Here is a 114845-nt window from a genome sequence, read left to right on the forward strand (position 1 = left end):
GCGCAGGGGGTATTTCCCTGTTTTGACATTCCGGCCAGAGGGAATGGAGCGTTTTTTGCTACACTGCGCCATCACATTCGGAGAAACACATGAGCATCACTGCAGACGACGTCAAGGCCGCATTGGCAAAGGTCATCGATCCTAATACTGGCAAGGACTTCGTATCCTCCAGATCGGTCAAGAACGTCCAGGTCGACGGCGCGGACGTCGCGCTCGACCTCGAACTCGGTTATCCCGCGAAAAGCCAGATCGCACTCCTGCGCGCCGCGGTCGTGAACGGGGTCAGGACCATTCCCGGCGTGGGCAACGTCAGCGTCAGCGTGCAGGTAAAAATCCTGTCGCACGCGGTGCAGCGTGGCCTGAAGGTCATGCCGAACGTGAAGAACATCATCGCGGTCGCGTCGGGCAAGGGCGGCGTCGGCAAGTCGACCACGGCGGTGAACCTGGCACTGGCCCTGGCCGCCGAGGGCGCGAGCGTCGGTATCCTGGACGCCGACATCTACGGCCCGTCGCAGCCGATGATGCTGGGTATTAATGCGCGTCCGGAGAGCGCCGACGGCAAGACCATGGAACCACTCGAAAACCACGGCGTGCAAGTCTCCTCGATCGGCTTCATGATCGATCCGGACGAGCCGATGGTCTGGCGCGGCCCGATGGTCACCCAGGCGCTCCAGCAACTGCTCGAGCAGACCAACTGGCGCGACCTGGATTACCTGATCGTCGACATGCCGCCAGGCACCGGCGACATCCAGCTGACCCTGTCGCAAAAAGTGCCGGTCACGGGCGCCGTGATCGTCACCACGCCGCAGGACATCGCCTTGTTAGATGCACGCAAGGGCCTGAAAATGTTCGAAAAGGTCGGCATTCCGATCATCGGCATCGTGGAAAACATGAGCACCCATATCTGCTCGAATTGCGGCCATCTTGAACCGATCTTCGGCCAGGGCGGCGGCGAAAAGATGTGCAAGGACTTCGGTGTCGACTTCCTCGGGGCGCTGCCGCTGACCATGTCGATCCGCGAGCAGACCGATTCCGGCCGCCCGACCGTGGTGGCCGATCCGGACGGCGCGGTGGCCTCTGTCTATAAAGAGATCGCGCGCAAGGTCGCTGTCAAGGTGGCCGAGCGGGCGAAAGACATGACCAGCAAGTTCCCGAGCATCGTCGTCAAGAACGATTAAGCCCCGCTGGCAATGCGCATCGAGGCAATCCGGGAGTGTCTGGCAAGTCTTGGTGCGCTGCCGGAACACCAGGCGCGCGTCCTGCGCGACTGGGTGCAGGACGCGCCGCACGAACGCGGGCGGCGCCGTCCCGCCGACTATTTACCGAAAGCCGTGCGCGCAGCGCTGCCCGGGCTCGACGCCGAGCTTGCGGGACTCGCACGCGTCATCAGCGAGCATCCGGCCGAAGATGGTTCAGCGCGGCTGCTGGTCGGCTTGAACGACGGGCAAGCGGTGGAAACCGTCCTGCTGCCGCGCGATGGCGTCTGCGTGTCGAGCCAGGTCGGCTGCGCCGTCGGTTGCCAATTCTGCATGACCGGACGTGACGGCTTGCTGCGCCAGGTGACGAGCGGCGAGATCGTCGCGCAAGTCGTGCTGGCCAGAACCCGCCGTCCGGTCAAAAAGGTCGTGTTCATGGGCATGGGCGAACCGGCCCATAACCTCGACAACGTGCTCGAAGCCATCGACCTGCTTGGGGTCGAGGCGAACATCCCCCATAAAAACCTGGTGTTTTCCACCGTCGGCGATCTGCGCGCCTTCGAGCGGCTGCCGCTGGGGAGAGTCAAACCGGCACTGGCGCTGTCGCTGCACACGACCAAGCCGGCGCTGCGCACCGAACTGCTGCCGCGCGCGCCGCGCCTGGCTCCCCTTGAACTGGTCGAATTCGGCGAACGCTATGCGCGCCTCACCGGCTATCCCGTCCAGTACCAGTGGACGCTGATCGAGGGCGTCAATGACGGTGAGGACGAGCTCGACGGTATCGTCGAACTGCTCCGCGGCAAGTACGCCATCCTCAACATGATCCCCTACAACATGATTCCCGGTCTCGCATTCCGGCGCCCCAGCTGGGAGCGGGCGCGCGTAATTGCTGCAGTGCTGCATGCGCGCGGCGTGCTGACCAAACTGCGCGACTCGGCCGGGCAGGATGTCGAGGGCGGCTGCGGGCAATTGCGGGCGCGGGCAGGCCGGACGATCCGGTTAAACCAGGCCTGAGACGCGGCGCGCCAAAAACGTCATTTTTTCTTGTCAAGCGTTGCGCGCATGTTTTTCAGCGTTGTTTCTGTTTAAGAATAAAGTCTGTAGGAAATTTCCTTCCTACACTGGCGTTTAGACTGACTCGCCAAGCGGCCTCGCTGCCGGACCGACACCACATGAACAGCACCTGCGCGCGATGGAGCGACCGTTACTTGGGCGCGAACCACTGGTTCATTCCTGCCGACCTGCTGGAGCAGGCCGCGAGCGAGCGCACGCGTGCCGAGAACGTCGTCAACGCCGCGTTGCTGGCCGCGACCGCCGGACCCTTCTATGCACTGGCCTACCACCTGCTGGGATTTTCCACCGCCGCCGTCGAGATCCTGCTGTGCTGCGCCTGCATGCTGGCGTCGCCCCTGCTGCTGCGCGCCAGCGGCAGCATCTGGGCCGCGCGCGAGCTGTTCCTGTGCGCGCTGTTTTTCAACTTCACCTGGCTCAGCTATAACCTGGGCGGGATCGGCGCGCCGACGGCTAGCTGGCTGATCACCGCGCCCCTGGTGGCGATGTTCCTCGGCGGCGTGGCCAGCGCGCTGTTCTGGCTGGCGCTCAGCTGCACGGCGGCGATCGCGATCTATGCGCTGCCCGGCGCTGGTTATACGCTCCCGAGCCACCCGGTGTCGGACATGGCGCTGCTGTATCTTGTCTGCCACCTGGGCCTGTTCGTGGTGGTGCTGGTCTTCGCCCTGCTGTTCGAACTCACCAAGACCCAGGGTTTTGTCAAGCTCGAGCAGGCGCTGGGCACCATCAACGAGCTGGCGATCCGCGACGAGCTGACGGGCGTGCACAATCGGCGCTACCTGATGCGCCTGATCGAAAAGGAAAAAGAGCGCAGCGACCGCAACGGCCGCGCTTTTTGCCTGTGCCTGCTCGATATCGATTTTTTCAAGCGCATCAACGATACCTGGGGCCACAGCGCGGGCGACACCGTGCTGCGCGCCTTTGCCGGGACGGTGCAGGACCTGGTGCGCAGCAGCGACAGTTTCGGGCGCTACGGCGGCGAGGAGTTCCTGCTGATGCTGCCCGAAACCACGGCCGCCGACGCGATGGTGCTGGCCGGGCGCGTGCGCGCCGCGATCGAGAAGATGCGCTGCCACGAAGGCGGCAGCGAGATTGCGCTGACGGTGTCGATCGGGGTGGCCGAGTACCGCATGGGCGAGGCGGTCGGCCTGGTCGTGGAACGCGCCGACGAGGCGCTGTACCTGGCCAAGTCGAGTGGACGCAACCAGGTGATCTGCCATGGCCAGGGCAAAGAGCCGCTGGCACTGGCACTGCGCGCCAATGCGCCGGCGGCGGTGGAACTGAAAGACCTGGGCGTGAGCGTCGGGCAAATGCAGGGCGGCGTGCACTGCGACCAGCTCACCGGTTTGCTTAACCGGCGCCCGTTGCGCGACCGCCTGCGCCACGCCATGGACCGGGCCGACCGCAACCGCCGCCTGGTCGCGCTGCTGCTCCTGAATATCAACAAGTTCAAGGAAGTCAACGATGCCCTCGGCTACGAAGCCGGGGACGCGCTGCTGGTGCAGGCCGGCGCGATCATCCGCGATTGCCTGCGCGACTGCGATACCGTGGCGCGCTGGAGCGGCGACGAATTCGTCGCGCTGCTGGAAGACCAGGTCGACGAGGGCGACGCGCGCCAGGTGGCCGAGAAGATCCTCGACCGCTTCGGGCTGCCCCTGAACACGGGCGGGCGCGAATGCTTCGTCACGCTGTCGGTCGGCATCGCCCTGTATCCGGCCGAGGACTGCGACCTCGATGCGCTGCTCAAGCGCGCCGACATTGCGATGCGCAGCGCGCGTACCTGGGGCGAAAACAGCGTGCAGTTGTATTCGAGCACGGCCTGCGAGCCGCAAAGCGAGCGTCTGGCGCTGAAGAACGGCCTGCGCGACGCCCTCACGCGCGGCCAGCTGTTCCTCGAGTACCAGCCGCAAGTCGACCTGGCCACGCGCCGCATCGTCGGCGTCGAGGCGCTGGTGCGCTGGCAGCATCCGGTTTACGGCCGCATCGCGCCTAGCCGCTTCATACCCCTGGCCGAGGAGACCGGCATGATCGTGCCGATCGGCGAATGGGTGCTGCGCACCGCCTGCGCCCAGAACCGCGCCTGGCGCGATGCCGGCCTGCCGGATGTGAAGACGGCCGTGAACCTGTCGGCGCGCCAGTTGCGCCACCCCGGCATCGCTGCGCGCGTGCTGGAAATCGTCCAGACCACCGGACTGCCCAGCGGCTGCCTCGACCTGGAAATCACCGAGGGCGTGCTGATCGACGACCTGGACGCGAACCGGCAGGTGATGGGGGCGCTGCGCGCCGCCGGCGTGCTGGTCTCGATCGACGACTTCGGCACCGGCTACTCGAGCCTGAACTACTTGTCCGAGCTGCCGGTCGACATCCTCAAGATGGACGGCCTGTTCGTGCGCCGCCTTGGCGGGAACGCGCGCGCCCGGCCGTATGCGATCGCCGAGGCCATCGTGGCGATGGCGCACCGGCTCGAGCTGAAGGTGATCGCCGAATGCGTCGAAACGGCCGAGCAGCTGGGCGACCTGGACGCCATGCGCTGCGACGAAGCCCAGGGTTACCTGTTCCACCATCCGCTGCCGGCCGAGCAGGTCGGCGCGCTGCTGGCGCGCCAGGCCGAGCAGCAGGCGGCGATGGTTCCAGCCTGATTTTTCTTCCCCTTTTTTTCCTTACCCCTTAGCGAGGAGTACACCGTGCACGAGGAAACGATCGCCGTCGAGCGGGCCGCCGATATCGCCGAACTGGAATCTTGCGGCGCACTGCGCGGCAGCGTTGCCCAGTTCGCGCAGCCGCGCGGCGCCAACCTGATGCGGCGCACCGAGGCGCTCGACGCCTGGTGCCGCCTGCGCGCTGCGCACGGCGTCTGGCAGTACGCACGCGCGCTCGACGGCGCGCCGGGCCCGGAATCGCGTCTGCACGAAGAGGGCGCGGCGCTCAGCACGGCGACCCGCGGCATCAATTTCGCGTCCCAGGATTATTTGTCGCTTGCCTCGCACCCTACGGTGCGGGAGGCGGCCCAGGCGGCCTTGAACGAGGCTGGCCCGCACAGCGCCGGCTCGGCGGTCCTGCTCGGGAACAGCCGCCTGTCGCTGGCGCTGGAGGCGGCGCTCTCAAGGCTGCTCCAGGTCGAATACGTGACCCTGTTTCCGACCGGCTGGGGCGCCGCCTTCGGCGTTATCACGGCGCTGGTGAATGCGCGCGACTATGTGCTGGTCGATCAGCTCGCGCACGCCTCGCTGCGCCAGGGCGCGAATGCGGCCACGCGCAACGTGGCGCTGCACCGGCACCTCGACACCGGCCACGTGCGCGAGCTGCTGGCATCGATCCGCGCGCGCGACACCGAGAACGGCATCCTGGTCGTCACCGAAGGCCTGTTCAGCATGGATGCCGACGTGCCCGACCTGCCCCTGATGCAGCACCTGTGCCGCGAGTACAACGCCACCTTGCTGGTCGACGTGGCGCACGACCTGGGCGCGCTGGGTCCGGGCGGCAGCGGCAGCCTGGGCCAGCAGTCGATGCTCGGCAAGGTCGACCTCGTGATGGGCACGTTTTCCAAGACCTTCGCATCGAACGGCGGTTTCGTCGCCTGCGCTTCGCACGCGGTCAAGCGCCAGCTGCAGCTGTTTGCCGGGCCACACCTGTTCTCGAATGCGCTCTCGCCGGTGCAGGCGGCCTGCGTGCTCGAATCCTTGCGCATCGTCGCCGGCAGGGAAGGCGATGCGCTGCGCGAAGCGCTGCTGCGCAATGCCGTGGCGCTGCGCGCCAGCCTGGCCGAAACCGGCATGCGCTGCCTGGGCGTGCCCTCGGCGATCGTGCCGCTCTGGATCGGCAGCGAACAGGTAGCGCGCCTGGCCGGGCGCGCGCTGGCGCGCGAGCGCGTGTTCGTCAACGCCGTCGAGTATCCGGGCGTGCCGCTCGGGGCGGCGCGCCTGCGCCTGCAGGTGATGGCGGGGCACCGGCCGGCCCAGCTGCGCCAGGGCGCCCGCATGATCGGTAAGGCCGTGAGCGGCGCCGGCGCCGCGCTTGGCGTGGAACCGGCGCGCGAGCCCTGGCCGCGGGAGCGTGCCCGTGGCTGAAGCATCCGAACAGGCCAGCCTTCTTCTGTCGCAGCGCCTGCGCGAGCGGGCGCTGCGCACGCCGGGACGCATTGCCTACATCTTCCTGCGCGAAAACGGCAGCGAACACGCCATCTGCTATGCCGAGCTGGCGGCACGCGTCGATGCGCTGGCTGCGCACATGCTGGCGCAAGTCAATCCTGGCGCACGCGCCTTGCTGCTGTATCCGGCGGGGATCGACTTCATCGTGGCCTTTTTCGCCTGCCTGGCGGCCGGCGTGGTTGCAGTGCCCGCCGCGCCGGCGAACCGTGTGCGCGATGGCGCCCGCCTGGAGACGCTGCTCGGTGACGCCGCGCCGGCGTTGGTCCTGTGCGGGTCCGAGGCGCTGGCCGCCACCGAAGCGGCGCTGGCGCGTGTCGATTCCACGGTGCCGCTGCTGCGGGGCACTCCAGGCGCGCCCGCCGTGCCGGCGGCCGACCTGCCGGCGCAGGCAGGAGACAGCGTCGCTTTTCTTCAATATACGTCCGGCTCGACCGGCCAGCCAAAGGGCGTCGAGGTCACGCACGCGAATATCGGCGCCAACGTCGCTGCCATCGGCAGCGCCTTCGGCTTCAGTCCGGATACGGTGATGGTCAGCTGGCTGCCGCCGTTTCACGACATGGGCCTGATCGGCAGCATCGCCGCGCCGCTGGTGCTGGGATTTCGCTCGGTCCTGATGGCTCCCGGCGCCTTCCTGCGCCGGCCAAGCGCCTGGCTGGAGGCGGTCACGCGCTACCGCGCCACCTGCAGCGGCGGGCCGAACTTCGCCTGGGACCTTTGCCTGCGGCGCGTCGGCAGTGCGCAGAAGGCAGGACTCGACCTGTCCAGCCTGGAGGTGCTCTACAACGGGGCCGAACCGGTGCGTGCGGCGACCCTGGCGCGTTTCATCGACGCCTTCGGCCCCTGCGGCCTGCGCGCTGAAGCAGTGTTCCCGTGCTACGGGATGGCCGAGGCGACTTTGCTGGTGGCCGGCGGGCCGCATGGCCGCGTGCCGCGGATCTTCAAGGCGGATGCCGCCGCGCTCGAGCGTGGCGAAGTGTGCGAGGCACGCACGGAAGGGGCGGGCAGCCGCGCGCTGGTCAGCTGCGGACCGCAAGCGCCAGGCGTCGAGGTAGCCGTGATCGACCCGGCGCGTTGCGTGCCGGCTGGCGAGGGCGCGATCGGCGAACTCTGGATCGCCGGGCCGGGTGTCGCCCGCGGCTACCACGGCCGTGCGCAGGACAGCGCCCAGCTGTTCGGCCTGCGCGTCGCCGGCGCGCCGGCGTCAAAGGCCGGCGCGCGCTGGCTGCGCAGCGGCGACCTCGGGTTCGTGAAGGACGGCGAAGTCTATATCAGCGGTCGCCGCAAGGATGTCATCGTCATCAACGGACGCAAAATCCACGCGCGGGATGTGGAAGCGCTGGCCGAGGACGCCTGTCCCGAGCTGGCGCCAAACAGCTGCGCGGCCTTTGCGCTCGACGGGGAGGGCAGCGAGTGCCTGGCCCTGGTGGTCGAAGCGCCGCGCGCGCTGGCACGCGGTGGCGATGTCGATGCGGTGGCGCGCCGCATCCGTGCGGGCGTGGCGCTCGGGACCGGCGTGCCGCTGCATACGCTGGCATTTGTCGCACATGGCGTCTTTCCGCGCACAACCAGCGGCAAGGTCCAGCGCGCGCGCTGCAAGGCGTCCCTGCAAAACGGCAGCTTGCCGCTGCTCGCGGTGCGCTCACCGCGTGGGGAGGGCAGTGCCGCGCGCGCCGACGCCGTCATTGCCTGGCTGCGAGGCTATGCGGTACGCCGGCTCGATTCGCGCCTGGCGGACGAACGCCGTTCGCTGGCGCCCCATGTGCTGCTCGATTTCGGCGCACGCGGCCTGCTCGGACTGCAGGCGCCGCTGAGCAGCGGCGGCCTGGCCCTGGCAACGAGCGACCTGGTGCGCGTGATGGCGCAGCTGGCCGCGATCGACCTGACGCTGGCCACCATTGTGGGCGTGCACAATGGCTTGGGCTTGCGGCCCTTGCTGCGCTTCGCGCCTGAACTGCTGCGCGCGCAGTGGCTGCCCCAACTGGCCGCCGGCCGCCAGCTGGCCGCCTTTGCATTGAGCGAGCCGCAGGCCGGATCGAATCCGCGTGCGATCGGCACCCGCGCCGACCGCGTCGACGGCGGCTGGCGCCTGTGTGGCGAAAAATACCTGATCGGACTCGCGGCCTGGGCCGGCGTCATGACGGTATTTGCGCGCGCCTTCGATGGTGCGGGACGGGCACTTGGCACGCTGGCGCTGCTGGTCCCGGGCGACGCGCCGGGCCTGCACCTGGGACCGGAAGCGTTGACCATGGGCATGCGCGCCATGCCGCAAAGCGCCCTGGTGTTTGATGCCGTGTTCGTGCCCGACGCCCAGGTGCTGGGCGCGCCCGGCGCCGGCTTGGACGTGGCCCAGGACGCGATGGGCTTTGCGCGCCTGGGCGTCGGCGCACTGTGCGTGGGTGCGATGAAGCGCTGCGCCCAGCTGATGGCGCGCTATTGCGCGCGCCGCGACATCGCCAGCGGGCGCCTGGTCGATAATCCGCTCACCCTGCTGCGCCTGCACGAACTCGATTGCGCCATCGTCGCGGCCGAAGCCCTGGTCGACCGCCTGGCCGCCGGCATGGACGACAACACCCTCGGGGCGCTGGACGCCTGCAGCGCCTGCAAATGCGTGCTGTCGGAACTGTTGTGGGAGGCTGCCGACCGCCTGATGCAGATGCTGGGCGGACGCGGCTACCTGGAGACCAACCTCGCGCCGCAACTGCTGCGCGACGCACGCGTGCTGCGCATCCTCGAGGGGCCGAGCGAAGTCTTGTATGCCCACCTGGGCGCGCTGGTGCGCCAACCCGGCAACCCGATCGCGCAGGCGGTCGAGCGCTTTGGCGGACAACAATATCTGGCAGTGCTGGCAGACCTGCCGGCGCAGGGCCCTGGTGCCTGGCAGGATGGGCGCAACGGCGAATTTGCCGCCTGGACGCTGCTGGCGGCAGCCGCGCGCGGCGAATCGGCTGCCTGGGCCATGCGCAAGCTGGACGCGCTGCGCCGGGAAGTGGACGCCGAAAGCGCCGCCGCCGCCGCTTGCCCGCCCGCGGGCGCCTTGCTGGCCCGCGCGGCGCACCATGCACTGGCGATCGGCGACATCGAACAGAGCGCCGCCGGCGAGGCGAGCGGGCTTGATTCCCTGTTGCGCCAGGCAGCGCCGGCGCTGGCGCTCGTGCAATCGCCAGCGCCGCCAGCGCCGTCGAGCCTGGAGCTGGTGCAGGCCTGCCTCGAGCGCTGGCTGCGCGAAGGCGGGCCTGGTGACGCTGGGCCGCGGACGGCGGGCGGCAACGCCTGGAGCGTCGACACGCCGTTCAGCGACCTCGGCATCGATTCGCTGGCCTCGGTGCCGCTGGCGCTCGAGATCGAGCAGGCTAGTAGCGTGCCGGTCAGCGCCGAGCTGCTCTACGATTACCCGACAGTGCGCTTGCTGGCGGCCTATATCGATGAGCAGCGTGACGAGCAGCGCGCAGGAGTGGAAGAGGGCGCCGAGGCGACGGCGCTGCCGGCGGTGAGCGCATCGGGGTAGAATGGCCGCTTTCCCATTACGCTTTTCGCCATGACCGTCCGCACCCCCGTTCGTACCCGTTTCGCCCCCAGCCCGACCGGCTACCTCCACCTCGGCGGCGCGCGCACCGCGCTGTATTCCTGGGCCTATGCCCGCCATTTCGGCGGTACCTTCATCCTGCGCATCGAGGACACCGACCTCGAGCGTTCGACGCCGGAAGCGGTGCAGGCGATCCTGGACGGCATGCAGTGGCTCGGTCTTTCGCACGACGAAGGTCCGTTCTATCAGATGCAGCGCATGGACCGCTACCGTGAAGTCGTCAAGGGCATGCTCGAAGCCGGCACCGCTTACCTGTGCTATTGCTCGCCCGCCGAAGTCGAAGCGATGCGCGAACGCATGCGGGCCAGCGGCGAGAAGCCGCGCTACGACGGTACCTGGCGCCCGGAGCCGGGCAAGGCCCTTCCTGACGTGCCGGCAGGGGTAACCCCGGTGGTGCGCTTCAAGAATCCGCTGGACGGCGAAGTGACCTGGAACGACGTGGTCAAGGGCCCGATCACGATCGCCAACAAGGAGCTCGACGACCTGATCATCGCGCGTCCGGACGGCACCCCCACCTACAACTTCTGCGTCTCGGTCGACGACTGGGACATGCAAATCACCCATGTGCTGCGCGGCGACGACCACGTCAACAACACGCCACGCCAGATCAACATCCTGCGCGCGCTCGGCGCCGAGCTGCCGCAGTACGGCCACCTGCCGATGATCCTGGGCGCCGACGGGCAGAAACTGTCCAAGCGCCACGGCGCGGTCAGCGTCATGGAATACCCGGAGCAGGGCTATCTGCCCGAAGCGATGCTGAACTACCTGGCGCGCCTGGGCTGGAGCCATGGCGACGACGAGATCTTCTCGATGGAGCAGTTTACCGAGTGGTTCAACCTTGAGCACCTGACCGCCTCGGCGGCCCAGTTCAATCCGGAAAAGCTGGCGTGGCTGAACAACCATTACATCAAGGCAGCCGACAACGAGCGCCTCGCCGGGCTTGTTCGCCCGAAGATGGAAAGCAAGGGCGCGCAATTCGACGGCAGCCCCGCCTTGCCTGCCGTGCTCGCGCTGGTGAAGGACCGTGCCAACACGACGGGCGAGCTGGCTGACGCGGCGATGCTGTTTTTCCGCCAGCCGCAGCCGGATGCGGCCTTGCTGACCCAGCACCTGACCGACGCGGTGCGCCCGGCCTTGGCAAGCTTTGCCGAGCGCTGCCAGACGGTCGAGTGGAACAAGGCGGCGCTTGCCGCCATGCTCAAGGACGTGCTCGCAGCGCACAGCCTGAAGATGCCGCAGATCGCCATGCCGCTGCGTCTGCTGGTCACCGGCCAGTTGCAAACACCGGCGATCGACGCCGTGCTGGAACTGTTCGGACGTGAGACTGTTCTCACACGCGTCGCAAAAGGTTTGTGATCCGTCAAAACGGTATTTGCGTAATGCAAGAACCCCCGCTATAATGCTCGCACTTCAGCAGTACGGGGGTATAGCTCAGCTGGGAGAGCGCTTGCATGGCATGCAAGAGGTCAGCGGTTCGATCCCGCTTACCTCCACCATTGATTGAAGTGTAGTAACGGTAATTCCAGGGTCCCCATCGTCTAGAGGCCTAGGACATCACCCTTTCACGGTGAGTACCGGGGTTCGAATCCCCGTGGGGACGCCAAGGTTTTGGCAGAGGTTTGCCAAGGCGCTGCGCCAGCGGCAGCGGTAGTAGAAGCAAGAGCAGTATGGTATGATGTTGTTTCCCCGTGGGGGGTATAGCTCAGCTGGGAGAGCGCTTGCATGGCATGCAAGAGGTCAGCGGTTCGATCCCGCTTACCTCCACCACGAAGAACAAATACGCAGTCCAGTAGTAACGGTAGTTCCAGGGTCCCCATCGTCTAGAGGCCTAGGACATCACCCTTTCACGGTGAGTACCGGGGTTCGAATCCCCGTGGGGACGCCAAGAATTTGGCAGTAGCGGTAAAGTAGTGCAAACAGTTTTAGGTCCCCATCGTCTAGAGGCCTAGGACATCACCCTTTCACGGTGAGTACCGGGGTTCGAATCCCCGTGGGGACGCCAGTCAAGCAGTAAAAAGTAAGATCAAAAAGCCGCCTCGAAGCGGCTTTTTGTTTTTTCTCCCCGTTTTTCTTCCGTCGATGATCGCCATGGCTCCTCAATCACCTCCATCGCTGGCAATTTTCTGCAAGGTCGTCGACAACTACGGCGACATCGGCATCTGCTGGCGCCTCGCGCGTCAGTTGTACAGCGAGCACGGCGTGGTCGTCACCCTGTGGGTCGACGACCTGGCCAGCTTCCGCCGTATCTGTCCCGAAGTGGACGCGACCGCGGCGACGCAAACGGTGGCGGGCGTGACGGTACGCCATTGGCGTGGCCAGGACGACGACTATCTGCCTGCCGAGGTCGCCGACATCGTCATCGAATTTTTCGCCTGCGACATTCCGCCGCGCTATATAGAAGCGATGGCGACATGCACGCCGCGTCCGGTCTGGCTGAACCTGGAAGGCTTGACGGCCGAAGAATGGGTCGAGGGTTGCCACAAGCTGCCATCGATGCATCCGCGCCTGAAGTTGACCAAGCATTTCTTCTTCCCCGGTTTTACCAGCCGGACGGGCGGCTTGCTGCGCGAAGCCGGGCTCGAGCAGCAGCGGCTGGCCTTCCTCGCGCAGCCGCAACACGCGCGTACCTTCCTGCACAATCTCGGCCTGCCGGACGCCGAGATCGATGCCTGTAAAGTCTCGCTGTTCTGCTATCCGGAGGCCCCGGTCGCCGCGCTGTTCGCAGCCTGGCAGGGCGGCAACGAGAAGCTGACCTGTCTGGTGCCGGAAGGGGTTGCCACGGGCGCGGTCGACGCCTTCATCGGAACAACAGCCCATGCCGGCGCCGTCGCCACCCGGGGTGCTTTGACCGTGCGCGTGCTTCCCTTCGTGCCCCAGCCCGACTACGACCGCCTGCTGTGGGCCTGCGACCTGAACTTCGTGCGCGGCGAGGATTCCTGGGTACGCGCCCAGTGGGCAGGCAAGCCCTTCGTCTGGCATATCTATCCCCAAGACGAAAACCTGCACCACAAGAAATTGCGCGCTTTCCTGGCCCGGTATGCGCCGGACATCGGCAGCCTTCAGGCGCTCATGCTGCAGTGGAATGGCGCAACAAAGGGAGAGGCCGACTGGCCCGCACTGTGGTCGGCGCTGCAGTCGGAACAGGCCCGCATCGACGCCCGCTCGGACGCATGGCAGGCCGAGATGTCGGGCAACGGGGACCTGGCATCGAACCTGCTCGCCTTTGCCGCTTTACTCAAGTAGGCACGGCCTTCGTTACGTGATATCATGCCCGGTTACTGCAACCCCTTTTTTTGATTACTCAGACGCCTATGAAACCCGCAAAAGAGATCCGTGTCGGCAACATCATCATGGTTGATGAGAAGCCTTTTATCGTGCTGCGTTCCGACATCAACGGTTCGAGCCGCACGGGCTTCACCTACAAGTGGAAGATGAAAAATCTTCTGACCAATGCTCCACTGGAAAACGTGTTCCGTGGCGATGACAAGTTCGACGTCGTCGTGCTCGACAAGAAGCCAGTGACTTACTCGTACTTCGCCGATCCGCTGTACGTCTTCATGGACGCCGATTACGAACAGTTCGAAATCGAAGAAGAGAACCTGGGCGACGCGCTGCATTACCTGAAAGACGGTATGGAATGCGAAGCCGTGTTCTATGACGGCAAGGCCATCTCGGTCGAACTGCCGACCACGATCGCACGCCAGATCGTCTACTCGGAGCCTGCGGTCAAGGGCAACACTTCGGGCAACGTCCTGAAGGAAGCCAAGATCGAGAACGCCATCGAAGCCCATCAGCACATCGTCATGGTGCCGCTGTTCGTGAGCCAGGATGACACCATCGAGATCGACACCCGCACCAACGAATACAAGCGCGTCGTCCGTAACTGATCGACCAGCTCGTCAAAGAAAAACGCTGCCTTCATCGGCAGCGTTTTTTTTCGTCCCTGCGCTTCAGCTGCAAGTGGTGCTGCTATGCTATTGCTTTACTACAAATATATGTGGAGACAGCATGGATCGCAGGGATTTCGTACGAATCGGTGTGGCGGCCGGCGCCGCGGTGGGTGCAAGCAGCGCGAGCGCAGCGGCGACTGCCGCGCCAAAAGCGGCAGCCCTCGATAACTTGCTGGAGGCCGGCGTGCGCGAGCAGGACGCCGCCATGGCGGCCGGCAAGACGAGTTCGCACAAGCTGGTGACGCGCTACCTGGCGCGCATTGCAGCATTCGACAAGGCCGGACCGAAACTCAATTCGGTAATCGAACTCAATCCGGACGCCCTGGCGATCGCCCGCGAGCGCGACCGTGAGCGCAGCGCCGGCAAACTGCGCGGCCCGCTGCACGGGATCCCGGTCCTGCTGAAGGACAATATCGCTACCGGCGACAAGATGAGCACGAGCGCCGGCTCGCTGGCCCTCGATGGCGTGCGCGCCACGCGCGATGCCTTCATCGTGGAGCGCCTGCGCGAGGCCGGCGCCGTCATCATCGGCAAGACGAATTTGTCCGAATGGGCGAACATGCGCTCGACCCATTCGGTCAGTGGCTGGAGCGGGCGCGGCGGCCAGACCAGGAATCCGCATGCGCTCGACCGCAACACCAGCGGCTCAAGCTCCGGGTCCGGCGCGGCGATTGCCGCCAGCCTGGCCACTTTGGCGGTCGGCACCGAAACCGACGGCTCGATCGTTTCCCCAAGCTCGAGCTGCGGCATCGTCGGCCTGAAACCGACGTTGGGACTGGTCAGCCGCAGCGGCATCATCCCGATTGCCCACTCGCAGGACACGGCCGGCCCGATGACGCGCAGCGTGGCCGACGCCGCGCTGATGCTGGCCGCGATGACCGGCGTCGACAGCGACGATGCAGTGACGAAAGAGAGTCAGGGCAAGGTGGCGGATTACGCGGCGGCCCTGCGCCTTGACGGCTTGCGCGGCAAGCGCATCGGCGTGGCGCGCAATTTCTTCGGCGGCAGCACGGCGATCGACGCGATCGTCGAGCAGGAACTGGCTGTCCTGCGCGAGCAGGGCGCGATCCTGGTCGACGTCAAGGTGCCGAATACGGACAAGTACAACGAATCCGAAGTCGAAGTCCTGCTCCACGAATTCAAGCCCGACCTGGCTGCTTATCTGGCCGGTTACGCCCCGCATGCGCCGATCAAGAACATGGCCGACGTGATTGCATTCAACGAAAAGAATGCGGCCCGTGAAATGCCGTATTTCGGCCAGGAACACCTGATCGCCTCGGAAAAGAAGGAAGGACTCGAGGCGAAGGCGTACCGCGAAGCGCTGGCGAACAACCATCGTTATTCGCGCGAAGAGGGCATCGACAAGATCATGCGCGAAGAGAAACTCGACGCGCTGGTGGCGCCCACCGGTGGCCTGGCCTGGCTGACCGACTACATCAACGGCGACCACTACGGCATGAGCTTCTCGTCGCCGGCGGCGGTGGCCGGCTATCCGCACATCACGGTGCCGGCCGGCTTTGCACGCGGGCTGCCGGTAGGGATCTCCTTCGTGGGCGGCGCCTACGGCGAGGCGACCCTGATCGGCATGGCCTATGCTTACGAGCAGGCAAGCAAGCGGCGCCGGGCGCCGGCCTTCCCGGGTTCGGTCAACATCAAGGCTTAAACAATTGTTTGGCGGCACCAACATATGTTGGTGCCGCGTGCTTCCCCAGGGCGATCAGCCGCGCCTGGCGCGTTCGAAGGCCGGGCCCCACAGCGGATGTCCCTGCTCCCCCGACTCGAGCGTGAAGTCCGGATCGATCTTCAGGGCTTTCTCGAATGCCTGCTCGCACTGTTTCGGGCGCGAGGTCACGCAATAGCTGAAGGCCTGGTATTTCAGCGCCGACACCCGTATGCGTACCGGCGAATTGGCGCGGATATCGTTCGAACTCAGCCGTTTGATCGCCGCATTAAAATCCCCTTCGTTGTACAAGCGAATGCCTTCGCGCAGCGCGGCCTGCTCGCGTGCGGACTGTGACTCGCCCCGCGCGTCATTGCGCGCAGCCTGCCGGTCGTCGTCCTGGGCAGTAGAGCGCGGCAAGGTACGTACGTGGGTGCGTTCCGGCGTGCGCTCGAACAGCGGCGCCAGTTCGGCGCAACCGGCGAGCAGGCCGGCCGCCAGCAGGGAGGCGAGCAATCGCGGAGGAAAAATGTTGGTCATGGGGAGCCTCCTTATTGAGACTGGGCTTGAAAATCGTGTTCGATGATCGCCGTTTCCCTGACGCCGGCATCGACGATCATGGTGTGCTCGGCAAAATTCGGATTGACAATGACGATCGTGTGCCGGCCGGGACCGAGCGTGAGGCGCTTGACCGGCGGGCTGACGCCATGGTCGATGCCGTTCACGTACAGGGTGCCCCAGGGCTTGATCAGGAGTTTATAGGTGGTGCCGTTGACGACGGCCGCGTTCGTGCTGCCCGCCGGCTGCGTCGCCGCTTGCGGTGCGACGCCGGCGACGCCCGGCCCGGTCTCCGGCGCCGCGCCCGTGGTGGCGTCGAGCGGACTGTCCGCCGGCAGCGCACTTGTCGGCTGATCGGTGGCGATGGCGTCGGCCGGCGGGGCCACGACGGTTTCGCCCGTATCGAGGCCGCCCGCGCCGGGCTCGCCTGCGGGCTGGGTCAGCGGCACCAGGTTGCGCGCATCGTTTTGCTGCATGTAAGAAACAAGCGCGCTGCCGGCGGCCAGTACCACGATGGCAGCGCCCGCCATCATGCCCCAGCGCTGCACCCGGCTGTTGCGGCCCTTGGCTGCCGGTGGCTGTGGGGCCGCGCCGCGCGGCGCCCCTGGCGGTATGGTGGCGGAAGGTTTTCGTGGCGCAGCCTGGACGGGATCGGCGCTGTCGTGCACGGCCGAGGCGGTGGGCGCGATGCGTTCGCTGGCGCGCGGCGCACGCAGGGTGTCGGTGGCCGCACTGTCCGGACTGGCAGGTTTGCGCAGCATTCCCGATTCGGTGCGTTCGCGCAGGCTGGCTGGTTCAGGCGCAGCGACGACCGGATCGACAATATCAAGCTGCGTTACCGCCGCTTCCGGGACAGAAGGAGCGGGGGCCGCGGGGGCCAGCAGGGACGGCTCCGGGTTCTCGTCCGGCACCAGCACCGTGGCCGAGGCTTCGATCCCCAGCAGGGCGCGCATGCCGTCGACTGTCTGTGGGCGCAACCTGCGGTTCGGCCCCAGGCAGCTGTCCAGCCCCTTGGTCAATTGCTCGCTGTAATTTTCGTACAGGCGCGGACCGAGCGGCCCGTCCGGCTGTAGTTCAGCGGTGATCGCGTAATGCACGACCAGTGCCAGCGCATGCAGGTCGGCGGGGATGTCGGGCGCCGTGGCAGGCGTGTTCTCGGCCAAGGGCATCAACAAGGCTTCGCCGTTCGCCAGCATCACCAGGGTGTCGGGCGTGATGGAACGCTGCGGCGCTCCGGTCGCGTATTGCTGTTCCAGCGAGTCGAGGGTGTGGCGCAGCAGCGTGCGGCACCAGGTCTCGTTCACCAGCGCAGGGGTGTGCTCGACAATGTCGCGCACCGGGCGCCCGTCCGCGAACGGGGTATAGATCGTTGTATGTGGGCTGGTCATTTTGCTAAGCGTTTATTTTCAGCAAAACTATGCCAGATTTACAGCAAAGATGTCGTTGCTGAATCAACCGTGCGCAGCTAAAACCGGGTTAGACGTCGAGAAAGCGCATCTTGAAGCTGCGTCCCTTGAAGTTGCCGAAGTCCGGCCCGAGCTTGTTGCCTGCGTTCAGCTTTCGGTAAGCGGCATCGGCCACATCGCGCGCCAGGGCCACATAGGTCTGGAATTCGGTGACGTTGATCTTGCCGACCTGTTCCTTGACCAGGCCGGCATCGCCCGTCAGCGCGCCCAGCACGTCGCCCGGACGCAGCTTGTCCTTCTTGCCGCCGGCGACGATCAGGGTGACCATTGGCGCCGGCTCGGCCGGGAGCACCGAGTCGCCCAGGTCGTCGAGCTTGTACCAGGAGGCCTGCGTGTCCTGGTATTCTTCGATCGCCTTCACCCATTTCTTTTCGTTCGGCGCGCACAGCGACAGCGCCAGGCCCGTTTCATCGCCGCGGCCGGTACGGCCGATGCGGTGGACGTGGACTTCGGCATCCTTCGAGACGTCGACATTGATCACCGCTTCCAGGTTGGCGATGTCGAGGCCGCGAGCGGCGACGTCGGTGGCCACCAGGATCGAGCAGCTGCGGTTGGCGAACAGGATCAGGATCTCGTCGCGCTCGCGCTGCTCGAGTTCGCCATACAGGGCCAGCGCCGAAAAGCCCTGGTCGCGCAGCGAGTCGGCCAGTTCGCGGCAGTGGGCCTTGGTATTGCAGAAGGCCAGGGCCGAGACCGGCTTGTAGTGGCGCAGCAGGCGCGCCACGGCGTCGTCGCGGTTATCGAAACCGACTTCGTAGAAGCGCTGCTCGATCTTGGAATCGTCGTGCTGACTCTCGACCGCGATCTCGATCGGGTCATTCAGGAAGCCTGCGGTCGCGTGGCGGATATCGTCCGGATAGGTGGCCGAGAACAGCATGGTCTGGCGCCGCTGCGGGCAGGCACTGACAATGCCGGCGATCTCGTCATAAAAACCCATGTCGGTCATGCGGTCCGCTTCGTCGAGCACCAGGGTCTGCACTTTCGACAGGTCGATCGTCGCGCGGCCAAGGTGGTCGCGGATGCGGCCCGGGGTACCGACGACGATGTGGGCGCCGTGTTCGAGCGAGGCGATTTGCGGGCGCATGGCCACGCCGCCGGTCAGCGTCAGGATTTTGACGTTGCCCACGCCGCGCGCCAGGCGCCGCAATTCGCCGGCGACCTGGTCGGCCAGTTCGCGGGTCGGGCACATCACCAGGCCCTGGATCGCGAACCAGGCCGGATTGAGTTTGTGCAGCAGGCCGATTCCGAAGGCGGCGGTCTTGCCGCTGCCGGTTTTCGCTTGCGCGATCAGGTCGCGGCCCTCGAGGACGGACGGCAGGCTTGCGGCCTGGATCGGCGTCATCTCGTGGTAGCCGAGCGTGCCGAGGTTGTCGAGAAATTGCGGTGCCAGCGGCAGCGCGGAAAAAGGGGTAAGCATGTGGCCTCCAGCCGGAAAGGCCGGCTACTAGGAGGCCGGCGCCCAGACCGGCAAGCCGGTCAAATCAAGGTTGTCGTCGCGGCGCCAGACTGGCAGGCCGGAATTGTCGGTTTCTTCGAGCAGGGGAATCTGTTCCTGCTTCATGCCTGTGCGGCGGGGACGGGAAGTGCTGCGCCTGGACTCGGCAGCCGCGGTGTCGAGCGGTGCGGCGGGTTCGAAACCCGGCAGATCGATCGTGGCCTTGTCTTTCTTGTCTCTCATCCGGCGTCGCTGGGCCCAGAAAACGAAAGCCCGGCTGCAAGAGTCGGGCTCGTTTAAAACTAAGTGTTTGGTTGCGGGGACAGGATTTGAACCTGTGACCTTCGGGTTATGAGCCCGACGAGCTGCCAGACTGCTCCACCCCGCAGCGCTATTGTACTGCTTCACGCGGCAGGATGCAAATGCAGGCGCAAATAAGTTTTACGCGGCGCGCAAACGCCACAACGAGGTCACTTCCTGCGCACGCGCGGCGTGCAGCGGATCGTCGGCGTCGAGCGCTTTCGGATGGGTCGGACGCACGTCGTGGCGGCCGGCAACTGCAAGCCCCGCAGCCGCGATCCAGCCAAGCAGCTGCTCGCGCGTGCGCAGGCCCAGATGCTCGGCGAAGTCCGACAGGATCAGCCAGCCTTCGCCGCCCGGCGCCAGGTGGGCTTTCACGCCGCCCAGGAAACCGCGCAGCATGCGGCTGTCCGGATCGTAGATCGCGTGTTCGATCGCCGAACTCGGTTTGCCCGGCAGCCAGGGCGGATTGCAGACGACCAGGTCGGCCTGGCCGTCGGGGAACAGGTCGGCCTCGATGATCTCGACCTGGGACGACAGTCCGAGGCGCTCGATGTTCTCGCGCGCGCAGCCCAGCGCCCGCATATCCATGTCGGTCGCCAGCACATGGCGCAGGCCGCGCCGCGCCAGCACCGCCGACAGCACGCCGGTACCGGCGCCGATGTCGAAGGCGAGGCCCGTCTTCGCCGGCAGCGGCGCCTGCGCCACCAGCTCGATGTACTCGCCGCGCACCGGCGAAAACACGCCGTACCAGGGGTGGATGCGCGCGTCGAGCGTTGGAATCGGCACGCCCTTGCTGCGCCACTCGTGCGCACCGATCAGGCCCAGCAGCTCGCGCAGCGAGACCACGAACGGCTCGGTCGCGGCGCCATAGGCTTCATTGCAGGCTTGCCGCACGTCGGGCGCGCGGCGCAGTGGAATCGTATAGTCGGCGTCGAACGGGATCAGGAGCATCGCCAGCGTGCGGGCGCGCTGCAGCTGGGCCAGGCGATGGCGGTGAAAACGCTCGGTAATGGTTGCCGGGGTCTTGGTCGCTTTCGGGCGTTTCGCCCGCGCGCCTTTATGGTCGATGCGGCGCGCGAGTGCCTGCACCAGCTGGCGCGCGTTCTGGAAGTCGCCGCGCCAGAGCAGGGCGGTGCCGTCCAGGGCCAGCCGGTAGGCCGCATCGGCCGCCATCGTGTCGTCGGCGATCACGACCTTTTTCGGCGCCGGCCATCCGCTCTCCGAGCGCCACAGCGCCGAACGTGCCTCGCCGTTTTCCACCCAGTCGATGCGCGTCATATCAGTGATGGTGATGCCAGTTGCCGTCGCTTGACTCGACGAATGATTTCACCGCGTCCGGATTGCCGGTCGCATGGCGCTTGATCTCGCCGCAACCGCAGATGCCCTGGTAAGGTTGGATGTGCGAGCAGGCCGAGACTTTCTGCAGGTAGACCGTGACGGGTTTGGCGCACTTGGCGCATTTGAAGGTGAGGGTGCGGGCGGGTTTCATGTGGGATATGCGTGGATATACAAAGGGCATCATTGTACAACGGTGGGTGTGCGGATCGGCGTGTCCACCCACCAAAACCGAACCTGCCGCTTACGTTCCCACGCTCACCGCGCTGCTGCCCCCTCCCGCAGGGCGGACCTGAATTTTCGCCGCGATCCGCTCCGTCATCTCCTGCACGTGCGAGATCACGCCAACCTTGCGTCCCATCGATTGCAGCGCGTCGAGCGCATCCATCGCCACGCCCAGCGTCTCGCTGTCGAGCGAGCCGAAACCTTCGTCGATGAACAGCGACTCGACCCGCACCCGGTTCGACGAGAGCGAAGCCAGCCCCAGGGCCAGCGCCAGCGAGACCAGGAAGGATTCCCCGCCGGAGAGCGAGTTGACCGAGCGAATTTCGCCGCCCATGTCCTGGTCGCGCACCATCAGGGCGAGCGAGGGCGCGCCGGCGTTATCGACGCGCTCCAGGCGGTAGCGCCGCGCCAGCTGGTTCAGGTGGCTGTTGGCGTAGCCGAGCAGCACGTCGAGCGTGAACTGCTGGGCGTAGTTGCGGAATTTCTTGCCGTCGGCCGAACCGATCAGCTCCGACAAGCGTCCCCAGCGCGCCTCGATCGCCTGCTGCCTTTCGATCTCCGCGAGCATCGATTGCGCCTTGATGCGACGCTCGTCGTCTTGCGCCGCCTGCAGGCGCAGACTGGTGGCCCGCTCGTGCACGGCGCTGCGTTCTTCGAGCACCGCCTCCAGCGCATCGGCCACCGCCGCGCCGTCCTGCATCGCCCCGTCGGGCGGTGCGCTTTGTTCGTGCAGGTCGCGTTGGGTCTTGCGCTCGGCAAGTACCGTTGCTGCCCTGGACAGCGCAGCGTCGAGTTCTGCCAGCGCGGCGCGCTCCTGGGCCAGCCAGGACGCGCCGACGGCGAGCAAGCCTGCCAGATGCGCCTGATTCTCTACCGGCTCCAGGTCGCTGTGATGGGCGGCGTAGTCCTCGATCCAGTCGGCCAGGCGCGCCGCGGCGTCCCTGGCGTCGTCCTGCAGCGCGCCGATGCGTTCAGCCGACTGCGTCAGCGTGCTGCGTACCCGGATTTCGCGCTGCGCCGCTTCGCCAAAGGCCAGCTGGCGCGCAGCGAGCGTTTCGCGGGCGAGCGTCACGGCGCGGCGCAAGGCCTGCTCGATCTCGCCCACGGCGCGGCCTTCGAACAGGGCGGCGCGGGCAAGACGGCGTTCACGCAGCGCAGCTTCGCTTTGCGCAAACGCTTCCTGGGCCGCGCTAGCCGCAGCGTGCGCGTGCTCGGCGCGCACGGCTGTTTCGCGCTGCGTTGTTTCCAGCGTTGCCAACGCAGCGCGGTGCTCGGCCAGTTGGCTTGACTGCGCCGTCCACGCTTTCGCCTCGAGCGCGCGCGCGGCCTGCCATTGCGCCGGGTTGCGACGCCACGCGTCCTGCCACCCATCGCCGGCGAATCCGGCCAGCAGAGGATCGAGTTCGGCCAACAGTGCGCCGAGCGCCGCGCGGTCGCGCTCCAACTGGCCGGTGAATGTGGTGTGTTCGGTCTCCAGCGTGGCCAGCGAATTGCGCGCGTTCTGGGCCAGGTCGCGCACGCGCAGGTGTTCGGCAGTGCCGGCTTCGAAGGCCGTTTGCGCGGCGTCGCGCGCCTGTGCGGTGCGGCGCGCGGCTTGCTGGCGCGTGTCGTTCGACAGCAGGGCTTCACGGACGGCGCCTGTCTGCGCCTCGAACCATGGCTTGCGCTCGCCCTCTGGAGGCGCATCGGGTGCAACTGGATTCGCACGCCACGTGGAATCGAGTTCCTTGCCGTCTTCGAGCAGCGTCGCGCGTTCGTCCGTCAGCGCCGCCAGGCGTTCGCCGGCTGCCTCGGCCTGTGCGCGCCGTGTGGCCTGTTCCGACAGATTTTTCTGCACCTCGATGCGGCGTTCGGCGACCTGGCCGCGCAGCAGGTCGAAGACGGCATGCAGGCGCGCATCCTGGTGCGCGTAGGGGTGGGCTTGGCTGCCGCAGACGGGGCAGGGCTCGCCATCGACGAGCGTGCCGCGCAGGTCTTCGACATTCCCGGCGACGGCCCGTTCGGCGGCGGTGAGCGCGTGTTCGGCCCGGGCAGCGGCGCTGGCGAGCCCCGACGCAGCGGCAGCGGCGGCGGCCAGTTGCGCATCAAAGGCAAGACGTGCGGCGCGCGTGCGTTCGGTCTCGGCGTCGATGCGCGCCAGATGTTCCCGCGCGGCCTGCAAACCCTTGGCGACGCGCGCAGCGGCGGCCAGCGCTTCGCGCCTTGCCTCCAGTGCCTGGCGTTCCTCGTGCAAGGCATCGAGGTCGAACGCGGCCAGCACCGATGCGGCGGCCTGGCGCGCGGTGTCGAGTTCGGCGATCCGCGCAGCGGCGCGTTCGGCCGCCTCCAGCGCGGCTTCCAGGGTGGCCGCCGCATTGACCCGGGCACGTTCCACCTTTGCCAGCGCCGCCAGGTTGTCGCCTTCGGCGGCTGCGGCTTGCGCGGCCTGGATGAACAGCTTGTCCCAGCGCGGCCATTGCGCGGCCAGGGCCTCGTGCTGGCGATGCGCCGCCAGCCAGTCTGCGCTGAGCTTTTCCGCCTCACGTGTCTGCGCGAGGTGCACCCCTGCCTGCTCGAGCAGCGCGCGTGACCGCGTCGCTTCGAGCGCGGTTGCGTCGCGCCGGCTGGCGAGCTGCGCGTGCGCCCCGGCGAGCGTGCCGATCGTCGCATCCAGCGCTTTGGCCGCGTCGAGTTGCGCAGCCGCGTCCAGTTGCGCCGCTTCGGCCGTTTCCAGTGCAAGCGTCGCGACCTGCAGGTCCTGCAGCAGCACGCGCGCCGCCTCCTGGGCGCGTGCCAGTTCGCTTTGGCCGTTCGCCAGCGTCGCCTCCAGTTGCGCGCGTTCGGCATCCAGGCGCGCCAGTTCCGCCATCAGGGGCCGTGCGGCCTGCACTTCGTCGAGCGTGGCCAGGCGCAGGCGCCGCTCGCTTGCAGCTTCAAGGCCTGAGCGCGCGTCGGCCAGCAGGGTCTCCGCCTGCGCTTCGCCCACGCGCAGCCGTTCGCGCTCCTGGTGCCAGCGCAGCTGTGCCTCCAGCAGCGCGCGCCGCACGTCCACGGCCTGCAACGCGACGTCCGCGGCTGCCCGTTCGGTATCGAGTTCGGCGCGTGCCTCCTGCGCGAGCGGGGTCTGGTCGGCCAGGCGCAAGCTCAGGCGCCGCACCGCATCCTGCTCCTGCTTGTAGCGTTCATAGGCGCGCTTCGAGATCTCGCTATAGACGGCACTGCCGGTCAGGGTCTCGAGCAGCTCGCCGCGCTCGTTCTCGTCGGTTTTCAGGAAGGCCGAGAATTCGTTCTGGGCCAGCAGTACCGAGCGCGTGAACTGCTCGAACGATAAGCCGATCCGCGCCGCGATCTCGGCCTGCGCTTCGGTCTTGGTGCCGCCCAGCGGGGCCATCTCCGGCAGCCGGTGCAGCGTCATGTTCGAGGCCTGCAGCAGGCCGCTGACCTTGTTGCGCGAGCGCCGCACGCTCCAGCGCGCGCGGTAGTGCACGCCGTCGTTGCCGACGAAATCGACTTCGGCATGGCCTTCGGCCGACCCGCGCCGCAGCAGGTTACGCGCGTCAAGGGTCGACACCGATTCGCCGCCGGCGTCGGGCAGGGCGCCGCGGCTGCCGCGTCCCTGCAGGCGCGGGGTGTTGCCGTACAAGGCCAGGCAGAGGGCGTCGAGCAGGGTGCTCTTGCCGGCGCCGGTCGGTCCGCAGATCGCGAACAGGCCGCTCGAGGCCAGCGGCTCGCTCTCGAAATCGACGCAAAAATCCCCCGCCAGGGACGCCAGGTTGCGTCCCGCGATGCGCAAGATTTTCATGGGCGCTCCGCGTCGCCGGGCAGCATCAGTTCGGCAAAGGCCGACAATTGCTCGTTCGGCGCATCCTCGCCGAAGCGCTGCTGCCACAGGCGCCGGAAGATATCGTCCGGCTGCAGCTGGGCCAGCTGGTCGAGCGTGAGCGCGTCCCCGCCATCGGCGCGCGTGACGGTCTTGCGCGTCGGTTCGATCTTTGCCAGGCGCACGGGCTTGCCGGCGATGGCGCTTTCCACCTGGGCGCGCAGGCTCGGTTCCGGCCCGTCGAGCAGCACCCGCACTTCCAGGTAAGGCCGGCATTGCGGCGGCAGGTCGGGGTCGAGCGCGAGGCTTTCCAGGGCGGCCAGCACGTCGGCCAGCGGCGCCGGCTTCGGAGGCACGCGCAGCAGCTCGACCGCACGCGGGACAAACAGGGGCGTGACTTCCTTCGCCACCGGGCCGTCGAGGTCGATTCTCAAGATCTGGTGCTGGTAGCCGACTTCGGCGAACGACAGCGGCAGCGGGCTGCCGGAATAGCGCAGGTGATCCTTCTTGCCGACGCGCTGGGCCAGGTGCAGGTGGCCGAGCGCGGCATAAGCGATCTGCGGATCGAACATCGAGGCCGGCAAGGCCTCGGTGCCGCCGATCACGATGCGGCGCTCGGAGTCGATCGAGGACTGGCCGTCGACCATGTGGCAGTGGCCCATCGCCAGGATCGCCTGGTGATCTTCGCGGCGCGACTGCGCCAGTGCGAACGCCTGTTGGTAGAGTAGAAAAATGCCGTTCAAGTAGGCGTCGCCTTCCACCCCCGCCTTCGGCACGTCGCCCGGGCGCAGGAAGGGCACCCCGAGGCACCAGGCTTTGACTTCCCCCGTTTTGTCGTGCAGCGGCACGATCAGCCGTTCGAGGTCGATGGCGCCGTCGCGGTCCCGCACTACGTTCCCGATCACGACCGTGCCATGGGCTTCGAGCAGCGGACCCGGTGCTTCCAGCCGGCCAGGGGAATCGTGGTTGCCGGCGATCACGACGATCTGCAGCTGCGGCGCGCGCGACCTGGCCCGCTGCAGGAAACGGTACAGCTGGCGCTGGGCGGCGGACGAGGGATTCGCGTTGTCGAAAATGTCCCCCGCGATCAGGAGCGCGTCGGCCTCTTCACTGACGATCGTATCGAGCAGCCAGTCGAGGAAGCACTGGTGTTCGTAGGTCCGGTCGTAATTGTGCAGGGTCTGGCCGAGGTGCCAGTCGGAAGTGTGCAACAGCCGCATGCGGGATATGAAAAGGGGAGTGGGGATCGGCTGCACTATAGCGCAGCTGGACCACGCGTTCAAAAAAATCCAGGCGAAAGTGGGGCTGCTTGCTGAAACCTGATTAGAATATTTGCATGAGCGAAATGATCCTGTCGATCGGCGCCGCGCGCGCCCTGCACCTGGCAGCCCAGGGGCTGCTCCAGCCGCGCCGGCGCAAGGCCGTCGAAGCGGACGTGCTGGGCGCCATTCGCCGCATGGGTGTGTTGCAAATCGACACAATCAGCGTCGTCGCGCGCAGTCCTTATTTCGTGTTGTGGAGCCGGCTCGGCGACTACCCGGCCGAATGGCTGGACGCGGCGCTGGCAAGCGGAAAACTGTTCGAATACTGGGCCCACGAAGCCTGCTTCATCCCGCGCGAAGATTATGGTTTGTACCGCCACCGCATGCTCGACCCGGGCGCGATGGGCTGGAAATACTCCGTCACCTGGATGCGCGAGCGCGCCGGCGAGGTGGCGGCGCTGCTGGCGCATATCCGCACCCACGGCCCGGTGCGCTCGTCGGATTTCGAACGTTCCGATGGAAAAGCCGGCGGCTGGTGGGAGTGGAAGCCGGAAAAGCGCTCGCTCGAAGTCTTGTTTACGTCCGGCGCCCTGATGATCGCGCGCCGCCACAATTTCCAGCGCGTCTATGACCTGGCCGAACGCGTGCTCCCCGGCTGGGACGATACCCATGCGCCATCGCCGCTTGAAGTCCAGCGCAGCTTCGCGCTGCGCGCCGTCAAAGCGCTGGGCCTGGCGCGTGGGAGCTGGATCCCGGATTACCACCGTACCCGGCGCCCGCATGTCGATCCGGCGCAACTGGCCGAGGAAGGCCTGCTGCTGCGCGCCCGCGTGACCGGCTGGAGCGACCCGGTCTACATCCACCCGGACCACCTCGAACTGGCCCAGCAGGCTACGCGCGGCGCGCTGGCGCCGACCTTGACCACCATCCTCTCGCCTTTTGACCCGGTTGTCTGGGACCGGCGCCGCGCATTGGAACTGTTTGATTTCGATTACCGGCTCGAGTGCTATACGCCGGCCGCGAAACGGCGCTACGGCTATTTCACGCTGCCGGTGCTGCGCCGCGGCGCGCTGGTGGCACGCATCGACGCCAAGGCGCACCGGCGCGCGGGCGTGTTCGAGGTCAAGGCCGTGTTTTTCGAGCCCGGCATGCGCGTCAGCGACGCTTGCCTGCGCGACCTGGCCGGGGCCGTGCTGCGCTGCGCTGCGCACGCTGGCATGGCTGTCCGCAGGTGCGCGTCAAGCGCACCGAGCCGGAGCAGTACAACGAGCGGCTCGCGGTACTCCTCGACAGCGAGCCGGGCGCGGCGGCCGCATGACGCTGCCGCCAGCCCCGCCAGCGGCGGTCGGCCCGGATGGGCTGGCGCGGTTCGGACGTTTCCAGGGGCTGGCAGGTGCGCCGGGCTGGGCCAGGCTCCTGCCGCCCCATGCGCGCAGTCCACTCTGGCGGCGCCTGCACCACAAACGCTGGCATTTCGTCGCCCTCGTCACCGACGAGCTGTTCTGCGGCGTGGCGATCATCGATATCGGCTGGAGCAATACCTGCTTTGCGTATGTGTTCGACCGCGCCGAGCGCCGGGTCGTGGCCGCCTTTTCTCCGCTCGGCGTGGCCGGTTTGAGTGCCGCGGTCGGCGCCACCGTGGCCGAGGGGGCGCGCTTCTCCATGCCGGGACGGCGCATTGCGATCGAAGCGGCGGGTGAGCAGGGGCACCGGTTGCGGCTGCGCGCCGGCCGCTTTCGTATCGACGCCCACTACGCCGGCAGTGGGCCGCGCCTGCTGGCGATCGGACCGGTCTTTGACGGCGGCAGCGTACACAGCACGCAGAAGTCGCCCGGGCTGGCGCTGAGCGGACAGCTCCAGGCGGGCACTCGCCGGTATACGCTCGACGGCGGCGTGGCGAGCTACGACTTCTCGAACGGCCTGCTCGGCCGCCGCACGGCCTGGCGCTGGATTTCCGCACACAACGCGCGGCTCGGGTTCAACCTGCAAAGCGGATACTTCGGCGACGCCGAGAATGCACTCTGGTATGAGGGCCGGTTGCTGCCGCTGGGGCCGCTCCAGGTGGAAGTCGAACCGGGCGGATGCTGGACGATGCGCACGATCGATGGCTTGCTCGAACTGCGCTTTACGCCCGAGGGAACCCGCTGCGACGACAAGCAATTGTTGATCGCCAGCAGCCGCATGCGCCAGCATGTGGGCCGTTTCGACGGCTGGGTGAAGACACGCGTCGAGGGGCCGCGCCACCTCGTTTCGGGCTTGACGGGACTGGCCGAGGACTACCGTGCGCGTTGGTAAAAAAGCAATCTCAATCGCAACGCATGGCGCCGTGGGTGGTTGACGCGTGCTGCATTGCCGTGTTCCCCGAGATTGATCCAGATCAAACCCGCGCGGTGGTTGCTCCTTAAACTACACCTTCCTTCAGGCTGAAGAGAAGAAAATCATCCGCCCAGCCTGTTCTAAAACCATAGCGTCCAACCTGGCCGTGTTCCCCTGCGGAGCATGCGCTTGCGTTGACGACGCCGAGAGGAGACCGAATGCTTACCGCGACCTATACCCTCGTTGCGCTTTCCGTCGAACAGACCAATATGCGGGTCAGCCTGCATTCGGTGCAGCAACTCGTCCAGAAAAGCTATGCCCGCTTGAGCGCACTGACCGAGGGTCAGGCCGATTACGTTTGCGATACCTTGCGCCGGCTCTACGAAAGCTGCCAGGGCCGCAAGCTCGACCGTTTCCTGTTGCCGGCCCTGCGCCGGGCCGAGGCCCGCGCCGAGCCGCTGCTGTGCGAACTCGACATGCTCAGCCGCAGCGCGGCCGAGGCGCTGGGCGCGGCCTGCCGCCTGGCCGCCGGCAGCATCGACGACGACGACGGTGTGGATGCCTTCTGCAGGGCCGTCGAGCGCTTTTGCACGGCGCTCGAGATGCGCTTCGACCGTGAAGAAAGCGAACTGTTTCCGATCGCGCGTACGGCCATTGCCGGCGAGGCCTGGTTCGCGGTGGCCAACCAGATGCTGGCGCACGACGCCTACCGCGAGGAACACCGGGGACGGTCGGCGCCGCCGGCGAGTCGCATCAGCCGTGCTGAGCATGCCCATCGGCAAGGAATTGCTGCCTTCTACGTGCACTAAGGCATTCTTCCGTGCTGGTGCCGGGTACGCCTGAAAAACCGCCATCGTTCTTTGCTATGATGGGGGTTTTGCAAGTGCGATTTTCTTATGTTCGAATTTCTATTCAAGCGCCAGGGCGACAAGACCGGCAAGGGACGCGGCGCGCAAACGGCCGTACCGGTCAAGCCTGTGCCGAGCGGTGAGGCGGGCAGCCCGTCGAACAAGAAGGGCGACCCGGCCCCGGCCGGTGCCGCGCCGGCACGTGGGAGCTCCGTCGTGCGCGAGCAGCAAGCCCAACAGCTGAAGATGCTCGACGGCGACGAATCGCGCGCCGTGGACTTCATCCTGCAATGCGAATTTTCCGAACTGCGCCTGCTCGCTGCCGAGCGGGTGCACAGCCGCGCCGGGCTCGAGCGCGTGCATGCGGCAATCCGGAATACCGATCGCCGCGTGGCCAAGCTGATGCAGTCGCGCCTGGATGCGATTCGCCACCACGACGCCGAACTGGCCCGTGGCCAGGCCGCGCTGGCCCAGGCACGGGCGTTGCTGGCGGACGACCATCTGACGCCGAACCAGGTCGCCGACCTGGACCGCAAATGGGCCATCATCGCCGCGCCCGAATTGCAGGAAGAATTCGCTCCCTTGCGATCAAGCCTCGGCGCCCGTCTCGAAGCGCAGGTGCAGTTGCAGCGCGCCATGATCGACCGCCTGGGCGCCCTGCGCCGACTGGAGACCGCCGGCCTGAACGCGTCCGACATGGCTGCCAGCCTGACCCGGATGCTCGATGAGCAGACCGCGGCGCTGGCCGCGCCCGAACACCCGTCGCTGCCGCGCTCGCTGGTGGCGGAATTTGCTTCCGAACATGCGCGTTTATCCGGTGCGCTGGCCACGCTCGAAGGAGTGCAGGCGGCCCTGGCCGCGCGCGAAGCGGCGCTGGCCGAATGGCAGGCGCAGCCGCCCTCCGAATTGAGTGCCGAGACATTGCGCCGTGCCTGGCAAAAATTGCCGCCGCTGCCTTCGGGCGAGGCCGGCGGTCAAGTGCACGGACGTTTTGAAAGCTTGCTGGCGAGCCTGCCGCAGCCAGTGCGCAAGACGCGCGACGTGCAGGGGAACGGCCAGGCCGCGCGTACCGGCGCCGAGCTGCCCGAAGGCGAGCGCCGCGCACCTGGCGACCCCGCGGCGCCAGGCGAGGCCCACGGCCTGGAGGCGCGCCGCGCAAAACCGGCGAAAGGCGCCGACCAGGCCTTCATCGACAACATGGACGCGCTGGAAGCGGCGCTGCAGCAGGGTTCGCTTGCCCATGCCGCCGAACTCGACAAGGCTTTGAAAGAGACCAAGGGCAAGGGCATGCGCCTGACCGCCCCCCAGGCCGACCGTCTGGCGCACCTGCGTGCCGAGCTGAAACGCCTGTCGGACTGGGCGCGCTGGGGCGGCAATGTCTCGCGCGAGGAACTGATCAAGACCGTGGAAGCGCTGCCGACCCAGAACCTGGCGATGGCCGAGCTGGCGAAAAAGGTCGGCAGCATGCGCGAGCGCTGGAAGGCGCTCGACAGCCTGTCGGGCGCGGCCCCCAAAAGCCTGTGGGAGCGTTTCGACCATGCCTGCACCGTCGCCTATGCGCCGGCCGCGGCCCACTTCCGCCACCTGGCCGACGAACGCCATGCGAACGCGGCGAAGGGCGAAGCGATCGTGGCGGAAGCGGGTGCCGAGATCGCGCGCCTCGAGTCCGGGGACGCCGACTGGAAGCATGTCGCCGGCACCGTGCAGCGCCTGCGCCTGGCCTGGAGCCATCTCGGCGCCATCGACCGCAAGGACAAGAAGCGTCTCGACACGCTGTTCGGCGCCGCCCTGACCACGCTGCAAGGCCCGCTGGAAGAGCAGCGCAAGGCGGAAGTGGCCGGACGCGAGGAACTGATCGACGAAGTGCTGGCGATCGATCCGCACGACCGCCACGCGCTCGAGCACCTGCGCGACATCCAGGCGCGCTGGCAGGAGCATGCGCGTGCGCTGCCGCTCGAACGCAAGGCCGAGCAGGCGCTGTGGCAGCGTTTCCGCGGCGCATGCGACGAGCTCTTCGCGCGGCGCAAGGAAACCGCGCACGCGCTTGATGCCGAACGCCGTACGCATGAGGCGGCCAAGGAAGCGGTCAGTGCCCGGCTGGAGGAGGCCGCCCTTGACGCCACTGCCGCCACCGCGCCGAAGCTGCTGCGCGAAGCCGCCGCCGAATGGCATGCGATCGGCCCGGTGCCGCGCGCCCACGAGGCGCGGGTCGACAAGCGCTACCACGAGGCGATCGCCAGGGTCCAGCACCACGCCGACCTGTCGCGCCGCGCCGCCGGCCTGGCGCTGGCCGGCGCGCTGCGCGACAAGCTGCGCGCCTGCCAGGAACTTGAAGATGCGCTGGCCCAGCCGGGTCAAGCCGTCTCCGGCACCGATTGGCGCGCACGCTGGGCGGCGCTGCTGCCGGCCGGCGAGCAATACGATCCGGTGCTCGATGCCCGTTTCGAGGCGGCCTTGCATGCCATTGATGCCGACCGCGACGACTACGCGCGCCTGTTGGAAGCGAACCGCTCCAGCCTGCTGGGCGAATTGCTGCGCCAGGAAGTGGCGGCCGGCATCGACAGCGGCGCCGAATTCGCGCGCGACCGCTTGAAACTCCAGGTCGAGGCCCTGCAGTCGACCCTGAAGGCCGGTAACAAGCCAACCCATCGTCACACGGCGCTGCATGCGCTGTGCGCGCTGCCGGCGCTGGTCGATGAGCGCACCGCGCACCGCATCGAACAGCTCCTGATGCGCTCGAATCGGGAGGGCAAATGACTGATGTGCCAACTGAGGTGCGAGTGCAAGCCGGGGATTTCGACCTCGGCCAGGAACTGACACGTCTACGCGCGGGTGATGCGCGCGTCGGCGCCGTGGTGAGCTTCGTCGGCACCGTGCGCGACATGAACGATGGCGCGTCGGTGTCCGAAATGGAGCTGGAACACTATCCGGGCATGACCGAGCGCGCATTGGAAGACATCGTGGCGCAGGCAAGCGCACGCTGGCCGCTCTACAACGCGCTGGTGATCCACCGCGTCGGGCCCCTGGCGCCACGCGAGCAGATCGTGCTGGTCGCCGTCAGTTCCGCGCACCGGGGCGAGGCCTTTGCCGCCTGCGAATTCATCATCGACTACCTGAAGACCGACGCCCCATTCTGGAAAAAGGAGCAGACGCCCGATGGCGCGCGCTGGGTCGACGCGCGCATCACCGACGACAGCGCGAAAGCCAAGTGGGCCCAGGCTTGAGCTGGCTCGCGGTCGGGGCGGGGGCGGCGCTCGGCGCCTGGCTGCGCTGGGGCTTCGGTATATGGCTCGGGTCCATGCACGCCTACGTCCAGGCCGGGACGCTGGCGGCCAATCTCGTCGGCGGCTATCTGGTCGGCATCGCACTGGGTTTCTTTTCGAACCATCCTCACTTGACGCCCGAATGGCGTCTGTTCGTCGTCACCGGTTTCCTCGGCGGCCTGACCACCTTCTCCAGCTTTTCCGGCGAATCGGTGGCGCTCCTGCAGCGCGGCGACTACGGCTGGGCGCTGGCGCACACGCTGCTGCACCTGGTCGGTTCGATCCTGCTGTGCATCGCCGGCTTCGCCACCTGGCGCGCCCTGCGCGGCTAGGATTTGCATGTCACCAAATGGCTGGCACAATCGAGCGTGCTACAATCTCAGCTAATGAATCGCACCGTGAAAATCTGTCTGCTGTGGCTGCTAATTGCCGTGATGCCCTTCCAGGCATTCGCGGCAAATGTGCTGCGCGCATGCAGTTCTGGCCATCAGGGTACGACCATGGTCGCAGTTACGTCGATGGACCACGGTGACGCATCGGCTGGCTCGCACGCTGCTCCTATGGGCCAGCAGTCGGGTGATGATGAAGAGTGCCCAGAAATGGCGTCATCGGACGACCCAAGTAACGACACTTCCAATTCACTCACGCATGGGTCATGCAGCGCTTGTGCTGCATGTTGTGTTGGTGCCATTGCACCATCGCAACTATTGACCTTCAAGCCTTCCTTCAATAGCGCTGAGGTCTATGTGACCTTTGGCTCTACTCTCGTCGCTGGTTTCATTCCAGACAGTCTCGAACGTCCCCCTCGGCATCTCGCCGCTTAATCGTTTTCGGTAGCAACGACGCGCGTACTCGCTCGTATTCCGTTGTGCTTTTGTCGCGCATTACTGCTGCGCGCTTACTTTCGATTATGGGACGACTATGTTCTCCAAACGTTTTGTTGCCGCCAGCGCGGTAGCCGTAACTTCGTTCGCGTCCATCGCGGGCGAGTCAGCAGCGTCTCTTAAAGCGGCCGACCCGGCTGCTCAGGTTTCACAAACAACCTATACCTCGGTTTTTTCAACGTACAGGCCGGCTGAGGACGCCGGCGTCTCGCCCGACAAAGTATGGAGAGAGGCTAACGCTACCGTCGCGAACGAGGGTATGCATGGGGCCCATGGCGGCCAGGCTCCGACAGCCCAAGATACCAGCGGTCACGCTGGACACACGATCCCTACCCACGCGGCAAATCTACGCGCCCATGCCGGTCACGGAACACCAACTGAACCGGCTGGTCGGGCGTCACATAAAGATCATCAGATGCCAGCTCAAGCCATCGCTCCTGCGGCCTCTACTGGACAACGTTCGCCGGCAGCGCACACAGGTCATCAAATGGCACCAGCTCCAAAGCTGGACCCGCACGCTGGACACCAGATGGGCCAGGAAAACAAGCCGGCCAATGCTGCTCGCCCACTCCCTGCAAGGGATGCAGCGAATAAGGCGTCGCACGAACAGCATCAGCAACAGGCAAAAGAGGCGAAGAAATGAAGCCTGTCGTTTTCAGCCCGTTATTCAAGACTTCCAGTCTTTTACTGGCAGTATCGGTTCTAGCCGGATGTTCGACCTTGTCTAACGACGGCGGAGCGAGCGACGTCTCGAAGCTGACGCAGCCCCGTACTGGCTTTGGAGTGACGGGGGAACGGAATGACCGTGACGCGCAGGCTAGCGCTGCGGAAGTCTCCAAGCTTCTGACGACGCCTCTGACGCCTGACTCTGCGGTGCAGATTGCCTTGCTCAACAATCGTGGCCTTCAAGCTTCGCTCGCAGAGCTCGGCGTGTCCGAAGCTAGTTTTGTCCAAGCCGGCCGTTTGCGTAACCCGGGCTTTTCATTCAGCCGGATGCGTGGCGGCGACGAGGTTGAAATTGAACGTAGCGTGATGTTTGACCTGATTGGTCTGCTGACTATTCCTCTGCGCAGCACCATTGAACGTGGCAGGTTTGAACAAGCAAAGCTGACCGCTGCATCCGAAGCAGTCCGTTTGGCGGGCGAAACCCGTCGTGCGTACTTTAGCGCCGTCGCAGCTGCTCAGACAGAGAAATTTATGAGCCAGGTAGTCACTTCAGCCGAGGCTGGGGCCCAGCTCGCGCAGGAGCAAGCAAAGGTTGGCAACTGGAGCAAACTGGACAGGGCGCGCGAGCAGGCCTTCTATGCGGAGGCAACGACGCAGTATGCCCGCGCCCGCCATGCTGCTACGGCAGCGCGCGAGCAACTTGTCCGGTTACTAGGTCTGTGGGGTTCAAACATGAATTTCAAGATTCCCGACCGCCTACCAGAGCTGCCGCAAAAGCCGAATGAACCTGGAGCGCTCGAGGCTCTTGCAATGGAGCAGAGACTCGACATTCAGATTGGCAAGCGAGATGTTGATGCTACCGCTCGGTCCTTAGGTCTGACGAACGCGACCGGCTTCATCAACGTACTCGACGCTGGATATGCCAACAAGAGCACTACGGGAGCACCTCGCGAAAATGGCTACGAAATATCGCTTGAGCTGCCTATTTTTGACTGGGGTGGGTCTCGACGTGCTCTTGCCAAGGCGACCTACATGATGTCAGTCAATCGCACCGCTGACGCAGCAATTCGGGCGCGCTCAGAAGTGCGCGAAGCATATTCAGCCTACCGGACTACCTACGACGTCGCCAAGCACTATCGCGATGAGCTGGTCCCGCTAAGGAAGCAGATTTCGGAAGAGGTCCTCCTTCGTTACAACGGGATGCTTGCCAGCGTTTTCGAGTTGCTTGCCGACTCGCGCGACCAGGTCATGAGCGTCAACGGCGCCATTGAAGCGCAGCGAGATTTCTGGATTGCAGAGACCGAGCTGCAATCGGCCATCAATGGAAGCGGCGGGGCAGTTTCGCAGTTAGCGACAACAGGTTCAAGCTCTGCGCCAGCGGCAGAACACTAATTAGGGAGTTGAGATGGTTTCACGTAGAGATTTGTTCACCGGCGCCGCAGCGCTCGTCGGGGCTGGAGTGGTCAGCCGGGTTGGTGCCGCCTCGCTTCCGGAAGCAGTCATCATGCAGAGCGCTGCAACGCAGGTTCCACCACCGCCGCCAAACGGCCGCCCATATAACCCCGTGGTGACTCTCAACGGTTGGTCGCTTCCGTGGCGTATGAACAAGGGGGTCAAGGAGTTCCACCTGGTTGCTGAGCCCGTGGTACGCGAATTTGCGCCTGGTATGAAAGCGAACCTGTGGGGATATAACGGTGCTTCGCCAGGCCCGACTATTGAAGTGGTCGAAGGCGACCGTGTTCGAATCTTTGTTACGAACCGCTTGCCGGAGCACACGAGCATCCACTGGCATGGTCAGCGGCTGCCGAATGGTATGGATGGAGTAACTGGTTTGACGCAAAAAGGTATTCAGCCAGGCAAAACGATGGTGTACGAATTCGAAGCGAAGCGACCCGGAACGTTCATGTACCACCCACATGCCGACGAAATGGTGCAGATGGCGATGGGGATGATGGGCTTCTGGGTCACCCACCCGAAGAATCCCAACTTCATGAAAGTTGACCGTGACTACGTATTCCTCCTCGGTAGCTATGACATCGAGCCCGGAAGCTTCGTGCCAAAAACCTCGACCATGTTGGACTTTAATCTGTTTACCTTTAATAGCCGCGTCTTCCCAGGTATCGACACGATGGTCGCGCGTCAGGGTGAGCGCGTGCGTATCCGCGTTGGAAATCTGACGATGACCAATCACCCGATTCACTTGCATGGGCATGAGTTTGAGGTGACAGGCACTGATGGTGGTTGGACTCGACCAGACTCGCGCTGGCCGGAAGTGAGCGTGGACGTCGCCGTGGGCCAAATGCGTGCCATCGAGTTCGTCGCTAGCGAGCTCGGCGACTGGGCGTTCCACTGCCATAAGTCTCATCACACGATGAATGCAATGGGACACGACGTGCCCAACATGATTGGCGTGTCCCAACGCGACGCTGCGAAGAAGATTTCCTCGATCATTCCGGACTATATGGCCATGGGTTCGACAGGCGGTTCGATGGGCGAGATGGAGATGCCGCTTCCTGAAAACACCCTCCCGATGATGGGTGGACAAGGTCCATTTGGAGGAGTCGAGATGGGCGGTATGTTCACTGTGATGAAGGTTCGCAAAGACCAGAAACGAGGCGATTATAGCGACCCTGGTTGGTACAAGCATCCTGCGGGGACTGTCGCTTACGAATGGACTGGCGCGCCGCCCGAAGCAGTCAGGAACACCTCAGCCGGCGGGCAGTCCATGCCTGCAGCGAAGCCAGCGCAGAACGTGGAATTCAATGTTCGAAAGCCTTCTGGCCACTCGGGACATTGACCTTCAGGCTCGTTTCATTAAGAGCGTAACGACATTGAAACCTCATCGGCATTCAAGCAATGACTGCCAATCACAACTTCGAAGAAGAGATTGCCAAATGAAAATCGCAAAAATCGTCACACACATCGCTGCAGCGACGTTCGCACTGACCGCTTTTCATGGCGCCATGGCCCAATCGCATGACCACGGAAATCATACAGCTGCTGCCGTCGCTGGCCAGGAGACGGCCCTGTCCGATGGCGAAGTCAAGAAGGTAGACAAAGACACCGGTCGCCTCACAATCAAACATGGTCCGCTTGAAAACCTGGGCATGCCAGGCATGACGATGGTGTTTGGTGTGAAGGATGCGTCAGCGCTCGATGCGCTCAAAGCCGGCGACAAAATTAAGTTTGTCGCAGAAAAGATCGAGGGACGATACGTCGTCACGCAACTGGCAGTTCAGCAGTAAGTAGCCAGGTGGTACAAGGCGTCGTCGTCTTAACTCAGCGTCGACGCCGGTCGCGAGAGGGATGAGTATGTTTGCAACCAACCAAGGAGTAAATATGAAAATCTCGAAAATCGCACTCGTTTCATTCGCCTTCGTCGCTATGTCTGCAAGCGCAATGCCTCAGCATCAAAGCGGCGCGCACGGCGGTTCAGGAGACGACATGGCGAATATGCACTCGACGCACAAGAGCTCACCAAACGCCGAAAAAGCACCTTACGAACAGCAGTTCTTGGACACGATGGCTATGCACCATCAGATGGCAATGCATATGGCCAGCTTGGTGGAAAGTCGTTCTGATAGCCAACACCTTAAGGATATGGCCAAGAAGATGATGGCCGTACAGGAAAAAGAAATTGCCCAGCTCAAGGGGTGGAAAGAGCAGTGGTACGCAGGCAAGCCCGAGGCCATGAACATGACGATGCCGGGGATGCCAGAGTCGATGAAAGGGATGTCGAGTGAAAAACTGATTTCTGCGAAGGGTGAAAAGTTTGACCGGTTGTTTGTCGATATGATGAGTCAACACCACAAGGGCGCCATCAAGATGGCCCAAACTGCGGCTCCCAAACTGCAGCACGCCGAAGTGAAGGAATTTGCGAACAAGGTTGTCGAGATGCAGAAAAAGGAAGTGGCACACCTGTCCGAGATGAAAAAATCTTCGGCGGCATCGAAGAAATAAGAAGTTCAAGAGCAGTTAAGAGCGCGACAAGTCGGACATTAAAAAACGGCTTGTCGGGCTGCCCCAAACACTATCAATCTTTAAAAAAGTCCATGCGCCAAACACTTTTTGCCATCGCAATCTCGGCAGCGTCCCTCCAGGCATTCGCCGCGACTCCGCTTGAAACCGTCGCTGCGTTTCATGACGCGCTGTCAGCGGGGAAGGCTGACGCGGCTACGGTCTTCCTGTCCCCGACTATCCAAATTTTCGAGTCGGGTTACGTCGAGCGCTCACGTGATGAATATGCTGGTCACCATCTCCCTGGTGACATGGCGTTTGCTAAAGCGACAAGCCAAACGGTCACACGCCAGAACGAGAGGGTTGAGGGGAATATCGCCATCGTGACACGAGAAACGGAGACAAAAGGCAAGTTCAAGGGAACAAGCGTTCACTCGTTTGGAACGGAGACCGCTGTACTGGAAAAGCAGGGTGACAAGTGGCTCATCACGCACGTTCACTGGTCCTCCCGTAAAGCCAAGTAACCGATACCGCACATAGAGGTCAAACATGATAACCGTTCAAAAAATCGTAGCAGCATGCGTTTTTACAGCAGCTACCATCACAGCCCCGATGGCGATGGCGCACGCGAAGCTGACTGCTTCGAACCCGGCGCCAGGAGCCGTTTTGGAGGCGGCGCCGACCGAAATTGCCCTGACCTTCAATGAAAAAGTCGAGCAAGCGTTCAGTACGGTGACTTTGATTTACACCGACGGCAAGGTCGTCGCGACCGACAAGGCAAAGGTCGACGTCGCTAACCCGGCAATTGTGCGGGTCCGAACCAAGGGTCTGTCTGCGGGTACTTATACCGTTAAATGGGCCGTCGCTGGCCACGACGGTCACCGGCGTACGGGCACGTTCTCGTTTTCGGTGAAATAAGTGGATAGCGTCCTGGGCCTTCAGCTTGGGTCAGTCGCCGCCTTGAACGCCGCGTTCGCGTGGCTTGTCGGTTCGTGGCTGGCCCGCCGTTGGCTTTCGGCTTCTGGTACCCCGCGCGCAAACGCGGAAGCCCTGCTGCGCTCGGGAGATATTGCCGCTGCTGCACTCGGCGTACTGGGGACAGGCGCCATGTTGTGGGCGTCTGCGGCCGTAATGGGGGGTGTCAGCTTAAAAGAAGCCAAGGACGTAGTCTGGCAAATGTTGACCATGACAAGTATTGGGCGGGCCGGCTATATCTCGTTTTTCGCGCTGAACCTGGTACTCGTCATTCGAGCACTTCGTTCAACTGCGCCGTGGCGTGAGTGGACAGTGCTTGCGGCATTGGGCCTCTTCGCGTTTGTGCGCGCGTCAATGGGGCATGCCGGTGAAAACGGTTACTGGACTCTGCCTTTCACAGCGGAGGTCATCCATCTGACTGCGATGGGAGCATGGACGGGCTTGGTGGCCGTCTCAGCGTGGAAAGCGGTGCACGCTCATGCAGGCCTACCCGACTTGAACCGGATGGCTGGCTACCTGGGATCGATGTCTGCAACTGCCATTGCTGCGGTTGCAGCAGTGTTCGTGACGGGGTTGTTCAACGCATGGACCAGGGTCGGAACCATAGAAAACTTGTTTGATAACAGCCTTTACACAACTGCATTGTTGATGAAGGTCGGGTTGGTAGGCCTTGCACTCATCCTCGGCGGGTACAACAAGTTTATCGGACTAGCCCTTGCTCGGGACTCAGTGCGTGGCCTTGAGAGTGTGAAGTTTGCGCTAAAGATAGAAAGCATTGTCTTACTTGCTGTGTTGTTTGCAGCTGCGGTTTTGACTTCGCAGCAGCCACCGGCAGCAATCTAGGGTCGACTGTTCAGATACCGCACATGAGTGCGCTTATCTTGCGGCGCGAATCGGCTTAGCCTTCCCATGGGGGGCAGCAGCGTATGCGAACACATGGCCGCGCATTTTATCGGTAGCGCTGGAGGGTCGGTCGACATCATGAATATCAAGAGGGCGACCATGGCTGAGAGCAGGGCTGCATAAGGTAATGGCCGGGCACCAACGTCATCATGCCCACGGTGCTGACTTCGCGCCCGGGAGTTATTGGCTCTGCCAAACCGACAGCGATGCGCCCAGGCGCAGCGCCTGCGAGCCGCCACGAACTTGTACCAAAACTAGGAAATACATGCAAAATTCCGATATGGTTACCGACCACCAGGCAAGCAAGCTTGACTTGACCAGCTTACCGGCAGAACGGCTCAACAGCTCCTGCTTCTGCAGCAGCCTGGATAAGTCTGCGTTAAAGTCGGCGTTGTCGGGCGAACTGCATGACGATCGGCTTTTCGAGCTGATAGAGGAACGGTGTCCATTCCTGTTCTCGGCGCGGCCGGTATTTATCTCGCGAACCCAGGCGGACAGAATCGACGAGGTCGTGCAGGCACTCGAGTCCGTCATCGGGCTGCCGGCATACCGCGCGCTGGTACTGGCCGATGCGCCAGCCATCGCGAAGATGGCGACCGGCGGTGCACATGGGGTTTTTTTCGGATACGACTTCCACCCGGACGGCGCAAATCTCGGTCTTATCGAAATAAACACAAACGCCGGTGGCGCCATGCTCAACGCTGCTATGGCGAGGGCGCATCGGACTTGCTGCCTGGACGGTGCACAGTTGTCAGAAGCAGTCCTGTCGGCTGCGCTGTTCGAGGATGAGATAGTTCACATGTTCGCGTCGGAATGGAACGCTGCAAAGCGAACCGCGCCTTTACGAACCGTGGCGATCGTCGATACGCAGCCGCAGCAACAATATCTCTACCCCGAATTCCTCCTGTTTCAGCGGCTCTTCGCCAGGAACGACATCAATGCTGTCATCGCTGACCCGAGTGACCTTGTTTTCAGAGACGGCGCGCTGTGGTGTGCTGAGTTGAAGATCGACCTGGTCTACAACCGCCTTACCGACTTCATGCTTCAGGCGCCGGAGTCGCGCGCCTTGCATGACGCGTACTGCGAGAACGCGGTTGTCGTGACCCCGCATCCTCAAGCGCACGCCCTCTATGCCAACAAGCGAAATCTCACGATCTTGAGTAATGCCACGGCACTCGAAGAGCTGGGGGTGCACCAAGCGACCATCAACCTATTGGTCGCCAACGTGCCGTTCACCGAGAGCGTCACGGCCAGTAACGCTGAACGTCTGTGGAGCGAGCGTCGCACCCTGTTTTTCAAGCCTGTCGCTGGATACGGCGGGAGGGCTGCGTACCGCGGCGACAAGCTGACGAAGCGCGTTTGGCAGGAAATCTTGTCAGGCGAGTACATCGCTCAGCGCGTTGTCGCTCCTGGCGTTCGCGTCTCCGGTACAGCGAACAGTCCTGAAACCTTGAAGTTCGACTTGCGCACCTACGTGTACAACAGCCGAGTCCAGTGGACTGCAGCACGCGTCTATCAAGGCCAGACCACGAACTTCAGGACGCCTGGCGGCGGATTCGCGCCGGTTTACAGTTTGGGCGATAACGAAGTGGCTGCGGAATTGACGTCGATGAGTGAGGCAGCAAGCAGCAGGAACTGCTGCGCGCGTGATTGCCGATGAGCGCAGCGCGCCAGCGGCTTACTTGCCCGCATCCCGGCGGCGCACCTTGAAAACCACCCGCGCACCCCAATTTTGTTTCCTAGTCAAGAACACTCACCAGGGAGCATAAAAATGCGGCAAGACAAGTTAACGACCAAGCTTCAGGAAGCACTGGCCGATGCCCAGAGCCTGGCGGTCGGCAACGATAACCAGTACATCGAACCCGTGCACCTGCTCGTCGCCCTGCTGAACCAGGACGACGGCGGCGCCCGTTCGCTACTGCAGCGCGCCGGGGTGAATGTCGGCGCGCTGACCAATGCCTTGAAAAGCGGCCTGGGACGCCTGCCGAAGGTGTCCGGCACCGGCGGCGAGACGCAGGTCGGGCGCGAGCTCGTCTCCCTGCTCAACCTCGCGGACCGCGAATCGCAAAAGCGCGGCGATCAGTTCCTCTCGTCCGAAATGATCCTGCTGGCGCTCACTGAAGATAAATCCGACGCCGGCCGCCTGGCGCGCGAGCATGGCCTGGCGCGCAAGTCCCTGGAATCGGCCATTTCCGCCGTGCGTGGCGGCGAGAACGTCAGTTCCCAAGATGCCGAAGGCCAGCGCGAATCGCTCAAAAAATACACGCTCGACCTGACCGAGCGCGCACGCATGGGCAAACTCGACCCGGTAATCGGCCGCGACGACGAGATCCGGCGCGCAATCCAGGTGCTGCAGCGCCGTACCAAGAACAACCCGGTGCTGATCGGCGAACCGGGCGTCGGCAAGACCGCGATCGTCGAAGGCCTGGCCCAGCGCATCGTGAACGGCGAAGTGCCCGATTCCCTGAAGGGCAAGCGCGTGCTCTCGCTCGATATGGCGTCGCTGCTGGCGGGCGCCAAGTACCGCGGCGAATTCGAAGAGCGTTTGAAGTCGGTGCTGAAGGAACTGGCGCAGGACGAAGGCCAGACGATTGTCTTCATCGACGAGCTCCACACCATGGTCGGCGCCGGCAAGGCCGAAGGTGCAATGGATGCCGGGAACATGCTCAAACCGGCCCTTGCGCGCGGCGAGCTGCACTGCGTCGGCGCGACCACGCTCGACGAATACCGCAAGTATGTGGAAAAGGACGCCGCGCTCGAGCGCCGCTTCCAGAAGATCATCGTCGACGAGCCGAGCGTGGAGGCGACGATTGCGATCCTGCGCGGGCTGCAGGAAAAGTACGAGCTGCACCACAAGGTGGAGATCACCGACCCCGCCATCATCGCCGCGGCCGAGCTGTCGCACCGCTACATCAGCGACCGCTTCCTGCCCGATAAAGCGATCGACCTGATCGACGAGGCGGCGTCGAAAATCAAGATCGAGATCGACTCCAAGCCCGAAGTCATGGACAAGCTCGAGCGGCGCCTGATCCAGCTGAAGATCGAGCGCGAAGCGGTCAAGAAGGAAACCGACGAAGCGTCCATGCGCCGCCTGGAGCTGATCGGCGACGAAATCGCCCGCCTCGAGCGCGAGTACAACGATTTCGAGGAAATCCTGAAGTCGGAAAAGGCGGCGGTGCAGGGCACCACCCACATCAAGGAAGAGATCGAGCGTACCCGCCACCAGATGGAGGAGGCCAAGCGCCAGAGCAACTGGCAGCAGGTCTCCGAGCTGCAGTACGGGCGCCTGCCGGAACTCGAATCCCAGCTCATACACGCCGAAGAAGCGGCGACGGGCGCCCAAAGCGATGGCAATGCGAAACCGAAGCTGCTGCGTACGCAAGTTGGCGCCGAAGAGATCGCCGAAGTGGTTTCGCGCGCGACCGGCATTCCCGTCTCGCGCATGATGCAGGGCGAGCGCGACAAGCTGCTGCACATCGAAGAGAAGCTCCATGAGCGTGTCGTCGGCCAGGACGAGGCGATCGAAGCCGTGTCGGACGCGATCCGTCGTTCGCGCGCCGGCCTGTCGGACCCGCACCGCCCCTATGGCTCCTTCATGTTCCTGGGTCCTACCGGTGTCGGCAAGACGGAATTGTGCAAGGCGCTGGCGTCCTTCCTGTTCGATACCGAGGAGTCGATGATCCGCATCGACATGAGCGAATTCATGGAGAAGCATTCGGTCGCCAGGTTGATCGGCGCGCCGCCGGGTTATGTCGGCTATGAAGAGGGCGGTTATCTCACTGAAGCCGTGCGCCGCAAACCGTACAGCGTGATCCTGCTCGATGAAATCGAAAAGGCGCACCCTGACGTGTTCAACGTGCTGCTGCAGGTGCTCGATGACGGCCGCATGACCGACGGCCAGGGCCGCACGGTCGACTTCAAGAACACGGTGATCGTGATGACCTCGAACCTGGGTTCGCACAAGATCCAGTCGATGGATACCGACGAACCGGCGGTGGTGAAGATGGCCGTGATGGCCGAAGTGCGCGGGCACTTCCGTCCCGAGTTCATCAACCGCATCGACGACATCGTGGTGTTCCACGCGTTAGATGAGAAGAACATCGGCGCGATCGCCAAGATCCAGCTGCGCGGCCTGGAAGAGCGCCTCGCGAAGATGGAGATGACGCTCGACATCGACGAGGCGGCGCTGCAGCGCATTGCCGAAGCGGGCTTCGATCCGGTGTATGGCGCCCGGCCACTCAAGCGCGCGATCCAGCAGCAGATCGAAAATCCGCTGTCGAAAGCGATCCTGTCCGGCCGCTTCGGGCCGAAGGATACGATTACCGTGCGGGTGCGCGCCGGGCAGCTGGTCTTTGGCGAGCAACCGCAGGTCGAGCTGGCGAAGTAAGGCGGTTCAGGAAGCGGGAAGGGCGCAGCGATGCGCCCTTTTTTCGTTCAAGCCGCCGACCTTTGATCGGAACATTGCGCGTCCCTCGCCAGCAAGGTCGCAGCGTTTTGACTACACTGCTCCCTTTCGCTTCTCACACACAGCAACCATGAGCACTACAAGCCTGCGCCAGGATGCGCGCGTGATCGGCCTGGTCGGCGTCTCGCACGGGGTATCCCATTTCTATCACCTGATCCTGGCCGGACTGTTCCCCTGGCTGAAGGTCGCGTTCGTGCTCTCGTATGCCGAGCTGGGCCTCTTGATGACCGTCTTCTTCGTCGTCTCCGGCGTCGGCCAGGCGCTGTCGGGCTTCCTCGTCGACCGCGTCGGCGCGCGTCGCGTGCTGTTCACCGGGCACGCGCTGCTGTTCGTGGCGGCGCTGGTGCTGGCCAGTGCGCCGAACTACGCGGTGCTGCTGCTGGGTTCCCTGATTGCCGGCTGCGGCAACGCGGTGTTCCACCCGGCCGGCTACACGCTGCTGAACCAGAACGTCTCGAAGGAACGCCTGCCCTACGCCTTTTCGGTGCACGGCATTTCCGGGAACATCGGCTGGGCCGCCGCGCCACTGTTCCTGGCTGCCGTCGCCACGCTCTCGAGCTGGCGCGTGGCCTTGCTGTCGGCCTCCGCGATCCCGGCCCTGATGCTGCTGACGCTGATCCTGAACCGCAAGGTGCTGGCCACGAACGTGCCGGTGCTGACCGCGGCGCAGGCCCAGGCGGCCGGCGGATCGTTCGACTTCCTGCGCCTGCCGGCGGTCTGGATGTGCTTCGGCTTCTTCTTCCTGACCTCGGTGGCCTTGGGCGGCATCCAGGCCTTTTCGTCCACCAGCCTGACCGCGCTGTACGACATTTCGCTGCCGACCGCGGCCACCGCCTACACCACCTTCATGCTGTCGTCGGCGGCCGGGATGGTGGCCGGCGGCTTCCTGGCGGCGCGGGTGCGCAGCCATGACCGCACGATCGCGATTTCCTTCCTGTTTGCCGCCTCACTCGCCTTGCTGCTGTCGGCCTCGATCGTCCCGGGGCCGCTGGTGGTGCTGGTGATGGGCGCGATTGGCTTATCGACAGGCATCGCCGGGCCGTCGCGCGACTTGCTGATCCGCGCCGCGGCGCCGCCGAACGCCACAGGGCGCGTGTTCGGTGTCGTGTACTCAGGCCTGGACAGCGGCATGGCCGTCGGTCCGGTGCTGTTCGGGCTGCTGATGGATGGCGGCCATCCGGCCGGACTGTTCATCGGCGTGGCGCTGTTCCAGACGCTGTCGATCGCGACCGCGGTGGGCGCAGGGGGCAGGGGACGCGCACCACTGCCGCACAAGGCATGAAGTGATCTTTTCACATGGTGAAAAGCCATGGACCTTTCATGAAACCCTGCAGCAGATTGGTCAAGGAAACGACTTCCATGCTAAGAAGTTTCTTTCCGCATCATGGAATTTTATCTGTAAGTCGCTGATTATAATAAGGAAAAAATTCATCATTTGTCTTATATGAGAGTGATTGTGCGCTGCGCCATCCGGGCTATGATTTTGTCTGACGGATTTCATTTCGCAACTCGGCAATATCACTATCAGGAGAGACAACATGGCAACGCGTGGACAGCAGATCGCAGCATTGCAACACGACTGGGACAACAACCCACGCTGGGCAGGCGTCGTGCGCAACTACACCGCCGAGGACGTCGTCCGTCTGCGCGGTTCGCTCCAGATCGAGCACACGCTGGCAAAGCGCGGCGCCGAGAAGCTGTGGGATCTGGTCAATCAGGAACCCTTCGTCAACGCCCTCGGCGCCCTGACCGGCAACCAGGCGATGCAACAGGTGAAAGCCGGCCTGAAGGCGATCTACCTGTCGGGCTGGCAAGTTGCCGGCGACGCCAACCTGGCCGGCGAAATGTACCCGGACCAGTCGCTGTATCCCGCCAATTCGGTGCCGATGGTCGTACGCCGAATCAATAACACCTTCCAGCGTGCCGACCAGATCCAGTGGTCCGAAGGCAAGGACGAGGTCGATTACTTTGCGCCCATCGTGGCCGATGCCGAAGCCGGTTTCGGCGGCGTGCTCAACGCCTTCGAGCTGATGAAGTCGATGATCGAGGCGGGCGCCGCGGGCGTGCACTTCGAAGACCAGCTGGCGTCGGTCAAGAAATGCGGCCACATGGGCGGCAAGGTGCTGGTGCCGTCGCGCGAAGCGGTCGAAAAACTCACCGCGGCACGCCTGGCGGCCGACGTAATGGGCACCTCGACTTTGGTGATCGCCCGTACCGATGCCGAAGCGGCCGACCTGCTGACCTCGGACGTCGATCCCATTGACCAGCCATTCTGCACCGGCGAGCGCACCGTCGAGGGTTTCTACAAGACCCGTCCGGGCATCGAGCAGGCAATTTCGCGCGCGCTGGCGTATGCCCCGTTCGCCGACCTGGTCTGGTGCGAGACCGGCAAGCCTGACCTGGCCTTTGCCAAGCAGTTTGCCGATGCCGTGCACGCCAGGTTCCCGGGCAAGATGCTGGCCTATAACTGCTCGCCTTCGTTCAACTGGAAGAAAAACCTGGACGACGCAACCATCGCCAGGTTCCAGAAAGAGCTCGGCGCAATGGGCTACAAGTTCCAGTTCATCACCCTGGCCGGTTTCCATGCGCTGAACTACGGCATGTTCAACCTGGCCCACGGCTACGCACGCCGCCAGATGTCGGCCTTCGTGGAGCTCCAGGAAGCCGAGTTCGCCGCCGCCGAGAAGGGCTTCACGGCCGTCAAGCACCAGCGCGAAGTCGGTACCGGCTACTTCGATGCCGTGACCCAGACGATTCAGCAGAACCAGAGCTCGACCACGGCGCTGCACGGTTCGACCGAAGACGAACAGTTCTTCGACGAGAAGAAAGTCGCGTAAGTGTGAGCGAGTTCGCACCCGGTTCCGGCCGGGTGTTCCCTTCAAAGCCGCGGCGCTTCTGCCTGCGGCTTTTTTCGTTCGACGCCGATTATTTTGGGACGCGTACCGTTGTGGTGGATAATGTCGACAATTGCGCCCCCTTCGGGCGGCCGCCGCATTGACTTCTTAGATTGGAATCCCCCTTATGTTGAGCTACCGCCACGCCTTCCACGCGGGTAACCATGCCGACGTCCTCAAGCATTTCGTCCAAGTGCAATTGCACGAGTACATGAATCAAAAGGACACCGCCTACACCTATATCGACACCCACTCGGGTGCCGGCGTGTATGCGCTCGACGGCAGCTTTGCTTCGAAAAATGCCGAGTTCGACACCGGCATCGGCCCGCTGTGGACCCGTACCGACCTGCCGCCGGCGCTCGCCGAGTACGTGGCATTGGTCAAAGGCATGAACCCGAGCGGCAAGATGCGCTACTACCCGGGCTCGCCCTGGGTGGCCGACCAGATGACGCGACCGGAAGATCGCCTGCGCCTGTTCGAGCTGCATCCAGCCGACAGCAAGATCCTGGCTGACAATTTCCGCAAGGCCGATGCGCATAAGGCGGAGCAGGGCGAGCGTTCGCGCGGCAAGCGCGTGATGATCGAGCGCGGTGACGGCTTCCTCAGCATGAAGGCGCTGTTGCCGCCGCCATCGCGCCGCGCGCTGGTGCTGATCGACCCGCCGTACGAGATGAAGGACGATTACCGCAAGGTCAAGGATGCGCTGGAGGACGCGCTCGGGCGTTTCCCGAGCGGCATCTTCGCGGTCTGGTATCCCGTGCTGCAACGCATGGAATCGCGCCAGTTCGCCGATCGCCTGAAGCGCCTGCCGGCCAAGGAATGGCTGAACGTCACCCTGACCGTGTCGACGCCTGGCCCGGACGGTTTTGGTTTGCACAGCAGCGGCATGTTCATCCTGAACCCGCCCTACACGCTGGAGCCCATGCTGCGCGAAGTCATGCCCTACCTGGTCAAGGTGCTGGGCAAGGATGCGGGCGCGACTTTCGTCATCGAACGCGGCACCCAGGTGACCGGCGCCGCCGCTGCTCGGGTGGGCGCCGGCGGCACTGCGCGCCAGCCGGTGGGCAACGCACGCCGCGCCAGCCCGCTGTCGGGTACCGGCAGCCTGCGCCTGCCGGGCCAGGCCGCGGTGCCGCGTCCGGAAACGCCACCCGCCGACGCGCGCCGTCCTGACGGCGCGGCTGCCAGCAAGGTCGGTGCTTCCGAGCGCGCCAAGCGCTTCTCGCGTGCGGAAGGGGCGGCGCCAGCCGCCGGAGCGCGGCCGGAGCGGGCCACCAGCGGTCGGCCGACGGCGGGACGCCCGACTGCAGGCACCAGCCCGGCACGTCCGCGCAAGCGCACCTGAGCTGCCGTTGCCGGCTGTTGCCGGCTTCGCCTACCGTTGGCAACAATGCGGCTGCATCGGCGCCAGCGGATCATTTGCGCAACGCAGCAGTGCGTTCTTTTTGATGTAAAAATGTAAAGATTGGCGCGATGGTGTATAGTCGGTAGAGGTGCGCAACCGTGCGCGCGCCTTGCCGCGCCTGCCGCGCAGCAAGAGTTTTCAGGAGTTCACATGCTTGCCGAAGTAAGGGCGCTATCGACGACGATGCCGTCCGACGAATTTTTCCTGGCGCGCCAGCCGATCCTGGGGCGCGACCAACATCTGGTTGCTTACGAGCTGCTGTTTCGCGCGGCTGGCGAGCACGACGACGCACGCCTGACCGACGGCGCCGCCGCCACCGCAGCGGTCATCTCCCACGCGTCCCAACTCGGGCTCGAGCAAGTCGTCGGCAATAAATTGGCATTCGTCAATGTGGACGAAGACGTCCTGATGGCCGACTACGTGCGTTTCCTGCCACCGAATAAGGTTATCCTCGAAATTCTCGAAACCGTCAAGCCGACCGAGCCGTTGTTGGCCCGCGTGGCTGAGCTGAAAAGACTCGGTTTCAAGTTTGCGCTCGACGACGTAGTCCACCACAGCGAGGAGGTCGACAAGCTGCTCGACCTGGTCGATGTCGTGAAGGTTGATTTGCAGGGCGTGACGCCCGACGTGTTGGGGCATCTGGCGATATCGCTGCGCAAGAGCGGCAAGAAACTGCTGGCCGAAAAGGTCGAGACCCAGCAAGAGTTTCGTCTGTGCATGGAGCTCGGCTTCGATTTTTTTCAGGGCTATTATTTCGCGCGCCCCGTGATCCTTAGCGGGCGCAAGATCACGCCCTCCGAAATGGTGATCCTATACCTGCTCGAACTGATCAATTCCGACGCCGACGACGCCATGATCGAGACCGCCGTCAAGCGCGATCCCTTGATCAGCCTGAACCTGCTGCGCCTGGTGAACGGCCGCGCCGCCGGTCCCGACAGCCGGATCGAGTCGGTCGCCGAAGCGCTGACCCAGTTAGGGCGCAAGCAACTGCGCCGCTGGCTGCAGATCCTGATGTTCGCAGCGCCGGGCAGCAAGGTCGAACTCAACTCGCCGCTGCTGCAGCTGGCCACCACGCGCGGCAAGCTGCTCGAGCTGATGTCGCTGCAGGTGCGGCCGGGCGACGTCATCGGCGCCGAGCGCGCCTTCACGGCCGGCATCATGTCGCTGGCCGACGCACTGTTTTCGATGCCGATGGCCGACATCCTCGACAATGTCGAACTTGCCGCCGACGTGCGCGCCGCGCTGCTCGCGCGGACAGGGGACCTGGGTGCGATGCTGAACCTCGTCGAGCGCCTGGAGAAGGCCGATACCGGCCGCCAGTTCACTGGGGCGCTGCGCAAGCTCGATTTGACCTCGAAGCAGGTGCGCGAGATCGAGCTGGCGGCGTTCAACTGGGTGCGCGAGCTGGTGCACGACGCGGCCTGAACATCGTCACACCCGCCCGCCGCTTACTGCCCTAAAAACAAAAACACCGTCGGTTTCTTGTGAAAATCCGGCATCTTGGCGTCCGCCAGCTGCGCTTTCCACTGCGCGGCAGTCAAGGTGCGCACCGATTCCGTGGCCAGCGACAAATCCGTCGCCACGCACACCAGCGTCCCCGGCTGGCAGCTCGTTACCAGCGCCTCGAGCATCTGCCCGTTGCGGTAGGGCGTCTCGATCAGTAGCTGCGTCTGCTTTTCAAGACGCGCGCGGGTTTCCAGTTCGCGGATGCGCTTGGTGCGCGCCACGGCCTCGGTCGGCAGGTAGCCATTGAAGGCAAAGCTCTGGCCGTTCAGGCCGCTCGCCATGACGGCCAGCAGCAGCGACGAAGGCCCGACCAGCGGGCGCACCGTCACGCCGTGCTGATGCGCCAGGCGCACCAGGTCCGCGCCCGGGTCGGCCACGGCCGGCACGCCCGCTTCCGAGACCAGGCCGGCGTCCTCCCCGGCCAGCAGCGGCGCGAGCAGTTGCGCCAGGCTCCCTGCCGGGGTGTTCACGTTCAGTTCCGCGATGCGGATTTCCTGCAAGGGTTTGGCCAGCGGATGGTCGATGGCCACCAACTTGAGGAAGGCGCGCGCGGTTTTCGCGTTCTCGGCGACGAAGTAGCTCAGTTGCGAGGTGATCGCCTGCACCTGGCCAGGCAGGACGTGGGACAGGGCGCCGGGTACGGCGTCGGTGGGGCCAAGGGTATTCGGGATCAGGTAGAGGGTGCCGGGCATGAAGTCAGAAAGTAGGAAGTTAAATGCCGAAAAAGACCACGCCAGCGCGGCGCAGCATACTGGTCAGGGCGATCAGGGGCAGGCCGGTGAGGGCGGTCGGGTCGGATGAATCGATGCGTTCGATGAGGGCGATGCCCAGGCCTTCGTTCTTGGCGCTGCCGGCGCAGTCATAGGGCTGCTCGATGCGCAGGTAGGCGTCGAGTTCGGCATCAGGAAGATCGCGAAAGCGGACAAACACTTGTACGTTTTCCACCTGGGCAGTGTCGGCAGGGTCAAGCGCCCGGCCGTCCCACAGGCACAGCGCCGTATGGAACACCACTTCGCGCCCGCGCATCTTCTGCAATTGCGCCAGCGCCCGTGCGTGGTCCCCAGGCTTGCCGATCTGTTCGCCGTCCAGCGTGGCGACCTGGTCGGAGCCGATCACGAGCGCGCCCGGATGCAGGCGCGCGATCGCTTCGGCCTTGGCACGCGCAAGGCGCAGGGCGGTGCTTTCAGGCGCCTCACCGACGAGCGGCGTCTCGTCGATATGCGGCGCCACCGTCGCAAACGGCAGGTGCAGGCGCGCCAGCAGTTCGCGACGGTAGCTTGAACTCGACGCTAAAATCAGGCGCGGTGCGGAAGAACTTGGTATCATGTGCGCGGTCGAAGAATAGTGTGGAAAACAGAGTCGTGTCCATCCCGGCAAGTAATGCCGATCGATGAGACATCGAAGGCGCTTGGCCGTGGATTGCTGCAACAGAGTGCGGCACCAGGGCCAAAAAAACGCGTCAAGTCTTTGACTGCACGCGGATAACCCTGTTATTATCGCAGGTTTTCCGGGGACGTTTTCTGCAATGAGCGCATTTGTCATCGACGCCTTTGAATTCTGCCGCACTGGCGGCCATCGCGAAGGGGTGACCCCGCTAACGGAAATGCCCCGCCTCGCCGCCGATTGCGCGAACGCCAGCGGCGAGATTGCCTGGTCGATCCAGGGCGGTGAGACCCGGCAAGGCTACCCGACCATGACGGTGGCGGTCGCTGGTCCCGTGCAGCTGGTATGCCAGCGTTGTCTGGCCCCGTTCGACTACCAGATCGATTCGGCGACCCAATTGGTGTTGGGGCGCGACGACGAGGAAGCCGATCAGTTCGAACAAGTCCTCGACGACGAAAGCATCGACGTGATCGTCGGCAGCCACGCTGCCGATATCCGCGAGCTGCTCGAGGACGAAGCCCTGCTGGCACTGCCGCATGCGCCGAAACACGAGGTATGTCCGAGTACTACGCTGCTCCATACCCTGAAGTCTGAAAAGGTCTCGCCGTTTGCCGGCTTGAAGAACCTGAAATCCGAATAAGCAGTTTGCAGGTGTAGTAAGAGAGAACGTGTCAGGCGCGTGCACAGTCGAGTATATGCCAGGGCAGCGTTTTAAACATGTCGGCAATCGTGAGGTTGCCGGTGGGATACTCGATGTGCATGTATTTGCAAATCGGTTGTGTTAGAATTTTAGAACTTAAGTATTAGGAGTCATCATGGCAGTTCAGCAGAATAAGAAGTCCCCGTCGAAGCGCGGTATGCACCGTTCGCACGATTTCCTGGTTGCCCCTAACCTGGCAGTCGAGCCTGTGACCGGTGAAACCCACCTGCGCCACCATATCAGCCCGAACGGCTTTTACCGTGGTCGCAAAGTCCTGAAGACCAAGAACGACGAGTAATCGCCGCCTTGTTTTTCTGTACCATGAAAGCGGTGCAACGTATGTTGAGTGCGTGGCGCCGCTTTTTCTTTGTCCCCGGTTGCCGATTTTTTGCGCACCAACCCCGCTTTCGTTCCAAGCTGGCATCGCTCGAAGGGAGTGCGCCTGCATTGCAGCCCACCGCCGTGTGAGCCGCGGTATTACCCCCACAGATGACAATTAAAATATCCATCGACTGCATGGGCGGAGACCACGGTCCTTCCGTTACCATCCCGGCAGCCCTTTCCTTCCTCAAGCAACAGCCGGACGCCGAGTTGATCCTCGTCGGCCTGGAAGACACCTTGCGTGCGGAGCTCAAGAAACACCGAGCCGACACCCATCCGCGCCTGACGGTCAAGCACGCCTCCGAAGTCGTGGCGATGGACGATCCGATCGAAGTCGCGCTGCGCCGCAAGAAGGATTCCTCGATGCGCGTCGCGGTCGAGCTGGTCAAGGATGGCGGCGCCCACGTCTGCGTCTCGGCCGGCAATACCGGCGCGCTGATGGCCGTCTCGCGCTATGTCCTGAAGACGATGGCCGGCGTCGACCGCCCGGCGATCTGCTCGATCCTGCCGAACCAGAAGAACGGCCCGACCTACATGCTCGACCTCGGCGCCAACGTCGATTGCAGCCCGCATCACCTGCACCAGTTCGCGATCATGGGCTCGGTCCTGTTCTCGGCCATGGAAGGCAGGCAGCCGACCATCGGCCTGCTCAACGTCGGTACCGAAGAGATCAAGGGCAACGAGGTGGTGAAGGAAACCGCGATCCTGCTGCGCGCCGACCACGAGCGCGGCGCCCTGAATTTCTACGGCAACGTCGAGGGCAACGACATCTTCAAGGGCACGGCCGACGTCGTCGTGTGCGACGGTTTCGTCGGCAACGTCACCTTGAAGGCCATCGAGGGCCTGTCGCGCTTCATGAAGTCGGTGTTCAAGCAAAGTGCGCTGTCGATGCTGGGCGCACTGATCGCGCGTGGCGCCCTGAAGAAGCTCAATCCGGAGCGCTACAATGGCGCCGGCTTGCTCGGCCTGAAGGGCCTGGTATTCAAGAGCCACGGCGGGGCGAACGCCTATGCCTTCGAATGGGCCATCAGGCGCGCTTTCGATGCGGCGAAAAATAATGTACAAGAGCAACTGTCGGCAATGATCGCCGAACTCATGCCAGAAATGCCTGACGCCCAGCGCCAGGTCTGATTCACGACGGAATTCGGGATGGAGACGCAATGACTGTCTACAGCAAAATCATCGGCACCGGCAGCTACTTGCCGGCGCGCAGGGTCACGAATGCCGAACTGGCGGCCGAACTGGCCGTCCAGGGCATCGAGACCTCGGACGAGTGGATCGTGTCGCGTAGCGGCATCTCCGCGCGCCACTACGCCGCGGCGGATCAGAACTCGTCGGACCTGGCGGTGGAGGCGGCGCGCCGCGCGCTCGAGATGGCGGGCAAGTCGCCACGCGACATCGACATGGTGATCGTTGCCAGTTCCACCCCCGATTTCCAGGGCAGCTTCCCGAGCACGGCCTGTATCGTCCAGCAAAAACTGGGCATGACGAATTACAGCGCTGCCTTCGACGTGCAAGCCGTCTGCAGCGGCTTCGTCTACGCGGTCGCGACCGCCGACGCCTTCATCAAGTCGGGAATGCACAAGACGGTGCTGGTGATCGGCGCCGAAGTGTTCTCGCGCATCCTCAATTTCGAAGACCGCGCCACCTGCGTGCTGTTCGGCGACGGCGCCGGCGCAGTGGTATTGAGCGCATCGAAGGAGCCGGGCATCCTCGCCTCCAGGCTGCACGCGGACGGCACCCACGCCCACATCCTGTCGATTCCGCCGAGCCCGGCCGGCAGCCCCGCCAGCGGCGGTTTCCTGCACATGGATGGCCAGGCCGTATTCAAGCTGGCGGTCACCGTGCTCGAAGACGTCGCGAACGAAGTGCTCGATGCCGCGCAGATGAAGGCATCGAGCGTCGATTGGCTGATCCCGCACCAGGCGAACATCCGCATCATGAAGAGCACGGCGAAGAAACTCGGCCTGCCGATCGAGCGCATGGTCGTCACGGTCGATGAGCATGGCAACACCTCGGCCGCCTCGATTCCGCTGGCCCTCGACCTTGCCGTGCGCGACGGTCGCATCAAAGCAGGGGACAATATCCTGATGGAAGGTGTCGGCGGCGGCTTTACCTGGGGCGCGATCCTCGCGCGCATGTAATCGCGCGTCCCGCCTACGAATTCACAAGGACCATGACAAGATGAGCAAATTCGCATTCCTGTTTACCGGCCAGGGCGCGCAAGCGGTCGGCATGCTGAACGGCTTCGCCGGCAACCCAGTCGTCGACCAGACCGTGCTTGAGGCCTCCGAGGCCCTCGGCATGGACATTGGCCGCCTGATCGCCGACGGCCCGAAGGAAGACCTCGACCTCACGACCAACACCCAGCCGGTGATGCTGACCGCTGCCGTTGCCGTGTACCGCGCCTGGATCGCCGCCGGCGGCCCGGCGCCTTCCGTCGTCGCCGGCCACAGCCTCGGCGAATACTCGGCCCTGGTGGCCGCCGGTGTGATCGATTTCAAGGACGCCGTGCCGCTGGTGCGCTTCCGCGCCCAGTCGATGCAGGAAGCGGTGCCGGTCGGCCAGGGCGGCATGGCCGTCGTGCTGGGACTGTCCGCCGACGACGTGCACGCCGTCTGCCTTGAAGCCGCCCAGGGCGAAGTCGTGGAAGCCGTCAACTTCAACGAGCCGACCCAGATCGTGATCGCCGGCCATGCCGGCGCGATCGACCGCGCCTGCGAGATCGCCAAGGCGAAAGGCGCCAAGCGCGCCATGAAGCTGGCCGTCTCGGCACCGTTCCACTCGTCCCTGCTCAAGCCTGCGTCAAGCCGCCTGCGCGAATACATGGCCCGGTTGACCTTCAACGCACCACGGATCGATTTGATCAACAACGTCGATGTCGCTATCCTGAAAGACCCGGAAGCGATCAAGGATGCCCTGGTACGTCAGGCCGCCGGCCCGGTGCGCTGGGTCGAAACGATGCAGAAGATGGCAGGCGAGGGTGTCACGCAGGTCATCGAATGCGCCCCGAGCAAGACCCTGATCGGCATGGCGAAACGTATCGATCCGGTGTTGGTCGGCGACGCGCTGCTGGACCAGGCTGCGCTCGAGCGCGTGCTGGCAAGTGTCCAGGCAACTGAGCAGGGCGCCTGAACCCACGCTGTTTTAGAAAAGGAAAAGAATTACATGAATCTGGAGAATCAAGTCGCTCTCGTCACCGGTGCCTCACGCGGCATCGGCAAGGCCATCGCGCTCGAGTTGGCCCGCCAGGGTGCAACAGTCGTCGGCACCGCCACGAGCGAATCCGGCGCGGAAGCGATCACGTCCTATCTGGCTGAGTTCGGCGGCAAGGGTCTCGTCCTCGACGTCACCGATACAGCGCGCTGCACGGGCGTCATCGACGAAGTGCAAAAGACCTACGGCAGCGTCGCGATCCTCGTGAACAATGCCGGCATTACCCAGGATAACCTGGCCATGCGCATGAAGGACGAGGAGTGGGACAGCGTCATCGCGACCAACCTCACCGCCGTCGGCCGCCTGTCGCGCGCTGTGCTGCGGGGCATGATGAAAGCAAGGCACGGCCGCATCATCAATATCACGTCCGTCGTCGGTTCGTCCGGCAATCCGGGCCAGATGAACTACGCCGCCGCGAAAGCGGGCGTGGCCGGCATGACGCGCGCGCTGGCACGCGAAATCGGCAGCCGCAACATCACCGTCAATTGCGTCGCGCCCGGCTTTATCGATACCGACATGACGAAGGGATTGGGCGAAGGCCAGCACGAAGCGCTGCTCACGCAGATCCCGCTGGGGCGCCTCGGCCAGCCGGAAGATATTGCCCACGCGGTGGCCTTCCTGGCCGGTCCGACCGCCGCTTATGTCACCGGAACGACGCTGCACGTGAATGGCGGCATGTACATGAATTGATGTCGAGGATAGAGCCGCTGGTGCTGGTACGGGGCGTACAATTGAAATGCGCCTTATTTACATCGCGTCAGAATCTCATCTTTTAGCAGGAGTTCCGGTCGAGTTAGCGTCACACGCCGAAACTAGTTTTTCAGCGCGCAAACCTGATAAAATGCGCGCACTTTCCGCAACACATACCTAATGGAGCCATAACATGTCGGATATCGAACAACGCGTTAAAAAAATCGTCGCTGAGCAGCTGGGTGTTGCAGAAGCCGACATCAAAATCGAGTCCTCGTTCGTTGACGATCTCGGCGCTGATTCGCTGGACACCGTTGAACTGGTGATGGCCCTGGAAGACGAGTTCGAAATGGAAATCCCTGACGAGCAGGCTGAGAAAATCACCACCGTCAAGCAGGCTATCGACTACGCAACTGCGCACGTCAAGGCCTAAGCTGTTTTAGTTTCAGGGAGAATCGCTTGAGCCGTTCACGCAACCGCCGCGTTGTCATTACCGGCCTGGGCTGCATTTCACCTATCGGTAATTCGATTACCGAAGCGTGGGACGCTGCGCTGGCTGGCAAGTCGGGCATTGCCAACATCACCAAGTTCGATGCAACGCCGTTTTCGACCCGTTTTGCGGGCGAAGTCAAAGGCTTCAATATCGAGGATTACATCCCCGCCAAGGAAGCCCGCAACATGGATACCTTCATCCATTTCGGCATGGCAGCGGGCATCCAGGCCCTGCAGGATTCGGGCCTCGAAGTTACTGAAGAAAACGCTGACCGTATCGGCGTGATCGTCGGTTCGGGCATCGGCGGCTTGCCGCGGATCGAAGAGCAGAAGGACGAGTACGACAAGCGCGGCCCGCGCCGCATTTCGCCATTCTTCGTGCCTGCTTCGATCATCAACATGATCTCGGGCGATCTTTCGATCAAATTCGGGCTGCGCGGACCAAACCTCGCCATCGTCACGGCCTGCACCACCGGGCTGCACTGCATCGGCGCGGCCGGCCGCCTGATCGAATACGGCGATGCCGACGTGATGATCGCCGGCGGTGCCGAGTCGACCATCTCGCCGCTGGGCCTGGGCGGTTTCGCCTCGGCACGCGCGCTGTCGTCGCGCAACGACGATCCGGCTACGGCTTCGCGTCCCTGGGAGCGCGACCGCGACGGTTTCGTGCTGGGCGAGGGCGCCGGTGTCATGGTGCTGGAAGAGTACGAGCACGCCAAGGCGCGCGGCGCGAAGATCTACGCCGAGCTGCTCGGCTTTGGGATGAGCGCGGATGCGAACCACATCACCGCGCCGATGGAAGACGGCAGTGGCGCGAGCCGCTGCATGGTGTCGGCCATGGGCAATGCCGGGATCAATCCCGACCAGGTGCAGTATGTGAATGCGCACGGTACTTCGACGCCGCTGGGCGACCTCGCGGAAGTCCAGGGCATCAAGCGCACCTTCGGCGACCATGCCGGCAAACTGGCGGTCAACTCGACCAAGTCGATGACCGGCCACTTGCTGGGCGGCGCCGGCGGCCTCGAGTCGGTGTTCACGGTGCTGGCGATCCACAACCAGATCTCGCCGCCGACGATCAACATGTTCAACCAGGACCCGGCCTGCGATCTCGATTTCGTGGCGAACACCGCACGCAACATGCAGATCGACTATGCCGTGAAGAACTCGTTCGGCTTCGGCGGTACCAACGGTACCCTCGTCTTCGCCAAGGTCTAATACTTTGAGCGCGTGAAAAACCTCCCCATAGGATTTTTCGCACGTTCAATTTGAACCTGCCGTGCCCGGTCCTGTCTAAATGATCAGGCGCCTGACCCTGCCGCAGCCCGCGCGCGGCAGGCGTTCGTTTTACTTTCCCCTCTCATGCCATGTCGGTTGCCGTGTCCGCACGTATTGCGCCGTCACGCCGCCTGCGCGCAGCGCTTCTGCTGTTCGCGCTGGCGCAGCTATGCGCAGCCTTTTCAATTGGCATCTTGTTGCCCGAACGCGTAGCCGGCGCACCGTTTTGTGCGGCTTTTTTCCTGCTTACAGCGCTCTGTTCCGTGCACGGATGGGCAGGCGCGACAAAGACGCACCGGATTGATGTATCTGGAACCGGCACCCTCCACCTGACGGTAAAACAGGAGATGGAAGCCGATCCGGTGGCGTCCGCTGGCACCGTCGTAACGCTGTTGCCCGCCACACTCATCTGGCCCTCAATGCTGCTGTTGCACCTGGCCGATGGGGATGGGCGGAGACATACTGTACCGGTCCTGCGCGACAGCCTGGCACCGGCCGAATACCGTGCGCTGCGCGTTGCAATCGGCACCTTGTGCAGGCGCCATGAACGTGCAGCACCGACAATCGAAATACTTTGAACTTATTGCAGCCGGCCAACTCTTACGTCTCAGAGGGGCCCGAGAAACCGTAGCGAGCGCAAGGATATTTGGCCGAGGGATGATGCTCGCTGTACGCAAGTACAGCGAGCACCGCAGGGCAAATAGCCGATGCGCAGTAGGTTGATCGGGTCCTTCCGGCCTGCGGCAGTTTACGGGACACCGTCAGTGACGACAGAACGCGAGGGTGATCAACTGCTGGTGGAACGCGTCCAGGCCGGTGACAGGGGAGCGTTCGACTTGTTGGTGGCGAAGTATCAGCGCAGGCTGATGCGTTTGGTGTCGCGCCTCGTGCACGATCCCGCTGAGGCCGAGGATGTTGTGCAGGAAACCTTTATTAAGGCGTTCCGTGCCCTGCGCCACTTTCGCGGTGAGTCCGCGTTCTATACTTGGCTCTATCGAATAGGCATCAACACAGCAAAGAATTATCTCGTCACACAAGGCAGGCGCGCACCGACCTCTACCGAGACAGATACGGAACGTGCTGAAGGGTTTGACGATGCGGACAGCTTGCGCGACATAAACACGCCGGAATCGATGTTGGCGAGCAAGCAGATCGCGTATACGGTCAATGCAGCAATGGAAGCGCTACCGCTGGAACTGCGGACAGCGATTGTCCTGCGCGAAATTGAGGGTTTGAGCTACGAGGAAATCTCCGAAGTGATGGCCTGTCCGATTGGCACGGTGCGCAGCAGGATATTCCGCGCCCGCGAAGTCATCGCCGAAAAATTGAGGCCATTGCTCGATTTTCCGTCTGACAAACGTCGGTAGCCAGCGTGGTCGTACGAGCCCCGTAGATGACGGAGGCGCCTCGGGTTAATCCAGGTTCCCTAATACCTGGAAACTTTTGGATCACACTGCTACTGGAACGACCGATGGACACGAACAAAAAAAACCGCGAACGTATCTCCGCCCTGAGCGACGATGCGTTGCCGAATGACGACCACGAACTGGCTTGCGCAGCCCTGCGCACGGCCGATGGAATAGCAGCGTGGGAAGTGTATCACCTGATCGGCGACGTGTTGCGCACGGGAGCGTCTGCCGACCTTTCGCCCGGCTTCGCTGCGCGCCTCTCGAGTCGCCTCGCCGCGGAACCGCTGCATCCGCGCCGCGCAACGGCAGAACTCGAACACGCCAAGCCCGCCCTGCTGGCGGCCTCGACACCTTCTTCCTGAATCGCCGGATGACGCGCGCGTCCTGCGCACGTCAGCCCGTTCGCCGGCCGGCGCCGACCTTGCGCCGCACGCTGCCGCCTTCGCTTGCGCGTTGCACGCCACGAGGCCGCACCCCTCATCCGATGCGCGACAAGACGCCGGGTTTTGGCTTACCATAACGTCAATCCCGCCCTCACTCCCTGACTCTCATGACAAGCAAAAAATTTGCTGGCGCAGTCCTGTCGGCCCTGCTCCTGACATGCGCCAGCCTGTCTGTCTCCTTAATGGCCAGCGCTGCCGCGCCCGTCCCGACGCCGACCGTGACGGGTCTGCCGGACTTTTCCGACCTGATCGACAAGGCGGGTCCCGCGGTCGTCAACATCCGCACCACTGAGCGCGTGCGCCTGGGGCAGGGCGGGCCGGGAGAAGAAGAGATGCAGGAGTTCCTGCGCCGCTTCTTCGGCCAGCCGATTCCGCGCCGCCGTTCGCCCCAGCCGCAGCAGGAAGAGCGGGAAGTACAGCGTGGCGTCGGTTCCGGCTTCATCATTTCCGACGATGGCTTTGTGTTGACCAATGCCCACGTGGTCGAGGGCGCCGATGAAGTCACGGTCACGCTGACCGACCGGCGCGAATTCAAGGCCAAGGTGCTAGGCTCGGACCGCCGTTCGGACGTCGCGCTGCTGAAGCTGAGCGCCACCAGCCTGCCTTACCTGCGCACCGGCGACTCGAGCAAGATCCGTGTCGGCGAATGGGTGATCGCGATCGGCTCGCCCTTTAACCTCGACAACACGGTGACCGCCGGCATCATCTCGGCCAAGTCGCGCGACACCGGTGATTACCTGCCGCTGATCCAGAGCGACGTCGCCGTCAATCCGGGTAATTCGGGCGGCCCGCTGATCAACATGCGCGGCGAAGTCATCGGCATCAATTCGCAGATCGCCACGCTGTCCGGCGCCTACAACGGCATTTCCTTCGCGGTGCCGATCGACGAAGTCATGCGCGTGGCCGACCAGCTCAAGAAAACCGGCCGCGTCACGCGCGGGCGCCTGGGCGTTCAGATCAGCGAAGTCACGCGCGACGTCGCCGAGTCGCTCGGTCTGGGCAAGGCGCGCGGCGCCGAAGTATCGATGGTCGAAGCGGGCGGTCCGGCCGAAAAGGGCGGCATCAAGGTCGGCGACATCATCCTGAAATTCAACGGCCAGCCGATCGAAACGACGCGCGACCTGCCGCGCCTGGTCGGCGCCTCGAAAATCGGCACGCGCGCAAGCGTCACCGTCTGGCGCCGCGGCGCCCAGCTCGACGTGCCGGTGACGATCGTCGCGCTGGAAGACGAAAAAGCGGCCGCCGCCAAGCCGCAGCCGAACAAGCCGGCTCCGGGCGCGGCGCCGAACCCGCTCGGCTTGCAGGTGTCGAACGTCAACCCTGAACAGCGCCGCACCCTGCGCATCGAGGGCGGCGTCGTCGTGGACGCGTCCGAGGGCAGGGCGGCTACCGCCGGCGTGCGCGCGGGCGACCTGATCCTGCAGATGAACAATGTCGAGATCAAGGACGCGGCCCAGTTCAACGCGCTGGCAAGTAAGCTCGATCCGAAAAAGAGTGTCGCGGTGCTGGTGCGTCGCGAGAACGTCACGCAATATCTCGTCATCAAACCGCTCAAGTGAGGCGCTTCACGCTCTATTCGCGCAGCTATTGCCACCTGTGCGAAGACATGCTGGCGGCCTTGCAGGCCTTGGCAGCGCCGGGGCAGCTGTTCGAGGTCGATGTCATCGATGTCGATGCCGACCCAGCGCTGGTCGAGCGCTTCGACGAACTGGTGCCGGTGCTGTATGGCCGGCTCGATGAACCGGAGCTGTGCCATTATTTTCTCGACGAGCAGGCGGTGCGGCGTTATCTCGACCGCGCCCCGGCACTGCGCTGAGGCCCTGCAACCCGCCCTCAAGCCGATTTCCGGGCTTTCTACCCCGAAATCCGGTAAAATGCCTGGCTTGGAAAAGCTTTTGTCGCAAGCACATGGCTTATCAAGTCGAATGATCACGTTGACATAAGGCGCTCGCCTGGGGAGGAACAGCCCCACACGAAGCGCCTTTTTCGTATTGCGCCGGCAGTTCGCGGCGCCGCCCGGCCCCGTTGCGGCGGCTTCGCCCCTTTTTGGTTTTGAGCTTTGTTAATGAACAACATACGTAACTTCTCCATCATCGCCCACATCGACCACGGTAAATCGACCCTGGCTGACCGCATCATCCAGCTGTGCGGCGGCCTGTCGGACCGCGAAATGGACGCGCAGGTGCTCGACTCGATGGACCTGGAGCGCGAGCGCGGCATTACCATCAAGGCGCAGACCGCTGCCCTGCAGTACAAGGCGCGCGACGGCCAGATCTACAACCTGAACCTCATCGATACGCCGGGCCACGTCGACTTCAGCTATGAAGTCTCGCGCTCGCTGTCGGCCTGCGAAGGCGCGCTGCTGGTCGTCGACGCCTCCCAGGGTGTCGAGGCGCAGACGGTCGCCAATTGCTACACCGCGCTCGACCTGGGCGTGGAAGTGGTGCCGGTCCTGAACAAGATCGACCTGCCGCACGCCGACCCCGACAATGCCAAGAAGGAAATCGAAGACGTCATCGGCATCGATGCGGCGGAAGCGGTCATGTGCTCGGCCAAGTCCGGTCTCGGCGTGGAAGACGTGCTGGAAGACCTAATCAAGCGTGTGCCGCCGCCAAAGGGTGATGTCGACGCGCCGCTGCAAGCCTTGATCGTGGACTCGTGGTACGACCCGTATGTCGGCGTCGTCATGCTGGTGCGCGTGATCAATGGCACGCTGCGCCCGAAAGACAAGATCCTCCTGATGGCGACCGAGTCGGTCAACCTGGTGGAAAGCATCGGCGTCTTCACGCCGCGCTCGGTCTCGCTGCCGACGCTGTCGGCCGGCCAGGTGGGCTTCATCATCGCCGGCATCAAGGAATTGAAAGCCGCGAAAGTGGGCGACACCGTCACGCTGGCGAACCGACCAGCGGCCGCACCGCTGCCGGGCTTCAAGGAAGTCCAGCCGCAGGTGTTCGCCGGCCTGTTCCCGGTCGAATCGAACCAGTACGACGCGCTGCGCGACTCGCTGGAAAAGCTGAAACTGAACGACGCCGCCCTGATGTACGAGCCGGAAGTGTCGCAGGCGCTGGGCTTCGGTTTCCGCTGCGGCTTCCTGGGCTTGCTGCACATGGAAATCGTGCAGGAACGCCTCGAGCGCGAATTCGACATGGACCTGATCACCACGGCGCCGACCGTCGTGTATGAGGTCGAGATGCGCGATGGCAGCATCCTGCGCGTCGACAACCCGTCGAAGATGCCGGAACCGTCGAAAATCAACGAAGTGCGCGAGCCGATCGTCGACGTCAATCTCTACATGCCGCAGGAATACGTCGGCGCGGTGATGACGCTGTGTAACGGCAAGCGCGGCCTGCAGATGGACATGGCCTACCACGGCCGCCAGGTCAAGCTGCACTACGAAATCCCGATGGCGGAAATCGTGCTCGACTTCTTCGATCGCCTGAAGTCGACCTCGCGCGGTTACGCCTCGATGGACTACGAGTTCAAGGAATATCGCTCGGCCGACGTCGTCAAGGTCGACATGCTGATCAACAGCGAAAAGGTCGATGCGCTGGCGATCATCGTGCACCGCGCGAATGCGCCCTACCGCGGACGCCAGGTGGCGGCCAAGATGCGCGAACTGATCCCGCGCCAGATGTTCGACGTGGCGATCCAGGCCGCGATCGGCGTCACCATCATCTCGCGCGAAAACGTCAAGGCGCTGCGCAAGAACGTGCTGGCGAAGTGCTACGGCGGCGACATCAGCCGCAAGAAGAAACTGCTTGAGAAACAAAAAGCCGGTAAAAAACGCATGAAACAGGTGGGTTCGGTGGAGATTCCACAGGAAGCCTTCCTTGCCATCCTTCAAGTGGACGATAAATGAACCTGCAACCGATCCTGGGAAATTTCGCACTCATTTTGTTCGTACTCATGGTGCTCACCGGCGTCATCTGGTTTTGGGACGTGCTGGTCCTGTCCAAACAGCGGCGCGCCGCGGCCGACGCCGCACTCGCCGAGTACGATGCACGCACGGCCAAGCTGGTTGCCGACGGTATCAAGGTCGATAACAACGGCAACCGTGCAGCCCTGGAAGCGGGGCATCTGCGCCAGCCGACCTGGGTCGAGTACTCGGGCAGTTTCTTCCCCGTGATCGCGGCAGTTTTCTTCTTGCGCTCCTTCCTGTGGGAACCGTTCAAGATTCCATCGAGCTCGATGGTGCCGACCTTGCTGGTGGGTGACTTGATCCTCGTGAACAAGTACACCTATGGCATTCGCCTGCCGATCATCAACAAGAAGATCATCGACGTCAATGTTCCGGAGCGTGGCGACGTGATGGTGTTCAAGTACCCGAAGGACATGAGTCAGGATTACATCAAGCGCATCGTCGGTATTCCTGGTGACAAGATCACCTACGAAAACAAACGCCTGAGCGTGAATGGCGTGCCGGTGCAATACACGGCGCTGGACGACTACCTGGACGACGAGCGGCCGGTCTACCACAAGCAGTTCGTCGAAAAGATGCCGGGCAGCGAGCACCGCATCCTGAACACGGAACCGGCGCGCTCGTTCAATCTCGACAGCGTGGAGAACTTCCCGCAGCGCGAAGCCTGCGACTACGCCTATGATAAATTTACCTGTACCGTACCTGCAGGCAATTACTTCATGATGGGCGACAACCGCGACAACAGCGCGGACAGCCGTTACTGGGGTTTTGTTCCCGACAAAAATATCGTCGGCAAGGCGTTCCTGGTGTGGATGAACTTCGGCGATCCGAAGCGCATCGGCGGCATCAAGTAATGCATGTTGCGAACGCATCGAGGAGAGAAGATGGTCGACCGTAAAAGGGTTTTGCCGCGCAGGCAAGAAGGCATGTCGCTCACCGGCTTGATCCTGGTATTGATGGTGTTGGGCATGTTTGCGCTATTGGCCATCAAGATCGTCCCGTCTTTCCTCGAGTACCGCGCCGTGCATGACGGCATGGTGCGGGCCAAAGCGACGGGTGGCACCACTGTCGAGATGCAGGAGACCTTCGACAAGTTTGCCGAAGTGAATAATATCGAGGCAATTCGCGGGCGTGATCTCGTCATCAGCCGCGATGGCCCGAGTCCGGCTATCAGCTTTTCCTATGAAAAGAGGATTCCCCTCACCGAGCGCGCCACGCTCGTCATCGATTACGATGGCACGACCGACCCGAGTGGCGTCGTGGCGGCGAAAGCGGGCGAAGCGGACTGATCCGCGTCCGGACATCACGGGCGGGGCAGTCACTGCGCCGCCAACCGGAGCGCCCAGCTCGCCACGCAGTGGTCGCGCAGCCCGTCCGCCGCTGCCGTGCACGCGGCACATCACCATGGCGCGCGCCGTCCGGCGCCGTCCAATCGAGCAGGAAACGCCGCCTTCGCGGCGGCCGTACTACAATACATCGACAATGAATCTTCAGTTATTGCAAACGCGCTTGGGTTATACGTTCCGGGATGCTGGCCTCTTGCAGCAGGCCCTGACACACCGCAGCCATAGCAGCCTGCATAACGAACGCCTCGAGTTCCTGGGCGACTCCATCCTCAACTGCGTCGTGGCCTCGATCCTGTACGAACGCTTCAGCCACCTCGACGAGGGCGACCTGTCGCGCTTGCGTGCCAACCTCGTCAAGCAGCAGTCGCTCTACGAAATCGCCCAGAAGCTCGAACTGTCGCAATTCCTGCGCCTGGGCGAAGGCGAACTCAAATCGGGCGGTTTCCGCCGTCCTTCGATCCTGGCCGACACGCTCGAAGCCTTGCTCGGCGCAATTTTCCTCGACGCCGGTTTCGACGCCGCGCGCGCTGCCATCCGCGCGTTCTACATCCCGCTGCTCGACACGGTCGACCCACGCACCCTCGGCAAGGATGCCAAGACGCTGCTGCAGGAATTCCTGCAAAGCCGCAAGATCGCGCTGCCGACGTATAACGTGATCGCCACCCACGGCGCCGCCCACAGCCAGGAATTCGAAATCGAGTGTCTGGTGCCGAAACTCGGCATCCAGGTATTCGGGCGCGGCGGAAGCCGCCGTGCCGGCGAACAGGCCGCCGCACGCCTGGCGCTCGAAGTGGCCGAACAGGCGCTGCGCAAGACCCCGGCCGCCGGCCGCAAGGCCAAGCCGCGTGCCGCCCAGCTCAAGCTGGCCGGCATTGCCACCATCCAGGGCGACGAGGCTGCCGATGCGCAGCACCTAGCCCCTACCAAACAGGCATGAACGAAGTATGAATACCGAACATAACCCAGCCGACAACAACGATTCCGTGCATAGCGCGGCCGACGACAGCGCCTCCACCGGCCGCGAAGAAGACGGGCAGGGCGCCGACCTCAACGCCTTCTTCAACGACCGCACCGATGCCAGCAAGGGCACCTCGGTCGAAGGTTTTCGCTGCGGCTATATTGCCATCGTCGGCCGCCCGAACGTCGGCAAGTCGACGCTCATGAACCAGCTGATCGGCGCCAAGGTGTCGATCACTTCGCGCAAGGCGCAGACCACGCGCCACCGCATCACCGGCATCCAGACGGTCCCCGATGCCCAGTTTATCTATGTCGATACGCCAGGCTTCCAGACGCGTCATTCGAACGCCCTGAACAAAACGCTGAACAAGACTGTCTCGAACACGCTGAGCGCGGCCGACGTCGTCCTGTTCGTGATCGAGGCCGGCACCTTCGGTCCAGCCGACCAGCAAGTACTGGACCTGCTGCCGAAGAACGTTCCGGTGATCCTGGTGATTAACAAGTCGGACCGCATGAAGGACAAGGCGACCCTGATGCCGTTCGCACAGAAAGTAGCGAGCCTGCGCGACTTTACGGCCATCGTGCCGGTGTCAGCCAAGATGCGTTTCCAGGTCGATGCGCTCGAGCGCGAGATCCGCAACCACCTGCCGGAAAATCCGCCCGTATTCGGTCCTGACGACATTACCGACCGCAGCGAGAAATTCCTGGCCGCCGAGATCGTGCGTGAAAAGGTGTTCCGCTTGCTCGGCGACGAACTGCCTTACACCAGCACGGTCATCATCGAGCAGTTTCTCCAGGAGGGTAACCTGCGCCGGATCTTTGCCGCGATCCTGGTCGAGCGCGACACCCACAAATCGATGATCATCGGTAACAAGGGCGCACGCCTGAAAGAAATCTCGACCCAGTCGCGCCTCGACATGGAAAAGCTGTTCGGCGGCCCCGTGTACCTGGAGATCTGGGTCAAGGTCAAGTCAGGCTGGGCCGACAACGAAGCAGGCCTGCGCGCCTACGGCTACGAGTAAGCGCTGGAGGACTGCCCCAACCGCATGACGAGCCTCGATACCGCCGCCAAGGCGCCCCTCGACCCCGACGATACGGGAGCCGTGCCTGTGCAGACGCTGCCGCAGGCGGTTGCGCTTGCGCCGCCACGGCGCAGCCGCGTACCCGTGCGCGATACCCGCATCAACGGCCAGCCGGCGTTTGTCCTGCACAGTTATCCCTACAAGGAAACCAGCCTCATCATCGACCTGTTTACGCGCGACCATGGCCGCATCGCGGTCGTGGCGAAGGGCGCGAAGCGGCCGTTCTCCAAATTGCGCGGCGTGCTGCAGACCTTCCAGCCGCTGTCGGTCTCCTGGAGCGGCAAGTCGGAGCTGCGCACCCTGATCGACGCCGAATGGGTGGGCGGCATGCTTCCCATCGAACGCACGGCCTTGCTCTGCGGCTTCTATCTGAACGAACTGCTGGTCAAGCTGCTCGCGCGCGACGACCCGCATCGCGCCTTGTTCGACCACTACATTTCGACGCTCAACGAGCTGGCGCACGACGAACCGGCACAAATTGCCTTGCGAAAGTTCGAACGGGCCTTACTTAAGGAAACAGGCGTTGCCGCCGACCTGGGGCGTTCGACGACCACGCGCGAGGCGGTAGCCGCCGCGCTGGACTACGTGGTCGATCCCGAAAAGGGCGCGCGCGAAGCCAGAGCGTCGGACGTCTGGCCCGTGGTGTCCGGCAAGACCCTGCTCGATATGGAGCGCGAAGATTATGCCGATCCGGCGACCCAGGCGCAAAGCAAGCAATTGATGCGCTTCCTGCTGGCGCACCACCTGGGCGGCGTGCCGCTGAACACCCGGCAGATTTTGATTGACCTGATGCAGCTGTAACTTCACACAACACCACCACGACAACCATGAGCTTCCTGCAACCCGTTGGCCAGGTCATCGACCTGGGCGTGAACATCGACCACATCGCCACCGTGCGCAATGCGCGCGGCACCGTCTATCCGGACCCGCTGCGCGCGGCCTTGCTCGCCGAGCAGGCCGGCGCCGACCTGATCACGCTGCACCTGCGCGAAGACCGGCGCCACATCAAGGATGCCGACGTGCTGGCGATGCGCCCGATGCTGGCCACGCGCATGAACCTGGAAGCGGCCGTTACCCAGGAAATGATCGATTTTGCCTGCCAGGTACGCCCGCAGGATGTATGCCTGGTGCCCGAGCGGCGCGAGGAAGTCACGACCGAAGGCGGCCTGGACGTGGTCCGCTATTTTCACGAAGTCGAGACGGCGGTAAAACAGCTGAAAGGCGAGGGCATCCGCGTTTCTCTCTTCATCGACGCCGACGAAGCGCAGATCGCTGCCGCCGCAAAGACGGGCGCGACCGTGATCGAGTTGCACACCGGCCGCTATGCGGAAAGCCAGGGTGAAGAAGCCCTGCGCGAGCTGGAGCGCATCAGGATGGGCGCGGCCGCCGGCGTACGCCACAACCTGGTCGTCAATGCCGGCCATGGCCTGCACTACACGAATGTGCAGGCGGTGGCTGCGATCCGCGACATCGCCGAGCTCAACATCGGTCATGCGATCGTGGCGCATGCGCTGTTCGCCGGCTGGGAAAACGCCGTGCGCGAGATGAAGGCGATCATGGTCGCTGCGCGCCTCGGCGTGTCGCTGGGCCCGCAATGATCTACGGCATCGGCACCGACATCGTCCAGATCTCGCGTGTCGAGGCCGCGCTGGCGCGCAGTGGCGAGCGGTTTGCAGAAAAGATCCTGGGTCCCCAGGAACTGGAGAAATACCATGCGCGGCGCGCGCGCAGCGAAGTGCGCGGCCTGCGTTTCCTGGCCACGCGCTTTTCGGCGAAGGAAGCATTCTCGAAAGCCATTGGCCTGGGCATGCGCATGCCGATGACCTGGCGCTCCGCGCAGATGCTCAACGCCCCGAGTGGCAAGCCGACCATTGTTTGCAGCGGCGCGCTCGAGGAATTCATGCGACAGAACAAATTGACCGCCCAGGTGACGATCAGCGACGAGGCCGACTATGGCGTCGCGTTCGTAATCGTCACCCAGGAGGCGTAAGGGTTTCAGAGGGTATGACCGAAGCAAATCAAGAAACCAGTCCCGACGCGCAGCCGGACGCGCGCGCCCAGGTGCTCGCCACCGTGGCCAAGCTGCCCAACCTGCCGGGCGTGTACCGCTATTTCGACGCCAACGACGCCGTGCTCTATGTCGGGAAAGCGCGCGACCTGAAAAAGCGCGTGTCGAGCTACTTCATGAAGAACCTGTCGAGCTCGCGCATCGCGATGATGGTCAGCAAGATCGCGCGCCTCGAGACCTCGGTGACGCACAGCGAAGCCGAAGCGCTGATCCTGGAAAACAACCTGATCAAGGCGCTCAAACCGCGCTACAACATCCTGTTTCGCGACGATAAGTCCTACCCCTACCTGAAGATCACGGCAGGCGATTTTCCGCGCATGGCGTATTACCGCGGCGGGCTCGACCGCAAGAACCAGTACTTCGGTCCCTTCCCGAGCGCATGGGCGGTGAAGGAATCGATGCAGATCCTGCAGAAGGTGTTCAATCTGCGCACCTGCGAGGACAGCGTGTTCGCCAACCGCACGCGGCCTTGCCTGCTGCACCAGATCGGGCGTTGCAGCGGTCCGTGCGTGAATCTCATCGGCAAGGACGAGTACAAGATAGACGTCGAGAACGCCGCGAAGTTCCTGCGTGGGCGGCAGACCGAGGTCATGGAAGACCTGCAGCAAAAGATGCACGGTTTTGCCGAAAAACTGATGTTCGAGCAGGCCGCGGGCGTGCGCAACCAGATTCAGTCGCTCTCGCGCGTGCTGCACCAGCAGAGCATGGAAACCACCGGCGACGCCGACGTCGACATCATCGCCGTGGTGGTGCAGGGCGGCCGTGCCTGCGTCAACCTGGCCATGGTGCGCGGCGGGCGCCACCTGGGCGACCGTGCCTATTTCCCGACCCAGGTCGCCGAGGCGATTGGCGAGTTGTCGATCGAATGCGAAGTGCTGGCCGCCTTCCTGGTGCAGCACTACACCGACAAGTTCGTTCCTGGCACGCTAATCTTGAACATCGAGTTCGACCAGCCGGAACTGATGGTGGCGCTGGCCGAGCAGTGCGGGCACCGGATCAACCTGATTTTCCAGCCGCAGGGCCAGCGCCGCCAGTGGCTTGAGCTTGCTCAAAAGGGTGCGGAGATCTCTCTTGCGCGCCTGTTGTCTGAACAAGGGTCGCAGCAGTCGCGTACCCGCGCACTGGCCGAGGCCCTGGCGCTGGACGCGGCCGAACTCGAGACCTTGCGCATCGAATGCTTCGACATCAGCCACACGGCAGGCGAGGCGACGCAGGCGTCCTGCGTGGTCTTCCACCACCACGCGATGCAGAACTCGGAATACCGGCGCTACAACATCAACGACATCACGCCGGGCGACGATTACGCCGCCATGCGCCAGGTGCTGATGCGGCGCTACGAAAAAGTGGCGAGCGGCGACGGCGTCATGCCAGACGTGGTGCTGGTCGACGGCGGCAAAGGCCAGGTCGAAATGGCGCGCCAGGTGCTGTCCGAGCTGGGCCTGGACATCGGCCTGATCGTCGGCGTGGCGAAGGGAGAGGGCAGGAGGGTCGGCCTGGAAACGCTGATCTTCGCCGACGGCCGCGCACCGCAGGAACTCGGCAAGGAATCGGCCGCGCTGATGCTCGTCGCCCTGATCCGCGACGAGGCGCACCGCTTTGCCATTACCGGCATGCGTGCCAAGCGCGCCAAGACGCGCCAGGCCTCGCGCCTGGAAGAGATCGAGGGAATCGGCGCCAAGCGCCGCCAGCGCCTGCTGGCGCGCTTCGGCGGCCTGCGCGGCGTGGTCGATGCCAGCGTCGAAGACCTGTGCCAGGTCGAGGGCATTTCCACCTCGCTGGCGGAAGAGATTTATCGGCAGTTGCATTAAGCCGTCCGTCACTGCGACGCGGACCGCAAGGCCACCTTGCCCGGCTCAACTGGTTTAAAAAGCAATACCCATGTAGACTAGCGGCGCACGCTTTTTTAACCGTAAGCCAGATCACCCCCTTATGCCCTTTAACATCCCGATTCTCCTGACCTGGTTACGCGTAGCACTCATTCCCCTCGTTGTCGGCGTCTACTACCTCCCCACCCACTGGCTGCCGGTTGCCGACCGCAACCTGGCGGCGACCCTGGTCTTCATCGTGGCCGCCATCACCGACTGGTTCGACGGCTTCCTCGCGCGGCGCTGGAACGAAACCTCGGCCTTCGGCGCCTTCCTCGATCCGGTGGCCGACAAGCTGATGGTGGCGGGCGCCTTGCTGGTGCTGGTCCAGCTCGACCGCGTGAATGCGATCATTGCCTTCGTCATCATCGGCCGCGAAATCACGATCTCGGCCCTGCGCGAATGGATGGCCGAAATCGGGGCGCGCAAGTCGGTGGCGGTCAGCTCGCTGGGGAAGGTGAAGACCGCCGCCCAGATGGCCGCGATCCCGCTGCTGCTGTTCCACGACTCGCTGCTGGGCATCGACACCCATTTCTGGGGCTCGGTCCTGCTGTGGGTGGCGGGCGTGCTGACCGTCTGGTCGATGTTCTACTACCTGCGCCGTGCATGGCCTGTGATTAAGGAAAAAGGCGGGAATCTGTAAAATTAATTCTCTGTCATCCTTGACGTACGGATCAGATGATCTATAATGCTTGCCTGTTGTGACGACATCGCAGCAAACGACGACAAAGCGGGAGTAGCTCAGTTGGTAGAGCGCAACCTTGCCAAGGTTGAGGTCGAGAGTTCGAGCCTCTTCTCCCGCTCCAGAGTTTGCAGTAGTCGGTAGTAAGGTTGTCTTGGAAATTGAAATAATTTCTGCGATAATTGATGGTTCCAGAGTGCGGGAGTAGCTCAGTTGGTAGAGCGCAACCTTGCCAAGGTTGAGGTCGAGAGTTCGAGCCTCTTCTCCCGCTCCATTCTGGGAAGTAGTAGATATAGGCAGTAATTACACTCCGTGCGGGAGTAGCTCAGTTGGTAGAGCGCAACCTTGCCAAGGTTGAGGTCGAGAGTTCGAGCCTCTTCTCCCGCTCCAAACGGCGTGTTTTTACAAGTTACAAGTAGCTCCTCAGCGGGAGTAGCTCAGTTGGTAGAGCGCAACCTTGCCAAGGTTGAGGTCGAGAGTTCGAGCCTCTTCTCCCGCTCCAGAATTCAGAGAAGACCTTTCTTCTCCTGTTGATGTGGATCATAACCGTCCAGCTCGGCAGCCGTACTATACCTACTGGCGAGGTAGCAAAGCGGTTATGCAGCGGCCTGCAAAGCCGTCCAGACGGGTTCGACTCCCGTCCTCGCCTCCAGAACAAAGCCAAAAATCGCCACTCGCTGGCGATTTTTGCATTTCCGGGCTCCCACCGTGCATCCAGCCGACTGCTGGCGGTCTTACACCGCCTTATCCAGGTTGCCCAGCACCCGCGCCAGCAGACCGGCGAACTGCTCCAGCTCGGCCTTGGAAAAGCCGGCATACGCGGCACTGAGTTTGCCTGAGACGTCCGGCAACACTTGTTCGATTAATTCGCGGCCCTTGCCGCTCAGGGAAATGAGCACGTTGCGGCGGTCGCCTGCACGCGTGCCGCGTTCGATCAGCCCGCGCGCCACCAGGTCGTCGCAGACCCGTGTCAGGTTCGCGGGTTTTTCATGGCAGGCTTCGCTCAATTCGGACGCGGTCGAGGTCTCCTGAGCGCTGCCATACAGGATCGCCAGCACGATATAGCCGGTGTCGGCGAGCTCATACGGTTTGAGCGCGGCATTGGTCCGGTCGCGCAGCCGTTTCTGGAGGTGGTACGAGAGGCGCACCAGCAGGATCGGTTCGAACGGAAACCCCGGCACCCGCGCCTGGATATTGCGTAATCGTTTTCCCGTCGGGCCGAAATCGCTCATGCACGCTCCCCCAGTGAAGGGCGAATTGTAACCCTGCCGATGCCTGGCGGGTAAATTTCAGGACGGGACGTGCTGCCCTTGCGGGCCTTACTGACAGCTGAAGTGGGCCGCATCCTCGATGCTGCCGCTGCCTTTGTAGCGCGCCACATTCGGGTACGCACACAGCGGCCGGGTACGCGTCGCCCACCAGCTCGCGGGCAGGTCCGCGTTCGCGCCACCGGCATTGCCCGTGCCGCGTGCGCTGGCCGTGACACTGTCCGGCGCCTGGCCCTTTTCCACCCAGTTCATGAGCGGGGTCAGCATGTCGAACTGCTCCGTGGCGGGCCGCCCGCGCAGTGGTTCATGCCCGGCACCCGGAAGTAAGGCGCGAAGTTCGAGGCATCCGACCCGTTGGCCGCGCGCAGCTGCTCGTACCAGATCTTGGTGTCGTCGCTCGAGAAGATCGGGTCGCCCGTGCCGTCGTACACCAGCATCTTGGCGCCGCGGTTCTGCAGGGTGATCAGGTTGCTGGCGTTCGGCGGCACCATGAAGGGCACGGCGTTTTCCGGACCGGGGGAAGGGGCGTGACGATGGAACCGTGCTCGTTGTCGCTGCCGCAGCCGGCCAGGGCGAACAGGGCGACGGCCGCGGCGCTACCGCGTTTTAATGTTGTTATGCGTAAGGTCTCCTCTGCTGAAAAACCGATCAAGTCCAAACGATGGAGGTGCGGTCCGCCGCGTCCAGGCAGGGCCGCGGCGAGATAACGGTGCTTAGAGCCTATCCCAGTAGCCTGGAGCCGCTGCCGGCGCGCCTGACAACCGCTGCTGCGTTGCTCGTCCTTGCATGGCCAGCCATGCGGCCTCCTCACGCCTTGCCCGCGCTTGCCCTGCAGCGCCACCAGCTTCCCCCAGTCTACCGGGACAGGTTCTTAGTCCGGCATCACATCCTTGAGGGTGCTGATCGGCTGGTTGACCAGCTTGCCATTGACGCGCTTGACTTCGCGGATGTACATGTTCTGCACGATATCGCGGGTCTTGGGATCGATGCTGATCGGGCCGCGCGGGCTGTTCCACTTCATGCCGCTCAAGGTCTTCACGGCGGCTTCGCCGGTGACCTTGCCGTTCAACTTGCGGATGGTCTCGTAGATCATGCCCATCGTGTCATACGCGGCGACGGTAACAAAAGTAGGTGGCGGGCGGTTCGGATTGGCATCCGCGTACGCCTTCAGGAAGATCCTGTTGGCCTCGTTGTCGAGCGCCGTCGAGTAGTTCAGGACCGTCACCGCGCCCAGCGCGCGCTCGCCCAGCGCTTCGAGCGTCGGCGAGTCGCTCGTCATGTCGCCCACGCCGAGGAACTTGATACCGGCTTTATCCAGCCCCTTGTCGCTGTAGGCTTTCAGGAGGCCGATGCCGTCCTCCACACCCGGCGCGAAGAAGAACAGCGCATCGGGCTTTTCGTCCTTCGCGCGCTGCACGAAGGGCGAGTAGTCGGGGTTCGCCAGCGGCGTGCGCGAGGATCCGATGATCTTGCCGCCGCCTTCGGTGAAACCCTTGGCGAACAGCTTTTCCGCATCGTGCCCGGTGCTGTAGTCCGAGACCAGCGAATAGACCCGGGCGATCTTGTTCTGCGCGGTCCATGTGCCGAAGGGTTCGGTCATCTGCTGCATCGTCATCGAGGTGCGCAGCATGTAGGGCGACCTGGCCGTAATGCCTGTCGTGACCGCGTTCATGACGATCATCGGCACCTTGCCTTGCGTGGCGACCGGCGCCACGGCCAGGGCGCTTGGCGTCAGTGAGAAGCCGACCAGGAAACTCACCTTCTCGCGCCCGATCAATTCCGTGGCCGCGCGCTTGGACAGTTCGACGTTGCTGCCGCCGTCGTCGCGGTAGATGATCTCGATCTTCTTGCCGGCGACCTGGTCCCCGTGCAGCTTCATCCAGGTCTTGATGCCGTCTTCGAAAGGTTTGCCGATATTCACGAATGGTCCGGTCAAGGCGGCGATGACGCCGATCTTAATCGTGTCCTGGGCTAAAGCGGGTGCGCTGGCGAAGGGGAGGATTGCCAGGGTCATGCAGGCGAGGGTTTTCAGTTTCATGCTGTCTCCTTGTCGTTATACGTTCCAGGTCGTTTCATGCCGCAAGTATCGTGTTTGAATCCGTTCCGTCGTACATCGCATCGACCAGGCCCGCGCGCCGCTGCAACACTGCTGCCTGGTTGATCGAGCCCTTGTCGGTCTGTTCCCTGGCGTCGATCGAAGGCGGTTCAGCCAGCAAGATCAGGCGTTCCACGCGCGTCGAGGAGCCGCTCGCGTTGATATTGAGCGTGTCGAGCAGGCGCCCGAAGAAGTCGCGCACCGGGCTCGTTGCCAGTACCTCGGCGGCAGGCGTTCCTTCCGGCAGGCCGGACAGGACCAGGCAGTTGTCGAGCCGCGGGAACACCATCAGGCCAATCGCGTGCCGGTCCAGTCCCGTCACCACCGCATCCTGCACATACGGCGCGCCCTGGCTGATGACGCGTGCCCGCAGCGGTCCGACGCTGACAAAGGTGCCTGAGCTGAGCTTGAAGTCTTCGGCGATGCGGCCGTCGAACATGAAGCCGAGCCCTGGCTGCGCGTCGTCGACGAAGCGCAGCGCGTCGCCGGTGCAGTAATAGCCATCCGCATCGAAGGCTTCGGCCGTGAGAACGGGCGCGCGCCAGTAGCCCGGGGTCACGTGCGGCCCATGGAAGCGCGCCTCCAACTTGCCGTGGATCGGCACGAGTTTCACCTTGCAGCCCGGCGCCGGCACGCCGACATAGCCGGCGCGGCTGATCGGGCCGGTGCCGAAGGTGCAGGACGGCGACGTCTCGGTCATGCCGAGACCGGTCATGATGCGGATCGATTCGCCGCAGCGACGTATCGCCACGGCGTCCAGGTGTTCCCAGGCCGCCTGCGACAGCCCCGCCCCCGCACAAAAGAACAGTTTTACGCGCGAGAAGAAGGTCTGCGCCAGCGCGTCGTCCGTCTCCAAGGCCTCGGCCAGCATCTCCCAGGCCACCGGAATGTTGAAATAGACCGTCGGCGCGATCTCGCGCAGGTTGCGCAAGGTCGTTGGGAACTCGCGCGGCGTCGGACGGCCATCGTCGAGGTACATCGTGCCGCCGTTGTAGAGCACGATGCCGACGTTGTGGCTGCCCCCAAAAGTGTGGTTCCAAGGCAGCCAGTCGAGCAGCACCGGTGGTTCTTCGCCAAAGAAGGGGAAGGTCTGCAGCAGCATCTGCTGGTTCGAACAGAGCATGCCATGCGTCGTGATCACCGCCTTCGGTTTCTTGGTCGAGCCCGAGGTGAACAGGAACTTGGCGATGGTCGACGGCCCCACTTGCGCGTTGCGCTCGTCGATGCTCAATGGTTCGGTCGTGAGCAAGGACGCGAAACTGGTTGCTGTACGGCCCGCCACCTCGCCGCGTGCCAGGATCAGTTCCGCGCCCTCCGGCAGCACCGCGTCGATGGCGCGTGCAAACGTGCTGCCATCGCAGGCAAACACCGCGCCCGGCGTCAGCTGTTCGATCAGGTCGCGCAGCTTGGCCGGGTCAAGCGCGACCAGCGAATAGGCCGGCGAGAGCGGCGAATACGGGATGCCGGCATACATGGCGCCGAGCGCCAGCTGGAAGTGCTCCAGGTCATTCCCGGACAGGATGACGAGCGGACGTTCTTCCGACAGGCCGCGATCGAACAGCGCCTGGCCGATGCGGCGCGCGCTTTCCAGTGCGTCCCCATACGACAGGCGGATCCACTCGCCATCCGGGCCGCGGCGCGCAACCAGGGTGCGCTCGGGATGCGCCCGCGCGCCCGACACCAGGCGGTCGGTGAAGCGCGCGGGGACGGCGCCCAGGGGCGTGAGGGCGTCGACATGCCAGACGCCGTCCTCCTGCCAGGCCGCGATCTCGGGGTTGCCGAGCGCGACCGCGCGCCGCTTCCCGCCGGCGACGGCCGGCGTAGATTGGTTCATGACGGTTCGCCTCAGATCGGGAAGTGGCGCGGCGTGGTCTGGACCGTAATCCAGCGCAGGTCGGTGAACTCGGCGATCGCGGCCCTGCCGCCGAAGCGCCCATAGCCGCTGCCTTTCACGCCCCCGAACGGCATCTGCGCCTCGTCGTGCACGGTCGGGCCGTTGATGTGGCAGATGCCCGATTCGATGCGCTGCGCCACCGCCATCGCGCGTCCGATGTCGCGGCTGAAGACAGCCGAGGACAGGCCGTATTCGCTGTCGTTGGCCATCCGGATCGCTTCCTCGTCGCTGTCGAAGCGCAGCACCGAGACGATCGGCCCGAACGACTCTTCCTGGTACACCAGCATCTCCGGCGTGACGTCGTCGACGATCGCCGGCTGCATGATGTTTCCTTCGACGCTGACGCCCGACTGCGTGACTTTCGCGCCGCGCGCGCGTGCATCCTGCAGCATGGCTTCCACGCGGCTTGCTGCGCTCGGGTCGACCATGCCGGCCAGGGGCGCGTCCGAGCGCGCCGCCTTCAGGGTCGCGGTCTTCGCCGCCAGCTTCTCTACAAACGCGGGCGCGATCTTGCGGTCGACCAGGATGCGGTCGGCCGACATGCAGATCTGGCCCTGGTTGAAGAAGGCGGAAAACGCCGCCGCTTCGACGGCCGCGTCGAGATCGGCGTCATCGAGCACGACGACCGGATTCTTGCCGCCCAATTCCAGCAGAACGGGTTTGAGGTACCTGGCCGCCGTCTGGGCGATGATGCGCCCGACCTTGGTCGAACCCGTGAAATTAATCCGGCGCACGGCTGGCGCCGCGATCAGGCGTTCGACGATCTGCGGCGCGTCAGCGGGTGCGTTCGTGATCACGTTGACGACGCCTTCCGGGAAGCCGGCGTCGACGAACACCTGGCCGATCAGGCGGTGCAGGGCCGGGCAGATCTCGGACGCTTTCAGGATCACCGTATTGCCGCAGGCGAGCGGCATGGCGACGGCGCGCGTGCCGAGGATGATCGGCGCATTCCACGGCGCGATGCCGACCACCACGCCGCAGGCCTGGCGCACACCCATCGCCAGCGAACCGGGTACGTCCGACGGGATGACTTCGCCGGAGATCTGCGTCGTCATGGCGGCCGCTTCGCGCAGCATGTTGGCCGCCAGCGTCACGTTGAACTGGTACCACATCGGCGCGCCGCCGGCTTCCTCGACGGCCGCTTCCACGAACTGGCTGCGCAGCGCTTCCATCTTGTCCGCGGCTTTTAACAACAAGGTGCGCCGTGCGCCCGGCGCCATGGCGGACCAGGCCGGGAAGGCCGCTTGCGCGGCCTGGACCGCGGCATCGACGTCGTCCAGGGTGGCGGCAGCGGCGCGGGTGGCGATGTCGCCGGTGGCGGGATTGAGGCGCTCGAAGGTGGCGCCGTTCGATGCGGGACGGGCTTGGCCGTTCAACAGCAGGTCTGCTTGGAACATCAGGGGTCTCCTCTAACTGGATTGAAAGGCGGCTCGCCCGCTAACCGGGTGCCGCCGCCGATATTATGGTGCAGTGCTGCGTCTTATTTCGGACGCTTGTAGGTCTGCAGGCCCGGCTTGATGGTCTTATCGTCCAGGAACTGCTTGAGGCCTTCCTTGCGGCCTTTTTCCGGGTCGCGCTGGTTCGACTGGTCGGTCTTGGCGTACAGGTAGTCTTCGCCTTGTTCCCAGGTCAGTTCGCGGCAGCGCTTGAAACCGATCTTCGCATAGCGCAGCACCACTGGATTTTTTTCCAGCAGCTTGCCGGCAAGTTCGATCACCGCATCGCGCAGCTGCTCTTTCGGCACGCTCTTGTTGATGAGCCCCATGGCGGCCGCTTCCTTGCCGGTGAAGGTGTCGCCGGTCATGATGTAGTGCAGCGCCTGGCGGTGGCCCATGGTGTCGGCCACGGCTTTGCTGACCAGGTTACCCGGCGGGATACCCCAGTTCACTTCCGACAAACCGAACACGGCATCGTCGGAGGCGATCGCCAGGTCGCAGGCCACCAGCGGCGAGAACGCGCCGCCGAAGCACCAGCCGTTGACCATCGCAATCGTCGCCTTGCTGTACATGCGCAGCAGTTTCCACTGCCACTGCGAGCAGTCGCGGCGCATGCGCTCCTGCGCGATCTCGGGCTTGCCGTCGGTCTCGCGGAAATATTCTTTCAGGTCCATCCCGGCGGTCCAGGCGTCGCCCGCACCGGTGAGCACGATTACTTGCGCGTCGTCGTCAAGCTCGAGCGTCTCGAGCACGTCGATCATCTCGCGGTTCAGCGTCGGGCTCATCGCATTGCGCTTTTCCGGACGGTTCAGGGTGATCCAGCCGATACCGTTCTCCACATCCACCTTGACGGTCTTCCAGCGCGCTTCGTATTTGGACATACAATATCTCCTCAGTAGTAAGTCTTTATCAGGCTACCTGATATGCGACTTATACTATTCGCAGCTGATTCCGGTGACAAGCACTTTTTTATGACCACATCAAAAAAACTTTCGGTAGCTGATGCCGCCGCCACAGCCACCGCTTCCGTCGCCGCCAAGCCGATGGGCCTGGCCTACCTGGTAGGCCGCCTCGACCACGTTCTCAACGGGCGCCTGCGCGATGCGGTCACGCCTGCCGGCCTGTCGGTGCCGCAGTACACGGCCCTGTCGGTGTTTCGCGCCCACGGCTCGCTCTCGAACGCCCAGCTTGCCACGCGCACGATGATCTCGCCGCAGTCGGCCAACGAGATGGTCAAGCAGATGCAGGCGCGCGGCTGGATCGTGCGCACGCCCGACCCGGCGCACGGGCGGATCATCCAGATCAGCCTGACCGAGGCCGGCCAGGCGGTGCTGGTGGAGTGCGATGCCAGGGTGGCGGAGGTGGAACGGATGATGTTTCCGGAGCTCGACGATCAGGGTCGCGCGCAGCTGCATGCGCAGTTGCGCCACGCGGTGCGGGCCCTGAGTGTGCAGGGAATGTGAGACCCCAACGCTCCCTGTCGCAGCAGAAATTGGTACGATGCAGACCCATGACAATGACACTTTTCCCAGGCTTTCAGCCGCAGCACATCACCGTCGCCCCAGGCATTGACATCCACGCCATCGTCGGCGGCTCCGGCCCACCGCTGCTGCTGCTGCACGGCCACCCGCAGACCCACGCAATCTGGCACCGCGTGGCGCCCGTGCTGGCCCAGCACTTCACGGTCGTTGCTTGCGACTTGCGCGGCTACGGCGATTCGTCCAAACCGCCGGGCGATGTAGACCACGCCAACTACAGCAAGCGCACCATGGCGTTCGACGCGCTGACGGTCATGCGCGCGCTCGGCTTCGACAGTTTCAGCGTGCTTGCCCACGATCGCGGCGCGCGCGTCGCGCACCGGCTGGCGGTCGACCATCCGGAAGTGGTGCGTCGCATGGCGCTGCTCGACATCGCGCCGACGCTGGCGATGTATGCGCAGACGAACGAAGACTTTGCGCGCGCCTACTGGCACTGGTTCTTCCTGATCCAGCCGGCGCCGCTGCCCGAACGCCTGATCGAGGCCGATCCCGCCGCCTACGTGGTCGACGTCATGGGGCGGCGCAGCGGCGGCCTTAAAGTGTTCGATCCGCAGGCCCTCAGCGAATACCAGCGCTGCCTCTCCCTGCCGGGCGCGGCGCACGGCCTGTGCGAGGATTACCGCGCCGCCGCCGGCATCGACCTCGAGCACGATCGCGAAGACCGGGAGCACGGACGGCGCCTGGCGCTGCCGCTGCTGGTGCTGTGGGGAGAGCAGGGCGTAGTGCACCGCTGTTTCGACCCCTTGAAGGAGTGGCAAGCGGTGGCGGACGACGTGCGCGGCGAGGCGCTGCCCTGTGGGCATTACATTGCGGAGGAGGCGCCGGACGCTTTACTGGATCGGGTGCTGCCCTTCCTGACTGACTAGCCGTTCACATCGATGCCGGACTCCGACAAATACCCCAGCACCCCCGATGGCCGCTACTTCGTCGTCAAGGGCCGCCTCTGGCGCACCAGCAATCCGAATCTGTCCCCGGACGAGCGTCAGCAGCTGGTCGAACAGCTCATGACCGCGCGCCGCCAGGTCGGCATGGCCCTGAAAGCGGGCGATTCCGAGGCCGAGCGCAGCGCGCGTGCAATGGTCGATGAAGCCAAGCGCGCCCTGGGAGAGCGCGGCCCCGTCTGGTGGACCGATGGCACACCGGATTTCAACCGGCGCATGGTCGGCAACACGCCGTACGCCGATTGGCACGCCGCGCTCACATCGACCACAACACGCTGATCGCAGTGGCTAGCGCTTGCCGTCGGCTGCCGCCAGCGCCGAGCCGCGCATGACGTCGAGGAATGCCCGCAAGACGGGCGAATCGTCGCTGTTCCGGTATAGGACACTGAGTTCGATATCGCGCAGCCATACCGAGTCGAGCGGCCGGTAGGCCACGCCCGGCAGGCGCAGGCTGGTGGCGGACGCCGACGTGATGCACAGGCCGAACCGGGCCGACACCAGCGCAATGCAGGTCAGCACGTCCTCGACTTCCTGGGCCACCACCAGTCGCACGCCCTCGTTGCGGAAGGCGCTGATCACCTCTTGCGCGAAGCTGCGAATGGGTGTGTTTGGGTAAAGAATGATCGGCTGGTCTTCCAGGTCGCGCAAGGTGATCGTGGACTTTTCGCAGAGCGGATGGTCTTCGTACAAGCCGACGTAGAGCAGCTCGCGGCCGACCACTTCGACTGCGATGTCCGGCTCGTCGGGCACCAGGCGGCTGAAGCCGACCGTAATGCGGCGTTCCCGCAGCGCCTGGATCTGCTCGCTCTTGGTCATGGTGTACAAGGCCAGTTTGACCTCGGGGCGCGCGCTGTGGAACTGCGCCAGCAGCGTCGGAATCACTTGCAGGATGCCGGAGCCGAAGACGCCGACATCGAGACGCCCGAGATAGCCCTGGCCGGCGTACTGGGTTTTCTCCTTGGCGGCCTGCACCAGTGCCAGGATATTCGGCACCTCCTGGAACATCACCTTGCCGGCATCGGTCAATTCGACCCCGCGCGGGGTACGCACGAACAGCGTCGTGCCGAGTTCTTCTTCCAAACTCTGGATCTGCCGCGTCAGCGGCGGTTGCGCCATGTGCAGCTGCTCGGATGCACGGCTGAAGCTGCCTTCATTGGTCAAAGCTAGAAAGTAACGTAGTTGCTTTAGATCCATAGTCCTGATTATTGCACGCCCCATACCGAAGAGGTATGGCGTTTTCCAAAAGCGGTATTGGACTGCCCAGCGTCACTTCATTAATCATAGTGCATCGATCCGGCCTGCGGTGCCGACAAACACTGCATGCGGAGCGGGTAGGGCAGGTCCTGGCAGGCATATAAAACACGTTGATTTAACAGCGGTTCCATGGAGACAAGCATGAAAAAAATAGTACGCTGCAGCGCAGCGATCTCGCTCGCCTGGTTCGCCAACGCGGCCCTGGCCCAGGTGCCCCCGGACCGCTGGCCCGCCGCCGCCACCGGCACGAGCAACGTCCAGATTTATGGCCTGGTCGATTCCGGCGTCGAATACCTGAGCAATGTGAACGCCGCAGGCGACTCGCTCGTGCGGATACCCACCCTGGCCGGATCCTTTCCTTCGAATATAGGTTTTCGCGGCGCGGAAGATCTCGGCAGCGGACTCAAGGCACTGTTCAACCTCGAGATGGGCTATTCGGTCGATACCGGCGTGCTGCAGAACGGAGGGCGTACCTTCGGCCGATCGGCATGGGTGGGCCTGCAGGGCCGCTACGGTACGCTGATGCTGGGCCGCATGATCAACATGACCTACATCGCGAATCTGCGCTCGAATGTGCTCGGCCCCAGCATCCACAGCTATCCTAATCTCGACACCTACCTGCCGAATGCGCGCAGCGACAATACGATCGGCTACATCGGCAAGTTGTCGAACGTGACGGTCGGTGCGACGTACAGCACCGGGCGCGATGCGACCACCGTGGTCGCAGGTCCCGCGTCGACCGCATGCCCTGGCGAACTCGGCGCCGACAGCCAGGCCTGCCGCCAGGTCACGGCGATGCTGGCCTACGACACGCCGAAGTACGGCATGGCCGTGTCGTGGGATGTGCTCAACGGCGGTCCGAACGCCGGTTTCGGCCTGACGCGCAGCGACTTCGACGACCGCAGGGCAGGTATCAACGGGTATGTCATGGTCGACAAACTCAAGCTTGCCGCCAGCTTCCTCGATCGCAAGATCGATGCGGCAGCCGATACCGACACGCGCCTGGTACAGGTCGGGATCAGCTATCCGTTCACCCCGACCTTCGTGCTCGACGCCCAGGTCGCGCAACTGAACGTGAGCCGGTCGGATAACGACTCGACCATGGCCGTGGCGCGTGCGACCTACAGCTTCTCGCGCCGTACCGCCACTTACGTGTCGCTGGGCCGGATCGACAACGACGGCGTGGCCGCCATCTCCCTGTCGGCAGGCGGCACCGTCGGCCCCGGACTGGGCCAGACCGGCCTGATGGTCGGCCTGCGTCATTCCTTTTGAACGATGCCGCCGGTCGGTCGCGTTCCCACTTCGAGAGAAAAGCAATGAAGACAAAGAATCTGAACCAAGCAACACGCCGCCTGATGCTGCTGGGAGCCTGCGCGGGCGCACTGGGCACACTCGTGTTGCCTGCCGCCGCCCAGGCACAAGCGGGCGTCGCCGGGCCGGTGCGCATCGTCGTGCCGTTCACCCCGGGCACGACGCCCGACAGCGTTTCGCGCGTGATCGCGCCGATCGTGGCGAAACGCCTGGGCCAATCGGTCATCACCGATAACCGTCCCGGCGCCTCCGGCATCATCGGCATGGACATGGTGGCCAAGGCGGCGCCCAACGGCCAGACCGTGATGGTGAGCACGAATACCTCCTTGACGCTGCCGTTGTTCTACAAGACGGTGCCTTTCGATGTCCTCAAGAGCTTCCAGCCATTGGGCATGATCGGCACCAACAACTTCGCACTGGTGGTCCACCCGTCGGTGCCGGCCTCGAATCCAAAAGAGCTCGTTGCATATATCAAGGCCAACGGGGCCACCGTGAATTACGCCTCGCCGGGGCAGGGAACCCTGCATCACCTGACGATGGAAAAATTCATCCATAGCGCCGGCGTGAAGGTCATGCATGTTCCCTATAAAGGTTCGGCCGGTGCGATCAGCGACGTCCTCGGCGGCCACGTCAAGATGATGATGATGCCCCTGCACCTGGCCATGCCGCTGCGTGCCGACGGCAAGCTCAAGGTCATCGGTTCCACCCGCGCCGAACGCGACCCGCAGTACAAGGACGTCGTTCCCTTGCAGGAAGGCGGGGTCGCCGGCTTCGACGAAGACTCGTGGCTTGGTGTGTGGGGACCGAAAGGCATGTCCCCCGCCCTGGTCGCCAGTTACAACGCCGCCCTGCGCGAGGCGCTCGGCAGCGCAGAGGTAAAGGACGCGCTGGCAAAGCAGGGTCTGACGCTGCAGCCGGGCAGCCCGGACGACCTGATGAAGGCGGCGACCGCCGAATACCAGAAATGGGCCACTGTGGTCCGCAACGCGCAGATCACGGCAGAGTAGGCGAACGGCCGCTTCGCCATCGATTACAGGAAGAGAGCATCATGAGCCAGAACGACATCACCCCGCAACGCCCTGCGAAAGAGGACTACAAGCGCATCGCCACCGAAGAAGCCTTCGCGCCGCCCGACCTGTTCGACATGTACCGCAAGGTACTCGCGGACGGCAAGGCCGACGCCGGTTTCACCAGCCTCTGGGCCTTTTATCTGAGCAGCGATGCGGCGCGTCCGCAGCACATCCGCAAGTACATCCAGGACCTCGACACGGCACGCCTGGCGCACATGGACGAAGCCGGCATCGACATCCAGGTACTGTCGCTGACCTCGCCGGGCGTCCAGGTATTCGACGCCGACACCGCGGTGTCGTACGCCCGTACCGCCAACGACTACCTGGCCGAAGCGGTGCGCCGGCATCCGACGCGCTTCGTTGGCCTGGCCGCGGTCGCGCCGCAGAATCCGGCGGAGGCGGCCAAGGAGATCGAACGCGGCGCCACCCAACTCGGCATGAAGGGCATCATCGTCAACTCCCATACCCAGGGCGAATACCTGTCGGACCCGAAGTTCTGGGACATCTTCGCCGCCGCCGAGGCATTCGACATGCCGATCTACCTGCATCCAAGCACCCCGCCGCCGAAAATGATCGAGCCGTTCATGGAAGCGGGGCTCGACGGCGCCATCTACGGCTTCGGCGTCGACACTGGCCTCTCCGCGCTGCGCATCATCACCGCCGGCGTCTTCGACCGCTTCCCCAAACTGCAGCTGGTCCTGGGCCACATGGGCGAAGCGCTGCCCTACATGGCGTACCGTCTCGACTACATGCACCGCGCCACGGTGGCGGCGAATCGCTACGAATCGATGAAGCCATTGAAGAAGAGGCCGAGCGACTACCTGCGCGAGAATTTTTATGTGACCAACAGCGGCGTGGCGTGGGAGCAGGCGATCCGGTTCGCACAGGAATTCATGGGCGTCGACCGTGTGATGTATGCCATGGATTACCCCTACCAGCATGTGCTCGACGAAGTCATCACCCTCGACAACATGAACATGGCGACGCATGACAAGAAAGCCTTCTTCCAGACCAACGCCGAGCGCGTGTTCAAGATCGGCTGAGGCACGCAGTCCCCGCCTGCGACCGCAGGCGGCAATCCACATCACGGAGGCCAGCATGGCTGAAAATCGAGGTGTCGTTTATGTCGGACCGGGCAGGGTTGAAGTTCACGATATCCCATTTCCCACCTTGGCCAGCCCGCAGGGCCGGCATATCGAACATGGGGTCATCCTGCGCGTCGTGTCGACCAATATCTGCGGATCGGACCAGCACATGGTGCGCGGCCGCACTACTGCGCCGTCGGGACTGGTGCTCGGGCACGAGATCACGGGCGAGGTGCTGGAGGTCGGCAGGGATGTCGAAACGCTGCAGGTGGGCGACCTGGTGTCGGTCCCGTTCAATGTCGCTTGCGGACGCTGCCGCACCTGCAAGGAACAGCATACCGGGGTGTGCCTGAGCGTCAATCCATCCCGCGCGGGCGGCGCCTACGGCTACGTCGACATGGGCGGCTGGATTGGCGGCCAGGCCGAATACGTGATGGTGCCGTATGCCGACTTCAACCTGCTGAAGTTTCCCGACCGGGACAGGGCGATGGAAAAGATCACGGATCTCACCTGCTTGTCCGACATCCTGCCCACCGGCTACCACGGTGCGGTCACGGCGGGAGTCGGTCCGGGGGCGACGGTGTATGTCGCGGGGGCGGGGCCGGTCGGCATGGCCGCTGCCGCGTCGGCGCGCCTGCTCGGCGCCGCGGTCGTGATTGTCGGCGACGTCAATCCGGTCCGCCTGGCGCACGCGCGCAGCGTTGGCTTCGAGACGATCGATCTGTCCCAGGACACCACGCTGGCGGACCAGATCTTCGGCATCCTTGGCGACGCCGAAGTCGACTGCGCCATCGATTGCGTCGGCTTCGAGGCCCGTGGCCACGGTCACGAAGGCGCGGCCCACGAAGCACCGGCCACGGTGCTCAACTCGCTCATGGAAATTACGCGCGCAGCCGGGCGGATCGGCATTCCGGGACTGTATGTGACGGACGATCCGGGGGCGGTCGATGCTGCCGCCAGACGCGGCAGCCTGAGCATCCGGCTCGGCCTCGGGTGGGCGAAGTCGCACAGCCTGCATACCGGCCAGACGCCGGTGATGAAGTACAACCGCGCGCTGATGCAGGCGATCCTGTGGGACCGGATCCGGATCGCCGAGATCGTTGGCGTGCAGGTCATCACGCTCGACGACGCGCCGAACGGCTATCACGAGTTCGATGCGGGCGCACCGAAAAAATTCGTGATCGATCCGCACGGGATGTTCAGGAAAGCGGCCTGACAATCATGCGATCAGCGCGCGCTGCGTGGCGTGCGCTGATCGCATGCGCTGTCGACACCATGTCCCACTCCCTCAATCGCAGTGCCACCCTGGCAGGAGTGGCAGCGGGCGCCTTCCTCGGGCCGTTCACGCAAACCGTGTATACGCCCGCGCTGGTACAGCTCGAGCAGTTCTTCCATGTGAACACGCTGCTGATCAACCTGACCATCTCGCTGTTCACGGCCATTCTCGCGCTCAGCAATTTCGTCATCGGCCCGATCGCCGATCGCTGGGGGCGGCGCGCCACGCTGCTGCCAGGCCTGGCCATCTTTATCGTCGGTAGCCTGCTGTGCCTCGCGGCGGAAAGCTATGGCTTGTTCCTCGCCGGACGGGTGCTGCAAGGCGCCGGCATCAGCGCCGCCGTGCTGATCGCACCGACCGTCATCGGCGATATCTTCGCGCCCGACGAACGCGCCAGGGCAATGAGCACCTACCAGACGATCAGTTTCCTGGGACCCGTGCTCGGCCCGGTGCTTGGCGGCGCGATCGCTTATTTTCTTGCGTGGCAATGGATCTTCGCCCTGCTCGCGACCGCCGGTACTGTCGTGCTGCTGTATAACTGGCGCCGCCTGCAGGAAACCCTGCCGCCAGGCACCGTGCCGCCTCCCATGAGCCTGCGCGTGTTCGGCGAGGTGCTGCGAGACCGCTCGGCCTGCTCTGTCATGCTGGTCGGGTTCAGCCAGTTTTATGGCTATTACGTGTTTCTCGTCTTCCTGCCCGTTCTCCTGCATACGATGCTGCCGCGGCAGGACAAGGTGTTCGGCCTGTTCTTCGTGCCGCTCACCCTTGGCCTCCTGCTGGGCGTACGCCTGGGTGCGCGCTGGCAGAAGCACTGGCGTCGCACGCGCATATTGAATGCAGCCTCGTACGGGATGGCAGGCACGGTAGCCTTGTTCTGGATGGCGCTGCACTGGCAGCAGATGAACATGGTGCTGCTGGTCCTGCTGCTTTCATGCTACGGACTGCTGCTCGGCTGCAGCACGCCGGTACAGTCCACCATCATGGTCAACCTGTTCCAGCACCAGAAAGGGACCGCGATCGGCCTGTATAACTTCGCGCGCTTCAGCGGCGCCGCCATCGGCCCCCTGATCGGGGGCGCGCTGGTGATGCGCTATTCGGTCAACGCGGTATTCCTGCTGCTGGCCGTGCTCCTCACCGCCGCCGCATGTGTGATCGGGCGCCATCTGTCCGATCCATATGAGGCCCGATAGGACGCCGCACGAAAACCGCGCACATTCAGCCACGCAAGGCCTGCACCGGACTCATACGAATCGCCGCCACCGTATGGCGCGCCGTCGCGGCCAGCGCGGCAATGACGGCGAGCCCGACCGCCGCGACCAGCGGCCACTGCCCGAACGGCGCCTGCTCGGCAAAGCCGGCCAGATAAAAGCGGATCGCGAGCGCCGCCACCGGCAATCCGATCAGCGCCGCCACGGCAACAGTCACGCCGAACTCGCGGCCCAGGCGCCGGGCGATGGCGCCGTTGCTGGCGCCATACAGTTTGCGGATCACGATCTCGCGCCGGCTGCGCTGCACCGTATAAGCCGACAGCACATAGATGCCGAATGCGGCCAGCGCCAGCGCCACCAGGCTGGCGGCGCCGAGGATCTTCACCATCCGCAGGTCTTGTTTATAGCTTTCGCCGAAGATGCTCGCCGCGCTCTGCGTGATCATCATCCCGTTTGGGAAGAACTGGCGCCAGACCGGTGCGACGACCTTGGCCAGCGCCTGCTGGTCGAGTTGCGTGCGTACCGTGACGACGCTGTCGGAATCGGTCAGGGTATACACGATCGGTCCTGAACGCTCGCGCATCGACTGGTGGCGCAGCTCCGGCGCCACGCCAACGACGGTGAGCTCTGTGCCATCCTCCGCGTCTGCCGCGAACGGCATCTTGCCGACGGCATCTTGCGCCGTGCGGTAACCGAGGGCCTGGGCCGCCGCCAGGTTCAGCACGGCCACGCCCGACTTCGGCTGATCCCGCTCGGTACTGAACAGGCGGCCGGCCACCGGGCGTATCTTGTACAGGTCAAAGAACTCGGGCGACACGCGCTTCATTTCAAGGCGCATCTCGCCGCCCTGGCGCAGGTTATAGGCCACTGTGATCTTGTTGGCATCGCGTCCGATTGCTTCGGCCGACACCGCCGACCCCTCGATCCCCGGCAGGCGCGCCACCGCACGCACGAAGCCCTGTACCTGCTCGTCCTTCGCCATCGGCATGTGCAGCAGCGTCAGCCCGGCGGGATCGAAACCCGGATCGGCCGTGGTGGCATGCCAGGTTTGCCAGCCGACGGCCACCGTGATGCCCGCCAGCGCCATCGCGGTGGCGAACTGCAGCACCGTCAGCGTGCGCCGCAGCCACAGGTTCGCTCCTGTCTCGCTGTTGCTGTCTCGCCCGGCCAGCACGGTGGAGGCGCGCACCTGGAGTGCAGTCCACGCCGGATACAGCCCGCCCGCCAGGCCCGCGGAAACGGCGAGCAGCAGCGCCAGCGCCAGCCGGCCGGGCGTGAAGAAGCCTTCGAGCTTGCGGTTGACCAGGTCGGCGAAGACCGGCAGCAAGAGCCAGGCGATCACGATGCCGGCCGCAGTGGCAATGAGCGCCACCAGCACCGACTCGGCCAGGAATTGCCCAGCCACGCGCGGCGCGCTCGCGCCCAGCACCTTGCGCATGCCGATTTCGCGCTGGCGCCGCAGCGTGCGCACGGTGGCCAGGTTGATCCAGTTGGTCATGGCGAGCGCCAGGATCAGGAGCGCGACGCCGGCCAGCGCCAGGGTGCTGTCGCGCTGTCCGTAACTGCGCCCACCGCGTCCGCTGGCAAGATCGGCGTCGAAGTAAGCGTCGCGCAAGGCGACCAGTCTGACTTCGATTCCAGGGCCGACCAGCGAGCGTCCCATGGCGCCCTTGCGAAAGCCCTGGCTCACAGGAGACGCTTCCACCGCATCCTGCAGCAGCGTCGCCAGGCGCGCTACGTCGGCGCCTGGCCGCAGTTTCAAAAAGATGTCGCCGCGCTTCTGGTCCGATGGCCGCAGCCTGCGGTCCTCGGGCGCGAGCGCGCGGCTGAGCGGGCCGCTCACGGCTTCCCAGCGCTGCGTGGTGTTGGCGGGCAGGTCCGGTATCACGGCCAGCACCTGCAGCAACTCGTCGCCGACCCGTACCGTCTTGCCCAGCGCATCGGGCGTGCCGAACAGGCGCAGCGCGGTGTCGCGTGTGACCGCCAGGCCGTCGGGCCGGTTCAATGCGGCCTGCAAGTCCCCCGCCAGCGGGACAATGCCGAAGATGGTGCCGAATGCCGGATCGACCGCGTACAGCAGCGCCTCGTGCAAGTGCTCGCCGACGCGCACAGGTTGGCGGATCTGTTGCGCGTTGCTGGCCTGTTCCACCATGCCGCTGGCAAGGGCCACGTCGCGCAGCATCAGGGAGGCGCGCGTGTTCCAGTCCGGGCGCGGGAAATAATTGATGCGCTGCTTGACCACATGCACGCGCTCGGCCTGCGGCACATGGCGGTTGTAGTTCATGCAGTAGGCCACGAAACCGAGCAGCAGGAAGCAGGCGGCGCAGCCCACCGCCAGGCCGAGCACCGTGACGGCGGAGTAGCCCGGCTCCTGCACCAGCTGGCGCCAGCCGATGCGGTAATCGCGGGCCCTCATGCTGCCCTCAGCGCGTCGACGACGATGCGGCCATCGAGCAAATTCAAGGTGCGCGAGGCCTGGGCCGCGTGGTTGGGCGAGTGGGTGACCATGACGACGGTCGTGCCTTCGCCGTTAATCGTGCGCAGCATGCGCATCACTTCGTCGCCATGGGCGGTATCGAGATTACCGGTCGGCTCGTCGGCCAGCAGCAGCGCGGGGCCGGCCACCAGCGCGCGGGCAATCGCCACGCGCTGCTGCTGGCCGCCCGAGAGCTGCGAGGGTTTGTGGCGAGCGCGGTGCGCGACGCCCAGTTTCTCCAGCATCGCGCCGACCCGCTCGCGCCGTTCGCCCCCTTTCATGCCGGTGTACTCGAGCGCCAGTTCGACATTTTCGAACACGTTCAGTTCGTCGATCAGGTTGAAGCTCTGGAAGATGAAGCCGATCCGTCCGCAGCGCAGTTTGTTTAATCTTGCTTCGCTCCAGGCGGCCACGTTCTCGCCTTCGAACCAGTATTCGCCGGTGCTGGGCACATCGAGCAGGCCAAGCAGGCCAAGCAGCGTCGATTTGCCGCAGCCCGATGGGCCGGTAATGGCCACGTATTCGCCAGCTTCGATGTCGAGGTCGATCCGGTCGAGGGCGGTGGTGTGGACTTCGCCCGCCACGTGGGTCTTGCTGATGCCTGAGAGTTTGAGCATGCCGTTCTTTCTTCCTGGGAGTGAGAGATTACTGTGAAATGCTGAGCGAGGTCGAGTTTCCGAACGCGGTGTAACTTGAAACGATGACCCGTTCGCCCGGCTGCAGCCCGGCGAGCACTTCGACTTGCGCGCTGCTGCGCCGGCCCGCGCTGATCGCGCGCCGCACGGCGCTATCGCCGCCGGGCGTGAGCACGAACACCCAGGCGCCGCTGCTGTCGCCCATGAAAGCGCCGGCAGGCAGCAGCAGGGCGCGCACCGGCTCGCCCAGCGTGACCTGGGTGTCCAGGCTCTGGCCGGGACGCAGGCCGGCCGGCTGCGCGCCGGTGAACAGCAGTTCGGCCAGAAAACGGCCTTCCTTGATCTGCGGGTAGACGCTGGCGATCTTGACTCGATAGCGGCGGCCGTCGTGCTCGACCGAGCCCGCGCGCCCACTGGCGACCCGGTTCAGGTAGAACTCGTCGATGCGGGCCGTGAGCTTGAAGCGCGCCGGGTCGTCGATGCGGCCGACGTTCTTGCCGGTGGCGATCGACTGGCCGACCTGCATGCGAAAGTCGGTCAGGCGGCCCGCCACGGGCGCGCGCACCACCAGCGCGTCCACCGTCGCCTGCACCAGCTGCAGTCCGGTGTCCAGGCCGGCAATCGCCCGCTCCAGTTGGGACAGGGCCGGTCCGCGTACCTGACTGTCAGCAGCGGCGCTGCGCTTCTCCAGTGCGACGGCGCGCGTTTCCTTGTCCAGTGCGTCACGCGATTCTTCCAGCGCGACTGCGGAGATATAGCCTTGCTGCGCCAGCCGTTCGTTGCGGACGTGACGCTTGTTCGCTTGATCGAGCCCGAAGGCCAGTTCGTCGAGGCGGCGCTGGCGCGTACTGCGGTCGCTCTCCTGGGCCAGGCGCAGGTTCGACAGGTTGTAGAGTTGCTGCGCCTGTTCGGCCTGGCGCGCCAGCAGCTCCAGGTTGCGCTGCGGGTTCGCGATCCGGAACAGCAGCTGCCCCTGGTTGACAATCTCGCCGTCGCGCACGAACACTTCTTCGATGCGGCCCGATTCGACCGAATCGAGGATCACCGAAGCGAGTGGTTCGGCATTCGCCCGCACCACCAGCTCGTCGCGGAAGATGCCTTGCTCTGCGGTCGCGATCTCGAGGTCGGCGCGCTCCACGCGCAGGCCGCGCGGTAGTTGCTGCCAGAGGGCGAAGGCAGCGGCAATCGCTAGCGCCGCCGCGGCGCAGGCAAGCACAATGGTAGGGCCGCGTTTGCGCGGCACGATGGTGTCCATGGCGGCGCCGGTGGCGGCGCGGGCGGATTGATTCGGTATCGGTTGCAGGGACATGGACGATCAGATGAGTGGTGACCACCCTGTCATTGCAAGCACCGTGCCATGGCCTTTTTGCGCCCGTTGAACCGTTTTAACGGCCAGCCTGTCCGGGGCCGGACAGGTCAGGTGTTCGATTCCGGACAGGTGGTCGCGAGGGGAGAACTTGTCGTTTCACCAGCTCATCTTCACTGCTAGAATGCCCCGACTTCAACACCTCGAATGCCGCGCCATGGCCCCGACGACCGCCCGCATCCTGATCCTCGACGACGACGCCGACGTGGCCTTCGCCGCGCGGATGCTGCTGCGCCGGCGCCATGGCGAAGTCATCGTGCTGCACGCGCCCGCCGCCTTGCCGGCGCTGCTGGCGCAGGGTGCCTTCGATGTGGTGCTGCTCGACCTGAACTTCACGCCGGGACGCACCGACGGTGCCGAAGGCCTCGCGGTACTCGACCTGTTGCGGCGCCAGCCGCAGCCACCGACGGTGATTGCCCTGACCGCGTATGCCGACGTCCCGCTGGCCGTGGAAGCATTGAAACGCGGCGCCGGCGACTTCATCACCAAACCGTGGGACAACGCGCGCCTGCAGGCCGCCGTCGACGGCGCCCTGGCGCGCCGCGCGGCGACGCCTGTGCCGGCGGCGGATTCCGTCCTGATGGGCGATTCGCCCGCCATGGCGGCGGTGCGCGCGATGGTGGCGGGTGTCGGTCCTACCGAGGCCAACGTGCTGGTGCTGGGCGAGAACGGCGTCGGCAAGGAGCTCGTCGCGCGTGCCATCCACGGCGCCTCCAGGCGTGCGGGCGCCGCCTTCCTGGCGGTGGACATGGGCGCCTTGCCCGAGGCGACCTTCGAGAGCGAGTTGTTCGGCCACCGCAAGGGCTCGTTTACCGATGCCAGGGCCGATCGCGACGGCCGCTTCCAGGCCGCGCGCGGCGGCACGCTGTTCCTCGACGAAGTGGGCAATACGCCCTTGCCGGGCCAGGCCAAGCTGCTGGCCGCGCTCGAGCGGCGCGAGGTCACGCCGCTCGGCGCCGACCGCCCGCAGGCGATCGATGTGCGCATCGTCAGCGCCACCAACCTCAGTGAAGCGAGCCTGTTCGATCCGTCCGTGTTCCGTCCCGACCTGCTGTTTCGCCTCAATACCATCGTGATCCGGGTGCCGCCCCTGCGCGAGCGGCGCGATGACATCCCCGGCCTGCTGCGCCATTACCTGGCGCACTATGAGGGACAGTACGCGCGGCCCGCGCGTGCGCTGGCGGAAAGCGCGTCCGCGTCGCTGTTCGAGTGGCACTGGCCCGGCAACGTGCGTTCGCTGCGCCACGCCTGCGAACGCGCCGTGATCCTCGCGGCCGGCGCAGCTTACGAGACCGCGGACTTCGGCCTGAACGCCTGCGTGCCGGCTGCGCCGATCGTGGCAACGCAAGCACTGGACGACCAGACCCTGGGCGAAGTGGAGCGCGGCGCGATCGCCGCCGCGCTGGCGCAGGCGAAGGGCAATATCAGCGAGGCGGCGCGCAGGCTCGGCTTGAGTCGGGCGGCGCTGTACCGCAAATTGGACAAGCATGGCCTCTAGCGGCGCGCTCAAGCTCAGGGCCGGCGCCAGCGTTATCGCCCTGATGGCGCTGGCCGCCGGCGCGCAGGCTTGGAGCGGGTCGCCGCGCCTGCTGGTGCTGTGCGCACTGGCGGCCATCTTGCCCGCGTGCTTGCTGTGGCTTGCGCTGGCCCGGCTGGCGCCGCCCTCCGTGCAAGTGGCCGCATCCAATCCACCTGTATTCCGGCACCCTGACGAAGCGCTGGTGCTCGAAGCACGCCTCGAGCACGCACCGGTAGCCCTGTTCCTGCTCCGACCGGGGAGCGGGGAAGTCGAAGTCGCGCCCCTGAATGCCAACGCGCGCCAGCTGATCGCGCCGGGGCGCGTGGTCGATCCTGTCAAACTGTTCGCAACATTGGCGGCGCAGCCGGCGCGCGGCCGCGCCCTGATTGCCTTCGACACCGAACGCGGCACCGAGCGCGCCATGCTGGCGATTTCCTCGCTGACCGTGCAGGGGAGGGCGCAGCGTATCGCGGCGCTTCTGCCGGTCGAGAGCGAACTGGAATCCGAAACACTGAACGCCTGGCAGCAGCTGGTGCAGGTGCTGACCCACGAGATCATGAATTCGCTGACCCCGGTTGCGTCGCTTTCCACCACGGCCCAGGGCTTGTTGCAGGAGCTGCAGCCGCAGCTCGAGGACGAAGCCGCCGCCGACCTGGGCGCGGCGCTCGACGCGATCGCGCGCCGCGCCACCAGCCTGGCCGATTTCGTGGGCAGCTACCGCAGCCTGTCCGCCATGCCGCAGCCGCGGCCCGAGCAGATCGACATGGAGCAGCTGTTCGCGCGCCTGGCGACGCTGATCGGGCCGTCCTGGCGCGAGCGCGGCGGCGAATTGACTTTCCTGCTCGATCCGGCCTCCTTGAGCCTGGTGGCGGATGCCGGCCAGCTCGAGCAGGCGCTGATCAACCTCCTGAAAAACGCAGCCGAGGCCACCGCAGCCCTGGGGGCGCCGCGCGCCACCGTGCACGCGCGGCTGGTGCGCGGCGCCCGCCTGCGTATCGATGTCGGCGACAACGGCCCCGGCGTGCCGGAAGAACTGCTGGCGCATATTTTCACGCCCTTCTTCACGACCAAACAGGGCGGGCGCGGTATCGGCCTCGCGCTGGTGCGCCAACTGGTGCACGGCAATGGCGGCACCGTGCGCCACCTTCGGTCGGCGACCGGCGGGGCTCGTTTCGTCCTCATTTTCTAACCCCAGAACTTCGCAGTTACAGCGGCGGCACCACGCCGGCAAACTGCAGCAGGTCTACCATGCGCAAGTGTCCAGGCAGGGTAAAGTCAGGACAATTACTTGCCCGGATCCTTCTGGTTTGCGAACTGGTCGAACTCGACGTTATACGGCTGGCCGTTGACCTTTTCCACCTTGCGCACATACACCGTCTGCACGATGTCGCGCGTGGCCGGGTCGATGCTGATCGGGCCGCGCGGACTGTTGATCTTCATGCCTTTGAGCACAGCCATCGCCGCGTCGCCATCGATCTTGCCTTTCAGTTTTTCACTGACCTGGTAGATCGCGTTCATGCCGTCGTAGGCACCGACCGCCATGAAGTTCGGGCGGCCGCCTTGCGGGTTGGTCGCGGCGAAGCTTTTCAGGAAGGCGTCGTTTTCGGGCGATTTGTGGGCGGCCGAGTAGTGGAAGGTGGTGATCACACCCAGGGTGGCATCGCCCATCGCCGGCAGCACGTGGTCGTCGGTCAGGTCGCCGGTGGCGATGACCTTGATCCCGGCGGCGGCCAGGCCGCGCTCGCGGTAGCCCTTCATGAAGGCGATGCTCTGCTCGCCGGCAGGCACGAAGACGAACACGGCGTCCGGTTTCGCGTCCTTGATACGCTGGATGAAGGGCGCGAATTCAGGGTTGCGCAGCGGGACGCGGATGGCTTCGAGCACCTTGCCGCCATTCTTCACGAAGCGCTCGCTGAAGGCCTTCTCGGCATCGATACCGGGACCGTAGTCGGCCACCACGGTCGCCACGGTCTTGATGTTGTTCTTGTCGGCCCAATCGGCCATCGGCGCCGAGATTTGCGGCAGCGTCATCGAGAAGCGCGCGATGTAATCGGATTTCGTGGTGATCACCGAGGTGGCCGCGTTCATGATGATCATCGGCTTTTTCGATTGCTGGGCAATCGGCGCCACGGCCAGCGCTTCGGGCGTGAGGCCAAAGCCGGCCAGGAAGTCGACCTTGTCGCGCACCACCAGTTCCTGGGCCAGGCGCTTGGCCACTTCCGGCGCCGGGCCGGTCGTGTCCTTGTAGATGATCTGGATCTTCTTGCCGGCGACCGTGTCGCCGTGCTGCGCCATCCAGGCCTTGATGCCGCCTTGCATCTGCTTGCCGTAATCGGCGAAGGGGCCGGAGAAGGGGGCGATGACGCCGACCTTGATGGTGTCCTGCGCGTTCGCCGGTTGGGCGAAGGCGAAGGTGGCGGTAGTGGCAAAGGCCGCGGCAATCGTCGTGAACTTCATGGGTGTGTCTCCTCAGTTGATATTGTCGGAAGTCCTTGCGCATCGGCGTGCCTGCGTGTCGTTATCACAACTGCGCCGACGCCGCCCTTAGCATATTGTTGACAAGCTTCCGTGACAACCATAGTATCCAAATAGCGTTCGATTAACAACCTCTTGTTCGGTAATCGCACACGCCATCATAAAATACGGAGACAACATGAAGAACACCATCTGCAGCGCCGTCGCGCTGATGTGCGGCCTTGCCGCCGCCACTGCCGCCCATGCCCAGACTTCGGTCCAGATCTACGGTATCGTCGACAGCGGCGTCGCGCACACGACCAACGTCAACAGCGCGGGCGATTCGATCACCAAGATCCCGTCGCTCACCAGCTCCTTCCCGTCGCGCATCGGTTTCCGCGGCACCGAGGATCTCGGCAATGGCCTGCAGGCGTTCTTCGTGCTGGAAAACGGCCTGGCGCTCGACACCGGCGTGGCACAGCAGGGTGGCCGCATCTTCGGCCGCAATGCCAACGTGGGACTGAAAGGCGCATGGGGCACGCTGACCCTCGGCCGCCAGCAGAACATGACCTACATCTCGGGCCTGAAGACCGACGTGCTGGGACCGCACCTGTTCGCCATCGGCAGCATCGACGGCTACCTGCCGAACGCGCGCACCGACAATGCGATCGGCTACTTGGGCAATGTGGGCGGCTTCGTGCTGGGCGCGACCTGGAGTTTCGGGCGTGACGCCTCGGCCGCCGGTGGCCCGGCCGCCACCAACTGCCCCGGCGAAGTCGGCGGCAATTCGAAAGCCTGCCGCCAGGTCACTGGCCTGATCGGCTACGAAACCAAGGCCTGGGGCCTGAACACGTCCTGGGACCAGCTGCGCGGCAACACGGGCGCCGCCGGCGGCCTGACCAGCAGCATCAACACCGACGTGCGCAGGACTGTCAACGGCTACCTGATGCTCGGTCCGACCAAACTCGGCGCCGGCGTGATCGCGCGCGAGACGAACGCGAATCCAGCGACGGGCTTCTCGGAATCGAACCTGTTCTACTTCGGCGCCAGCCATCCGTTCGGCCCCTTCGTCGTCGACGCTCAGGTCGCACGGCGCGACACCAAGAACTCGGACAACGACGTCGACATGCTGGTCGCCCGCCTGACCTATGCGCTGTCGAAGCGCACCTTCGTCTACGGCGCCGTCGGCCGGATGGACAATGACGGCGTGTCGGCGGTGGCGCTGGATGCGGGCGGCACCGTGGGTGCCGGCCTGGCGCAGAACGGTGCGATGGTCGGCCTGCGCCACCACTTCTGATGGAACCTCGATAAACCTACTGCGCGTCGAACTCTTGGCCTGCGATGCTCGCTGTACTTAAGTACAGCTGCGCTTCTCGGCCAAGATTTCTTCCGCTCGCTACGGTTTCTCGAGGCTCCGGAACCTTTACTGCAAAACCTTTTCGAGACAAGCTTTACGGCAGCAGGACCGACAGTTCCTGCGCGCCGCGCAGCAGGATGGGCAGGAACTCCTGCTGCATGCGTTCGGCGCTGACGCGGCTGGCCTGGGCGCCGACGTTGAGCGCAGCGAGCACCTGGCCCGAGGCGCCGCGCACCGGCACGGCAATCGAGCGCAGGCCGAGTTCCAGTTCTTCATCGTTGATCGCATAACCGTCCTGGCGCACCTCGACCAGGATCTCGCGCAGGCGCTTCGGGTTGGTTTCCGTCCTGTCGGTCATGGCTTTCAGTTTGGTCTTCGCAAAATAGGCATCCAGGTCGGCCGCCGGCAAGTGCGCCAGCATCACGCGGCCCAGCGACGTGCAATACGCCGGCAGGCGGCTGCCGGTATTCAGGGCCACCGACATCACGCGCGACGCGGCCGAGCGCGCCACGTACAGCACTTCGCCATCTTCCAGCACGGCCAGCGAACACGATTCGCCGAGGTCGCGGCTGATGGCGTTCAGATAGGGCTGGCTGGAGACGGTCAGCGGCGTCGACGACAGGTAGGAGTAGCCCAGCGTCAGCACCTTCGGGCGCAGCGAAAAATTGTTCAGTTCCGCGTCCACATAGCCGAGCTGCTGCAGCGTGAACAGGCAGCGCCGTACGGCGGCGCGCGGGATGCCGGTCTTCTGGCTGATCTGGGCAATGGTCTGGGGTTTGCGCGAATCGCTGAAGGCTTGCACGACCGCCAGGCCACGGGCCAGCGAGGTCATGAAGCTGGGGTTGGTGAGGGCGTCGATTTGCTCGGCGATCGTCAGTTCGCGTTCTTCCGGCTGCTCACTGCCGGCATCGCTCGAATTGGGTGCTTGCTTGGTCAAATTTGTCATGGCGCGATTTTAAAGCAGGGGAGAGCGCTTCGATTGGTCTTTTTTCTTGACCTTTCGGCCAGCGTGCTACTACACTTGGTTGGGCGGTAATCAATCATTAGTTCGATTATCGAACAACGCCAACAACATTACAAGTGCGCCAGCAGTCATGGCGCTCGTCAAGGTGTCGCACCAAGGTGAAAACATGATCGACAAAACCTATGAATCGCTGGAGCGTGCCGTCGCCGACGTGCACGACGGCGCTACCGTCATGATCGGCGGCTTCGGCAATGCCGGCATGCCGGCCCAACTGATCGATGCGCTGATCAACCAGGGTGCACGTGAGCTCACGATCGTCAACAACAATGCCGGCAACGGTGACACCGGCCTGGCCGCGCTGCTCGCTGCCAAGCGCGTGCGCAAGATCATCTGCTCCTTCCCGCGCCAGAGCGACTCGCATCACTTCGATGCGCTGTACCGCGCCGGCGACATCGAACTCGAGCTGACCCCGCAAGGCAACCTGGCCGAGCGCATCCGCGCCGCCGGCGCCGGCATCGGCGGCTTCTTCACCCCGACCGGCTACGGCACCCTGCTCGCCGAGGGCAAGGAGACGCGCCTGATCGACGGACGCCATTACGTGCTCGAGTCGCCGATCCACGCCGACTTCGCGCTCATCAAGGCCTTGAAGGGCGACCGCTGGGGCAACCTCGTGTACCGCAAGACCGCGCGCAACTTCGGCCCGATCATGGCGATGGCCGCCAAGGTCGCGATCGCCCAGGTTGCCGAGATTGTCGAACTCGGCGAACTCGACCCGGAAAACATCGTCACGCCGGGCATTTTCGTCCAGCGCGTGGTGAAGGAGGCAGCATGAACCGCTTTACACGAGACCAGATCGCCGCCCGCGTCGCGCAAGACATTTTCGAGGGTGCCTACGTCAACCTCGGCATCGGCCTGCCGACCAAGGTGGCCAACTTCCTGCCCGCCGACCGTGAAGTGTTCCTGCACAGCGAGAACGGCTTGCTCGGCATGGGCCCGGCCCCTGCGCAAGGCGAGGAAGACGAAGACCTGATCAACGCCGGCAAGCAGCCGGTGACGATCCTCACCGGCGGCGCCTACTTCCACCACGCCGACTCGTTTGCCATGATGCGCGGCGGCCACCTCGACATCTGCGTGCTGGGCGCCTTCCAGGTGTCCGAAAAGGGGGATCTCGCCAACTGGCATACCGGCGCGCCGGATGCGATTCCGGCCGTGGGCGGCGCGATGGACCTGGCGCTCGGCGCCAAGAAGGTGTTCGTGATGATGGACCACCAGACTAAGACCGGGGAGAGCAAGATCGTCCCGCAATGCACCTACCCGCTGACCGGCGTGGCATGCGTGAACCGCATCTATACCGATCTCGCGGTGCTGGACGTGACTCTCGAGGGCTTGCGCGTCGTCGAGATGGCGCCGGGCCTGTCTTTCGACGAACTGCAAGCCGCAACCTCCGCGCCCCTGCTGGCGCCCTGACTTGAAGAGGATGATCATGATTGACGCTTTTATCTGCGATGCGATTCGCACCCCGATCGGCCGCTACGGCGGCACCCTGAAAGACATGCGTGCCGACGACCTTGGCGCCGTGCCGCTGCGCGAACTCATGCGGCGCAACCCCACCGTTGACTGGACGATGGTCGACGACGTGATCTTCGGCTGCGCCAACCAGGCCGGCGAGGACAACCGCAACGTCGCCCACATGTCGTCCTTGCTGGCGGGCCTGCCGCCGGACGTGGCCGGCACCACCGTGAACCGCCTGTGCGGCTCCGGCATGGATGCGATCGGCATTGCCGCGCGCGCCATCAAGGCCGGCGAAACCCAACTCATGATCGCCGGCGGCGTCGAATCGATGACGCGCGCGCCTTTCGTGATGGGCAAGGCCGACAGCGCCTTCTCGCGCCAGGCCACGATCTATGACACGACCATCGGCTGGCGCTTCCCGAACAAGCAGATGAAGCACCTGTACGGCACCGACTCGATGCCCGAAACAGCCGAGAACGTCGCCGTCGACTACAAGGTCTCGCGCGAAGACCAGGACAAGTTTGCGCTCGCCAGCCAGCAAAAGACGGCCCGCGCCTGGCGCGAAGGCCTGTATGCGGACGAAATTGTCCCGGTGCTGATCCCGCAGAAAAAAGGTGACCACGTCGCGTTCGCACAGGACGAGCATCCGCGCGAAACCAGCATCGAAGCGCTGGCCAAACTGAAGGGCGTCGTCCATCCGGACGGCTCCGTCACCGCCGGCAATGCATCGGGCGTCAACGACGGCGCCTGCGCCGTGCTGATCGCCAGCAGCGAAGCAGCCAAGCAGCATGGCCTCACGCCGCGTGCCCGCATCGTCGGCATGGCCACTGCGGGCGTGCCGCCGCGCGTGATGGGCATCGGCCCGGCGCCTGCCACCAAGAAGCTGATGAAGCAGCTCGGCATGAACCTCGACCAGATGGACGTCATCGAACTCAATGAAGCCTTTGCATCGCAAGCCTTGGCGGTATTGCGCGAACTCGGCATTGCCGACGACGATCCGAGAGTGAACCCCTACGGCGGCGGCATCGCCCTCGGCCACCCGCTCGGCATGAGCGGCGCCCGTCTCGTTACCACCGCCATGTACCAGCTGCATCGTACGGGCGGACGCTATGCACTGTGCACCATGTGCATCGGCGTGGGGCAGGGGATTGCGATGGTGATCGAACGGGTCTGAGCCGTTTCAGGTAGTACAAAAATACAAGCAGGAGACAAACAGCATGAACCAGCAAGATAAAAAACCAGGGAGGCGACCATGATCGGTAATTTCATCGGCGTGCTCTTCGACGGGATCGCCTACGGCAGCCTGTTGTTCCTCATCAGCGTCGGCCTCTCGGTCACGATGGGCCTGATGAACTTCATTAACCTGGCCCACGGCGCCTTTGCCATGGTCGGCGGCTATGTCTGCGTCACCTTGCTCAGCAAACTCGGCATGCCCTTCCTGGCCACGCTGCCGCTGGCGTTTCTCGCCGCGGCGGTGGTCGGCCTGGTGCTGGAACGCACGCTGTACCGCCAGCTGTACCAGGCGACCCACCTCGACCAGGTGCTGTTCTCGATCGGCCTGACCTTCATGGCCGTGGCCGGCGCCACCTTCCTGTTCGGGCCGACCCAGCAGCCGGTGGAACTGCCGGACTGGCTGCGCGGCCAGGTGCATGTGCTGGGGCTGGACGTCGGCTCCTACCGCCTGTTCCTGATCGGTGTCGTGGTGCTGGTCACGCTCGGTTTGTACCTGCTGATCGAACGCACCCGCTTCGGCGCCCAGATCCGCGCCTCGGTCGACAACCAGACCGCCGCCGCGGGCCTGGGCATCAACGTCAGCCGTGTGTTCAGCCTGACGTTTGCGCTCGGTTCCGGTCTCGCCGGCCTGGGTGGCGGCCTGGGCATCGACGTGCTCGGTCTCGACCCGAGCTTCCCGGTCAAGTACATGGTGTATTTCCTGCTGGTGGTCGCCGTCGGTGGCGCCGGTTCTATCAAAGGCCCGCTGATCGCGGCGCTGATCCTGGGCGTGTTCGACGTCGCCGGCAAATACTATGTGCCGGAAGTGGGCGCCTTCGTCATCTACACGCTGATGGTCGTCCTGTTGATCCTGTTCCCATTCGGTCTGGTGCGGAGGAAAGCATGAGTGCCTTTTCCAACCCCATCCTGAAAGACAAGAGCGCCGGTACGCCGGCCACTGAAGCGACCATTGCCATGGACAAGTCCGCCCTGCACCTGCCGAACGACCGCTGGAAGCCGCTCGAGATCGTGTTCTGGCTGCTGCCGGTCGCGTCCTATTTCCTGTTCCCCGAGTACCTGGTCCTGATCAGCCAGATCATGATCATCGGCCTGTTCGCCTTGTCGCTCGACCTGATCCTGGGTTATGCCGGCATCGTCTCGCTCGGCCATGCGGCCTTCTTTGGCCTGGGCGCCTACACGGCCGGCCTGTTGTCGGTGCATGGCTGGGGCGAACCTGTTTCGGGACTGTTCGCTGCGGCAATCGTGGCCGGCATCGTCGGCTTCATCGTCAGTTTTCTCGTCGTGCGCGGCCAGGACCTGGCGCGCTTGATGGTCACGCTCGGCATCGGCCTGATGCTGTTCGAGGCGGCCAATAAAGCGGCCTTCATTACCGGCGGCGTCGACGGCCTGTCGGGGATGGTGATGGGGAAGCTGTTCGGCACCTTCGAGTTCGACCTGTATGGCAAGACCGCCTTCTGGTACAGCCTCGCTGTGCTGTTCATCCTGTTCGTCGTCATGCGCCGTCTCGTCAATTCGCCCTTCGGCCTGTCGCTGCGCGGTATCCGCGAAGGCGGACGGCGCATGCCGGCCATCGGCGCGAACGTCGACCGTCGGCTGGTCGCCATCTTCACCGTCAGCGCGGCCGTTGCCGGCGTGGCCGGTGCATTGCTGGCACAGACCACCCAGTTCGTGGGCCTGGACGTACTGGGCTTCCCGCGTTCGGCGGAACTCCTGATCATGCTGGTGCTGGGCGGTACCGGGCGCCTGTACGGCGCGCTGATCGGTGCGGCCGTGTTCATGGTGGCGCAGGACTACATCGCCGGCAAGGATCCGGCCTACTGGCAGTTCTACATTGGCCTGCTGCTGGTGCTGATCGTGCTGTTCGCACGCGGCGGCATCCTGGGCGGCGCTGAAAAAATCCTCAACCGGTTCAAGCGCAAGGAGCCAGCATGACCAATACCCTGCGTACGGAAGGGCTCTCGAAACAGTGGGGCGCGTTCAAGGCGAACACCGATATCTCGCTGACCTTCGAGCCCGGCGCGCGCCACGCGCTGATCGGCCCGAACGGCGCCGGCAAGACCACCTTCATCAATCTGCTGACCGGCGGCTTGGCGCCGACGGGCGGCAAGGTGTATCTCGGCGGCGAAGACATCACCAAACTGCCGCAGCACGGGCGCGTCAAGCTCGGCATGACGCGCACCTTCCAGATCAACACCCTGTTCGCGGGCATGACCGTGCTCGAATCGGTAGTGCTGGCGATCTGCGAACGGCGCGGCCTGCACACGACCTGGTGGAAGACGGTCGAAAAGCATGACGACGTGGTCGAGGAGGCGATGGCCTTGCTGGCCACCCTGAAGCTGACCAGGGAAGCGAACTCCATCACGCGCAGCATGGCCTATGGCAAGCAGCGCCTGGTCGAGATCGCGCTGGCGCTGGCGACGAAACCGAAGATCCTGCTGCTGGACGAACCGGCCGCCGGCATCCCCTCGGCCGAGAGCAAGGAGCTGTTCGAAGTAATCGCCGGACTGCCGCGCGATGTGACCGTGGTCTTCATCGAGCACGACATGGGGCTCGTGTTCCGCTTTGCCGACCGCATCACGGTGCTGGTCGGCGGCAAGGTGCTGACCGAAGGGACGCCGGCAGAGATTGCCGCCGATCCACGCGTAAAAGAAGTGTATCTGGGCGAGGTGGAACATGGCTGAACTGCTGGCATTGGACAAGGTCACCGCCGGCTACGGCGAATCGATCGTGCTGGAAGACGTGTCGTTCACGATGAACGAGGGCGACAGCCTGGCGCTGCTGGGCCGCAACGGCGTCGGCAAGACCAGTTTGCTGGTCACGCTGATGGGCCTGACGCGCCTGCACAAGGGCGCGATCCTCTGGGGCGGCGCCGACATCGCGCGCGTGCCGACCTATCAACGTTCGCGTTCGGGCCTGGGCTGGGTGCCGCAGGAACGCCACATGTTCCCGTCGCTCACCGTCGAAGAACACCTGACGGTGGTGGCGCGGCCCGGGCCGTGGACCCTGGCCAAGGTCTACGAGGTGTTTCCGCGCCTGCACGAACGGCGCGCGAACATGGGCAATCAATTGTCTGGTGGCGAACAACAAATGTTGGCCATCGCCCGTGCCCTGATGACGAATCCGCGCATCCTGCTGCTCGACGAGCCGATGGAAGGTCTCGCGCCGATCATCGTGCAGGAATTGGTGCGCGTGATCGGGAAGCTGGTAGCCGAGGAGGGCATGTCGGTGATCGTGGTCGAGCAGCATGCGCGCCTGGCGCTGTCGCTGACCTCGCGCGCCATCGTGCTCGACCGCGGGAGGATCGTCCACGATTCGGACAGCGCGAGTTTGCTGGCCGATGGCGAGAAGCTGGATCGGCTAGTCTCGGTCGCGTAATCGATTTTCGTAGAAGCGCCACCAGGCGCAACCATAATAAACAGGAGACACACGTGCTAAACAAATCCAACAAAACCCGCCGCCACATCGTCCTCGGCGCCGCCGTCATCAGCGCCGGCCTGGCTTCAAGCCTGGCCAGCGCCGCCGAGCCCCTGAAAGTCGGCCTCATCGTCCCGATGTCCGGCCCCTTCGCTTCGACCGGCCGCCAGGTCGACGCCGCCGTCAAACTCTTCCTGCAGCAAAACGGCGCCAGCGTCGCCGGCCGCGACATCCAGATCATCCTGAAGGACGATGGCGGCGTCTCGCCCGACGTCACCAAGCGCATCGCCCAGGAACTGGTCTCGCGCGACAAGGTGCAGGTGCTTGCGGGCTTCGGCCTGACCCCGCTCGCTTTCGCCGCCGCGCCGGTCGCCACGCAAGCGAAGGTGCCGATGATCGTCATGAACGCGGCCACGTCGGTGATCCCGCAGCGCTCCCCGTACATCGTGCGCACCGGCTTCACGCTGGCGCAGGTCACCGCGCCGATGGCGCAGTGGGCCGCCAAGAACAAGATCAAGTCGGTCGTGACCTTCGTGTCCGACTACGGTCCCGGCATCGATGCCGAAAAAGTGTTCGTCAAAGACTTCACGGCAGCCGGCGGCAAGATCGTCGCCTCGCTGCGCGCGCCGCTGCGCAACCCCGACTATTCGCCCTTCCTGGCGCGCGTGAAGGATGCGAAACCCGACGCCTTGTTCGTGTTCGTGCCCTCGGGCGAGGGCGCGGCCGTCCTGAAGCAGTTCACTGACCGCGGTCTCGCAGAAGCCGGTATCCGCCTGATCGCCACCGGTGACGTGCTCGATGACGACCTGATGCCGAGCATCGGCAGCGCGGCTGTCGGCGTGGTCAGCAGCCACCACTACTCGGCCGCGCACCCGTCGCCGGAAAACAAGGCCTTCGTTGCCGCCTTCACGAAGGCGAACAAGAACATGCGCCCGAACTTCCACGCCGTCGGCGCGTATGACGGCATGCACCTGCTGTATGCCGCGTTGAAGAAAACGGGCGGCAACAGCGAAGGACCGAAACTGCTGGAGGCGATGAAAGGCCAGTCCTGGACCAGCGTGCGCGGCCCCGTGACGATCGATCCCGCCACCCGCGACATCGTGCAAAACGTCTACATCCGCAAGGCCGAGCAGGGCGCCAGCGGCGTGTTCAACGTCGAGTTCGACAAGGTCGAGAAGTTCAAGGACCCAGGGGTGGAGTAAGGAAGCGACGGACACGGGTTGACACCGTGTCCGCCTCCGGTCATTTCGCTCACCCGTCCACCGCCATCGGCAGCGCCAACGGTGCCCGGCTCTGCTCGTTATTCTCATGCACCAGCTTCGCCAGCAAGCCCATGAACACGTCTTGCTCCTGCGCGCTCAAGGGATCGAGCAAGCGCTGGCGCAGGCGCTGCGCGCCCGGCACCAGGTCATCGAGCAGCGCCTGACCGGCCGCCGTCATGGTCAGTGAACGCTGGCGCCGGTTATGCGGAAGCACCTTGCGCTCCAGCAGCCCCTTTTCCTCGAGCCGCGCACACACCGTGGCCCCGGTCGAGGTATCGATCGCCGCCAGTCCCGCCAGCGACACCTGGTCGATCCCCGGATGCTCGGCCAGCCGACTCAGGATCGCGTACTGCACAGGCGTCAGTTCGCTCCCCATTTCGTCGTAAAAAATCGACACCGAAATCTGCTGGGCGCGTCGCAGCAAGTGGCCCGGATGCTGGTATAAATCGAGCATCGCGCCCCGGCCAGCGGCTGTTTTTTCTGTAGGCATATTTCCTGTCATTCAGTGGTGCGCTGCACCATCAAAAAAGTTTGAAAACCTAGTTTACTTCGTGCCGCAAACGCGTGATACTTTTCTCACATTCAGTGCACTGAATATAAAGCACAAACCCCAAAGGAGACAAGGATGTTCCCGAAAAACGCCTGGTACGTAGCCTGCACCCCGGATGAAATCGACGCTCAACCCCTCGGCCGCCAGATCTGCGGCGAGAAAATCGTGTTCTACCGCGGCCAGGGCGGCAAGGTCGCCGCGGTCGAAGACTTTTGCCCGCACCGCGGCGCGCCGCTCTCGCTCGGCTTTGTCCGCGACGGCAACCTGGTGTGCGGCTACCACGGCCTGGAAATGGGCTGCGAGGGCAAGGCGATCAGCATGCCCGGCCAGCGCGTGCGCGGCTTTCCCGCCATTCGCAGCTATCCGGTGGAAGAGCGCTACGGCTTCATCTGGGTCTGGACCGGCGACAGGGAAGCGGCCGATCCCGCCACCATCCACCACCTCGAATGGGCGGACAACCCCGAATGGGCCTATGGCGGCGGCCTGTACCACATCAACTGCGACTACCGCCTGATGGTCGACAACCTGATGGACCTGACCCACGAGACCTATGTCCACGCGTCGTCCATCGGCCAGAAGGAAATCGACGAGGCGCCCGTTACGACAAAGGTCGAGGGCGAACAGGTGGTCACCAGCCGCTTCATGGAAAACATCATGGCGCCGCCGTTCTGGCAAGCGGCCCTGCGCGGCAACGGCCTGGCCGACGATGTGCCGGTCGACCGCTGGCAGATCTGCCGCTTCAATGCGCCCAGCCACGTGCTGATCGAAGTCGGCGTCGCGCATGCCGGCAAGGGCGGCTACCATGCGGACCCGGCGCATAAGGCGTCTTCGATCGTGGTCGACTTCATCACCCCCGAGACCGAGACCTCGCACTGGTATTTCTGGGGCATGGCGCGCAACTTCAAGCCGCAGGACGCAGAGCTCACCAACACCATCCGCGAAGGCCAGGGCAAGATCTTCGGCGAGGACCGCGAAATGCTGGAACTGCAGCAGCAAAACATCCTGCGCCACCCGGAGCGCAAGCTCCTGATGCTCAATATCGATGCCGGCGGCGTGCAATCGCGCCGCATCATCGACGCCTGGCTGGCGAAAGAGCAGACCAGGGAGTTCGCGCCATGAGCCCGATCGAGGTGAGAGTCGCCAGCAAGACGAACGAAGCCGACGGCATCTGCAGCTACGAGCTGGTGCCCACCGGTGGCGCCGCCTTGCCGAGCTTTGAAGCCGGCGCGCATGTCGACGTCCACCTGCCGGGCGGCCTGGTGCGCCAGTACTCGCTCTGCAACGCGCCGCATGAAACCCACCGCTACCAGATCGGCGTGCTGCGCGACGCCACGTCGCGCGGCGGCTCGGAAGCGATGCACGACCGCATCGAGGTCGGCACGGTATTGACCATCTCGGCGCCAAAAAACCACTTCCCGCTGGTCGAGGCGAAACGCACGCTGCTGATGGCGGGCGGCATCGGCGTCACGCCGATCCTGGCGATGGCCGAGTCGCTGGCGGCCAAAGGCGCCGCGTTCGAGATGCACTACTGCGCCCGCTCGCCCGAGAAGGCGGCGTTCAAGCAACGCCTGGGGGAGTCGCACTTGCGCGACCTGGTGCACTTCCATTACGACAGCGGCGACGTGTCGCAAAAGCTCGACATGGCGGCCTTGCTGGCCAACCCGCCGCTTGACACCCACCTGTATGTCTGCGGTCCGCAGGGCTACATCGAATACGTGCTCGGCACCGCCAAGGCGCAGGGCTGGCCATCCGCGCAGCTGCACGTCGAGTACTTCAGCGCGGCGGCGGTCGACACGAGCGGGGACGGGTCCTTCGACGTGAAGCTGGCCTCGAGTGGCCAGGTGTTGACGGTCCCGGCCGGGACGACGGTGATCAAGGTACTGGCCGAGGCTGGGGTCGAGATCCCGTATTCGTGCGAGGAGGGCGTTTGCGGCACCTGCCTGACGCGCGTGATCGAAGGCGTGCCGGATCATCGCGACATGTATCTGACCGAGGAAGAGCAGGCGGCGAACGACCAGTTTATGCCCTGCTGTTCAAGGGCGAAGACCAAGGTGCTGGTATTGGATCTGTAAGGCTTTGGCAGGGTGGACTTCGGCGGCCCCACGGCGCCGCCGTCCACGCGTTCAACGAACGCTCAAGCAGTCGAAAAGCGCTTACAGCCCCGCCACAAACCCGACAACAAGCTGCGCAAACGCTGCGGGCTGCTCGGCCGCACTGAGGTGCGAAGCACCGCCGAGCACTTCCAGCGTCGCCCCCGGAATCGCTTCCGCCAGCGCCTGCGCCATCGCCACCGGCGTCCCCTGGTCCAGTTCCCCCGCAATCACAAGCGTCGGGACGCCGATCTGTCCCAGCCGCGCGGTCGTATCGACCTTGCCCACCGCATTGCAGCACCCGACATACCCCACCGCGTCAGTGCTCACGAGCCGGCGCCGGAAACGCGCCACGGTAGCAGCTTTCGCAGCGCGGAACGCGTCATGAAAATAGCGCCCCATCACCGCATCCGCAATCGCCTCGATCCCCTGGGACTGCACGGTAGTGATCCGCTGTTCCCACACCACGCGCGCGCCTTCCGGATAGCCACTGGTGGTATTGGCCAGCACCAGCGCGCGCACCAGCGATGGATGGCGCAGCGCCAGTTCCTGCCCGACCATGCCGCCCATCGACAGGCCGACCCACACCACCGGCCCCGTATCGAGCTCGCGCAGCAGGCGCGCCGCGTCGTCTGCCAGGTCCGCCATCGTGTAGGCCGCATCCGGCGCATCCGAACTGCCATGCCCGCGATGATCGTAGGCGATCACACGGCAATCGGCCGCCAGGCCATTCGCCAGGCTGTCCCACATCGTCAGGTCGCACCCGAGCGCATGGCTCAACACGACCGTGTGACGCGGTGCCTTGCCATTGCCCGGCTCGCGTACGCTGTAGTGCAGGGCAGGGCTGCTGTGGGTGCGCCCTTCGCGTCCGACGCCGGAATGCGCGACCGCGGCTGGTGCCGCAGGTTCGAGCACATACCCGATCTGCTCCCCGACCTCGCGCAGGATCGCCAGCGTATGCGTGAACGCCGTATTCGCGGCCGGCACGCCGGCGTAGATCGCGGACTGCATCAGGATCTCCTTGATTTCATCCGGGCTCAAGCGGCTGCCTTCTTCGCCAAGCAGGGCGGCGCGTACGTGCAGCTCGAACTCTTCCCAGCGCCCGAGCGCGATCGTGATCGACAGGACGATCGCGCGCCGCGTCTTGTGATCCAGGCCCGGACGGCCCCAGATCTCGTTCCAGGCGAAGCGCGTGATCAGGTTCTGGAAGTCGGCATTGAAGCTGGTGGCCTTGTTCAGCGAGCGGTCGACCCACTCGTCGCCCAGCACGCTGCGGCGGTTCTGCAAGCCGCGTTCGAAATCGTGGTCAATCGGATCGAAACTCATGGGTCATACCTCTCGAAAAGGGTGGGTGGTGTCGAGCTCGGCGCAGCGGCGGCGCAGGCCATCGAGCTGCATGGCGGCCAGGCCGCGCGCCGGCGCCAGGGCGACGACCGGGTCGAACAGGGTGACAAGCATCTGCAGGTCGACGTGCGCGGCAAGCTGCGCATCGGCCTTGACGGCGTCGGTCAGGAGCGCGTCGAGCGGGCGGCCTTCCGCGCTCACGCGAACGGTCAGGCGCTCGAGCAGCGCATGCGCGGCTGGACGCCCGATGGCGCCGGCCAGGTAGCTCGACGCGCTCTCGGCGAACACGAGTCCCTGCAAGGAAGCGATATTGCGCAGCATGCGCGCCGAATCGACCGCGAGGCCGGCAAAGGCCTCGTTCAGCGCGTGCAATGCACCGTGGGCGGACAAGAACAGCGGCGGCCATTCGGCCAGTTCGGCCTGCCAGTTGCCCAGGCCGCGCTCGTGCTGCTGGTCCATGCAGGACAGCAGCGCCGCCGCATGCTGGGGCGTGCGGCGCGACGCGGCCAGCGCGATCATCGACGACACGGGGTTCCTCTTGTGCGGCATCGCCGACGAGCCGCCACGGCCATTGCCCGAGGGTTCTGCCAGCTCGGCGACTTCGCCCTGCGCCATCAGGGAGAGGTCGGTCGCGAGCTTACCCAGGCTGCCCGTCAGGACCGCCACTTCCAGGCCGAGGCGCACCCATTCGTCACGCTGCGTGTGCCACGCTGCGTCGGCGACCTTCAGGCCGAGCTGCGCTGCCACGCGTTCCGCGACCGCCGCACCCTGTTCTTTCATCACGGAGAGTGTGCCGACCGCCCCCCCCAGCTGCAGTTGCAGTGCACGGGCGGCGGCCAGGCGCAGCGATTCGCGCGCACGCACCAGGGGCGCCAGCCAGCCGGCCGCCTTGAAACCGAAACTCGTCACCTGGGCCGGCTGCATCAGCGTGCGCGCCAGTACCGGCGTGGCCAGGTGGTTCTCGGCCAGCGCCAGCAAATGCGCACACAGCGCATGCAAGCCATCGTCGAGCAGCTGCAAGGCTTCGCGCGTGACCAGCACCATCGCCGTGTCGATCACGTCCTGGCTGGTGCTGCCCCAATGCACATGGCGCGCCGCGCCTTCGTCATACAGCGCGACGGTCCTGGTCAGCTCCTTCACCAGCGGGATGGCCAGGCTGCCGGCGCGCCGGCCCGCAAGAATCAGGGCCGGAATGTCGTACAGCTGGGCGTTGCAAACGCCGGCGATCGCACTGGCTGCGTTTGCCGGAATCAGGCCTTCCTCAGCCTGGGCCCGCGCCAGCGCGGCTTCAAACCTGAACATCGCTCCCACGATCGCCGCATCATCAAAACTGGCGATCATGTCAGGGGTGCTCAGGAAACTGTCGAAAATCGATACGCTCACATGCACTCCCGGGTCATGCGTAATCGAAGAAGACGGTTTCCTTCTCGGTCTGCATCCAGATGTCCCAGCGGTAGGCGTATTCGCCGGTCTTGCGCGCGAGGAGGGTGGCGCGGCGCGCTTGCGGCACCTGGCCCAGTATCGCCGATTCCGCCAGGCCCGCGTCGTCTTCCAGGAACACTGCCGTAAACTGGTGTTTTACCAGGCCCCGTGCAAAGACGGTGACGTACATGACCGGCTCGCCGCGCGTGGCGCCTTCGGGCAGCGAGAGGGACAGCGAGAATTCGCCCGCTTCGCCACTGGGCACGCGGCGAAAACCCGGGATCGCATGGCCGGCTTCATGCGCGGCGCCGTCGGGCGTCCATGCTTCGATCTGAGCGTCGTTGATCGGCGCGCCGTTACCGTCATAGATGACGCCCCCGATCGTGATGGTCGGTGCGCTCGACTTCAGGTTCGACGGCGTGCAGGCGTCGACCGCCCATTGCCAGGCTTCGTGCGAAAAGGGGCCGATGGTTTGCGAGGTGGTGATGTTGCTCATGATGTTCTCCTTACAGGCCCATCGGCGTGGCGTTGCGTCCGCGCAGGACGATATCGAATTCGTAGCCGAGCATCTCGGCGCCGACGGTTTCCTCAAGACTGAAGCGCGACACCAGGCGCTGGCGCGCACTGGCGTCGGGCACGCTCTGGAAAATCGGGTCGTAGTCGAACAGCGGATCGCTCGGGAAATACATCTGCGTCACCAGGCGCTGGGCATAGACGTTGCCGAACAAGGAAAAGTGGATGTGCGCCGGGCGCCAGGCCTTGTCGTGGTTGCCCCATGGGTAGGGACCGGGCTTGATCGTGACGAAGCGGTAGCGGCCTTCGTCGTCGGTCAGCATCTTGCCGACACCAAAAAAGTTGGGATCGAGCGGGGCGGCGTGCTGGTCCTTCTTGTGCCAGTAGCGGCCCGCCGAATTCGCCTGCCAGACTTCGACCAGGGAATTGCGCACCGGCTTGCCGTCCTCGTCGACCACGCGGCCGGTGACGACGATCTTTTCGCCCAGCGGATCGCTTTGGCCGTGCCTGGTCAGGTCGGCGTCGTTCGGCAGCAAGAGGCGTGGCGTGGTGACAATGTTCTGCGTGGTCGGGACTGGCGCCTCGATGCGCAAGTTCGGCTGCTTCGGTCCGCGCGCCACGGTCGATTTATACGCAGCATAGATGAGTTCGGGGTAGATACCCGGTTCGATGACGTCGAATTTCACGGCCTGTCTCCTTCAGTGGTCTTGTCGGTAGTCAAAATGGTAGGCCTGACTAGCCTCGGCGACAAGCATCCCGACCGCCTAGCCGTCCGCAGTGCGCACCGCTTGTGCGATACTCGCACAAATCGATGACCTTTTTGCTTGCCATGACAGAAACAACGGTAACCCCGCTCGAACGCGACCTCGTCGCCGGCCTGGAAAAGGGCTTGAAGGTGATCGAAGCCTTTGACCAGGAGCGTTCGCGCCTGACGATTGCCGAGGTGGCCGAGGCCACCGGCCTGACGCGGGCCGCCGCCCGCCGTTACCTCATCACGCTGACGCACCTGGGCTACATGCGTCATGAAAATAAATTGTTCTCGTTGACGCCGGCCGTGCTGCGCCTCGGCCAGAGTTACCTGCATTCTGCGCGCCTGCCGCGCATCGCCCAGCCTCTGCTGTACCGGCTAGCGTATTCGCTGGGGGAGGCGGCGTCGGTCGGCGTGCTCGACCATGATCAGCTGGTCTGCGTGGCGGCGGTCAGCGCCGGGCAGCTGGTGTCTGCCACGCTGCAGCCGGGTACGCGCGTGCCGGCCTGGTGCACCGCCAACGGGCGCATGTTGCTGGCCAGTTTGCCGCAGGCGCAGATCGCGGCGTTCCTCGAACGCGCGCAGCCGGAGCCGATCACCCAGCACACGATCGTGCATCGCGAGCGGCTGGCGCTGGAAATCGCCCGCGCCAGAGCCCAGGGTTATGCGCTGGTCGACCAGGAGCTGGAACTCGGGCTGCGCACGATCGCCGTGCCTTTGAGAAATTTCAGGGGCGAGGCGGTCGCGGCGATGAATGTCAGCGTGCACGCGGGGCGCTTGCCGATCGAGCAGATGGTCGAACGCTGCCTGCCGGCGATGATCAAGATTCAGGTCGAACTGGGGGCACTGTTATGAATCTGGTGAAACCGGTTGCGCTCGAAACGAGCGCTGGCATCGCCATCATCCCCGTCACGGTCGGCCATGCCGTCATGCTCGCCGCACTGGTGTGCCACGACCGGGACCGCCTGAATGTCTACCTGCCGATGGTCGCCACCTTGTCGACCGTTGAGGCGGCGACTGCCCACCTCGAGCGCGCTGCCGTCGGTGCCGACGAGGGCGACGTCTTCGAGTGGCATCTCTTCGTGAAAGACAGCTTGTGCGGCTCGGTTCGCGTGCGCGACATCGACCACGACGACCGCAAGGCCAGCATCGGCTATTTCCTTGGCAGTCAGTTCACAGGCAAGGGCATCGCTACGGCGGCTCTGCAGGCCGTACTCGCATGGTGCTTCGACACGCTTGGACTCAACCGGATCGAATTGCGCTGTGCAACAAGCAACGCCCCCAGCATCGGCGTGGCCGAACGGCTGGGCTTTGTGCGGGAAGGCTTGCTGCGCCAGGACGAATGCCTGAACGGCGTGTTCGTCGACCACCATGTCTACGGCCTGTTGCGCACGCAATTCAGGCGCTAACGGGGCCGCCGCCGGGCGGTGGATCATACCGGTAGGGTGGTCGGCTCCACCCGGGTGCGTGAATAGCGGTAGCGCCAGCGCCGCCATGCGTTCACCAACTGACGACACCGCGCGTCACCTCATTGCATGCGTGCCTTGAACGCGTGGGCGGCGCACAGGCCACGTCGGTTCATCTGTCAGGGTGGAGCCGCTTGGTGAACCTGTCATAAAGTAAAGGCTA

99 protein-coding genes, 11 tRNA genes and 2 pseudogenes are annotated in these 114845 nt (G+C 64.4%); 84 read left to right on the forward strand and 28 right to left on the reverse strand.

The features are described 5' to 3' along the window. Nucleotides 1-89: 89 nt before the first annotated feature. The 14 genes from apbC (at nt 90) to ACHAC9_RS07055 (ending at nt 15611) form a co-directional block, all read left to right on the forward strand. Nucleotides 90-1178, forward strand: a complete 1089-nt coding sequence (gene apbC / locus ACHAC9_RS06990; RefSeq protein WP_435758512.1) for an iron-sulfur cluster carrier protein ApbC — start codon at nt 90-92, stop codon at nt 1176-1178. Between the two features lie 12 nt (nt 1179-1190). Continuing rightward, nucleotides 1191-2210, forward strand: coding sequence for an RNA methyltransferase (locus ACHAC9_RS06995; RefSeq protein ID WP_435758514.1), 1020 nt, complete (start codon nt 1191-1193; stop codon nt 2208-2210). Nucleotides 2211-2368: 158 nt separating this feature from the next. Continuing rightward, the gene (locus tag ACHAC9_RS07000) at nt 2369-4906 is read left to right on the forward strand and encodes a bifunctional diguanylate cyclase/phosphodiesterase (RefSeq protein WP_435758516.1); all 2538 of its coding nucleotides are present in this window, start codon (nt 2369-2371) and stop codon (nt 4904-4906) included. Between the two features lie 45 nt (nt 4907-4951). Further along, nucleotides 4952-6334, forward strand: coding sequence for an aminotransferase class I/II-fold pyridoxal phosphate-dependent enzyme (locus ACHAC9_RS07005; protein ID WP_435758518.1), 1383 nt, complete (start codon nt 4952-4954; stop codon nt 6332-6334). Further along, the gene (locus tag ACHAC9_RS07010; RefSeq protein ID WP_435758520.1) at nt 6327-9920 is read left to right on the forward strand and encodes an AMP-binding protein; all 3594 of its coding nucleotides are present in this window, start codon (nt 6327-6329) and stop codon (nt 9918-9920) included. The genes ACHAC9_RS07005 and ACHAC9_RS07010 overlap by 8 nt, the downstream gene beginning before the upstream one ends. Before the next feature lie 30 nt (nt 9921-9950). Further along, nucleotides 9951-11354, forward strand: a complete 1404-nt coding sequence (gene gltX, locus ACHAC9_RS07015) for a glutamate--tRNA ligase (protein WP_435758522.1) — start codon at nt 9951-9953, stop codon at nt 11352-11354. Between the two features lie 64 nt (nt 11355-11418). Continuing rightward, nucleotides 11419-11494, forward strand: a tRNA-Ala gene (locus ACHAC9_RS07020). Nucleotides 11495-11525: 31 nt separating this feature from the next. Then, a tRNA-Glu gene (locus ACHAC9_RS07025) sits at nt 11526-11601 on the forward strand. An 88-nt stretch (nt 11602-11689) separates the two neighbouring features. Further along, nucleotides 11690-11765, forward strand: a tRNA-Ala gene (locus ACHAC9_RS07030). Nucleotides 11766-11807: 42 nt separating this feature from the next. Beyond that, nucleotides 11808-11883, forward strand: a tRNA-Glu gene (locus ACHAC9_RS07035). A 41-nt stretch (nt 11884-11924) separates the two neighbouring features. Beyond that, nucleotides 11925-12000 (forward strand) — tRNA-Glu (locus ACHAC9_RS07040). An 86-nt stretch (nt 12001-12086) separates the two neighbouring features. Further along, the gene (earP, locus tag ACHAC9_RS07045) at nt 12087-13241 is read left to right on the forward strand and encodes an elongation factor P maturation arginine rhamnosyltransferase EarP (protein WP_435758524.1); all 1155 of its coding nucleotides are present in this window, start codon (nt 12087-12089) and stop codon (nt 13239-13241) included. Nucleotides 13242-13309: 68 nt separating this feature from the next. Then, nucleotides 13310-13885, forward strand: coding sequence for an elongation factor P (locus ACHAC9_RS07050; protein ID WP_435758526.1), 576 nt, complete (start codon nt 13310-13312; stop codon nt 13883-13885). 121 nt (nt 13886-14006) lie between these two features. Continuing rightward, nucleotides 14007-15611, forward strand: coding sequence for an amidase (locus ACHAC9_RS07055; protein WP_435758528.1), 1605 nt, complete (start codon nt 14007-14009; stop codon nt 15609-15611). Nucleotides 15612-15665: 54 nt separating this feature from the next. Here ACHAC9_RS07055 and ACHAC9_RS07060 read toward each other — a convergent pair whose 3' ends face one another. From ACHAC9_RS07060 to ACHAC9_RS07100, 9 genes are all read right to left on the reverse strand, one after another. Then, nucleotides 15666-16148 (reverse strand): TssQ family T6SS-associated lipoprotein, encoded by a 483-nt coding sequence (locus ACHAC9_RS07060; protein WP_435758530.1) that lies wholly within the window; start codon nt 16146-16148, stop codon nt 15666-15668. Between the two features lie 11 nt (nt 16149-16159). Further along, nucleotides 16160-17554 carry a hypothetical protein gene (locus ACHAC9_RS07065; RefSeq protein WP_435758532.1) on the reverse strand — a complete coding sequence of 465 codons (1395 nt, stop codon included), beginning with the start codon at nt 17552-17554 and terminating at the stop codon, nt 16160-16162. Between the two features lie 88 nt (nt 17555-17642). Continuing rightward, entirely contained in the window at nt 17643-19049 is a 1407-nt protein-coding gene (gene dbpA / locus ACHAC9_RS07070; protein WP_435758534.1) for an ATP-dependent RNA helicase DbpA, read from the reverse strand. A gap of 27 nt (nt 19050-19076) precedes the next feature. Further along, entirely contained in the window at nt 19077-19310 is a 234-nt protein-coding gene (locus ACHAC9_RS07075; protein ID WP_435758536.1) for a hypothetical protein, read from the reverse strand. A 68-nt stretch (nt 19311-19378) separates the two neighbouring features. Then, nucleotides 19379-19455: transfer RNA gene (locus tag ACHAC9_RS07080), tRNA-Met, on the reverse strand. A gap of 53 nt (nt 19456-19508) precedes the next feature. Further along, on the reverse strand, nt 19509-20648 hold the full coding sequence (locus ACHAC9_RS07085; protein ID WP_435758538.1) for a methyltransferase: 1140 nt from the start codon (nt 20646-20648) through the stop codon (nt 19509-19511). Between the two features lies 1 nt (nt 20649). Beyond that, nucleotides 20650-20859, reverse strand: coding sequence for a hypothetical protein (locus ACHAC9_RS07090; RefSeq protein ID WP_435758540.1), 210 nt, complete (start codon nt 20857-20859; stop codon nt 20650-20652). 90 nt (nt 20860-20949) lie between these two features. Further along, nucleotides 20950-24711 carry an AAA family ATPase gene (locus tag ACHAC9_RS07095; protein WP_435758542.1) on the reverse strand — a complete coding sequence of 1254 codons (3762 nt, stop codon included), beginning with the start codon at nt 24709-24711 and terminating at the stop codon, nt 20950-20952. Then, a complete protein-coding gene (locus ACHAC9_RS07100; protein WP_435758544.1) occupies nt 24708-25949 on the reverse strand; it encodes an exonuclease SbcCD subunit D C-terminal domain-containing protein in 1242 nt (413 codons plus the stop codon). Before ACHAC9_RS07100 ends, ACHAC9_RS07095 begins: the two co-directional genes overlap by 4 nt. A 116-nt stretch (nt 25950-26065) precedes the next feature. On the opposite strand from ACHAC9_RS07100, the pseudogene ACHAC9_RS07105 reads away from it, so the two are divergent. The 19 genes and pseudogenes from ACHAC9_RS07105 (at nt 26066) to ACHAC9_RS07195 (ending at nt 49992) form a co-directional block, all read left to right on the forward strand. Beyond that, nucleotides 26066-27309, forward strand: a pseudogene (locus ACHAC9_RS07105) (winged helix-turn-helix domain-containing protein). Then, nucleotides 27306-28286, forward strand: coding sequence for a DUF2804 domain-containing protein (locus ACHAC9_RS07110; RefSeq protein WP_435758546.1), 981 nt, complete (start codon nt 27306-27308; stop codon nt 28284-28286). The pseudogene ACHAC9_RS07105 and the gene ACHAC9_RS07110 overlap by 4 nt, the downstream one beginning before the upstream one ends. A 239-nt stretch (nt 28287-28525) precedes the next feature. After that, a complete protein-coding gene (locus ACHAC9_RS07115) occupies nt 28526-29116 on the forward strand; it encodes a hypothetical protein (RefSeq protein ID WP_435758548.1) in 591 nt (196 codons plus the stop codon). A gap of 87 nt (nt 29117-29203) precedes the next feature. Next, nucleotides 29204-31912 (forward strand): DUF349 domain-containing protein, encoded by a 2709-nt coding sequence (locus ACHAC9_RS07120; RefSeq protein WP_435758550.1) that lies wholly within the window; start codon nt 29204-29206, stop codon nt 31910-31912. After that, nucleotides 31909-32379 (forward strand): molybdopterin synthase catalytic subunit MoaE, encoded by a 471-nt coding sequence (gene moaE / locus ACHAC9_RS07125; RefSeq protein WP_435758551.1) that lies wholly within the window; start codon nt 31909-31911, stop codon nt 32377-32379. The genes ACHAC9_RS07120 and moaE overlap by 4 nt, the downstream gene beginning before the upstream one ends. Beyond that, on the forward strand, nt 32376-32750 hold the full coding sequence (gene crcB / locus ACHAC9_RS07130) for a fluoride efflux transporter CrcB (protein WP_435758553.1): 375 nt from the start codon (nt 32376-32378) through the stop codon (nt 32748-32750). Before moaE ends, crcB begins: the two co-directional genes overlap by 4 nt. Nucleotides 32751-33941: 1191 nt before the next feature. Beyond that, nucleotides 33942-35360 carry a TolC family protein gene (locus ACHAC9_RS07135; RefSeq protein ID WP_435758555.1) on the forward strand — a complete coding sequence of 473 codons (1419 nt, stop codon included), beginning with the start codon at nt 33942-33944 and terminating at the stop codon, nt 35358-35360. 13 nt (nt 35361-35373) lie between these two features. After that, entirely contained in the window at nt 35374-36765 is a 1392-nt protein-coding gene (locus ACHAC9_RS07140; RefSeq protein WP_435758557.1) for a multicopper oxidase family protein, read from the forward strand. A gap of 97 nt (nt 36766-36862) precedes the next feature. After that, nucleotides 36863-37213 (forward strand): copper-binding protein, encoded by a 351-nt coding sequence (locus ACHAC9_RS07145; protein ID WP_435758559.1) that lies wholly within the window; start codon nt 36863-36865, stop codon nt 37211-37213. A 94-nt stretch (nt 37214-37307) separates the two neighbouring features. Continuing rightward, entirely contained in the window at nt 37308-37928 is a 621-nt protein-coding gene (locus ACHAC9_RS07150; RefSeq protein ID WP_435758560.1) for a DUF305 domain-containing protein, read from the forward strand. 92 nt (nt 37929-38020) lie between these two features. Continuing rightward, nucleotides 38021-38449, forward strand: coding sequence for a YybH family protein (locus ACHAC9_RS07155; protein WP_435758562.1), 429 nt, complete (start codon nt 38021-38023; stop codon nt 38447-38449). Nucleotides 38450-38474: 25 nt separating this feature from the next. Further along, nucleotides 38475-38843: a copper homeostasis periplasmic binding protein CopC gene (gene copC / locus ACHAC9_RS07160; protein ID WP_435758564.1), complete on the forward strand. Its 369-nt coding sequence runs from the start codon at nt 38475-38477 to the stop codon at nt 38841-38843. Continuing rightward, nucleotides 38844-39743 carry a copper resistance D family protein gene (locus tag ACHAC9_RS07165; protein ID WP_435758566.1) on the forward strand — a complete coding sequence of 300 codons (900 nt, stop codon included), beginning with the start codon at nt 38844-38846 and terminating at the stop codon, nt 39741-39743. A 325-nt stretch (nt 39744-40068) separates the two neighbouring features. Beyond that, a complete protein-coding gene (locus tag ACHAC9_RS07170) occupies nt 40069-41463 on the forward strand; it encodes a hypothetical protein (RefSeq protein ID WP_435758568.1) in 1395 nt (464 codons plus the stop codon). Nucleotides 41464-41574: 111 nt separating this feature from the next. Next, on the forward strand, nt 41575-44190 hold the full coding sequence (gene clpB / locus ACHAC9_RS07175) for an ATP-dependent chaperone ClpB (protein ID WP_435758570.1): 2616 nt from the start codon (nt 41575-41577) through the stop codon (nt 44188-44190). 148 nt (nt 44191-44338) lie between these two features. Beyond that, a complete protein-coding gene (locus ACHAC9_RS07180; RefSeq protein WP_435758572.1) occupies nt 44339-45550 on the forward strand; it encodes an MFS transporter in 1212 nt (403 codons plus the stop codon). Nucleotides 45551-45806: 256 nt separating this feature from the next. After that, nucleotides 45807-47105: an isocitrate lyase gene (aceA, locus tag ACHAC9_RS07185; RefSeq protein ID WP_435758574.1), complete on the forward strand. Its 1299-nt coding sequence runs from the start codon at nt 45807-45809 to the stop codon at nt 47103-47105. Between the two features lie 184 nt (nt 47106-47289). Further along, nucleotides 47290-48507, forward strand: coding sequence for a 23S rRNA (adenine(2030)-N(6))-methyltransferase RlmJ (locus tag ACHAC9_RS07190; RefSeq protein WP_435758576.1), 1218 nt, complete (start codon nt 47290-47292; stop codon nt 48505-48507). A gap of 210 nt (nt 48508-48717) precedes the next feature. Then, complete coding sequence (locus ACHAC9_RS07195) at nt 48718-49992, forward strand: EAL and HDOD domain-containing protein (protein WP_435758578.1); 1275 nt, start codon at nt 48718-48720, stop codon at nt 49990-49992. 23 nt (nt 49993-50015) lie between these two features. Here ACHAC9_RS07195 and ACHAC9_RS07200 read toward each other — a convergent pair whose 3' ends face one another. Both ACHAC9_RS07200 and ACHAC9_RS07205 read right to left on the reverse strand, forming a co-directional pair. Beyond that, nucleotides 50016-50765 (reverse strand): SAM-dependent methyltransferase, encoded by a 750-nt coding sequence (locus ACHAC9_RS07200; protein WP_435758580.1) that lies wholly within the window; start codon nt 50763-50765, stop codon nt 50016-50018. 19 nt (nt 50766-50784) lie between these two features. Beyond that, nucleotides 50785-51399 (reverse strand): Maf-like protein, encoded by a 615-nt coding sequence (locus ACHAC9_RS07205; RefSeq protein WP_435758582.1) that lies wholly within the window; start codon nt 51397-51399, stop codon nt 50785-50787. Nucleotides 51400-51598: 199 nt separating this feature from the next. Here ACHAC9_RS07205 and ACHAC9_RS07210 point away from each other — a divergent pair, with 199 nt between their 5' ends. The 28 genes from ACHAC9_RS07210 (at nt 51599) to ACHAC9_RS07345 (ending at nt 72633) form a co-directional block, all read left to right on the forward strand. Next, the gene (locus ACHAC9_RS07210) at nt 51599-52096 is read left to right on the forward strand and encodes a YceD family protein (protein ID WP_435758584.1); all 498 of its coding nucleotides are present in this window, start codon (nt 51599-51601) and stop codon (nt 52094-52096) included. A gap of 175 nt (nt 52097-52271) precedes the next feature. Further along, nucleotides 52272-52454 carry a 50S ribosomal protein L32 gene (rpmF, locus tag ACHAC9_RS07215; protein ID WP_055936259.1) on the forward strand — a complete coding sequence of 61 codons (183 nt, stop codon included), beginning with the start codon at nt 52272-52274 and terminating at the stop codon, nt 52452-52454. A 191-nt stretch (nt 52455-52645) separates the two neighbouring features. Continuing rightward, nucleotides 52646-53668, forward strand: coding sequence for a phosphate acyltransferase PlsX (gene plsX, locus ACHAC9_RS07220; protein WP_435758587.1), 1023 nt, complete (start codon nt 52646-52648; stop codon nt 53666-53668). A 29-nt stretch (nt 53669-53697) separates the two neighbouring features. Next, nucleotides 53698-54681 (forward strand): beta-ketoacyl-ACP synthase III, encoded by a 984-nt coding sequence (locus ACHAC9_RS07225; protein ID WP_435758589.1) that lies wholly within the window; start codon nt 53698-53700, stop codon nt 54679-54681. Between the two features lie 40 nt (nt 54682-54721). Further along, nucleotides 54722-55672 carry an ACP S-malonyltransferase gene (gene fabD / locus ACHAC9_RS07230; RefSeq protein ID WP_435758591.1) on the forward strand — a complete coding sequence of 317 codons (951 nt, stop codon included), beginning with the start codon at nt 54722-54724 and terminating at the stop codon, nt 55670-55672. A 33-nt stretch (nt 55673-55705) separates the two neighbouring features. Next, nucleotides 55706-56443, forward strand: a complete 738-nt coding sequence (fabG, locus tag ACHAC9_RS07235) for a 3-oxoacyl-ACP reductase FabG (RefSeq protein ID WP_435758593.1) — start codon at nt 55706-55708, stop codon at nt 56441-56443. 193 nt (nt 56444-56636) lie between these two features. Further along, a complete protein-coding gene (gene acpP, locus ACHAC9_RS07240; protein ID WP_020653257.1) occupies nt 56637-56876 on the forward strand; it encodes an acyl carrier protein in 240 nt (79 codons plus the stop codon). 26 nt (nt 56877-56902) lie between these two features. After that, on the forward strand, nt 56903-58150 hold the full coding sequence (gene fabF, locus ACHAC9_RS07245; RefSeq protein ID WP_435758595.1) for a beta-ketoacyl-ACP synthase II: 1248 nt from the start codon (nt 56903-56905) through the stop codon (nt 58148-58150). 161 nt (nt 58151-58311) lie between these two features. Further along, a complete protein-coding gene (locus ACHAC9_RS07250; RefSeq protein WP_435758597.1) occupies nt 58312-58788 on the forward strand; it encodes a protein YgfX in 477 nt (158 codons plus the stop codon). Between the two features lie 186 nt (nt 58789-58974). Next, nucleotides 58975-59577: an RNA polymerase sigma factor RpoE gene (gene rpoE / locus ACHAC9_RS07255; protein WP_435758599.1), complete on the forward strand. Its 603-nt coding sequence runs from the start codon at nt 58975-58977 to the stop codon at nt 59575-59577. 104 nt (nt 59578-59681) lie between these two features. Next, nucleotides 59682-59981 (forward strand): RseA family anti-sigma factor, encoded by a 300-nt coding sequence (locus ACHAC9_RS07260; protein ID WP_435758601.1) that lies wholly within the window; start codon nt 59682-59684, stop codon nt 59979-59981. 188 nt (nt 59982-60169) lie between these two features. Continuing rightward, nucleotides 60170-61621 carry a DegQ family serine endoprotease gene (locus ACHAC9_RS07265; protein WP_435758603.1) on the forward strand — a complete coding sequence of 484 codons (1452 nt, stop codon included), beginning with the start codon at nt 60170-60172 and terminating at the stop codon, nt 61619-61621. Beyond that, nucleotides 61618-61878, forward strand: a complete 261-nt coding sequence (locus ACHAC9_RS07270; protein WP_435758605.1) for a glutaredoxin family protein — start codon at nt 61618-61620, stop codon at nt 61876-61878. The genes ACHAC9_RS07265 and ACHAC9_RS07270 overlap by 4 nt, the downstream gene beginning before the upstream one ends. A 249-nt stretch (nt 61879-62127) precedes the next feature. Then, nucleotides 62128-63921: a translation elongation factor 4 gene (gene lepA / locus ACHAC9_RS07275; protein ID WP_435758607.1), complete on the forward strand. Its 1794-nt coding sequence runs from the start codon at nt 62128-62130 to the stop codon at nt 63919-63921. Further along, nucleotides 63918-64835 (forward strand): signal peptidase I, encoded by a 918-nt coding sequence (gene lepB / locus ACHAC9_RS07280; protein ID WP_435758609.1) that lies wholly within the window; start codon nt 63918-63920, stop codon nt 64833-64835. Before lepA ends, lepB begins: the two co-directional genes overlap by 4 nt. Nucleotides 64836-64865: 30 nt before the next feature. Next, the gene (locus ACHAC9_RS07285; RefSeq protein ID WP_435758611.1) at nt 64866-65270 is read left to right on the forward strand and encodes a DUF4845 domain-containing protein; all 405 of its coding nucleotides are present in this window, start codon (nt 64866-64868) and stop codon (nt 65268-65270) included. A 220-nt stretch (nt 65271-65490) separates the two neighbouring features. Beyond that, on the forward strand, nt 65491-66264 hold the full coding sequence (gene rnc, locus ACHAC9_RS07290; RefSeq protein WP_435758613.1) for a ribonuclease III: 774 nt from the start codon (nt 65491-65493) through the stop codon (nt 66262-66264). Between the two features lie 7 nt (nt 66265-66271). Then, nucleotides 66272-67306 carry a GTPase Era gene (gene era, locus ACHAC9_RS07295; protein WP_435758615.1) on the forward strand — a complete coding sequence of 345 codons (1035 nt, stop codon included), beginning with the start codon at nt 66272-66274 and terminating at the stop codon, nt 67304-67306. Nucleotides 67307-67330: 24 nt separating this feature from the next. Next, nucleotides 67331-68167 (forward strand): DNA repair protein RecO, encoded by an 837-nt coding sequence (gene recO, locus ACHAC9_RS07300; RefSeq protein ID WP_435758617.1) that lies wholly within the window; start codon nt 67331-67333, stop codon nt 68165-68167. A gap of 26 nt (nt 68168-68193) precedes the next feature. Then, nucleotides 68194-68964 (forward strand): pyridoxine 5'-phosphate synthase, encoded by a 771-nt coding sequence (locus tag ACHAC9_RS07305; protein WP_435758619.1) that lies wholly within the window; start codon nt 68194-68196, stop codon nt 68962-68964. Continuing rightward, nucleotides 68961-69356, forward strand: coding sequence for a holo-ACP synthase (acpS, locus tag ACHAC9_RS07310; protein WP_435758621.1), 396 nt, complete (start codon nt 68961-68963; stop codon nt 69354-69356). Before ACHAC9_RS07305 ends, acpS begins: the two co-directional genes overlap by 4 nt. A 14-nt stretch (nt 69357-69370) precedes the next feature. Further along, the gene (uvrC, locus tag ACHAC9_RS07315; protein ID WP_435758623.1) at nt 69371-71242 is read left to right on the forward strand and encodes an excinuclease ABC subunit UvrC; all 1872 of its coding nucleotides are present in this window, start codon (nt 69371-69373) and stop codon (nt 71240-71242) included. A 121-nt stretch (nt 71243-71363) separates the two neighbouring features. Continuing rightward, nucleotides 71364-71942 carry a CDP-diacylglycerol--glycerol-3-phosphate 3-phosphatidyltransferase gene (gene pgsA, locus ACHAC9_RS07320; RefSeq protein WP_435758625.1) on the forward strand — a complete coding sequence of 193 codons (579 nt, stop codon included), beginning with the start codon at nt 71364-71366 and terminating at the stop codon, nt 71940-71942. Between the two features lie 87 nt (nt 71943-72029). After that, a tRNA-Gly gene (locus ACHAC9_RS07325) sits at nt 72030-72105 on the forward strand. Nucleotides 72106-72179: 74 nt separating this feature from the next. Then, nucleotides 72180-72255: transfer RNA gene (locus ACHAC9_RS07330), tRNA-Gly, on the forward strand. A 40-nt stretch (nt 72256-72295) separates the two neighbouring features. Next, nucleotides 72296-72371, forward strand: a tRNA-Gly gene (locus ACHAC9_RS07335). Nucleotides 72372-72407: 36 nt separating this feature from the next. Beyond that, a tRNA-Gly gene (locus ACHAC9_RS07340) sits at nt 72408-72483 on the forward strand. Between the two features lie 76 nt (nt 72484-72559). Continuing rightward, nucleotides 72560-72633 (forward strand) — tRNA-Cys (locus ACHAC9_RS07345). A gap of 82 nt (nt 72634-72715) precedes the next feature. Here ACHAC9_RS07345 and ACHAC9_RS07350 read toward each other — a convergent pair. The 6 genes and pseudogenes from ACHAC9_RS07350 to ACHAC9_RS07375 form a co-directional block, all read right to left on the reverse strand. After that, the gene (locus ACHAC9_RS07350; RefSeq protein WP_435758627.1) at nt 72716-73213 is read right to left on the reverse strand and encodes a MarR family winged helix-turn-helix transcriptional regulator; all 498 of its coding nucleotides are present in this window, start codon (nt 73211-73213) and stop codon (nt 72716-72718) included. A gap of 87 nt (nt 73214-73300) precedes the next feature. Further along, nucleotides 73301-73758 (reverse strand): annotated as a pseudogene (locus tag ACHAC9_RS07355) (tannase/feruloyl esterase family alpha/beta hydrolase); the annotation flags it as partial. A gap of 362 nt (nt 73759-74120) precedes the next feature. After that, nucleotides 74121-75287 (reverse strand): ABC transporter substrate-binding protein, encoded by a 1167-nt coding sequence (locus tag ACHAC9_RS07360; RefSeq protein ID WP_435758629.1) that lies wholly within the window; start codon nt 75285-75287, stop codon nt 74121-74123. Nucleotides 75288-75321: 34 nt separating this feature from the next. Then, entirely contained in the window at nt 75322-77178 is a 1857-nt protein-coding gene (locus tag ACHAC9_RS07365) for a feruloyl-CoA synthase (RefSeq protein ID WP_435758631.1), read from the reverse strand. A gap of 11 nt (nt 77179-77189) precedes the next feature. Further along, nucleotides 77190-78635 carry an aldehyde dehydrogenase gene (locus ACHAC9_RS07370; protein ID WP_435758633.1) on the reverse strand — a complete coding sequence of 482 codons (1446 nt, stop codon included), beginning with the start codon at nt 78633-78635 and terminating at the stop codon, nt 77190-77192. Nucleotides 78636-78718: 83 nt separating this feature from the next. Next, a complete protein-coding gene (locus ACHAC9_RS07375; protein WP_435758635.1) occupies nt 78719-79555 on the reverse strand; it encodes a p-hydroxycinnamoyl CoA hydratase/lyase in 837 nt (278 codons plus the stop codon). Between the two features lie 90 nt (nt 79556-79645). Between ACHAC9_RS07375 and ACHAC9_RS07380 the strand changes: the two genes are divergently transcribed. From ACHAC9_RS07380 to ACHAC9_RS07390, 3 genes are read left to right on the forward strand one after another with little or no spacing between them, the layout of a single operon-like run. Continuing rightward, the gene (locus ACHAC9_RS07380) at nt 79646-80137 is read left to right on the forward strand and encodes a MarR family winged helix-turn-helix transcriptional regulator (RefSeq protein WP_435758637.1); all 492 of its coding nucleotides are present in this window, start codon (nt 79646-79648) and stop codon (nt 80135-80137) included. A 47-nt stretch (nt 80138-80184) separates the two neighbouring features. Beyond that, nucleotides 80185-81078 (forward strand): alpha/beta fold hydrolase, encoded by an 894-nt coding sequence (locus tag ACHAC9_RS07385; RefSeq protein WP_435758639.1) that lies wholly within the window; start codon nt 80185-80187, stop codon nt 81076-81078. A gap of 12 nt (nt 81079-81090) precedes the next feature. Next, nucleotides 81091-81432: a hypothetical protein gene (locus ACHAC9_RS07390; protein WP_435758641.1), complete on the forward strand. Its 342-nt coding sequence runs from the start codon at nt 81091-81093 to the stop codon at nt 81430-81432. Nucleotides 81433-81441: 9 nt separating this feature from the next. Here ACHAC9_RS07390 and ACHAC9_RS07395 read toward each other — a convergent pair whose 3' ends face one another. Beyond that, nucleotides 81442-82347 (reverse strand): LysR substrate-binding domain-containing protein, encoded by a 906-nt coding sequence (locus ACHAC9_RS07395; protein WP_435758643.1) that lies wholly within the window; start codon nt 82345-82347, stop codon nt 81442-81444. A 201-nt stretch (nt 82348-82548) separates the two neighbouring features. Here ACHAC9_RS07395 and ACHAC9_RS07400 point away from each other — a divergent pair, with 201 nt between their 5' ends. Genes ACHAC9_RS07400 through ACHAC9_RS07420 form a run of 5 tightly spaced genes read left to right on the forward strand, consistent with a single transcriptional unit; the run spans nt 82549 to nt 88339 of the window. Beyond that, entirely contained in the window at nt 82549-83679 is a 1131-nt protein-coding gene (locus ACHAC9_RS07400) for a porin (protein ID WP_435758645.1), read from the forward strand. A 44-nt stretch (nt 83680-83723) separates the two neighbouring features. Continuing rightward, nucleotides 83724-84725, forward strand: a complete 1002-nt coding sequence (locus tag ACHAC9_RS07405; protein WP_435758647.1) for a Bug family tripartite tricarboxylate transporter substrate binding protein — start codon at nt 83724-83726, stop codon at nt 84723-84725. Nucleotides 84726-84766: 41 nt separating this feature from the next. Then, the gene (locus ACHAC9_RS07410) at nt 84767-85831 is read left to right on the forward strand and encodes an amidohydrolase family protein (protein ID WP_435758649.1); all 1065 of its coding nucleotides are present in this window, start codon (nt 84767-84769) and stop codon (nt 85829-85831) included. 55 nt (nt 85832-85886) lie between these two features. Next, the gene (fdhA, locus tag ACHAC9_RS07415; protein ID WP_435758651.1) at nt 85887-87089 is read left to right on the forward strand and encodes a formaldehyde dehydrogenase, glutathione-independent; all 1203 of its coding nucleotides are present in this window, start codon (nt 85887-85889) and stop codon (nt 87087-87089) included. Nucleotides 87090-87148: 59 nt separating this feature from the next. Next, on the forward strand, nt 87149-88339 hold the full coding sequence (locus ACHAC9_RS07420; RefSeq protein WP_435758653.1) for an MFS transporter: 1191 nt from the start codon (nt 87149-87151) through the stop codon (nt 88337-88339). Between the two features lie 25 nt (nt 88340-88364). Here the strand turns inward: ACHAC9_RS07420 and ACHAC9_RS07425 are convergent, their stop codons facing one another. The 3 genes from ACHAC9_RS07425 to ACHAC9_RS07435 are packed head-to-tail and all read right to left on the reverse strand — an operon-like array spanning nt 88365 to nt 92777. Continuing rightward, a complete protein-coding gene (locus ACHAC9_RS07425; RefSeq protein WP_435758655.1) occupies nt 88365-90773 on the reverse strand; it encodes an ABC transporter permease in 2409 nt (802 codons plus the stop codon). Beyond that, nucleotides 90770-91450 carry an ABC transporter ATP-binding protein gene (locus tag ACHAC9_RS07430; protein WP_435758657.1) on the reverse strand — a complete coding sequence of 227 codons (681 nt, stop codon included), beginning with the start codon at nt 91448-91450 and terminating at the stop codon, nt 90770-90772. Before ACHAC9_RS07430 ends, ACHAC9_RS07425 begins: the two co-directional genes overlap by 4 nt. Before the next feature lie 28 nt (nt 91451-91478). Further along, a complete protein-coding gene (locus tag ACHAC9_RS07435) occupies nt 91479-92777 on the reverse strand; it encodes an efflux RND transporter periplasmic adaptor subunit (protein WP_435758659.1) in 1299 nt (432 codons plus the stop codon). A 214-nt stretch (nt 92778-92991) separates the two neighbouring features. Here ACHAC9_RS07435 and ACHAC9_RS07440 point away from each other — a divergent pair, with 214 nt between their 5' ends. Together ACHAC9_RS07440 and ACHAC9_RS07445 are read left to right on the forward strand one after the other, a co-directional pair. After that, the gene (locus ACHAC9_RS07440; protein WP_435758661.1) at nt 92992-94332 is read left to right on the forward strand and encodes a sigma-54-dependent transcriptional regulator; all 1341 of its coding nucleotides are present in this window, start codon (nt 92992-92994) and stop codon (nt 94330-94332) included. After that, nucleotides 94322-95542 (forward strand): sensor histidine kinase, encoded by a 1221-nt coding sequence (locus ACHAC9_RS07445; RefSeq protein ID WP_435758663.1) that lies wholly within the window; start codon nt 94322-94324, stop codon nt 95540-95542. The genes ACHAC9_RS07440 and ACHAC9_RS07445 overlap by 11 nt, the downstream gene beginning before the upstream one ends. 95 nt (nt 95543-95637) lie before the next feature. Here ACHAC9_RS07445 and ACHAC9_RS07450 read toward each other — a convergent pair whose 3' ends face one another. Beyond that, a complete protein-coding gene (locus tag ACHAC9_RS07450) occupies nt 95638-96810 on the reverse strand; it encodes an ABC transporter substrate-binding protein (RefSeq protein ID WP_435758665.1) in 1173 nt (390 codons plus the stop codon). Between the two features lie 196 nt (nt 96811-97006). Here ACHAC9_RS07450 and ACHAC9_RS07455 point away from each other — a divergent pair, with 196 nt between their 5' ends. Next, complete coding sequence (locus ACHAC9_RS07455) at nt 97007-98104, forward strand: porin (protein ID WP_435758667.1); 1098 nt, start codon at nt 97007-97009, stop codon at nt 98102-98104. Between the two features lie 154 nt (nt 98105-98258). Here the strand turns inward: ACHAC9_RS07455 and ACHAC9_RS07460 are convergent, their stop codons facing one another. Then, nucleotides 98259-99110: an IclR family transcriptional regulator domain-containing protein gene (locus ACHAC9_RS07460; protein ID WP_435758669.1), complete on the reverse strand. Its 852-nt coding sequence runs from the start codon at nt 99108-99110 to the stop codon at nt 98259-98261. A gap of 184 nt (nt 99111-99294) precedes the next feature. Here ACHAC9_RS07460 and ACHAC9_RS07465 point away from each other — a divergent pair, with 184 nt between their 5' ends. From ACHAC9_RS07465 to ACHAC9_RS07500, 8 genes are all read left to right on the forward strand, one after another. After that, the gene (locus tag ACHAC9_RS07465; protein WP_435758671.1) at nt 99295-99960 is read left to right on the forward strand and encodes a 3-oxoacid CoA-transferase subunit A; all 666 of its coding nucleotides are present in this window, start codon (nt 99295-99297) and stop codon (nt 99958-99960) included. Next, nucleotides 99957-100595, forward strand: a complete 639-nt coding sequence (locus tag ACHAC9_RS07470; RefSeq protein WP_435758673.1) for a CoA transferase subunit B — start codon at nt 99957-99959, stop codon at nt 100593-100595. Before ACHAC9_RS07465 ends, ACHAC9_RS07470 begins: the two co-directional genes overlap by 4 nt. A 16-nt stretch (nt 100596-100611) precedes the next feature. After that, the gene (gene pcaF, locus ACHAC9_RS07475) at nt 100612-101814 is read left to right on the forward strand and encodes a 3-oxoadipyl-CoA thiolase (RefSeq protein WP_435758675.1); all 1203 of its coding nucleotides are present in this window, start codon (nt 100612-100614) and stop codon (nt 101812-101814) included. A 78-nt stretch (nt 101815-101892) separates the two neighbouring features. After that, the gene (locus ACHAC9_RS07480; protein WP_435758677.1) at nt 101893-102759 is read left to right on the forward strand and encodes a branched-chain amino acid ABC transporter permease; all 867 of its coding nucleotides are present in this window, start codon (nt 101893-101895) and stop codon (nt 102757-102759) included. 68 nt (nt 102760-102827) lie between these two features. Continuing rightward, nucleotides 102828-103805: a branched-chain amino acid ABC transporter permease gene (locus ACHAC9_RS07485; protein WP_435758811.1), complete on the forward strand. Its 978-nt coding sequence runs from the start codon at nt 102828-102830 to the stop codon at nt 103803-103805. Beyond that, on the forward strand, nt 103802-104554 hold the full coding sequence (locus tag ACHAC9_RS07490) for an ABC transporter ATP-binding protein (RefSeq protein ID WP_435758679.1): 753 nt from the start codon (nt 103802-103804) through the stop codon (nt 104552-104554). The genes ACHAC9_RS07485 and ACHAC9_RS07490 overlap by 4 nt, the downstream gene beginning before the upstream one ends. Further along, complete coding sequence (locus tag ACHAC9_RS07495; RefSeq protein WP_435758681.1) at nt 104547-105248, forward strand: ABC transporter ATP-binding protein; 702 nt, start codon at nt 104547-104549, stop codon at nt 105246-105248. The genes ACHAC9_RS07490 and ACHAC9_RS07495 overlap by 8 nt, the downstream gene beginning before the upstream one ends. An 86-nt stretch (nt 105249-105334) precedes the next feature. Next, nucleotides 105335-106489, forward strand: coding sequence for an ABC transporter substrate-binding protein (locus ACHAC9_RS07500; RefSeq protein ID WP_435758813.1), 1155 nt, complete (start codon nt 105335-105337; stop codon nt 106487-106489). Between the two features lie 49 nt (nt 106490-106538). Here the strand turns inward: ACHAC9_RS07500 and ACHAC9_RS07505 are convergent, their stop codons facing one another. Further along, a complete protein-coding gene (locus ACHAC9_RS07505; protein WP_435758683.1) occupies nt 106539-107039 on the reverse strand; it encodes a MarR family winged helix-turn-helix transcriptional regulator in 501 nt (166 codons plus the stop codon). Between the two features lie 135 nt (nt 107040-107174). Between ACHAC9_RS07505 and ACHAC9_RS07510 the strand changes: the two genes are divergently transcribed. After that, on the forward strand, nt 107175-108218 hold the full coding sequence (locus ACHAC9_RS07510; protein ID WP_435758685.1) for an aromatic ring-hydroxylating dioxygenase subunit alpha: 1044 nt from the start codon (nt 107175-107177) through the stop codon (nt 108216-108218). Beyond that, a complete protein-coding gene (locus ACHAC9_RS07515; protein ID WP_435758687.1) occupies nt 108215-109171 on the forward strand; it encodes a PDR/VanB family oxidoreductase in 957 nt (318 codons plus the stop codon). Before ACHAC9_RS07510 ends, ACHAC9_RS07515 begins: the two co-directional genes overlap by 4 nt. Before the next feature lie 81 nt (nt 109172-109252). Here the strand turns inward: ACHAC9_RS07515 and pcaCD are convergent, their stop codons facing one another. The 4 genes from pcaCD to pcaH are packed head-to-tail and all read right to left on the reverse strand — an operon-like array spanning nt 109253 to nt 113154. Further along, on the reverse strand, nt 109253-110515 hold the full coding sequence (gene pcaCD, locus ACHAC9_RS07520; protein WP_435758689.1) for a bifunctional 4-carboxymuconolactone decarboxylase/3-oxoadipate enol-lactonase PcaCD: 1263 nt from the start codon (nt 110513-110515) through the stop codon (nt 109253-109255). Between the two features lie 3 nt (nt 110516-110518). After that, on the reverse strand, nt 110519-111916 hold the full coding sequence (gene pcaB / locus ACHAC9_RS07525; RefSeq protein WP_435758691.1) for a 3-carboxy-cis,cis-muconate cycloisomerase: 1398 nt from the start codon (nt 111914-111916) through the stop codon (nt 110519-110521). Between the two features lie 13 nt (nt 111917-111929). After that, nucleotides 111930-112451: a protocatechuate 3,4-dioxygenase gene (locus ACHAC9_RS07530; RefSeq protein ID WP_435758693.1), complete on the reverse strand. Its 522-nt coding sequence runs from the start codon at nt 112449-112451 to the stop codon at nt 111930-111932. Between the two features lie 10 nt (nt 112452-112461). Beyond that, entirely contained in the window at nt 112462-113154 is a 693-nt protein-coding gene (gene pcaH / locus ACHAC9_RS07535; RefSeq protein WP_435758694.1) for a protocatechuate 3,4-dioxygenase subunit beta, read from the reverse strand. Between the two features lie 143 nt (nt 113155-113297). On the opposite strand from pcaH, the gene ACHAC9_RS07540 reads away from it, so the two are divergent. Continuing rightward, nucleotides 113298-114071, forward strand: coding sequence for an IclR family transcriptional regulator domain-containing protein (locus ACHAC9_RS07540; protein WP_435758696.1), 774 nt, complete (start codon nt 113298-113300; stop codon nt 114069-114071). Then, nucleotides 114068-114625: a GNAT family N-acetyltransferase gene (locus ACHAC9_RS07545; protein WP_435758698.1), complete on the forward strand. Its 558-nt coding sequence runs from the start codon at nt 114068-114070 to the stop codon at nt 114623-114625. The genes ACHAC9_RS07540 and ACHAC9_RS07545 overlap by 4 nt, the downstream gene beginning before the upstream one ends. Nucleotides 114626-114845: the final 220 nt, after the last annotated feature.

The sequence above is a fragment of the Massilia sp. CMS3.1 genome (assembly GCF_051262535.1).
Classification (GTDB): domain Bacteria; phylum Pseudomonadota; class Gammaproteobacteria; order Burkholderiales; family Burkholderiaceae_D; genus Telluria.

Coding starts and splice junctions, on each gene's coding strand:
- ACHAC9_RS07180 (WP_435758572.1), top strand. CDS start 44,339: ATGAGCACTACAAGCCTGCGCCAGGATGCGCGCGTGATCGGCCTGGTC.
- moaE (WP_435758551.1), top strand. CDS start 31,909: ATGACTGATGTGCCAACTGAGGTGCGAGTGCAAGCCGGGGATTTCGAC.
- ACHAC9_RS07470 (WP_435758673.1), top strand. CDS start 99,957: ATGAACCGCTTTACACGAGACCAGATCGCCGCCCGCGTCGCGCAAGAC.
- ACHAC9_RS07135 (WP_435758555.1), top strand. CDS start 33,942: ATGAAGCCTGTCGTTTTCAGCCCGTTATTCAAGACTTCCAGTCTTTTA.
- ACHAC9_RS07000 (WP_435758516.1), top strand. CDS start 2,369: ATGAACAGCACCTGCGCGCGATGGAGCGACCGTTACTTGGGCGCGAAC.
- ACHAC9_RS07075 (WP_435758536.1), bottom strand. CDS start 19,310: ATGAGAGACAAGAAAGACAAGGCCACGATCGATCTGCCGGGTTTCGAA.
- pgsA (WP_435758625.1), top strand. CDS start 71,364: ATGCCCTTTAACATCCCGATTCTCCTGACCTGGTTACGCGTAGCACTC.
- ACHAC9_RS07405 (WP_435758647.1), top strand. CDS start 83,724: ATGAAGACAAAGAATCTGAACCAAGCAACACGCCGCCTGATGCTGCTG.
- ACHAC9_RS07435 (WP_435758659.1), bottom strand. CDS start 92,777: ATGTCCCTGCAACCGATACCGAATCAATCCGCCCGCGCCGCCACCGGC.
- ACHAC9_RS07400 (WP_435758645.1), top strand. CDS start 82,549: ATGAAAAAAATAGTACGCTGCAGCGCAGCGATCTCGCTCGCCTGGTTC.
- fdhA (WP_435758651.1), top strand. CDS start 85,887: ATGGCTGAAAATCGAGGTGTCGTTTATGTCGGACCGGGCAGGGTTGAA.
- fabG (WP_435758593.1), top strand. CDS start 55,706: ATGAATCTGGAGAATCAAGTCGCTCTCGTCACCGGTGCCTCACGCGGC.
- apbC (WP_435758512.1), top strand. CDS start 90: ATGAGCATCACTGCAGACGACGTCAAGGCCGCATTGGCAAAGGTCATC.
- aceA (WP_435758574.1), top strand. CDS start 45,807: ATGGCAACGCGTGGACAGCAGATCGCAGCATTGCAACACGACTGGGAC.
- recO (WP_435758617.1), top strand. CDS start 67,331: ATGACGAGCCTCGATACCGCCGCCAAGGCGCCCCTCGACCCCGACGAT.
- ACHAC9_RS07170 (WP_435758568.1), top strand. CDS start 40,069: ATGCAAAATTCCGATATGGTTACCGACCACCAGGCAAGCAAGCTTGAC.
- uvrC (WP_435758623.1), top strand. CDS start 69,371: ATGACCGAAGCAAATCAAGAAACCAGTCCCGACGCGCAGCCGGACGCG.
- ACHAC9_RS07495 (WP_435758681.1), top strand. CDS start 104,547: ATGGCTGAACTGCTGGCATTGGACAAGGTCACCGCCGGCTACGGCGAA.
- plsX (WP_435758587.1), top strand. CDS start 52,646: ATGACAATTAAAATATCCATCGACTGCATGGGCGGAGACCACGGTCCT.
- ACHAC9_RS07540 (WP_435758696.1), top strand. CDS start 113,298: ATGACAGAAACAACGGTAACCCCGCTCGAACGCGACCTCGTCGCCGGC.
- ACHAC9_RS07365 (WP_435758631.1), bottom strand. CDS start 77,178: ATGAACCAATCTACGCCGGCCGTCGCCGGCGGGAAGCGGCGCGCGGTC.
- pcaF (WP_435758675.1), top strand. CDS start 100,612: ATGATTGACGCTTTTATCTGCGATGCGATTCGCACCCCGATCGGCCGC.
- ACHAC9_RS07060 (WP_435758530.1), bottom strand. CDS start 16,148: ATGACCAACATTTTTCCTCCGCGATTGCTCGCCTCCCTGCTGGCGGCC.
- ACHAC9_RS07225 (WP_435758589.1), top strand. CDS start 53,698: ATGACTGTCTACAGCAAAATCATCGGCACCGGCAGCTACTTGCCGGCG.
- ACHAC9_RS07425 (WP_435758655.1), bottom strand. CDS start 90,773: ATGAGGGCCCGCGATTACCGCATCGGCTGGCGCCAGCTGGTGCAGGAG.
- ACHAC9_RS07200 (WP_435758580.1), bottom strand. CDS start 50,765: ATGCCCGGCACCCTCTACCTGATCCCGAATACCCTTGGCCCCACCGAC.
- dbpA (WP_435758534.1), bottom strand. CDS start 19,049: ATGCTTACCCCTTTTTCCGCGCTGCCGCTGGCACCGCAATTTCTCGAC.
- ACHAC9_RS06995 (WP_435758514.1), top strand. CDS start 1,191: ATGCGCATCGAGGCAATCCGGGAGTGTCTGGCAAGTCTTGGTGCGCTG.
- ACHAC9_RS07065 (WP_435758532.1), bottom strand. CDS start 17,554: ATGACCAGCCCACATACAACGATCTATACCCCGTTCGCGGACGGGCGC.
- ACHAC9_RS07510 (WP_435758685.1), top strand. CDS start 107,175: ATGTTCCCGAAAAACGCCTGGTACGTAGCCTGCACCCCGGATGAAATC.
- clpB (WP_435758570.1), top strand. CDS start 41,575: ATGCGGCAAGACAAGTTAACGACCAAGCTTCAGGAAGCACTGGCCGAT.
- ACHAC9_RS07145 (WP_435758559.1), top strand. CDS start 36,863: ATGAAAATCGCAAAAATCGTCACACACATCGCTGCAGCGACGTTCGCA.
- ACHAC9_RS07465 (WP_435758671.1), top strand. CDS start 99,295: ATGATCGACAAAACCTATGAATCGCTGGAGCGTGCCGTCGCCGACGTG.
- ACHAC9_RS07360 (WP_435758629.1), bottom strand. CDS start 75,287: ATGAAACTGAAAACCCTCGCCTGCATGACCCTGGCAATCCTCCCCTTC.
- fabD (WP_435758591.1), top strand. CDS start 54,722: ATGAGCAAATTCGCATTCCTGTTTACCGGCCAGGGCGCGCAAGCGGTC.
- ACHAC9_RS07210 (WP_435758584.1), top strand. CDS start 51,599: ATGAGCGCATTTGTCATCGACGCCTTTGAATTCTGCCGCACTGGCGGC.
- ACHAC9_RS07050 (WP_435758526.1), top strand. CDS start 13,310: ATGAAACCCGCAAAAGAGATCCGTGTCGGCAACATCATCATGGTTGAT.
- ACHAC9_RS07480 (WP_435758677.1), top strand. CDS start 101,893: ATGATCGGTAATTTCATCGGCGTGCTCTTCGACGGGATCGCCTACGGC.
- ACHAC9_RS07370 (WP_435758633.1), bottom strand. CDS start 78,635: ATGTTCCAAGCAGACCTGCTGTTGAACGGCCAAGCCCGTCCCGCATCG.
- acpP (WP_020653257.1), top strand. CDS start 56,637: ATGTCGGATATCGAACAACGCGTTAAAAAAATCGTCGCTGAGCAGCTG.
- ACHAC9_RS07440 (WP_435758661.1), top strand. CDS start 92,992: ATGGCCCCGACGACCGCCCGCATCCTGATCCTCGACGACGACGCCGAC.
- ACHAC9_RS07095 (WP_435758542.1), bottom strand. CDS start 24,711: ATGAAAATCTTGCGCATCGCGGGACGCAACCTGGCGTCCCTGGCGGGG.
- ACHAC9_RS07150 (WP_435758560.1), top strand. CDS start 37,308: ATGAAAATCTCGAAAATCGCACTCGTTTCATTCGCCTTCGTCGCTATG.
- ACHAC9_RS07395 (WP_435758643.1), bottom strand. CDS start 82,347: ATGGATCTAAAGCAACTACGTTACTTTCTAGCTTTGACCAATGAAGGC.
- ACHAC9_RS07090 (WP_435758540.1), bottom strand. CDS start 20,859: ATGAAACCCGCCCGCACCCTCACCTTCAAATGCGCCAAGTGCGCCAAA.
- earP (WP_435758524.1), top strand. CDS start 12,087: ATGGCTCCTCAATCACCTCCATCGCTGGCAATTTTCTGCAAGGTCGTC.
- ACHAC9_RS07485 (WP_435758811.1), top strand. CDS start 102,828: ATGGACAAGTCCGCCCTGCACCTGCCGAACGACCGCTGGAAGCCGCTC.
- ACHAC9_RS07505 (WP_435758683.1), bottom strand. CDS start 107,039: ATGCCTACAGAAAAAACAGCCGCTGGCCGGGGCGCGATGCTCGATTTA.
- lepA (WP_435758607.1), top strand. CDS start 62,128: ATGAACAACATACGTAACTTCTCCATCATCGCCCACATCGACCACGGT.
- ACHAC9_RS07260 (WP_435758601.1), top strand. CDS start 59,682: ATGGACACGAACAAAAAAAACCGCGAACGTATCTCCGCCCTGAGCGAC.
- ACHAC9_RS07190 (WP_435758576.1), top strand. CDS start 47,290: ATGTTGAGCTACCGCCACGCCTTCCACGCGGGTAACCATGCCGACGTC.
- ACHAC9_RS07375 (WP_435758635.1), bottom strand. CDS start 79,555: ATGTCCAAATACGAAGCGCGCTGGAAGACCGTCAAGGTGGATGTGGAG.
- ACHAC9_RS07140 (WP_435758557.1), top strand. CDS start 35,374: ATGGTTTCACGTAGAGATTTGTTCACCGGCGCCGCAGCGCTCGTCGGG.
- pcaCD (WP_435758689.1), bottom strand. CDS start 110,515: ATGAGTTTCGATCCGATTGACCACGATTTCGAACGCGGCTTGCAGAAC.
- ACHAC9_RS07100 (WP_435758544.1), bottom strand. CDS start 25,949: ATGCGGCTGTTGCACACTTCCGACTGGCACCTCGGCCAGACCCTGCAC.
- ACHAC9_RS07460 (WP_435758669.1), bottom strand. CDS start 99,110: ATGACAAATTTGACCAAGCAAGCACCCAATTCGAGCGATGCCGGCAGT.
- copC (WP_435758564.1), top strand. CDS start 38,475: ATGATAACCGTTCAAAAAATCGTAGCAGCATGCGTTTTTACAGCAGCT.
- ACHAC9_RS07515 (WP_435758687.1), top strand. CDS start 108,215: ATGAGCCCGATCGAGGTGAGAGTCGCCAGCAAGACGAACGAAGCCGAC.
- ACHAC9_RS07390 (WP_435758641.1), top strand. CDS start 81,091: ATGCCGGACTCCGACAAATACCCCAGCACCCCCGATGGCCGCTACTTC.
- ACHAC9_RS07265 (WP_435758603.1), top strand. CDS start 60,170: ATGACAAGCAAAAAATTTGCTGGCGCAGTCCTGTCGGCCCTGCTCCTG.
- ACHAC9_RS07195 (WP_435758578.1), top strand. CDS start 48,718: ATGCTTGCCGAAGTAAGGGCGCTATCGACGACGATGCCGTCCGACGAA.
- ACHAC9_RS07430 (WP_435758657.1), bottom strand. CDS start 91,450: ATGCTCAAACTCTCAGGCATCAGCAAGACCCACGTGGCGGGCGAAGTC.
- rpmF (WP_055936259.1), top strand. CDS start 52,272: ATGGCAGTTCAGCAGAATAAGAAGTCCCCGTCGAAGCGCGGTATGCAC.
- era (WP_435758615.1), top strand. CDS start 66,272: ATGAATACCGAACATAACCCAGCCGACAACAACGATTCCGTGCATAGC.
- acpS (WP_435758621.1), top strand. CDS start 68,961: ATGATCTACGGCATCGGCACCGACATCGTCCAGATCTCGCGTGTCGAG.
- ACHAC9_RS07055 (WP_435758528.1), top strand. CDS start 14,007: ATGGATCGCAGGGATTTCGTACGAATCGGTGTGGCGGCCGGCGCCGCG.
- ACHAC9_RS07205 (WP_435758582.1), bottom strand. CDS start 51,399: ATGATACCAAGTTCTTCCGCACCGCGCCTGATTTTAGCGTCGAGTTCA.
- ACHAC9_RS07490 (WP_435758679.1), top strand. CDS start 103,802: ATGACCAATACCCTGCGTACGGAAGGGCTCTCGAAACAGTGGGGCGCG.
- ACHAC9_RS07380 (WP_435758637.1), top strand. CDS start 79,646: ATGACCACATCAAAAAAACTTTCGGTAGCTGATGCCGCCGCCACAGCC.
- ACHAC9_RS07350 (WP_435758627.1), bottom strand. CDS start 73,213: ATGAGCGATTTCGGCCCGACGGGAAAACGATTACGCAATATCCAGGCG.
- ACHAC9_RS07455 (WP_435758667.1), top strand. CDS start 97,007: ATGAAGAACACCATCTGCAGCGCCGTCGCGCTGATGTGCGGCCTTGCC.
- ACHAC9_RS07385 (WP_435758639.1), top strand. CDS start 80,185: ATGACAATGACACTTTTCCCAGGCTTTCAGCCGCAGCACATCACCGTC.
- lepB (WP_435758609.1), top strand. CDS start 63,918: ATGAACCTGCAACCGATCCTGGGAAATTTCGCACTCATTTTGTTCGTA.
- ACHAC9_RS07305 (WP_435758619.1), top strand. CDS start 68,194: ATGAGCTTCCTGCAACCCGTTGGCCAGGTCATCGACCTGGGCGTGAAC.
- ACHAC9_RS07545 (WP_435758698.1), top strand. CDS start 114,068: ATGAATCTGGTGAAACCGGTTGCGCTCGAAACGAGCGCTGGCATCGCC.
- ACHAC9_RS07115 (WP_435758548.1), top strand. CDS start 28,526: ATGCTTACCGCGACCTATACCCTCGTTGCGCTTTCCGTCGAACAGACC.
- ACHAC9_RS07120 (WP_435758550.1), top strand. CDS start 29,204: ATGTTCGAATTTCTATTCAAGCGCCAGGGCGACAAGACCGGCAAGGGA.
- ACHAC9_RS07530 (WP_435758693.1), bottom strand. CDS start 112,451: ATGAGCAACATCACCACCTCGCAAACCATCGGCCCCTTTTCGCACGAA.
- ACHAC9_RS07410 (WP_435758649.1), top strand. CDS start 84,767: ATGAGCCAGAACGACATCACCCCGCAACGCCCTGCGAAAGAGGACTAC.
- ACHAC9_RS07110 (WP_435758546.1), top strand. CDS start 27,306: ATGACGCTGCCGCCAGCCCCGCCAGCGGCGGTCGGCCCGGATGGGCTG.
- ACHAC9_RS07450 (WP_435758665.1), bottom strand. CDS start 96,810: ATGAAGTTCACGACGATTGCCGCGGCCTTTGCCACTACCGCCACCTTC.
- ACHAC9_RS07445 (WP_435758663.1), top strand. CDS start 94,322: ATGGCCTCTAGCGGCGCGCTCAAGCTCAGGGCCGGCGCCAGCGTTATC.
- ACHAC9_RS07085 (WP_435758538.1), bottom strand. CDS start 20,648: ATGACGCGCATCGACTGGGTGGAAAACGGCGAGGCACGTTCGGCGCTG.
- gltX (WP_435758522.1), top strand. CDS start 9,951: ATGACCGTCCGCACCCCCGTTCGTACCCGTTTCGCCCCCAGCCCGACC.
- ACHAC9_RS07285 (WP_435758611.1), top strand. CDS start 64,866: ATGGTCGACCGTAAAAGGGTTTTGCCGCGCAGGCAAGAAGGCATGTCG.
- ACHAC9_RS07155 (WP_435758562.1), top strand. CDS start 38,021: ATGCGCCAAACACTTTTTGCCATCGCAATCTCGGCAGCGTCCCTCCAG.
- ACHAC9_RS07420 (WP_435758653.1), top strand. CDS start 87,149: ATGTCCCACTCCCTCAATCGCAGTGCCACCCTGGCAGGAGTGGCAGCG.